We start from the raw sequence: 113,969 nt of genomic DNA on the forward strand, positions 1-113,969 counted from the left end.
GATGCCGGATGCGGCAGCCGCGCCGCCCGAACAACCGGTCCAACAATCCGCAAGAGCGATCGGTGTCACCGTGCCGTCGCCAGACTGCATAGGCGACGCGGCCATGACGGCCGTCTGCCGGAGATAGAGCATGATGTCGAAGAGTGTGAGCGGTTTTCTCGTGACATCCTGTTCTGGTGAGCATGCTCGGAGTGCCGAAAGGCGCCTTGGTTGAGCAATTTCGAAGGGACGTCGATGCGCAAAGCCCGCAGTGTCTTCATCTGGGCCGTGGTTTCGCTCTGCCTGATCGTGTTGATCACGCTGCCGGTGAATTTGCAGACCCAGCTCATCACCAGCATCACGGTCGTGACGGTGATGGCGCTCATCAAGATATTGAAGGGCGAGGGGACCTGGCGCCTGGTGGCGCTCGCCTTCGGCACCTCGATCGTGCTGCGCTACGTTTACTGGCGCACCACCAACACATTGCCGCCGGTAAACCAGCCTGAGAATTTCATTCCAGGTCTGCTGCTCTATCTTGCCGAAATGTACAGCGTCGCGATGCTGGCGCTCAGCCTGTTCATCGTCGCCACACCGCTGCCGTCTCGCCCCTCGCGTGCCGCCAATCCTGGGCGTTTGCCGCATGTCGATGTCTTCGTGCCGTCCTACAACGAGGATGCCGGGCTTCTCGGCAACACGCTGGCTGCCGCCAAGGCCATGGATTATCCGGCCGACAAGCTGCATGTCTGGCTGCTCGATGACGGCGGCACTTTGCAGAAGCGCAACTCCGGCAAGCTGCTCGAGGCCCAGGCCGCCGCCGCCCGCCATATCGAACTGAAGCAGCTCTGCCAGGATCTCGACGTCGGCTACCTCACGCGCGACCGCAACGAACACGCCAAGGCCGGCAATCTGAACAACGGCATGAAACATTCGACCGGCGAACTCATCGCCGTCTTCGATGCCGACCACGCGCCGGCCCGCGATTTCCTGCTCGAGACCGTCGGCTACTTCGAAGACGACCCGAAGCTCTTCCTCGTCCAGACCCCGCACTTCTTCATCAATCCCGATCCGCTGGAGCGCAACCTGCGCACCTTCGACAAGATGCCGAGCGAGAACGAAATGTTCTACGGCATCATCCAGCGCGGCCTCGATAAATGGAATGCCGCCTTCTTCTGCGGTTCGGCCGCGGTCTTGAGCCGCAGGGCGCTCGAATCCCAGAACGGCTTTTCCGGCATCAGCATCACCGAAGACTGCGAGACGGCGCTGGCGCTCCACGGCAGCGGCTGGAACAGCATCTATGTCGACAAGCCGCTGATCGCCGGCCTGCAGCCGGCCACCTTCGCAAGCTTCATCGGCCAGCGCAGCCGCTGGGCGCAGGGCATGATGCAGATCCTGCGCTTCCGTTTTCCGCTGCTGAAGCGTGGCCTGACGATCCCGCAGCGCCTCTGCTACATGTCCTCCACGCTTTTCTGGCTCTTCCCGTTCCCGCGCACCATCTTCCTGTTTGCGCCGCTCTTCTATCTGTTCTTCGATCTGGAAATCTTCACCGCCTCCGGCGGCGAGTTCCTTGCCTATACGCTGGCCTACATGCTGGTGAACCTGATGATGCAGAACTACCTCTATGGGTCGTTCCGCTGGCCGTGGATTTCCGAGCTCTACGAATATGTCCAGACCGTGCACCTGCTGCCGGCGGTCGTCTCCGTCATGCTCAATCCGAGAAAGCCGACCTTCAAGGTGACCGCCAAGGACGAATCGATCGCGGTCAGCCGCCTGTCCGAGATCAGCCGTCCGTTCTTCGTCATCTTTGCGGTGCAGATCGTCGCGCTCATCATCACCATCTACCGAATCTATGCCGAGCCCTATAAGGCCGACGTAACGCTCGTCGTCGGCGGCTGGAACCTCATCAACCTGATCATGGCCGGCTGCGCGCTCGGAGTCGTGTCCGAGCGCGGCGAGCGCGCCTTGTCCCGCCGCGTCCGCGTCAACCGCCGTTGCGAATTCGGCGCCAACGGCAAATGGTATGCCGCCTCGATCGAGGACGTCTCCGTCCACGGCGCCAGGCTTCACATCTTCAACAAGCAACTCGACGAGATGCTGGTCGGCGCGCTCGGAGAAATCCGCTTCCGGCCGTATAGCGGCGCGGAACTGGAAACCCTGCCGCTCATCGTCCGCAATATCGAGCCGTCGGGCGATATCAGCAATGTCGGCTGCCAGTACGTGCCGAAAAGCGCGCTCGACCACCGATTGATCGCCGACCTGATGTTTGCCAATTCCGGCCAGTGGACCGAATTCCAGGCCTCGCGCCGCCGCAATCCGGGCCTGATCCGCGGCACCATCTGGTTCCTCGGCTTATCGTTCTACCAGACCAGCCGCGGCCTCGTTTATTTCTTCCGCAGCATGCGGCCGGAACGCGAAGCCCAGCAGCAGGCTGCAAAGGTCAACGCCGGATGAGAAGGATCGTCGCCGCCTCGCTTCTGCTGCTGAATGCCTCCGTCTTTGCCCAGGCGCAGACGGCACCCTTCGACATGTCCGGCGAGCGGCCGCCCGGCGCCCCCGTTACCCCGAGATTGACGCCGCCGGCCCCGCCGGCAGCGACCCCGCCGGTTCCCGTCACGCCTCCAGTTTCCGTATTGCCGGCACCCGCGCCCCAGGCCGCTCCCGCTCCTGCACCAGTTCCGCCCCCAATCGCCGTACAGCCGCTGGCGCCGCAGCCAGCCGCGGCGGCAAATACGGCTCCGGTTCAGCGCGCCGGCAGTGTCCGCCGTTATGTCGTGCCCTTTTCGAAGCTCGGTCTCAGTGGTGAATATGACCGGCGGTCGTGGTCGGTCTATTTGACGCCGGAACAGGCGGCCGCCAAGGCGAGCTTCACCTTCGCCTATCAGAATTCGATCGTCGTTGCGCCTGAGGCCTCGGCGCTGACCGTCTATCTCAACAATCGCCCGATCGGCCAGCAGCGGGTCGGCTCGCCGGACGGCTCCTCAGCCGTCACCTTCGAGGTTCCGCCAGGTCTGCTGCAGCCGGGCGCCAATGTCGTCACCTTCGAAGCCGCTCAGCGCCACCGCACCGATTGCAGCATCCAGTCCACCTACGAATTGTGGTCGAATATCGATCCGGCCGGAACCTATCTGAGCTTTGCCGGCAGCGATGCCGCGGAGCCGGCGAGCGCCGATGCTATCCGCGCCATCGGCGTCGACGGCGCCGGCAAGACCGAGTTCGACATCGTCGTCCCGGCGCTGGAACAGCCGGGCACCACCAAGCCGCTGCTGCGGCTGGCGCAGGGCCTCTCGGTGCTGAGCAGCATGCCGAACCAGATCTTTGCTTTCAGCACCGCTTCGCTTCCGGCCGGCGGGCCCGGTAAGCTGAGCGTGCTCGTCGGCACCGCGGCGGAACTGCGGCCGCTCTTTCCCGGCCTGCCGGCCGGCGCCGAAAGTGCGGCACTCGCCGCTTTCGTCATCGATCCGCGCGGCGGCTCACCAGTGCTTCTGATCAGCGGCCCCTCCTGGCAGGCGGTCTCCTCGGCGATCGATACCATCGTCTCGCCGACGGACAGGTCCGCAGATATCCGCCGCGACGCGCTGACCACCGAACGCTGGAGCGCGCCGAACGCGCCGCTGATCTTTTCCGATACGAATATCGCTTTGTCTCAGCTTGGCGTGAAGACTACCGAATTCTCCGGCCGGCGGTTGCGGACCAGCTTCAATATTGCCGTGCCGGCGGACTTTTATGCCAATGCCTATGGCGAGGCGAAGGTGCTGCTCGACGCCGCCTATACCGACAACGTGCTGCCCGGCAGCCACATCGATATCTACGTCAACGACAACATCGCCTCCACCGTGCCGATCACCACGACAACAGGCGGCATTCTGCGCCATCTGCCGATCCGCGTGACGATGCGGCACGTCAAGCCCGGTCTGAATACGGTGGCGATCGAGGCGATCCTGATGACCAAGGACGATGCGGCTTGCGCGCCGGGCGCCACCGCCAGTCCCCGCTTTGCCCTGTTCGATACCTCCGAGCTGCACATGCCGGATTTCGCCCGTGTCGGTCAGCGGCCGAATTTGGCCGCCATGGCCGGCACCGCCTATCCCTATAGCCGTTCCACGGAGCCGATGCCGCTGTTCATCGACCGGGTCGATGCCGATACGCTTTCGGCCGCCGCCACCCTGCTTGGCCAGATGGCGATCATGGCCGGCCATCCGATCCCTGTGGAGACCGTCGCCTCGCCGAATACGATCGGCGATCGTGACGCCATCTTCATCGGTTCGATCTCGCAGATGCCGGCCACCGCGCTGTCGCAGGCCAATATATCAACGGCGAGCCAGGCCTCGTGGCGTCCGGTGACGGATGCGCAGACGGGCGTGGTCGACACCGATACGGCCTTCGAGGAATGGAATTCCAAGGTCAGCGGCGGTGTCCTGCGCGGCCGGATGACCGCCTTCCGCGAGTGGCTGTGGCGCAATTTCGATATCTCCCGCAGTTCGCTACAATTCGTGCCGGGCGCCGAGGAGATCTTTACGCCGCCCAACACCGCCTCGCTTCTCGTGGCCCAAGGCTCCAGCCCTGCGGGAGCGGGCTCCTGGACCGTGGTGGCGGCGCCATCGGAGAAGGATTTGCGGGAGGGGGTCGAGGTTCTGACGTCGCAGCTGAACTGGCCGCAAATATCAGGCCACATCACCACCTATTCCAGCAAGACCGGCAAGATCGAGGCGGTGCCGGTCACCCGTTTCGATTTCGTCCCGTCGACGCGCTGGTCGATCGCCAACTACCGCCTGATCGCCGCCAACTGGTTGTCGACGAATATCCTCTCCTATGCCTCGCTGCTTGTCGTCTTCGTGCTCCTGATCGGCGTCACCACGTCTAAGATGCTCAAAAAGCTGGGCCGGTCGAAATGAGGCGGTGGCGCGCGCTCCTGCTCGCGGCAACGGTCGCGCTTGCACCGGGCCTGCCCGCCACCGCGCAGCAGGCGATGATCAATGCCGGCGCGTGGTCGGCCTACAAGGCGAAGTTTCTCGATCCGACCGGCCGCATCGTCGACAACGGCAACGGCAACATCAGCCACAGCGAAGGGCAGGGCTATGGCCTGCTGCTCGCCTATCTCGCAGCAAGCCCCGCCGATTTCGAGCAGATCTGGTATTTTACCCGCACCGAGCTGCTGCTGCGCGACGACGGCCTGGCGGTCTGGAAATGGGATCCGAACGTCAAGCCGCACGTCACCGACACCAACAATGCCACCGACGGCGACATGTTGATCGCCTATGCGCTGGCGCTGGCCGGCACGGCATGGAAACGTGAAGACTATATCCTCGCTGCCTCTCGCATGGCGCAGGCGCTGCTTGCCGAAACCGTCGGCAGCTCGCAGGGCCGCACCTTGCTGATGCCGGGGACCGAAGGTTTTACTGGCAGCGACCGCGACGACGGTCCCGTCGTCAACCCGTCCTACTGGATTTATGAGGCGATCCCGGTGATGTCGGCGCTCGCTCCGTCGGACGCCTGGCAAAAACTGTCGGACGACGGCGTGGAACTGTTGAAGACGATGCAATTCGGCCCGCGCAAGCTGCCTGCCGAATGGGTGAGCCTGCACGACAAGCCGCGGCCGGCAGAGGGGTTCGACGCCGAATTCGGCTATAACGCCATCCGCATCCCGCTCTATCTCGCGCGGGGCGGCATCACCGACAATGCACTGCTCATCCGCCTGCAGAAGGGGATGTCGCAAGACGGCGTTCCCGCCACTATCGATCTGACCACCGGCCGGCCGAAGGCCGTGCTGTCGGACCCCGGTTATCGAATTGTTAACGATGTTGTGGCCTGTGTTGTCGATGGGACCAGGCTGCCGAACTCGGCGCTGCAGTTTGCCCCCGCACTCTATTATCCGTCCACCCTTCAACTGCTCGGGCTGGCCTATATCGGGGAGAAGCATCCAGAGTGTCTGTGAAGTCTTCTCTCGTGGCGGTTTCAGCGGCAGTGGTGGTGGCGAGCCTCGTCACCGGGCTGAAAGACCGTGCCGCCCTGCAGGAAAAGTTCGGCCTTGGCTCTGCCGGCAAGCCAGCGCCGGAACTGATGATGATGGGCCGCATCAAGCCGACCGAGGCGGCCGGCAATTCCGAATTCAATGCGCAGCTCGTCGCCGACAAGATCGAGGCGATCACGTCGCAGCCGCCATCAGCATCGGATACTTCAGATCCGAATGTTGTCGCGCAGCAGCCCGCACCACCGCAATCAGCCGCGCCTCAATCTGCGACCCCATCTGATGCCCAAGCTGCGCCTCAGCCGGCGGCTCCACCGGTACCGGTCACGCCTCCCATCGTGTCCGAGCCCCCGGCGCCGCAGCAGGCCGCCGCCCCGACGCAGCCTGCCGTTGATGAAAGCGCGCTTCGTTATTTCGCCAGCCGCGGCGACAAGGTGCGCCTGCAGGCCGAGATCTCCCGCCTTCAGGCGCTCTACCCGAATTGGGTTCCGCCGGCCGATCCACTCGCCGTGCCGCAAAACGGCGACAAACAGCTCGAGGCCATGTGGCAGCTTTATTCCGATGGCCGCTATGCCGAGTTGCGCAAGGCGATCGCCGACCGTCAGGCAGCCGATGCCGGATGGCAGCCGCCGGCCGATCTGCTCGACCGGCTCGACGTCGCTGAGGCCCGTGCTCGCCTCATCAACGCTTCCGACCTCAAGCAATATGCAACGGTGGTCGATATCGCCGCCGCCACTCCGAGCCTGCTCACCTGCAGCGAGGTCGATGTCCTCTGGCGTGTCGCCGAAGCCTTCATCCAGACGAAGAGGGAGCAGCGCGGCCAGGACGCCTACAGCTATATCCTGAAGAATTGCCCCAATCCGGCCGAGCGGCAGGCGACGGTCGAAAAGGCCTCGACGCTGCTCGCCTACCGGCCGATGCAGGCGCTGCTCGCACTGGAAAGACCTGCAGCCGGCGGCAGCAAGGAATTCGACGCGATCCGCGACAATCTCGCCCGACGCTTCATCGCCGAAGGCAATGACGATCCGAAGCTCGCCATCGCGCCCGATTACGTCGCCCGCCTCGAAAAACTTGCCGGGACCGAGGGCCTTGCCTCGGATGCGCTGCTGCTCGGCTGGTACCAGCTTCGCCGCAACAACGATGCCGAGGCGGAGAAGTGGTTCCGCGCCGCCCGGGCCAAGCAGGATACGGCCGCCGCTTCGCAGGGGCTGGCGCTGGCGCTGATCGCCCGCAAGGCGCCCGAGGAAGCCGAGGACGTGATGTTCCGCTGGCGTGCCGATTCCGACGATGCGAACGCCACATATCTCGCCGCGACCGCCAATCTGATGGCGCTGCAGCCGCCGGCTGATCTCGCCGAAGACGTGCTGCATCGCATCGCCGCCGAGGTTATCGCCCGGAAATATGTGCCGACGGCGCAGCAATTCGGCTGGTATGCCCGCTCGCTCAACCAATTCCAGACCGCCGCGCGCTGGTTTGAGACCGCGCTCGCCTGGAAACCCGATGACGAGCCGTCGGCCTATGGCCTTGTCGTCACCCGTGAGCAGCTCGGCGACCGAAAGGGTGTGGCCGACCTGCAGCGCGCGTGGGCCGGACGCTCGGTCCGGATCACCAATCTCGAAGACACCTCCGCGCTGACCCCGAATGGGCGCGCCCTGCCGCCGGAGAAGGGCACGCTTGCCCCGGAGCAGCCGGTTCAGCCGACGCAGCCGGCGCAACGCCCTGCCATGGCGGCCGAGCCGCTTCCCGCTGAACGCCCGCTGCAGCCGGGGCCCGACGTGGCCGTTCGCCCGGCAAGGCCGGCGATGGAGACGGTGACGGTCGCGCGCGGTCCGCGCCAGACACGCGGATGCTCGACGACCATCGATGCGGGACAGCTCAGCCCGGCCAATGCGCTGTCGCGCGGCTGGTGCCTGATGGATATCAATCGGCCGATGGAGGCGATCTCGGCCTTCGAGGCGGCATTGCAGAGCCCGGTCCGCAAGGACCGTGAAGACGCAGCCTACGGCCAGAGCCTTGCCTATCTGCGCGCCGGCCTTTCCAGCAACGCCGCCGTTGCCGCCACCAAGGCGCCGCAGAACCGCCAGCGCGCCGCCGAGCTCCAGGTGGCGATCCTCGCCGACCGCGCACTTTCGGCCTTCGATGCCGGGCGGTACCGCGAGACCCTGATCTATCTCGATCAGCGCGCCCAGCTGCAGCAGGAACGCATCGACCTGATGGTTCTGCGCGGCTACTGCTACCTCAATCTCAAAATGTATGGCGACGCGACCCGCATCTTCGAGGCCGCTGCCGCGACCGGCAGCCGCGACGCCGCCCGCGGTCTGGCCGACCTTCGCAACGCCACCCATCCCGACGTCAACGACTAGCGTTGACGTCGACGTCAACGACTGACGTTGACGCCGCCGCCGCTCTCCGCTACTCGCCTGTGCAGGGGTCGCCCCGGCCTCGCACCCGCAAGGAACGCCCCGTGCCCGCTCTCCACGATATCCTCGACAAATCCTATGACGCCTTCCTTTTCGACATGGACGGAACGCTGCTGAATTCCATCGCCGTCGTCGAACGCGTCTGGAGCGAGTGGGCAAGACGCCACGGCTTCGAACCGGAGGTCTTCCTGAAGACGATCCACGGCATCCGCGCCTCCGACGTCATCCGCGGGCTCGGCCTGCCAGGCGTCGATCCCGCCCATGAGGCGGACCTGCTGCTCGCCGAGGAGATGGAGGATGTGTCGGGCATCGTCGAAATTCCCGGCGCCATCCGCTTCCTCTCCGCCATTGCCGATGGCAAATGGGCAATCGTCACCTCGGCGCCGATCGAGCTCGCCAGACGCCGCATGGCCGCCGCCGGCATCCCAATGCCGAAGGTCATCGTCAGCGGCCAGGAGGTCAAATCCGGCAAGCCCAGCCCCGAAGGTTATCTGCTCGGCGCCAGCCGTCTCGGCGTTGATCCCTCGAAATGCCTGGTCTTCGAAGACGCCGTCGCCGGCATCCTCGCGGGCGAGGCCGCCGGCGCCGATGTCACCGTCATTACCGAAACCCACGCCACCCCGTTCGAAACTCCGCATTTCTCCATCGCCAACTACCAGACATGGCAGCCCCGCCACACGGCCGAGGGCCGGCTGACAATCGCCGCGATCTGAACATTCCGGTAAACCGCCGCCTTTTTGTCGGAGGCGAGTTTTTTCCGCTTGCATTGCACGCGCCGAAAAACTAAACGAAGCAAGCCGTTTCGGCAGGTCGGGGCGTAGCGCAGCCCGGTAGCGCACTTGACTGGGGGTCAAGGGGTCGCTGGTTCGAGTCCAGTCGCCCCGACCATTTATCCCCTTGAAATCCCAGTCAGAACATAACGTTTCGTGTGGCGGCCGCTCTCGCGGCTGGTAGCTGGGAACGGTGGAACTTCAGTGCGGTTTCTGGGCGATCGCGATCATCGATTTCGCCAGGAGGGGAATCCTCCCGACATATTCGAAGTCGACGTCTTCGAAACCTGTTTCATGCAGCAGCGTGCTCAGCGTTCCCGGAGACCAGAATTTGATGTGGCCATGGTCCTTGAGAGGCATGAAATGGTCGTCCATCTTTCCGCTCACGGCCAAGGCCAGATTTTTCCAGTAACCGTGAAAAGGCGTCGACATGACCGCGATGCCGCCGGGCTTCACCAGATCGTACATGGTGGCCGAGAACGCCTTGGGGTCATAAACGTGCTCGACCACCTCGAGGCTGATCACCGCATCGAAGGTGCCGTACCGGCTGGAAAGATCTTCGTAGCCGGAGCCGATTTCCAGCGGCAGATCCGGATGGGCCGTTCTCGCTTTTGCGATGCCGTCCTCGGAGGGATCGACACCGATGACATCATAGCCCTTTCGGGCAAGCACGGCGGCGGCGCCGCCGGCGCCGCAACCGAGGTCGAAGACCGACGTTTCGTTTGCTTCCTGGAAACTGTTCTCAAGAACATCGACAACAGCCGGCAGAATATAGGAATGGGCCGTCGCCGGTTTAGCATGCACATAGGTCGTTGCGTCTAGTTCGATAGTCATTTTACCTCCTGGAGAAGTGAGCCCGCCAACCCAATAATACGCACCTCAAGGGTACGGCGGAGTTTGACGGCAGTGTGGTGTCGTTGTGGTATTAACGTGATTAGCGCCGAAGGCGCTCGCGGCAGGCGAGGGGCGCTGGTGATGGATGCGCGCATTCGGACCGGCTCGCCTTCATCTCAAGAATGATGAGCGCCATAGAAGATCTCGACGTTGACAGGGGGCGGGAAGATGATGAAAAGTGCCGCAATTCGGATTTCTTCTGCTCGGGCGGGCGGTAACCAGTCGTCGCTTCGACCCCAATGGTTGTGACCATTTGCAGTAAATAACGCAGCCGAATACCCTTCGAGGGTGTGGCATCAAAGAAATCCATTAGTTCTTTTTGGCGCTTCTCCAATTACGCGAGGCGATATTTGTCGCCTTTTGTTAAGGTTATACAGAGATTGAATATGAAATACCAGATTTCGGAATTAAATGACGTGAAACCTCTTCGCATCCATACGAATAGGTGTAGATTAAAAACGTTCCTGTCACAAACAGCCTAGTGCGAGCGCATGGCGGAAATGAAGCAGACTCTCACTTGCAAGCAAGCCCTCGCCGGCGCATTCCAGGCTTTATCAGACGAGGCCGTCAAAGCCGGCTGGCCGGAGGGCGATGTCGTCCTCGCGCTTGCTGAACTCGCTGAGGAGCAGGTGATCGAGATGACCGCCAAGGTGATCATGGAAGGCTCGATTCACCCCCAGCTCGCCGCCGCCAGCCGCCACAGCGGCTGATTTCACAGCAGCAATCCCGCCGTCTTCGCGGCCGTGATGAAGGAAGCCTGTGCGGCGCGCGGGCTGCACAGCCCGTCGAGCGCATCCAGGCAGTGCTGGCGCGCGATGCGATAGTCCCGCCCACGCTTGTTCGGCCATCGTTTCAAATACTCGACCGCTTCCCAAACCGTGGAAACGATCAAGCTGCGGTTTTGAGAAAAGACCCGGACGGGGGAGGGAAAGCGTATTTCACTCAACGTCAGCACTCGCTGATTCCTGCTGCAACGCGCCCAAAACGCGCGGGCTGATATTTTGTTCCCTAATTTTGTTCTGGAGAAATTTGCATAGTTGCTAAAGTTCGGGCCCTCGCGCATAATCATTTTTGCCGGTTGCGGAGGGCGGCCGGCAATGCAAGCGTGGATGCGTTTGCCCTCGGAGGGAATGCGGCGTGATGTTACGATCATCTATTCATCCGCATGATTTACCGCTGTTTTCGGAAGATCTAGATCTGCTTTCTCAGGTGCTCGACAAGGTCTGCGATGAACGCGGCCTCGTCAGGACGACACCCGAGGCCGAGCGGATCGGCGCGGTCATCATTCAGCTCTACAGGCAGGGCGTGAAGGACAGCGGTAAACTCGCCGATCTGGCAAAAACCTATCTCTGACGCTCAGTTCTGCTCGATCGAGATTCATGCCGATGCTCGTCGCGATTCCCTGCGGCTTGTTTTTCCAGTGGTCGATGTGAGCCGAGAGGCCGATGGCATCATCTCTAGTCGTCGTTGGCGGCGTTGAGATTTTCCGGCCGAATACCATCGTCGCTGATGGTGCGCGCACGCAATCGGATGCCGGGGCCCCCTTCATCCTGATTGCCGCTCGACAGAAAGATAATGCCGTGCGCCTCGAGCGTGCTGCGCACATCGAACAGCGCGTGGGGTTCCCCCGCAAATTCCCCATTTTCCAGCGCCGCGACGGTCTCGACCGGCAAGCCGCTTGCGGCGGCGAGTTCTTCGATACTCATCCCGATCATGGCGCGCGCGCCGCGTATCTGTGTCGCTGTTATCATGGCGGAAAATCTAGCGCATTTACCGCACTTCTCAAGTGGGGCGGGCCATCAAGCGTCCTTCAATTTCACGCCGAACAGATCGTCGTGCATGCGTTCGACCGCGACTCCCATGCCTCCCATCAGGGCGGCCCGATTGCCAAAGCAGCTGATCTCGATGCGCGGCGGATAAGGCGTGCACCGTGGCAGGAAACCGCGGATGGCGTTTACAAGTTCCGGTCTTGCGCCGATGCTGCCGCCGGTGATCACCAGTTCGGGATCGAGAGTCGCTCCGATCGCGGCAATGGCGAGCGCCACCAGCCTTGCCGTCTCTTCGATGGCGGCAACGGCGCTGGTCTCTCCCGCATTGAACGCGGCAAAGAGATCGGCCACGGTGGAGGCGTTGCGGCCGCCGAAACCGGTGTAGCGGCGTAACATCGCGACGCTGCCGACCACGCTCTCGAAGGTTCCAAGCGTAAACCCGCCGGGATCGAAAACATCTCCGCCGATCGGAAGATAGGCGATCTCGCCGGCCGCGCCATGCGCGCCGCGCAACAGAGCGCCATTGGCGATGATGCCCATGCCGACGCCCGTTCCAAGCGCGACGAAGGCAAAATTGTCGGTTTCGACGCCGTGTCCCCGCCATTTCTCCCCTTGTGCGGCGAGGTTGACGTCATTTTCGACGATCACCGGTATGCCCATTCTGTCGCTGAAGACCTGCCGCAGATTGATCGCGTCGATGCCGGGGATATTCGGCGCCACATTGATATGGCCGGTGGCCGGATCGAGCACGCCGGGGCTGCCCAGAACGACGAGACGGAGCTTGTCGGCGGTCGTTCCGGCAGCAAGCGCGAGTTCAGCGATAAGATCGCTGAACTGATTGACGAGATGCATTCCGCCGCGCGGGTCGGTGGCCGCTTTGGTTTCGGCAACGATGTTGCCCAACAGATCACAGATCGCCGCAGCGATCTTGGTGCCGCCGAGATCGATGGAGACGGCGAGACCCGCCCTGGCGTTGATTTCATAGGTAATCGCATTTCGGCCGGGGCGCCCATCGGTCTGGCCGACAGGTTGCAGCCATCCATCATCCTCGAGGTCGCGCACGACGTCGGAAATCGTCTGTTTCGACAGGCCGGTCAACTTGGCGATATCGGCACGGGAGATCGACCCGTTCGCCAACACGGTCCGGATCACGGCATGGGTTGAGATTTTTCGTGCGATGGGAGTCTGCGTGGCAGAGGGTGTCGGTGCCATCCGGCTAGCTCGTTCCAATTAGTTCGGAGCACATACCTAATTAAGAGCCGATATTGACCTGCAACGATTTGGAAAGGGCAGAGTGCGGTTCAACTTCGTCATCTTATTGGAGTTCAGTACACCCAAGGCGGCAATTTGTCTATGTCCTTGACAATCGGAAGGTCGCCTGTAGGCTCATATCAACGCGCAATGAATTGCGCGACGAAAGAGGGTCGAGGACAAGTATGCGCCACCCGCATCGTCTGGATAGCCGCGCGCTCGCCAAGGTCGCCCGAAGAGGAACCGGCCTCGGCTCGCCCCTCTCTTTTTCTCTTTCGCGTTCTGCAGTCGCTTCAACCGGGCTGGGGTTTTATCCATGATAAAGCCTTTGACCGATGGACAGCTTTCCGCCGAACAAGGCGTTTTACTGCCAGTCATGGCGCCACGCCTTCAGGCGGATGTTCATCCGGACGGATATGCCGATCTCGCTTTGTGGGGCGCCGGCAGTCTGGGGCGCGTGCGGTTTTCTGCCATCGTCGGCCCTTATACCTATGCGCCGAACCGACTGGTCTCCAGACAGGGCGGTATATTCGTCGCGCAGTCGCTGCCGGTGATGCTGATCAGCGGCGTCCGTCTTCAAGGCGTATATCCGGCGCGTCGTTGCGCCTGGTGGCATGAGCCGGTCGGGGAAGGCGCGAGGGTGCGGGTGACCCGGGACCAACACCGGCAGACTGCCGAAATGGGCTGGGGCGTGCTGATCGTGGACGTTCTCGGTGCCGATCTGCGGATTGCCGTCGGCGCCTCGAGAGACGAGGCTGAAAAAGCGCTTACCCTCACCAGCGAAGCGATCGTTGCCGAAGCCGGCGAATATGTCGCGCGTTGCGATCTGGCGCCCGACGCCGACCCGCTGATGCGCAGCATGGTCAGCCAGGGCACCCATGCCGCCCTTTCCAGCATCAGGCGCGACGAAAACGGCGCCTTCGCCGGTCTTGCCGCGGGGCAGGCCTATAGCGCTCCAGCCCGGACCTATTACCGCGATGGCTATTGGACGATGCAGCCGCTCCTGACGCTTGCACCGGAGGCGGTACGCGACGAGATCCGGTTGCTTGCCAAGGGGGTGCAGCCGGATGGAGAAGCCCCGAGCGGCGTGATCTTGACCGGGCCTGCGCAATCAGAGGCGTGGCAGCGCTTTGTCGAAGACAGCAAGGCCAATCCCAAAATCCATAAAAAGGCCGTTCCGGAATACCACAACCGTCCGCAAGACTGGTGGAGCGACCACTTCGACAGCCCGCTTTTCTTCATTCTTTTCATCGACGACTATTTCAACGCAACGAAGGACATGGCCGAGGTGCATGCGCACTGGCCGACGATCAGGGCAATTGCGGATCGCTATCTCGGCCTGGCCGGTCCTGACAGCGTTCTGCCGGTAAAACCGCGCAACGATCGGGACTGGGCCGACAACGTCTATCGCGAGGGTCTGGTCTCTTATGATCTCGGTCTTTTCGTCGGCGCCATGGATGCGGTGGCAAGGCTTGGCGACAGTCTTGATCCGACGCTTGCCGAACGCGCAGGCAAGACCGCACGTCTTGCCCGCGAGGAAATCGAGGCCAAGCTCTTCGTCCCGGCCACGGGTGGATATGTCGACTATGGAACGCCTGGCGCTTTTGTCGAGGATCATCTGGCCATCGACAGCCTGACCTTGTCGCGGTTCGGCGCAATTTCAAAACAGAAGTCCGTCGGCTTGCTGAGAGCCTTTGAAAGCCAACTGGAAACGCGTAACAATCAGGAGCAGCCCTATGGCAGCTGGGGTGTGATGTGCGCCTATCCGCCATTCAAGCGGCCAGGCGATCTGCGATCCAAGACGGCTTTTCCCTACCGCTACCACAATGGCTCGGACTGGCCGTATTGGGATGGCGCCTATGCCGAAGAACGCCTTCGCCACGGACTTGGCGGGGCGCGCTACGCCCTGACGCGCTGGTGGGAAACCTGCCTCGACAATGGCTGGATCGGTGCGGTGGAATATTTCTCGCCGCCGTACGGGCGCGGCTCCCTGCTTCAGGGCTGGAGTGCCATGCCGGCAGCGGTCGTTTTGAAATATGGGCTTGACGCCGCAAATGCGGAGCCAATCTCATGAACATGACGGCTCGGTCGGTTCTAGTCAGATCCCTTATCGAGCCGCATGGCGAAGGCGACGGAGCCATCGCGTTCAAGTTCGGAAAAGCCAAGATGACGGTAGAAACCCCTGGCGCGTTCGTTGTTTGGATCGACACCGAGATGCACCGCTGCGACCCCGTGATTGCGGAGCGCTTCAAGCTCGGTGCTGATCATCCTGCGTCCCCAGCCACCGGCCTGAAGTCCGGGAAGAATGTTGATGTGAAGATGCGCCGGGTAGTCGTCTTCAAGCCACGTCGTTCCGTCGCGCGGATTTTGAATTCGTTCGATCGCGTCGGCATCGCGCGGAAGGGTGGCTGTCAGATCGGCGATCTGCTGGCGGACGAACGGCCACCAGTTTGCTTCCAGGTCGTTGTCGAACCGCCTCGTATCAGGCACCCCGACGACATAACCGACCGGCCGGTTGCCCTGAACCAGAACAAAGGCAAAGTCTCTGGCGAATTTGAGATAGGGTACCGACCAGATGTATCCGGGCAGATGCGGGTCGCTGTAAAGCGCGCTGGCATCCTCGCCGCCATTGGCAGTTTTCAGGCAGATGTCGAAAAGAGCGTCGATATCGGCTTCAATCGCCGGGCGGATGAAGCAGTTGCTGTCCATCGCTTTGCCACCTCCTGCGTGGCGCTTTGTCATTCTGGATCGCGAGAGGGGCCGATGCACTGACGATTACCTCAGATTCGCCGACCAGGCAAAGCTCTGGGGGAAGAAAACGTTCGGCCGGCGCCAGGTGCGAGGCTCGGACGGGGAGTGGAGAATAAACCAAATGAGGTGGAGCAGATGAAAAGAACCGTGAAATCGATCAGCATACTGCCGGCATACCGATTGAAAGCAGCTGTCGCGCTTGCCGGCGCGGCGCTTGTGAGCTTCGGTCTTTCCGCCGCCCGGGCCGATGATCTGGCCGTGTGGGATGACCAGACCTTTGAAGGCCAGAGCGCGGTCATCGAGCAACTGAACAAGGAGTTCGAAGCCGCCCATCCCGGTGTCACGATCAAACGCACTGCGCGCACCTTCGATGACATGAAGCTGACGCTGAAGCTTGCAGTTTCGGCAGGCGATGGCCCCGTGATCACCAAGGTCAACCAGGGCGCCGGCGACATGGGCGCGATGGTCAAGGAAGGGTTGCTCCTGCCGGTTGACGAGTACATCCAGAAATATGGCTGGGATAAACGACAGTCGGATTCCGTGCTTGCCAGAGACCGCTGGGAGGGGACTAAATTCGGGGTCGGCAAAACCTACGGCATATCGGGTCTCGGCGAGATCGTCGGCCTTTACTACAATAAGAAGATCCTCGACGAAGCGGGGGTGGCGCTGCCAAAGACCTTCGAGGAGCTTTTGGCCGATCTCGACAAGCTGAAGGAAAAAGGCGTTGCGCCCTTCATGATGGGCTCCGCCAAGCAGCATCTTGCCCTGCACATGATCGGCGCCATCGATCAAGCGCATATCGACGCGTCCAATCGCGCCGAGCTTGACGACCTGATCTACGGCAAGGGCGGCTCCTGGAACACCAAGGGGAACATCGAATCGGCCAAACTCGTGCAGCAATGGGCACAGGGCGGCTATTTCTACCCCGGCTTCGAAGGCATCTCGGGTGACGACGCCGTCCAGCTTTTCATTTCCGGGCAGGGCGCATTCCTGATCTCCGGAACCTGGTACTTCGGCGACATGCAAAACAATCCGGACATCGGCTTCATGGCCATTCCCGCGCCGAAGGGTGTCGCCAAACCCATGAGCGTCGGCGGTGTGGATCTGGCCTGGGCGATCACGAGCCTTGCCAAAGACAAGGCGAAGCAGGACCTGGCCGGCGAGTACATCGACTATATGGTGTCTGAAAAGGCGGCTGAAAGCTGGGCCGCGGCAGGTTATCTTCCTGCAACATCGCTGCCGGCGGATGCAAAGCCCAAGCTCACGCCGCTGCTGACCTCCGGCATCGAGATGTGGAAGACACTCAACGCCAACGATGCGCTCGGCCATTACCCCGACTGGTCGAGCCCGACGATGCTGAAGACAATCGACGACAACACGCCCCTTCTATTGTCCGGCAAAATCACGCCCGAAGCCTTTGTCGATGCCATGGACAAGGACTATCAGGCCTATTTGAAGGATAAGAAATAAGAAGTGCGGACGCCGGTCACGACCGATCACTTAGCGGTCCGACCGGCGTCCTACCATCAAGTTAAAATGAGCGCTGCGAACTCACGGCTTGCTGCGCGATGACCAGAGCTTTGGCTTCATGGGGTACTGGATGAAACGCTCCGCACTGGATGGCTCGCAACAGACCAATTTCATCTATTTATTGCCTGGATTGCTGCTTTATACGGCTTTTGTCTTTGGCCCGATTGTCGCGGCCTGGGGTTTGAGCCTGACCAGCTGGGACGGCTTGACCATGCCCAGATGGGTTGGCCTCGGCAATTACGCCGATCTCTTTTCCGACAGCCGTTTTTACATTGCCTTGCGCAACAATGCCGAGCTGATGATCTTCTACTGCGTCCTGCCGCTCGTGCTCGGCATAACGCTTGCCGCCTGTGTGTGGAATCTGAAGCAACGCGAGCAGCTAGCCCTCAGAACATTCCTGTTCCTGCCTTACATCATGCCGACCGCCGTGTTGGGCATCATCTGGGCATGGCTCTACAATCCTGCATTCGGCCCGTTCAACCAGTTTCTGAGAGCGGTCGGATTGGGCAGGTTCGCATTGCCCTGGCTTGGCGATTTCAATTTTGTCCTTCCCGCGGTCGGGATCGTCGCCACATGGTATTTCTTCGGTTTTTGCATGGTCATCTTCCTCACCGGAATTCAGCGCATCGACCCGTCCCTTTTCGACGCTGCCAAGGTCGACGGCGCGTCGGGGCGTAAGACCTTCTTCTGGATAACGCTGCCGCTTCTCATGCCTGAGATCAGGGTGGTCTTGCTTCTGACGGTCATAGCCTCGATCAAAAGCTTCGACCTGATTTTCACGATGACCCGCGGTGGACCCGCCAACGCGACGCTCGTGCCGAATATTTACATGTATCAGCTCGGCTTCGAGCTCAATCGGTTCGGCGCTGCGGCCGCCATCGCCATTGTCGGCGCCTTGCTGACTTTCGCAATCAACTATGCAATTCACCGGCTGGTGGGCTCAAGAAGCAAAGGATTGGCTTGATGGGCCGCTCGTCGAATATCCCCGCCGCGCTCTTCCTTCGCATTGTGCTGTGGCTTCTTGCCTTAGTAACGATCACCCCGTTCCTGCTCCTGCTGCTGACCTCGATAAAGAGCAAGGCTGACGTTCTGAAAGGCGCATTCGCCCTTCCGGCCTATCCGCATTTTGAAAATTATGTCGATGCCTGGAATGCCGGACATTTCAACATTTACTTCTGGAATTCGATCGTCGTCGTCATCCCCGTTGTCGCCACAAGCGTCTTCTTGGGTCTGCTGACCGGTTTTGCCTTTGCCTACCTGTCATTTCCGCTCCGGCGCACGCTGTTCGCGATCCTGACGCTCGGCATGATGGTGCCGGCCGAGGCCTTCATCATCCCGCTTTATTATGAAATGCGCTATCTTGGGCTGATCAACACCTATGCGGCTCTCATTGTGCCGCAGATCGCGATGTCGATCCCGTTCTCAACGATCTTCCTCGCCAGTGCCATGCAGCAATTGCCGGAGGAGGTTCTCGAAGCGGCCGTCCTCGATGGCGCCGGACGCTTCTATATCCTGCGCAAGATCGTTATCCCGCTGATGATACCGGCAATGTCGACGCTGGCGCTGTTCCTGTTCATCTGGACGTGGAACGAGTTTCTCATTCCGTTCATTCTGGTCAATGACGACGCCTATCGGACGCTGCCGCTCGGCATGCTGTTTTTCCAGGGGCGTTACACCGTCAACACGCCGGTTCTGACCGCCGGCGCGGTGATTGTGATTTTCCCGCTCATTCTGACCTATCTGGTTTTCCAACGGCGGTTTATTGCCGGTTTGACGGCAGGCGCGACGAAATAGACAGCGACGTGCTGAGCGCTATGACTTCCGGCCGCGTTTGTGACGCACCTCAAGCGCGGCGCAGCCCCAGACCGTGCCGAGCAGCAGATAGACATGGCGCCAGTGGTCGATGTCGATGACGTTGCCGATCGTCGCATGGCCGAGGACCGAGATCCAGGCGATCATCAGGAAGGGCTGCCATGGCCGGTCGAGCAGCAGGTATCGGAAGCCGAGAGCGAGCGTCCAGACAAGCATGCCGACATAGCTGACGAAACCGATCCAGCCATAGGTGGTGAGTGATTTCAGCCAGATATTGTGCTCGTCCTCGGGAAACATCGTGCCGAACACCAGCGGGCCGATGCCAAGCGGCCGCTCCATCATCATGGTGAAGCCGATCCGGTGGCGCTCGAAGCGGCCGAGATGCTCGCCGTCATACTGCTGCACCAGTTGAGCGCGCGCCGAAAACAGTTCGGCGACCTTCGGGATCTGCAACGCCACCAGCAGCGAGGCGACCAACATGATGATCGCGGCCAGCGACAGCACCAGCACTCTCAGGCGAAAGGCGCCGCTGCGCTCCTTCAGCAGCATGATGAAGATCAACAGCACCACGCCGAGGGCGAAGAGCCCCCAGGCAGCGCGGGAAAAGGACAGGAAGATGCCGAGCGCAAGCACCAGCAGGGCGGCAGCCTTCAACGGCGATTTCTTCAGGTCGCCGGCGAGGATGCCGTGGACCAGATAGAGCGACGGCGGCACCAGGAAGGGGCCGAAGACGTTCGGGTCCTGGAAGGCGCCCTTGGCACGGTCATAGAGCGTGAAGATCTCAGCGCCCGGAAAGGCGTGGAAATAACCGAGTATCCCGAGCGCTGATGTGGCGACGGCGGCAAAGGTCCAGGCGTTGAAGATCAGCGGCAACCGCTTGTGGCTGTCCTCGATGATCGCGGCGTAGAAGACCGCCGTCAGCGCCAGGAAGGTCGACACGGCGATGTACATCGGCCCGGTCGCCAGATCCTTCATCTGTGTCAGCGACAGAATGCCGCCTATGTTGAAGGTGAGCAGCAGGGCAAGCAGCGGTGCGACGCCGCGCGAAATCCTGAGGCCCAGGATGAACCAGAGGCCGATCAGTCCCGCCATCCAGAGTTCGTAGGGCGCCGGCTCGTCGATCACGAAACCGGAGAGGAAGACGCCGAAGGCGACGAAAGCCGAGCCGATCAGGCGCAGCGTCATTCGCTGCGGTTGGGCGACACGGGGATATGTCGCCGCGGTCGCGCTCAATAGGCGTTTTCCGTGTTGAGCAGCCGGATCGGCGTCAGGAACAGGATCTTGAGATCGAACCAGAGCGACCAGTTCTCGATGTAATAGAGGTCGTAGGCCGTGCGGAACTTGATCTTCTCGTCATTGTCCACCTCGCCGCGCCAGCCGTTGATCTGCGCCCAGCCGGTGACGCCGGGCTTGACGCGGTGACGGGCGAAATACCCCTCGACGACATCGGAAAAGGCGCGATCGCGGGCCTGGGCGAGCACGGCATGCGGGCGCGGGCCGACCAGCGAAAGTTCGCCTCTCAGCACGTTGAAAAGCTGCGGCAATTCGTCAATCGAGCTCTTGCGGATGATGCGGCCGACGCGGGTGACGCGCGGATCGGCCTTGGTCACTGCGGCCTTGCCTGTGGGGTCGGCCATATTGGTGTACATCGAGCGGAATTTGAAGACGTTGATGATTTCGTTGTTGAAGCCATGCCGCTTCTGCATGAAGAACACAGGGCCTTCGGAGGTCGCCTTGATGGCGATCGCCGTCGCCACCATCACCGGCCAGAGCAGCGCCAGCGCGACCAGGGTGAAGAAGATATCGAAGCCGCGTTTGGCAACCGAATCCCAGTCGCGGATCGGCATCTTGAAAATGTCGAGCATCGGCACTGAGCCGACATGGGAATAGGCGCGCGGCCGGAAGCGCAGCCGATTGGCATGCGCGGCAAGGCGGATGTCGACCGGCAGAACCCAGAGTTTCTTCAAGAGGTCGTAGATGCGCGCCTCGGCCGAAAGCGGCAGGGCGATGATCAGCATGTCGATGCGCGTCAGCCGCACGAATTCGACCAGTTCGGCCACAGTGCCAAGCTTCGGATAGCCGGCGACCATGATCGGCGAGCGCTTTTCGCCGCGATCGTCGAAGATGCCGCAGATGCGGATGTCGTTGTCATCCTGCTGTTCGAGGATGCGGATCAGCTCCTTGGCCGGCTCGCCGCCGCCGACGATGACGGCGCGGCGCTCCATGATGCCGTTGCGCGCCCAGTTGCGGATGCCGTAGGCGACGAGGAAACGCTCGGCCGCAAGGAAGAGCGCACCGGCCGCAAACCAGGGCATGTAGGCGTCGACGACCATCGCCCATGTGCTGCCGCGAACCAGCGCGAACAGACCGACGGTCAGGAGAAGCGCGATCGTCCACGACGCCAGGATGCGCGGGATAAACCGCAGTTTGGCCCGAAGCGCCGGAATGGTATAGGTGTCGGCAAGCTGCAGGCCGATGACGGTGAAGGCCGAGGCGATCGTCGCCATGCCGGCCCGCACCAGCGATGAATCGTAGCCGTCGCCGGGCCAAAAATAGTGGGCGATCAGGGCGATCGCGAAGAGCGCCAGAAATTCCAGCAGCCGCAATTGCCCGATAATGATCACAGGCGATTTGGTTCCGTCGCGGAATTGTTCGGCGATCTGCCGGGCATAGGGGTTGATTTCGGTCGGGTCGGACGGTTTTTCCTGACCCGCGTCGCCGCGCGCCTCGATGTCGGAGACCTGCTTGCGCAGTGCTTCCACGTCGAATTGATCGCCTTTTTCCAGCTTGTTCATGGGGCTTTCGCTCGTTGTCACCCAGCGAGATAGCAGAAAGCCCCTAAGAAATATTTACGGGGCGGCGGGCATTGCGCGGCCGTCGGCCGGATCGACGAGCTCATGGTATAATTTTAGGACATCGCGCGCCATGACGGCGGAGGAAAACACCGCCTTCACCGCCTCTGGCTTCGGCATCGTCCTGGCGTGCCAGTCGGGCGTGCTCAGCGTTTCCGCCATGACGCGGGCGAGATCGTCGGAATTGCCGGCCTCCACGAGGGCTGCGCTGTCGGCGCCGAGCACCTCGGGAATGCCGCCGACTCGGCTGGCGATGATCGTCTTGCCGGCGCCTAGCCCCTCGAGCACGATATAGGGCATGGCTTCGGCGCGCGAGGGAACGACGAGGTTCTGCGCCATCGAGAAGGCTTCGTGGACGCGCATCGCCGGCAGCATGCCGATGCGTTTGCCGAGGCCGCGTTCGACCATCATCTCGCGGTAGCGGTCGCGATCCGGTCCGTCGCCGATCATCAGCGCCGACAGCGGCCTGCCGAGCAACCGTTCGGTCTTGGCGAAGGCATCGACAAACAGATCGGGACCCTTGAGGTCCCGGAGCATGCCCACATAGATGAAATGCACGGCATCCGACCGGGTGGGGATCGGCTCGAAATCGCGCTCGGCGATGCCGTTGTAGATCAGTCTCGTTTTCGTCCGCGGCTTACCCACCTTGCGCGCATAGGTGTCGCGCTCGTATTCGCAGATGAAAACCAGCGCATCGGTGAAATATTCCTGCAGGCGCTCCATCCGGAGGACGAATTGTCCACCGAGCGAGGAACGCGAATAATGCAGGCTTCCGCCATGCGCGGTATAGAGGCGGGCTACGCGATACCTGTTCACCCGCAACGCTGAGCCGGCAAGTCGCGCGAGCACGCCGCCCTTGGCGCCGTGTCCGTGCAGCACATCCGGCCGCAAACTTTTGATTTTCTTGTATGTATCCCACATCGTCGCAATGTCGGACGGGCTGATCGAACGCCGGATCGGCACGCGTGTCAAGCCGAGCGAGAGATAGGGGCGAATATCGTCGAACAGGCTGTCTTCATAGTCGCCGCCGGTCGAGCTGTCGCAGAGGATGCCGATATGATGACCGGCCCTGCTGTGCTCCTCGACGAGATCGCGGACATGGCGGAAAATTCCGCCGACCGGCGATCTGAAGCAGTGGAGAATGCGGAGCGGTTTCTGTTCAGCCATCGCTCAGAACAGCCGTTCGCGAACGTAGATCGTGTCGCCGGCGATGATCGGCCCCGATATGTTGATGCGGCCGGTCAGCACCTGTCCGTTGATCTTGCGGGTGACGTCGACCATGCTTTGGTTGGCGCGGCTGGTAAAGCCGCCGGCAACCGCGATGGCATTCTGCACCGTCATACCGGGGACATAGGCATACTGGCCGGGCTGGCCGACTTCACCCATGAGGAAGATCGAACGGTAGCGATCGACATCGATGGTGACGTCGGGATCGCGAAGATAGCCCTGCTTGAGTTTCTGGGCGATCTGCCCGGAGAGCTGCTGCAGGGTGCGGCCGCGGGCAGGGACCTGGCCGATGAGCGGGAAGGCGATATAGCCGGCCTGATCCACCGTATAGGTGTTGGTCAGGCTCTGCTGGTCGAAAACGGTGACGCGCAACCGGTCGCCGCTATCAAGCGTATAGGGCTGGATGGTCGCCTCGTTAAAGGCTTTCGGCGCCGGTTTGTACGTCGTGCAACCGCCCAATGCCGCCGTCACGGCTGCAAGGCTCAGGGCTAGAAGGATCTTGGGCTGGACGACAGACATCCGTTAGTGCTCACAGAAAATGAACTCGGTAGAGCCGTTATCGATCCGTTAGGGTTAATGCCCGGTAAAGGCCGCTTGCAATTTCCCGCGTTCCTTCGCCGACTGCTGCTCATTACTCGGCAAGATTACCATTAACCGTTGAGTTACCATGGTCGTTTACGCTTGCGGCACCTTTGTTGTGGAGTAAGAGCATGTCCGGCGTAGCGCGTGATCAGGATGTGGACATCGACCTCGGCCAGCTGGTCCGCGCCGTCTGGGCGCGCCGTCTGCGGATTTTGACCATTACCCTCATAGGGGCGGGTGTCGCCTTTGCCGGCGCCAAGATCATGTCGCCGCAATATCGCAGCGAAACACGCATCCTGATCGAACCCCGCGCGCCCGCCTTCGCCAGCACCCAGCAGGTCAACGACGCCGGCGCCGGCCCGCTGATGGATGAACTGAATATCGCCAGCCAGGTGCAGCTGCTGCAGTCGGCCGATCTCCTCAAGAAGGTCATCAACGACCTGAAGCTTTATAACTTGCCGGAATTCGACGACGCCGCCAACGGCTCGGCCATGGCGAGTATCCTGGTGAAGCTGCACCTGAAGAAGAACCCGATGGAGAACCCGCCGGAAGAGCGGGTGATCGACGCCTTCGTTGAACGCCTGCAGGTCTACCAGGTGCCGGGTTCACGCGTCATCGGCATCAGTTTCACCTCGAAAGACCCGAAGCTCGCTGCCGCCATTCCGAACGCCATGGCGAATGTCTATCTTTCGACCCAGAGCGGCGCCAAGCTCGATTCCAATTCCGAGGCGACACGCTGGCTGGAGCCGGAGATCGACGGCCTGCGCCGCAAGGTCAGCGAAGCCGAGAAGAAGGTTGCCGAATACCGCACCTCCCATGGGCTGCTGCAGACCAACGGCACCACCACCTTTCCGGCCCAGCAGCTGAACGACATCTCCGCCGAACTGACCCGCGTGCGCGGCGACAAGGCCAATGCCGAGGCGAGGGCGCAGGCGGTGCGCAATGCGCTGTCTTCGGGCGAGGCCTCCGATACGCTGCCCGACATCATGTCCTCCCAGGCGATCCAGCGGCTGAAGGCGACGGAATCCGGCTTGCAGTCGCAAATATCAGATCTGCAGACCAGCCTTCTCAACAATCATCCGCGGCTGAAAAGCCTGCGCGCCCAGCTCGCCGATATCCGGAGCCAGATCCGCCAGGAGACGCAGAAGATCCTGACGAGCATCGAGAACGAGTCCAAGGTCGCGGATCTCCGCGCAAGCGAACTCGAGCGCCAGTCGGACACGGTGCAGGCCAACAGCGCCCGCGCCGGCGAGGACGAGGTCGGATTGAATGCGCTGGAGCGCGAGGCCACCGCCCAGCGCCAGCTGCTCGAAACCTATCTGGTGCGTTACCGCGAGGCGGCGTCCCGCGCTGACAGCAATTCGAGCCCGGCCGACGCCCGGATCGTTTCCAAGGCCATCGAGCCGGTCGATCCCTATTTCCCGAAGGTGGTGCCGATCGTCGTCGTCGCTGCCGTCGCGACATTCATCCTGAGCGCCATCGTCACCATGCTGGCCGAACTTTTCAGCGGCCGGGCGCTCCGTCCCGTCGGTGTATCCCGTGAGACGATCGAGGCGGAAACCCTCGTCGAGGAGAGGGATGCGCCGCAGGCCGCTCCGGTTGTCGCCGCCGTCAGAAAGCCCATCCAGCCGAGCATGCTCGCCATCGTCGGCGATGAAGACGGAAAGCACGCGATCGAAGACACGGAGGCCGCCGAGCAGCCGCCGGAGAACGACAATGAATTCTCCGTCGCCTCCGTTGCGGATTATCTCACGACCAGCCGCGCGCCGCTCGCCATCGCGATATCTCCGACTGGTGACAATGGCTCGGCGGCAACGGTTTTGCTGACCCGCATGCTCGCCGATGCCGGCCGCCGCGTCATCCTGGTCGACATGACCGGTTCCGGCTACCCCACGGAACTGATGGCCGAGGACCAGGCCGCTCCGGGCGTCACCGATCTGCTATGCGGCGAGGCCGCCTTCGGCGACACGATCCACAGCGATCGTCTTTCCGACGCCCATCTGATCCCCCAGGGCCAGAGCGACGTCCGCCGGGCCATGCGCGGTGTCGACCGGCTATCGCTGTTGTTCGATGCGCTTGCCGCTGCCTATGACCTCGTGGTGGTCGAATGCGGTTCGGCCGATGTCGCCGGCGTCTCGCGGCTGACGCGCAGCCGCGATGTCGAGATCATCCTTTCGCTGCCTGAGGTCGAGGAGACGATCTTCGTGGCTCTGATGACGGAATTCCAGGCTGCGGGCTACGAGCGCGTCGTGCTGATGTCGGGCGGTGATGGGTCCGAACAGATGCTCGGTCAGGCGGCATAAAAGCGTAACGCTTTAATCGCTTAGCCGAACCGTGCGCGGATGCTCTGGGCGAATTTGTAAAGCTTCGGGCGCGCCTTGATATGCGCCTTGCCTCGAGTGACGATCCGGTGCGCCGTACCAGCGACGGTGCCGAGCAGCGAGACCGGCAGCACTACGTCGTAATGCGCGGTCTCCACCGGCGCCCAGGACCGTTTGTAGGTTTGGTCGCCGAGGCCGAAATCGAACAGCGCGATACCCTTGCCATGCAGTCCGGAGATGGTCTGCCAATAGAGGAATTCGCCGGGGCTGGTATCCGGCACGAGCTCTTCATCGATCGCGCCGAACTGGCAGATGATGTGGTCGCCCTTGCGCGAAATCCCTGAAATCGCGGCGATCTGCTCTTCGTTCCCGCCGTTGAGCCGCAGCACATGCATCTGCAGCCCGAAATACTCCCTGCCGTCATCCCGTTTGTCGATGAGGCCGTGCAGGAAAGCCTGCGTTTCCCCGTCGGCGAAGACGTCGGGCAGGCCGAGGCTGGTGAAGCGGGCGCTCTTCAGGCGGAAGAAGACATCGAGCAGACGGTGCTGTTCTTCCGATGTCTCGGGGATAACATATTCGACGCCGCCGGCCGCCTCGAGACGTTTCGACTGAACACGGAATTTCTTCCGCCGGTTCTTGGCGTTGAGCTGCTTCAACGTCTCCTCGAAGCTGGCGAGGAACGGCAGCTGATAGGCATGGTTCTGGTTCTGCACCATCGGCAGCCCCGCAAGCGGGCTCTGACGCCCGCGCCATTCCAGCGGAATGTTCTGCAGCAGCAGCAGATCGGCGCGGCCCTTCAGCGCCTGCTGGAGCCGGCCGGCGAAGTCATGAGGATCGATGCTCCCTCCGGTTTCAGCAAAGCCTTCCGAGAACAACCCGGTATTGATGTTGCTATGATCGGCGGCGATGAATTTTGCGACGGCAAACCCACGGGACTTGACGATTTCGACCGGCAGAATGAAAGCCGTCTCGCCTGCATAGGTGCCTTTGAGGATCGCCAGCGGCCGCTGAAAGGCGCTCACCCAGGCGGTGCACCAGTCGTAACTCTGATGCAATGACTGCAGATTGTCGCGCTCCAGCGCCCGCCAGTCTTTCTCCAACGGCTGCATTGTGTCGAAGACTTCGATATTAATTTCGGCCATGGCGAGTTTCATGCTCAGCTGACGCAGGCGCGAAATGGCGGTTTGGGCCAGCGCCCCGTCCTCCGACGGCTGTTCATGAACATCGAGCTTTTGCGTCTGCACGGCTTTTCTCCGGTCAAGAATGCTGAACGGGAAGGTAGGAATGCAGGACGTATATTTGGTTTATTCACACGCGACCGGCGAGGTTTTCCGCCGATCACGGTTATTCGGCCGTTAATGGCCTATTGCTGCCGCGGCCCGGCCATCCATTTGATGATCACCATCGCCGGCAAGACCCAGAGCAGGCCGGTAAGCAGGAAATAGAGCAGGTGCCCCCACCAGGGCGCGTTGCCGAGGGTTGCCACCGCGATCGTATTCGCCACCAGCGCATAGACGAGCACGAGCACGATGATGAGGATCGTGCCGATGAATTTGCGGAGGCGAATGGGCATCAATTATCTCTCGGCAGGGACGGGGCGGACCGGCGCGACGGCATGCCGCAAAGGTTCGGGGCTTGTTTTGCATGAGCCGGTGGGGCAAATCAACTGCCGGATAGAAGGAGACATCATGGCCGTCGCAAACCCGACCACGGAACAGGCGATTCTGAGCGAAGTGCGCAAGCAGAACCGCGACCGCCGCGCCCTGCGCTTCTGGCTTGGTTTCGTGCTCTTGTCGCTCTTCTGTCTGGTGCTCGTCGGCGGCGCCACGCGGTTGACCAATTCCGGCCTGTCGATCACCGAGTGGAAGCCGATCCACGGCGTCATCCCGCCGCTGTCGGCAGCCGAATGGGACGAGGAATTCCGCCTCTATCAGCGCATTCCCGAATTTCAGCAATTGAACAGTTCCATGACTGTCGATGAGTTCAAGGGCATTTTCTGGTGGGAATGGGCGCACCGGCTGATCGCCCGCGGCATCGGCGTGATTTTCGCGCTGCCTCTGCTGTATTTCTGGCTGACGGGGCGGATCGAAAAGCGCCTGCGCTGGCCGCTCGTCGGCATCCTGGCGCTTGGCGGCCTGCAGGGTTTCATCGGCTGGTGGATGGTGTCCTCGGGCCTCTCCGTCCGCACCGACGTCAGCCAGTACCGGCTGGCGACGCATCTGGTCATGGCCTGCCTGATCTTTGCCGGCTGCATGTGGATCATGCGCGGGCTCTCACCACATTCCAACGATCCGGCGCCGGCCCGCAGCTCGCGCGGTTTTGCTGCCGCGATCGCCGTTTTCGCGCTGTTCCAGATCTATCTCGGCGCGCTGGTGGCAGGGCTCGATGCCGGTTTTTCCTACAATACCTGGCCGCTGATGGACGGCGCCGTCATCCCGTCGGATCTGCTGATCCAGCAGCCCTTCTGGATCAATGTCTTCGAGAACCCGAAGACGGTGCAGTTCATCCACCGCATCGGCGCCTATACGCTCTTTGCATTGACGTTGATCAACATGGTGATCGCCCTTCGCGCCGCGCCCTGGACCACCCATGCCCGCCGCGCCGTCGTGCTCTTTGCGCTGGTGACGTTGCAGGCGGCGATCGGCATCGCCACGCTGCTGATGCAGGTGCCACTTCACTGGGGCCTGCTGCATCAGGCCGGCGCCCTGGTGGTTTTCGGTTTCGCCGTCGCCAATTGGCGTGGCTTCTACGGCGAATATCCGCACGAGACGATGCTCGCCGAGCACGATTGAAACGGGCCCCTCGGCCTGGCGTAACAGCGTCTAACGCAGCACCCCATCGAGCAGCGGCATGCCGATGATTGCGGCGGCGGCGATCAAGATGTAGCAGGCGATTCGGAAGGTCCGTTCCTCGGCGAGCCCGAACAGTTTCGAGCCGCCGTAGAGCCCGAGCGCATAACTCGGCAAGATGACGGCGGTCAGCGCGAAGACGGCAGGCACGAACAGTCCACCGATATAATAGCTGATGGCGCTGAAGACCGACGAGATCGAGAAATAGAGCACGACATTCGCCCTGACGCGGGTGAAATCGCTCTTGCCGCCAAGCCAGTAGGCGACAACAGGCGGTCCGCCGAGCTGCGCGGCGCCGCTGAAAAGCCCGGCGATCAGGCCGATACCGCTGCTGAGCGGTGCCGACGGCGCGCCGTGGTAGCGCCATCCCGATACCAGAAGGGCAAGCAGGCTGATGGCGATGATGGTGATGCTCCAGCGTAGGAGCAGCGGGTCGAGCAGCGCCAGCATCGCCGTTCCGGCCGGCACGCCGAGGGCCGCACCCGCCGCCATGACGAAGACCTCGGGCCGGTTGGCGCCGCGCCAGGCGGGCGGGATCATGCCCAATGTGGCAATGCCGTCGATGACGAGCAGGATCGGCGAAACCAGCTTCGGCCCGACGATCGCGCCGGCGAGCGGAATGAAGATCAATGCGGCGCCGAAACCCGAAAAGCCGCGGGCGAGCCCGGCGATGAAGGCAAACGCCATCAGCGCATAGATCCCACGGTCGGGCAGGGCGGCGGCAAACCAGGCGTGCACGCCGGCGATAAGCGCATCGAGCGTCATGATGTCAGGAGGCGAGCATCAGGTCCATGTTCTGCACGGCGGCACCTGAGGCGCCCTTGCCGAGATTGTCGAGCAGCGCCACCAGATTGACCTGCGAAGCGCCAGGCGTGCCGAAGACGAAGAGCTTCATCGTGTCCTTGCCTTCGAGTTCGACGGCGTTGACACGGGGCAGCGCCTTGCTTTCGGCGAGCGGCACGACTGTGACGATATCCTGGCCGGCATAATGGGCGGCGAGGGCGGCATGGATGCTTTCCATTGTCGTCCCCTCGGCAAGATCATCGAGATGCAGCGGCACCTGCACGATCATGCCCTGTGCGAACTTGCCGACCGACGGCGAGAAGATCGGCGCGCGGTCGAGCAGACCGTGCACGGTCATTTCAGGCACATGTTTATGGGTGAGCGGCAGGCCGTAGAGAAAATGCGGCGCGGTGATCGCATCCGGGTGATCCGGGTTTTCCATCTGCGCGATCATCTGCTTGCCGCCGCCGGTATAACCGGAGACCGCGTTGACCGTCACCGGATAACCATCCGGCAGGATGCCGGCGGCGCGCAGCGGCCGGATGAGACCGATCGCGCCTGTGGGGTAGCAGCCGGGATTGGCGACGAAACGGGCGGCCTTGATCCTGTCGGCCTGTGCGCCGTCCATTTCGGCAAAGCCATAGGCCCAGCCGGGATTGACGCGAAAGGCGGTCGAGGTGTCGATGACGCGCACATTGTTGTTGCCCGAAACCATCTGAACCGCTTCCTTCGACGCGTCGTCCGGCAGGCAGAGAATGGCGATGTCGGCGCCGTTCAGCATGTCCTCGCGCATGGCGGCGTTGCGCCGCTCGGCCTCGGGAATGGACAGAAGCTCGACATCCCGGCGGCCGGCCATGCGCGTGCGGATCTGCAGACCCGTCGTGCCGTGTTCGCCGTCGATGAAGATTTTCGGTGCCATGTTAACCTGCGCTTTCAATGGGTTCAGAAGGTTTCCGGATTCACTTTGAGATGATAAGTCAGCCTTGTGACACGGCGATGGCGCGTCGCTCGGCATGAAGGCCCAGCATATACATCGCCACTGTTGCCCCTGCAATGGCGGTGATATCGGCATGGTCGTAGGGCGGCGACACCTCGACGACATCGGCGCCGCGGATATCGAGCTGGTGCAGGCGCTGCAGCACCGAGAGGATCTTGGCGCTCGACGGTCCGCCGGCGACCGGCGTGCCGGTGCCCGGCGCAAAGGCCGGATCGAGGCAATCGATATCGAAGGTGAGATAGGAGGGGGCGCCGCGTGTATGCGAGATGATCGCCGAGGCGATGTCGCCGGCGCTCATCTCCTCGACCTGATGACCGTAGAGGATATTGACGCCGTAATCCTCCGGCGCATGGGTGCGGATGCCGATCTGGATCGAGCGGTCGGGATCGATGATGCCTTCGCGGACGGCCCGGGCCACGAAGGAGCCGTGGTCGATGCGCCGGTCTTCGTCGAACCAGGTGTCCTGGTGTGCGTCGAACTGCACGAGCGCAAGCGGCCCATGTTTTGCCGCATGGGCTTTCAGCAGCGGCCAGGTGACATAGTGATCGCCGCCGAGCGTCAGCAGGAAGGCGCCGCTGTCGAGGATGACATTCGCCTGGCGTTCGATGGCACCGGGCGTATCCTGATGATTGCCGTAGTCGAGCAGGCAATCGCCGTAGTCGATCACCGCCATCTCGGCGAAGAGATCGCGGTTGAACGGATATTGCGGATCATTGTCGAAGATCGCCGAGGCGCGCCGGATCGCCTGTGGCCCGAAGCGCGTGCCCGGCCTGTTCGAGGTTGCCGCATCGAAGGGAATGCCCCAGACGGCAACGTCGACACCGGCGAGCTCCTTGGTGAAGCGGCGGCGCATGAAGGACAGCGCTCCGGCAAAGGTCGGGTCGCCGGCGGCGGAGGTAAGGCTGGTCGCCGTGAAGGCGTGGTCAATCGATCTGTTCGCCAAGTCATGCTCCTTTTTTCGGGTCGCAGAACCACGGTCGCGTTCGATGCGGACGCTGCATTGCATAACGCCGTTCGACACTAGGTGTCGGACGGCGGGTCTGGGCGAGGAATTGGCGGATCCGCTCGCGCGCAGCAAGGGGTAGGCGAGGCGCGCGCAGATTTCAAGCAATCGTTGGATGACGGCCGCTCGTCCTCGTCGAGCGGCCGCCCTTCCCGTCTGCCGGTCAGGCCGGTTCCTGCAGGGACCACAATCCGGAAAGCGTCGTCAGCGCGGTCACACAGACATAGCCGACGAGTGGCCAGGCGCTGTCGCCGCCGAGCAGAAGCACGAAAACGGTTCCGGCAAAGCCGACGATGATGCTTTGGACGCAAGAATAGAGCGCGACCGCCGTTCCTGCCGTTTCGCCCAAGGCGTCGAGTGCGCCGTTGGCGGTGACAGCCGTCGAAAGGACGATGCCGATCGCGATGATCCACATCGGTACGACGAAGCTGAGAAACGAAGGCTGCAGAAACAACTCGCCAAAGGCAAGCAGCACGGCGCCGGCAAGCAACATTGCCATGCCTCTGGCAAGGCTGCCCGCAATGCCCCAGCGCATGACGAAGCCGCTGGCGAACCGCGCCGTCACGATCATCACCAGCGCCACCGTGGCAAAGACGAGGCTGAAGCCCATGCCGGAGAAGCCGGCTTTATCGATCAGGATGCGGGGCGCCGTCGAGAAGAAGACGAAGAAGGCGCCCATCGCCGCGCTGAAGCCTGATGTATAGACCCAGAAGGGAAAGCTGGTGAGGATCGGGCGGAGCGCGATCCTCGCGGTGGTGGCGGGGCGGGTTTCATGCCAGCGCATGCCGGCGCTGAAAAGAGCGGCAATCGAAAGGATGCCTATGATCAGGAAGATGGCGCGCCAGCCGAAGTGATCGGCGATCAAGGCTCCGGCGATCGGGCCCAATGCAGGCACGAAGGAGAGGATAGAGCCGAGAAGGCCATAGATCGTGCTGCTTTCGGGACGCCCGGCATAGACGTCACGCACTGTTGCGAAAGTGGCGACGAGGGCCGCCGACGCGCCGATGGCCTGCAGCAATCTCAACACCACGAAGAGCGGCGCTGACGAGGCGGCGGCAAGCAGGACGGAGGAAACGGCAAAGAGTGCTGTCCCTCCGATGAGGACGGGCCGTCGTCCGACAACATCGGAAATCGGGCCAAAGACTATCTGCCCGGCGCCGAGCACCAGCATGTAGAGGCTGAGGGTCAGTTGGATGACGGACGGCGAGGTGCCGAGCGCCTCCGGCATGACCGGCACAACCGGCAGATAGATATCCATGGCAAGGGAGGCCAGGATGTCGAAAGGCGCCATCAACGCCAAGGTTGCCGGCACCGAATAGGTCCAGCGATGAATTTTGGGATAAGACATGGGAAAGAACCAGCTCAAATGATTTCATTCGGCGGCGATCTGTCTTCTCATCGGTATCTCGATTGGCCGGACAGACGCCGCAACAACAGGGCAGAGTTGTTGCGGCCTATTTGTCTGCGGACTTGGTTGTTCCCATCATGCGCCCTTGACTGCGGCTCCGCTCGTTCCCGGAAGCGCTTTACCCCTTCCTAGCAATGTAGCCGTGGTTCGGCAACAGCTGCGTAAAATCTGTGGTTTAGCCAAATTTTTTCTAAAAGTCAGACTTGCATAAAATCTGACGACTCCCTATGCGAGGCCGGGTTGCAGATTCGCTCCTGATAGCCGGCACGAGCATTGTATTTTTGGGAATAACTAAGTGATTTACCGAAGAGAGATTGACGGCCTGCGGGCGGCCGCGGTGATGCCCGTTATTCTGTTTCATGCGGGCTTCAGTTTCTTCAGCGGCGGCTTCATCGGTGTCGACGTTTTTTTCGTGATCAGCGGCTTTCTGATCACGATCATTCTTGAGGAGATGCGCAACGGCACTTTCTCATTGGCGGCATTCTATGAGCGCCGCGCCCGCCGGCTGCTGCCGGCCCTGTTTCTCGTCGTCCTGTGCTGTCTGCCCTTCGCCTGGTTATGGGTCATGCCGGAGGAGTTTCGCGCCTTCTCCGACAGCCTGATCGCCACCAGTCTTTCCGGCGCCAATTTCCTGTTCTGGTTCAAGAGCGGCTATTTCGCGCCGGAGGCCGGAGAAGTACCGCTGCTCCACATCTGGAGCCTCGCCGTCGAAGAGCAGTATTACATGTTCTTTCCGCTGCTCGTCCTATTCATGTGGAAGCGCAGGCCGAGCTGGCTCTTTGCAGTCCTGGTTGCGACCGCCTGTGCCAGCCTTGCCTACAGCGAGTGGGCGTCCCGGGTCTTTCCCTCGGCCAATTTCTATTTCCTGCCCTCGCGGGCCTGGGAGTTTCTGGCCGGGTCGATCTGCAGCTTGGTGCAGTTGAAGGGGCAGAAGCGCGGCAGCGATCCGTTGTCACTCCTTGGATTCGGCATGATCGCCTTTTCCGTCTTCTATTTCGACGAAACCTCGCCCATTCCCTCCACGCTCGCCCTGGTTCCCGTGGTTGGCGCGATGCTCGTGCTGCTCTTTGCACGGCAGGGAACCTTTGTGGCGGCCCTGCTTTCGACCCGCGCCTTCACCGTGGTCGGGCAGATCAGTTACAGCGCCTATCTCTGGCACCAGCCGCTTTTTGCCTTTGCGCGTATCCGCAGCATCGACCCGCCCTCGCTTGCCGTGATGGGCGCGCTCGCCTGCCTTTCTCTTGTGCTCGCATATGGCTCCTGGCATTTCGTCGAGCAGCCGTTCCGCAGGGGCGAGCGCCGACTGCTGCCGTCGACCCGCAGCCTGGTCGCATCGGTATCGCTGGTGCTCGCAGCCTTCATCGCCTTCGGCCTTTACGGCCACGATACGCGCGGCATTCCATGGCGGCTGCCGGCGCCGATCAAGGAATTCATGGCGGACAATGACTGGAGCAAGACCTGCCTTCTCGAGGGCTCGTCGGGCTGGGATGCGATGCCGATTGAGGATTGCATATTCAACGGCAGCCACGCAGAGACATACGCCATCCTCGGAGATTCCCTGGCATCGTCGCTGACGCCGGCGCTGGCCAAGCGTCTGGACAGCATGAATATCGGCCTGCAGCAGATCACGCACAGCTTCTGTACGCCGGTTACCGACGTCTCGATGGTCCCTCACCAGGCACGAGACTGCGGCGCCTTCAACGCTGCTGCGATCGACTATCTCGTCAAGAGCAAGGTGAAAACGGTCTTTCTCGCCGCCTCCTGGAAGATCTTTTTCGAGCAGTCGCGCTATAGGTTCAACGGCGAGGAAGTCGCGACATCAGACGCGGGGCAGAGGTTGAGGGATGCGTTCGACAAAACCGTCGGCACGCTGACATCGGCCGGCATCCGCGTCGTTATCGTCTATCCGCATCCACGCGGCGACACCGAGATCGCCGCCAAGGTCGCAAAACTGATGCACAAAGGCACGCCCGCGCCGACAATCACGATCGCTGAGGATGATTTTCTCCAGCAATCGTCGCCTTCCTACGCCTATCTCAACCACCCCAAGGACAGGCATGTCCTGCGCGTTGATCCGGCGAAGATTTTCTGCGGAATAGAGACGGGCCGATGCGACCTGGCGCGGGAAGGCAAGACGTTCATTTCCGACAAGGTGCATTTCACCCCGGCGGGTGCGGAAGCCGTCGTTGACGAAATCCTGGTCGCTCTCAGGCGAGACGAGATGACGGATGGGAACGGCATGGCAGCGCTCTCTTCCGACTGACGCACCTCGCCCCGAAGAACGATAGCGGACTTGTCACGAAAGCGCAGATCCGCTCTCGTCTTTTGTTTTTACGCAATTCCCGGCAAAAGCGCTCGCGCTTTGCCTTGGCAAACCGCTTCGGGTTTTGCCTGGGAAAAGCGCTTCGCACTCTTCGTGGAATTGCTCTAAGCGCGTCGCAATCTTTCCGACGCGTCGCTTCTGCTTTTGCTTGACGCACGCGGTTACCGCAGCACTGCCGTGGTTCTGCCCTTTTAGCAAAAACCGATGGCACAACAAAAAAGGCCGGGTTGCCCCGGCCTTTGTAATCTCGTCTGTCCGAAGCGATTAACGCTTGGAGAACTGGAAGGAGCGGCGGGCCTTTGCCTTGCCGTACTTCTTGCGTTCGACGACGCGGCTGTCGCGGGTCAGGAAGCCACCCTTCTTCAGCACCGAGCGCAGGCCCGGTTCGAAGTAGGTGAGCGCCTTGGACAGGCCGTGGCGAACGGCACCGGCCTGGCCGGACAGACCGCCGCCGGCGACGGTAGCGATGATGTCGAACTGGCCGTCACGGGCAGCCGCAACGATCGGCTGACGCAGGATCATCTGCAGCACCGGACGAGCGAAATATTCCGCGAATTCCTTGCCGTTGACGATGATCTTGCCGGAGCCCGGCTTGACCCAGACGCGGGCGACGGCGTTCTTGCGCTTGCCGGTCGCGTAGGAGCGGCCGAGCGAATCGACCTTGCGGACGTGAGCCGGAGCAGCAGCTTCGGAAACCGTGCCGAGATCCTTCAGGGAGGAGAGGTCAGCCATGATCAGGCGCTCCTTACATTCTTTTTGTTGAGCACGGCAACGTCGAGGGCGACCGGCTGCTGGGCTTCATGGGGATGGTTGGAGCCGGCGTAGACGCGCAGGTTCTTCATCTGGCGACGGCCGAGCGGGCCACGCGGAACCATGCGTTCGACGGCCTTTTCGAGGACGCGCTCCGGGAAGCGGCCTTCGATAATCTGGCGTGCGGTGCGTTCCTTGATGCCGCCGGCAAAACCGGTGTGCCAGTAGTAAACCTTGTCGGAATACTTCTTGCCGGTGAAAACGACCTTGTCGGCATTGATGACGATGACGTTGTCGCCGTCGTCAACGTGAGGCGTGAAGGTTGCCTTGTGCTTGCCGCGCAGGCGCATAGCGATGATGGAAGCGAGACGGCCAACGACCAGCCCTTCGGCGTCGATGATCACCCACTTCTTCTCCACCTCTGCAGGCTTCTGGGAGAAGGTTGCCATAGTGAATACTCTCTTTTGAGACCCTTGGCCCGAGGGCTTGAAGGGCGTTTCTTGTTGCTTGGATTGGCAGGCTTGCGGCATGCCAAAAAGAAAGCAGCCCGGACAGGCTGCGTTCTGGCGCGGTGTATAAAGGCAATGTGACATGGGGTCAACATCGACTTCTCCGGTGTTGTGAAAAAATAATAAGCAAAAACAATGCGTTATATGTAAGGTATTATAATACCTCATATTTGTTGGCTGGAAGCCGGTGTATTGGACCTTTTCGCGTCGGCGGTGGCGGGCTTGAACCTGCGGGACTTGAAAGAGCATGCCACAGTCGAAAGCAGCCGCTAGCCCTCGAACGCGCGCAGGCATTTCATCATTTCGCGAAGGCCGCGTGTCAAATGTTTGTCCCGGCGCAGAACGATGCCCAGGCGGCGGGTGAGCTTGGGCTGCAGCGACGATGTCGTCACGAGGCTGGCGCGCTCGCGCTTCACAGCCAGCCCCGGCAGGATCGACCAGCCGAGGCCGACGGCCACCAGCTCCTTGATCGCCTCGATGCTGCCGAACTCCATTGCCGGCCGGATCCTGCTGTCCGGTGCGGCCAGCCATGCGTCGATTGCCCGTCGCGTATTGCCGCCCTCATAAAGCAGCAATGTCCTGTCGCGCATGAAGGCGGCGTCCGGTCCGCCGTCGGGCATGCGGCTGCCGGCGGGCGCAACGGCCAGCAATTCCTCCTCGTAGAACGGTTCGATCTCGAAGTTGCGGCCCAAGGCCGGCAGGGCAACGACGGCGATATCGAGGCTATTGGCCTCCAGATCGCGCAAGATGTCGTCGGCATTGCCGATATGGACGGTGATTTCGAGGCCCGGCATCGATTTGCGGGCGGCGGCGATGGCCCGAGGAAGCAGGTGGATCGACGCGGTGCCGCCACTGCCGATGCGCACGCGGCCGCTGGCGCCATCCCTATGGGGTATCATCGCTTCCTCAGCGGCGGCCGCGTCCTGCAGCAGGCGTCTTGCATGCGTGAGCAGGTCGAGGCCTGCCGCGGTCGGCTGCGCCCGCCGTCCGACGCGCTCGATCAACCGGACGCCGAGCCGCTGTTCGAGCCCCTTGACCTGCAGGCTGACGGCCGGCTGCGTCAGTCCTTCCTTGTCGGCGGCCGCTGTAAAACTTCCGAGATCGGCGACGTTGACGAAGGTTGCGAGCTGATCGAGGTTAAGTGCCATACCAAAGGAATCCTTATACTCCGCATAATATCCATAAGCTTCCTTCGCGGCATTCGCCAGTGCATCCTTTATTCATGGAAGCAAGGAAGACGAGATGGCCCTGCATTTGAGCGAGAGACTCGAGACGCCGCGTGATATCGTTCGATCGAAATTTCGCGCAACGGCGCGCTGGGGCCGGCGGCTGCTGGCCATCATCGAACATCGCCTGGAAAAGCGCCGCAGCCGCCGCACCCTGTGCGAACTCACCGACGACGAGCTTCGCGATGTCGGCCTGACCCGTGCGCAGGCGAGGGCAGAGACAGCAAAGTCCTGGTTCTGGTCGTAACGGCTGCGGTCCTGTGCGGAAAGCGCTGATCCTGCTCGAAATTGCCGGCGCCTTGTGGCAATACCTCAGTCTGGAAATCGAGCGCAGGGAGCAGCATCATGGCCGAAATCGTATCCTTCCCGGACGCAGGCAGGGCAGAAGCGCTGCTGGTCCGCTCTCTGCGGGACGGGGTGTTGCGGCTCGTGCTCAACAACCCGCCGGCCAATGCGCTCTCTATCGCGCTTCTCGAAGCGCTGATGGCCGAACTTGAGAAGGCCGGTTCGGACGTGGATGTGCGCGTCGTCGTCATCGCCTCCACCGGCAATGTGTTTTCCGCCGGCCATGATCTGAAAGAACTCACCGCCCATCGCGCCGATGAAGATCAGGGAGCCAGTTTCTTCGAGAAGGCCTTCCGGCTCTGCGCCGAACTGATGCTGAAGATCGCGCATCTACCGAAGCCCATCATCGCCGAGGTCGACGGGCTGGCGACGGCGGCCGGCTGCCAGCTCGTCGCCTCCTGCGATTTGGCGATCTGCACGGATACGTCGACATTCTGCACCCCGGGCGTCAATATCGGCCTGTTCTGTTCGACGCCGATGGTGGCGGTTTCCCGGGCCGCACATCGCAAGCAGGCAATGGAGATGCTCTTGACCGGCGAGACGATCGACGCCTCCACAGCCAAGGATTTCGGTCTCGTCAATCGTATCGTGCCAAAGCAGTATCTGGCGCAGGTCGTTTCCAAATACGCCGGCGTGATCGCCAGCAAATCGCCGCTGATCCTGAAGATCGGCAAGGAAGCTTTCTACCGGCAGCTCGAGCTGCCGGTCGAGGCAGCCTATGACTATGCCGCCAAAGTGATGGTCGAAAACATGCTGACGCAGGATGCGAAGGAAGGAATCGGCACCTTCCTCGGCAAGCGCAAGCCGGAATGGAGCGGTGAGTAGTTACGCCAGTTTCAGAATCAGCCCGCCGATCGCAATGACGACGCCGGCGACGTAGCGCCAGACGCTGGCTTTTTCCTTGAAGACGGTGATGGAGATCACCAGCGCAAAAAGGATCGCGGTTTCGCGCAGCGCTGCAACGGTCGCGACCGGGGCTTTCGTCATCGCCCAGAGCGCCAGCCCGTAGGAAGCGATCGAACCGGCGCCGCCGATGAGGCCGCGCCACCAGTTGCGACGGACGTGACGCGCGACGGCGACAGCGCCGCGCTGGGAGGTTGCCCAGGAAAATAGCAGCACCGGCGGCAGCAGCGACATCCACAGCGTATAGGAAACCGCGTTGCCGGACAGGCGTGCGCCGATGCCGTCGACATAGGTGTAGCTGGCAATGACGCAGGCATTGACAAGCGAAAGCATGACGGCATGGCTGCTGCCGCGCCGCGCCTCCAGCGCGAGTGTCAGGACGCCGGCGCAGATCGTCATCGTGCCGGCAAGGGCGCCGCCGGACAGATTTTCCCTGAGGATGAAGCCGCTTGTCGCGGCGATCAGCAACGGCGCGCAGCCGCGCATCAGCGGATAAACGAGGCCGATATCGCCGGCCCGGTAGGCAGCGGCGACCAGCTGGAAATAGGCGAATTGCAGGATGGCCGAGACGCCGATGAACGGCCAGGACGCGCTGTGCGGCAACGGCAGAAATGCCAGGAACGGCAGCGCCGAAACCGCGCCGCCGGCTGAGATCAGCGCCGCATCGAGGGATTTGTCGCTGCCGGCCTTGACGAAGGCGTTCCATATCGCATGCAGCAATGCGCCGAAGAGAACGAGCAGAATGACGTCGAGAGGCAAGGGGGTAATCCGCAAACAGGTGGGAAAGAGGTGCTTCGCCCCGGCGGGGCAAACTCCCGAAAAGACAACTGGCATTTGCACGAAAATGAACGGGAGGCCGTCCCGGATGCGTTGCTCTATCGAATACCATCCTTTCAATATGCGGACAATGTTGGATTGCCACCGCAATTTTTACGTGCGCGCGATATACGTTCAATCCACGCTATGCTTTCAACTATGAGATGTTTCTAATTTACGTGAGAACGAGAAGGGGATTTATCACGAACAAAAGGAGAAAATGCCGATCGGAATTCCGAGGCGGATTATTCTATGATGCTGAAATATAGATATTATTCTATAACTTTGACATAGGGGAAATTCAAAGCTGCTGGTTGTCTTCTCTTAAATAAATCGCAGCGCGCGATTGAGTTCAACCCTCTCGCAACCGCGAAAGGCGTGGCGGTTCGACATAGGATGTGATGGTGAAAAAGATCAAAGCTGATAATGCGGAATGAACAGCATCCCGTCAAGGTTGTCGATGTTCTGGCAGTTCAGGACCGGGCAGCGGGGAGTGTCTTTCGAAGGGATGTGCGTCCATTCCGCATAATCGGTGGCATCGCAATAATTGCTGTTGCGGACATAACGATCGTAAAGCGGTAAGCCACGGGGTGACTGGTAGCGGAAGATCACGGCTCCCTGATTGTGGATGGCAGCGCGCACGCTGGCGCAACTCATGGTCAACGGATTGTAGCGCGAGATCGCCAGCGCCGGCGATGCGGCAAGCACGATCGTGAGGGCAAGAGCGATTTTTTTCATCGAAGCATCCTCGTGGAGTGTCCAATTCATATATAACAGGAAGTTGTGCAGCCGGTTGCACGCAAAAACAAAAAAACATGCCGGCCGCGCCGAGAGGCATTCGGGAGTGGAGAAGCAGACATGAATCATCACGATAGCTACACGGATGACTACATCGCCGGAATCCTGCATTCGGTAAAAACCATCGCGCTGACCGGCGCTTCGCCCAATCCGGCGCGGCCGAGCAATGGCGTCATGGGTTATCTCTTATCGCGCGGCTACGAGGTCATTCCCGTCAACCCGGGGCAGGCGGGCAAACAGATCCAAGGCCGCACCGTGTATGCCCGGCTCGCCGACATTCCCGTGCCGATCGACATGGTCGATGTCTTCCGCGCCGCGGAATATCTGGATGGGGTGGTCGACGAGGCGCTGGCGCTGAGTCCGCTGCCGAAGGTTATCTGGGCCCAGCTCGGCGTGCGTGACGACGCGGCAGCCGCAAAGGCGGAGGCCGCCGGCATTAAGGTGGTGATGAACCGCTGCCCGGCAATCGAATATCCCCGTCTCATTGCCTAACTTCGTTGCCTGCTCATTGCCCGCTCTCATTGCTTGAGTTGCTGTCGCCTGAGACGGATTTTCCACCGAACGCCCATGGGTTGAAACGGATCGCGATTAACTTTCGTAAGCGACAGGCTATGATCCTGCCCGTCAGCAACAACTGGAGGACGACATGGCCAAGAATGATCCGGGATTCAATACGTTGGCGATCCATGCCGGCGCCCAGCCCGACCCGGCGACCGGCGCGCGGGTCACGCCGATCTACCAGACGACCGCTTTCGTCTTCAATGATTCCGATCATGCCGCCGCCCTCTTCGGCCTGCAGGCCTTCGGCAACATCTACACCCGCATCATGAACCCGACGCAGGCCGTGCTCGAGGAGCGTGTCGCAGCGCTCGAAGGCGGCACGGCGGCGCTTGCCGTCGCCTCCGGCCATGCGGCGCAGATGATCGTCTTCCACACCATCATGCGCCCCGGCGAAAATTTCATCGCCGCCAACAGGCTCTATGGCGGCTCGATCAACCAGTTTGGTCACGCCTTCGAGAATTTCGGCTGGCAGGTGCGCTGGGCCGATCCCGCCGATCCGACAAGCTTCGAAAGCCAGATCGACGACAAGACACGCGGCATCTTCATCGAAAGCCTGGCCAATCCCGGCGGCACCTTCGTCGATATCGCCGCCATTGCCGATGTCGCCCATCGCAACGGCCTGCCGCTGATCGTCGACAATACGATGGCAACCCCCTATCTCATCCGCCCGATTGAGCACGGCGCTGATATCGTCGTGCATTCGCTGACGAAGTTTCTCGGCGGCCACGGCAATTCCATGGGCGGCCTGATCGTCGATGGCGGCACGTTCGACTGGTCGAAGTCAGGCAATTACCCGATGTTGTCGAGCCCGCGGCCGGAATATAACGGCATGGTCCTGCACGCCACCTTCGGCAATTTCGCCTTCGCGATCGCCGCCCGCGTGCTCGGCTTGCGCGATCTTGGCCCGGCGATCTCGCCCTTCAACGCCTTCCTGATCCTGACCGGCATCGAGACGCTGCCGCTGCGCATGCAGCGCCACAGCGACAATGCGATCGCCGTCGCAAAATGGCTGAAGGCGCACAGCAAGATCGCCTGGGTGAATTATGCCGGCCTCGACGACGACCCGAACCATGCCCTGCAGCAGCGCTACTCGCCGAAGGGTGCCGGCTCCGTCTTCACCTTCGGCGTGAAGGGCGGCTATGAGGCTGGCAAGACGCTGGTCGAGGGGCTGGAGCTCTTCTCCCATCTTGCCAATATCGGCGACACCCGTTCGCTCGTCATTCATCCAGCCTCGACGACGCACCGGCAACTGACCGACGACCAGAAGACCGCCGCCGGCGCCGGCCCCGACGTGGTCCGCCTTTCCGTCGGCATCGAGGACGTCAAGGACATCATCGCCGATCTCGAACAGGCACTCTCGAAGATCTGAAGGGCTGATTCCACGTAAACTTTCTCAATTTTTTCCGTCAATTTAATCATGGCGGCCAAGGGGTATCGCCAATGGGGTGGGAAGCGCTCGGGCATTGGGGTGAGGACGCGGTTCGCATCGAACCACTGACTGGTGGAGTTGCGAACGACGTTTGGAGCGTTCGCGTCCACGGGCAGGTCGCAGTCGGTCGCCTCGGCTCCAGGGCGGACGCTGATCTCGTATGGGAAACTGAGCTCCTCCAACACCTCGACCGCGAAGGTATGACCGTTCCAGTGCCGATCCCGACGACTGACGGCCGGCTGTTCGTGGAAGGCCTGGTGGTGATGAAATACATGGAAGGTGGATCGCCCGAAACGGGGGCCGACTGGCGTCGCGTGGCCGACACACTCCGCGAGCTTCATCGGTTGACGCAGGGCTGGCCGCAGCGCCCAGCCTGGCGATCATCGACCGATCTCCTGCATGCCGAAACCGGAACAAGGATCAACCTCGCCGCGATGCCGCCTGAGGGCGTTATTCGATGTCGAGCTGCGTGGGCGCGGCTGATCGGGCGTCAGACATGCGTTGTCCACGGCAACCCAAGCAACCCCGGCAACATCCGTATGACAGCAGATCGGGTCGCATTGATCGACTGGGATGAGGCACACGTCGACGTCCCCGACCTTGACCTAGTCCTGCCCGACAACGCTGCCGACCTCGACGATGGCGCGCATGATATCGCCGCACAAGCGTCAGCTGCATGGGAAGCTGCCGTCTGCTGGCAGGACGAGTACGCAGTCAGGCGGCTTGCAGAAGTTCGGGCGATCTGAGCACTTTCGGCAGATCAACGGGGCCTGATCCATACGAGAACCTCCGGCTACCGCATTGGGGCCATTTGCCGTCAGGAGGCGTGTGAGACACGGTTCTGGTCTCGGGGAAATCAAACGCGCACGATCAAAACTTTTATTGCGAACGATAATTCAGAGAGGTCTATGACGCGACCATGACAAATTTCATCACCTTCAGCATCGATGGCATCGAGGCCGAGGTCGGCGCCCCGGAGCCTGCCCGGATCATCTCCGGCGATCCGCAGGTCCGCACCTGGAATCTGGAGGAGGCTGCAGGCGGCGTCTATTCCGGCATCTGGGAGGCGACGCCTGGCAAGTGGCGGATCGTTTATGAGGAATGGGAATATTTCAGCCTGCTCTCCGGCCATTCGATCGTCACCGAGGACGGAGGCGAGCCGGTTCATCTGAAGGCGGGCGACCGGATGATCTTGAGACCCGGCTTCAAGGGAACCTGGGAAGTCGTTGAAACGACTCGCAAGGACTATGTGATCAAGGTTTAAGCCGCGCCGGCAAACCGGCGCCGACGATAGTGGACCTGTCCCGATTTGCGGCGATTGCGCCCTGTCTTTCGGCGAACGGCTGCGCCTCTTTCCCGGATAGAACGCTTTTAACCAATTCCATTAATCGCCCCTACATCGTCAAAATGCTATATCTTATCGGCAGCGCATAGCGGACATGATGTCTCCTGCCGTCTCACAGACATGGCCTTGCAATTAATCATTTGCGGAATTTGCATGTCGTCGAATCTTGCAGGTAGGCACGTTCGCACTCAAACCTCTTCCATCATCGCGACAACGGTCTGTTTTCTTGTCGTCGCCCTTATCCTGACCGGCCTGATGGCACATGTCGTCGTCACGATGACCCGGTCGGCGAATGAGATCGATGATGCCCGGGCGACGCGCGCCGCCCGCGCGGCGATCGGAGCCTTTGTGGCTCGCCTGAGCGGGACGACGACGGACAATGCCATATGGGACGATGCCTATAGCGCGACCTCATCGCCGACCGCCGCGGATTGGGCCTATGAAAACTGGGGAAAGACCAGCGCGGATTACGCGCTTTATGACGGCGCCATCGTGATCGGCCCTGACCAGTCTTCGATCGTTTCCGCATATGCCAAAGGCAAGCCCTTCGAGCCAAGCACCTTTTTCGGAGAAGGCTTTTATCGGCAGACCAGAGCAGCTGCCGATCCGGCGCGGGCGCCGGTGGTCAATTTCATCAAGACTGAAAGCGGCATCGCCCTGCTCGCATCGCAGGCGATCCAGCCCTTCGAAGCCTCCGGCGAGCTTCCGAAGCTCAGCGTGTTGAGCTTCTACAAGGAATTTGGTCCTGCTGTTCTCGATACGCTCTCGAACGAACACGAACTCGAAGGTTTGCGCCTTGAGACGAAGCCCAGGCCGGATTTTCTAAATGCGCCGATCACGGACATGAAAGGGGCCGTCATCGGCTACCTCATCTGGCCGAGCAAAGCGCCGGGAAGCACCGTGTTTCAGGAGGTCACGCCCTATATCGCGGCCTCTGTCGCTATCCTTTCGCTGTTTCTGATCGGCGTTCTCCTGGTCGGGGCGTCCGAGGCGCGGCGCCTGCGCCAATTGGCGCAAGCAGCCCTTTTCGAAGCCGGCCATGACAGCCTGAGCGGACTGTTGAACCGGCATGGGCTTCTCGGCCTGCTGGCAGAGGTGGAGAGTTCGGGCTCTTCGCCACCCCGGCTCTATCTGGTCGATCTTGATGGCTTCAAGGCCGTCAACGATGCCTGGGGGCATGCGGTCGGGGATGATCTGATCCGACTGGTCTCGAAGGCGCTGATGGCCTGTCACCCCGAAATTCTGGCCGCAGCCAGGCTGGGGGGCGATGAATTTGCGCTGGTGCATGTCGGATCTGCCACATGCGAAGAGATGGAACGGACCATTCTGGCGCTGTTTGCCGAGCCCTTCAAAATCGACGGACGAACAATCGAAGTCGGAGCAAGCATCGGCGCTGCGGCGCGAGACGCAGACATCGAGCCGCTGGAACTTCTCCGCAGAGCGGATATGGCGCTCTATAGTGCCAAGGCTAACGGCCGAGGCCAGGCAATCGAATACGACCCCGAGCTGGACGAGGAACGCCAGCGGGTCGCCGAACTGGAAGGTTTGTTGAAGGGCGCTATCAAGAGCGGCGCAATCGAAGCGGTTTTCCAGCCTCTCGTCTCGGCCACAACGGGTGCCGTTACTGGTCTGGAAGCGCTGGCGCGCTGGCGTACCGCAACGGGAAACATCAGCCCGGAGGTTTTCATCCCTCTCGCCGAGAGGTGCGGCCTCATCGATGCGCTTGGCGTTCATATGCTGAGAACATCGATCGAGCATGCCAAGAACTGGCCCGATCTGGCATTGTCGGTGAATGTTTCACCGGTCCAGCTCTGCAATCCCGAATTTGCCGCTGAGGTGACCGCGGTCCTGCAGGAACTCGATTTCGATCCGAAGCGCCTGACCTTGGAGATCACCGAAGGCGTCCTGATGACAAATCCGGATCAGGCCCGGCGCTCGATCGACCAGCTCAAGCGCGTCGGCATCAAGTTCGCGCTCGACGATTTCGGCTGCGGCTACGCCAGCATTGGCGCATTGCGGCAGTTCGGGTTCGATCGCATGAAGATCGATCGCTCGCTTGTCTCAGCTCTCGATGAAGGCGCCAACGGCGCCGATGTCCTCCGGGCGACCATTTCCCTGGCGACCGCCCTGCAGATTCCCGTGACCGCCGAAGGCATCGAGACGAGCCGCCAGGCGGCGATCTTGCGGGAGGCCGGCTGCGATCAGCTTCAAGGCTATCTGATTGGAAGGCCGATGTCGGCACGCGATATATCCAGCACGCTGGAAGAGTCAGCCGCATGATGCCGTCATAGCCGGTGTTGCAGCAGAGCGGTGACCGCCTAACGTTAAGCTTGGATTCACCCTCGCTGCCGGTCCTTACCGTCGCCGGGTTCACCCGGATAGCCGCGGCGCATGAAAAGCTGGAAAACGACATTTCCAGGCATAGCTGCGGCAATGCACCACAGCGATGCGTCAATCTATCCCGATGTTTTTGCTAAGGCTTTGTTTCCTCCCGCATTCAACGGAAAGACGCCAAGCGCAGTATTCGATGCATGGCCGCGCATTCGGTTTCAACGGCCAAAAGCCGTCATCAAACTGTAATAATACGCGCCTAGCCCGCCTGATGTGACGGGACATTCAGCGCCCCAGACAATGGACACCCCCGCCATGGCGCTGGTCTCGTCATCCTGTCCATCCATCAGGGAAGCGAACCCCATATGTTCACTAAAAAACTCCTCTCGGCCTGCCTCGGTGCGGGCCTCGCTGCCGCTCTGGCGGTTTCGGCGTCTGCCGCCGATATCACCGGCGCCGGCTCCACCTTCGTCTATCCGGTTCTGTCCAAGTGGTCCGCCGACTACAACAAGCAGACCGGTGACAAGTTGAACTATCAGTCGATCGGTTCGGGCGGCGGTATCGCCCAGATCAAGGCTGCAACGGTCGATTTCGGCGCATCGGATAAGCCGCTCGAGCCCAAGGAACTCACCGATGGTGGTTTCGGCCAGTTCCCGCTCGTCGTCGGCGGCATCGTCCCCGTCATCAACGTCAAGGGCATCAAGTCGGGCGAACTGAAGCTGACCGGCAAGGTTCTTGCCGACATCTATCTCGGCAACGTCACCAAATGGAACGACAAGGCGATTGCCGATCTAAACCCCGGCCTGAAACTGCCTGACAGCCAGATCGCCGTCGTCCACCGCTCGGACGGTTCGGGCACCTCCTTCAACTGGACCAACTACTTCTCCAAGGTCAACGAAGACTGGAAGAGCAAGGTCGGCGAAGGCACCGCCGTCAACTGGCCGGTCGGCATCGGCGGCAAGGGCAACGAAGGCGTTGCCGCTTACGTCACCCGCGTGAAGGATTCGATCGGCTACGTCGAATATGCCTACGCCCTGCAGAACAAGCTGCCCTACGTTCTGATCCAGAACGCCGCCGGGCAGTATCCGAAGCCGAATGCCGAAAGCTTCTCGGCCGCTGCTGCCAGCGCCGAATGGACCAAGGCGCAGGACTTCTACCTGATCATGACCAACGCTCCGGGCGAAAAGGCCTGGCCGGTGACCGCTACGACCTGGGCGATCATGTACAAGGAGCCGAAGGATGCAGCCCGCTCCAAGGCTGCCTTCGCCTTCTTCAAATGGGCGCTCGAAAACGGCCAGAAGGAAGCCTCTTCCCTCGATTACGTTCCGCTTCCGGAAACCGTTGTGAAGCAGATCGAAGACTACTGGACGGCCTCGTTCAAGGGCTGATTCCTGCAAGACGTGCAGTCGGGACGGAAGGCGAGCTTTCCGTCCCGACTGCCTTTGACACCCCTCGAAGCAGTCGAGCATTTGATATGAGCGAAGCATCGGCATCGCTGCCCGCCTCCGGGTCGGGCGTGAAGCGCCGCGACGGCGCGACCGGCGATCGTATTTTCTATTGGATCGTTTTGGGCTGCGGCCTGTTTGTTCTGGCGGCATTGCTGGCCGCGGCGGTCTCCATGGCCATGAGCGGGTTTCAGGCGTTCCGGACCTTCGGCCTCGGTTTCCTCACAGGCACGGAATGGGATCCGGTTGCCGGGAAGTTCGCCGGGCTTGTGCCGATCTACGGCACGCTGGTCACCTCGGCGCTCGCCATGATCATCGGCGTACCCGTCAGCCTCGGTATTGCGGTATTCATAACCGAAGTTGCGCCGCGCTCCATTCGCGGGCCGATCGGCGGCGGCGTCGAGTTGCTCGCCGGCATCCCCTCGATCATCTACGGCATGTGGGGTCTCTTCACCTTCGCACCCTTCATGTCGGATTACGTCCAGCCGGTGTTGATCGACTGGCTGGGACCGATCCCGGTGATCGGCGCGCTGTTTTCAGGCGCGCCGCTCGGCATCGGCATGCTGACGTCGGGCATCGTGTTGGCGATCATGATCATCCCCTTCATCTCCTCGGTCATGCGCGACGTCTTCCTGGTCGTCCCCGCAGTTGAAGGAGTCGGCCTATGCGCTTGGTTCGACCAAGTGGGAAGTGGTGCGCGACATCGTCATCCCGCACACCCGCACCGCCGTCGTCGGCGGCATCTTCCTCGGTCTCGGCCGCGCGCTCGGCGAAACCATGGCGGTGACCTTCGTGCTCGGCAACACCCACAATATCGCGCTGTCGCTGATGGAGCCCGGCACCTCGATCGCCGCCACGCTCGCCAACGAGTTTGCCGAGGCTTCGGACGACCTCTACAGGTCGTCGCTGGCAGCCCTTGGTCTCATCCTTTTCGTCGTCACCTTCATCGTTCTAGCGGCCGCCAAGCTCATGCTGGTGCGCATGGCAAAGCAGAGAGGGGAGTAATATGGCCAGCTATTCCGGTTCCCTTTACCGCCGCCGCCAGATCGGCAGCGCGATTGCGCTGACGCTTTGCGGCCTTGCGACCGTGCTCGGCCTGGTTTTTCTGGTCTGGATCCTCTGGACGACGCTGATCCACGGCCTGTCGGCGCTCAGCCCCAGTCTCGTCACCGAAATGACGCCGCCGCCCGGCGACGACGGCGGCGGTCTCGCCAACGCCTTCATGGGCAGCCTGCTGATGGTCGTGCTGGCCGTCGTCATCGGCACGCTGATCGGCGTGCTGGCCGGCACCTATCTGTCGGAATTCGCTCGCGGCAAGAAGCTTGGCGAAGCAATCCGCTTCGTCAACGATATCTTGCTCTCGGCGCCGTCGATCATCATCGGCCTGTTCGTCTACGAACTGGTCGTCCGCCCGACGTCACGTTTCTCCGGCTTTGCCGGCGGCATCGCGCTTGCCTTCATCTTCCTGCCGGTCGTGGTGCGCACGACCGACGAGATGCTGCGGCTGGTTCCCGATGTCATGCGCGAGGCCGCATTGTCGCTCGGCATCCCGCGCTGGAAGGTAACGGTCAATGTGCTCTATCGCGCCGCCTCCACCGGCATTCTGACCGGTATCCTTCTGGCGATCGCCCGCATTTCGGGCGAAACCGCGCCGCTGCTCTTCACGGCTCTGAACAACCAGTATTGGAGCCTGGATATGTCGCAGCCGATGGCGAACATTCCCGTCGTCATCTTCCAGTTCGCTATGAGCCCCTATGAGCAATGGCAGAATCTCGCCTGGGCCGGCGCCTTCGTGATGACCGCCGTCGTTTTGATCCTGAGCGTCGTATCGCGCTCCGTCCTCAACCGAAAAGGTGGGAAATGATGCTTCAGTCCGCAGACACTTTCGATGCCAGCAAGCCGCAAAAACACCTGGCCAGAGACAAGATCGCGCTCGAGAAAGTCAATTTCTATTACGGCGACGCCCACGCCATCAAGGATGTGAGTCTGAACTTCCCCGAGCGTCAGGTCTCGGCCCTGATCGGTCCGTCCGGCTGCGGCAAGTCCACGCTGCTGCGCATCCTGAACCGCATCTACATGCTCTATCCGAAGATGCGCGCCACCGGCTCGATCAAACTCGACGGCAAGAACATCCTTGACCCCAGCTTTTCGATGAACGAGCTGCGTGCCCGCGTCGGCATGGTGTTCCAGAAGCCCGTGCCGTTTCCGATGTCGATCTACGACAACATCGCCTATGGCATTCGCCACCACGAGCGCCTCAGCAAGGCCGAGATGGACTTTCGCGTCGAGCAGGCGCTGCGTCAGGCCGCCCTCTGGGATGAGGTCAAGGACAAGCTGCAGGGCAGCGGCCTCGGTCTCTCAGGCGGTCAGCAGCAGCGTCTCTGCATCGCCCGCGGCGTAGCGCTGCGCCCGGAGGTTCTGCTTCTCGACGAGCCGACCTCGGCGCTCGATCCGATCTCGACCGCCAAGGTGGAAGAGCTGGTCGCGCAGCTGAAAGGCGAATTCACCATCGTCATCGTCACCCACAACATGCAGCAGGCAAGCCGCATCTCCGACAACACCGCCTTCATGTATCTCGGAGAGTTGGTGGAATACGGTCCAACCACGGAGATTTTCCAGTCGCCGAAGGTCAAGCGCACGGAAGATTACATCACCGGCCGTTACGGCTGATCTGTCAGGGCTGGATCACCACTGCAGATCCAGCCGGTCAAGCCCGTGGAAATGGTAGACATCCTTGACGACAGGCGTCTTCGCCAGCCTGAGGCCGGCAAGTCTTTCGAACAGGATCGGCAGCACGACATTGAGCTCCAGCCGTGCCAGCGGCGCGCCGATGCAGAAATGGATGCCGGCCCCGAAGGAGAGATTTGCCGCCTCGCTGCGGTCGGGCCGGAAGGTAAGGGGATCGGTGAATTTTGCCGGATCGAGATTGGCGGCGGCGAGGATGAGGCTAACCTTGTCGCCGCGCTGGAACGAGACGCCGTCGATTTCGGCGGGCTCGAGCGCCCAGCGCTGGAAGATGTGAACAGGCGCGCAGATGCGCAGGGTTTCCTCGACGGTGCGTGCCGTCGTCGCTTCGTCGCGGAAGAGTTCGGCCGGATCTGAGCCGCTGTCGAGGATGGTGCGCACGGAATTGCCGATCTGGTGCACGGTCGCTTCGTGCCCGGCGTTGAGCAGCACGATCGTCGTCGAGATCAGCTCTTCGTCCGTGAGATACTGGCCCTTGTGCTCGGTATGGATCATGTGGGTGAGCAGGTCGTCGCGCGGCGCGGCGCGGCGTTCCCTGATCACCGTCCTGACATAGTCGGAAAATTCCTTTGCCGCCCGCTCGGCCGCGTCCTCCTGCTCGCGCGTGCGGCCGAACATATACATGCGGACATAGGCGTGCGACCATGCTAGCAGCTGCGGCCCCATCTGCTCGGGAATGCCGATCATCCGGGCGATCATCGTCACCGGGATGATATCGGCAAAGGCCGAAATCAGCTCGACTTCACCCTTATCCGCGAAGCCGTCGATCAGCCGGTTGGCGAGTTCGGCAAGCTCGGGCTTCATCTTCTCGACATGGCGGGAGACGAAGGCGCGGTTGACGAGCGTACGCAGCCGTGTGTGCTCAGGCGGTTCGAGTTCGAGCAGGGAATAGCGTTCGGAGAGATCGAAACTGGCAAGATGCGGCACCGGCTCGGCAAGGCCGAGCTCCTCGCGGCTGGCGATATGCAGGATCTGCCGGCCGAAGCGGCGGTCGCGCAGCAGTCCGTTCACATGGTCGTAGCCGGTGAAGAACCACTGCTTCTGCTCGCTCCAGTAGAAGGTCGGGCAATGCGCGTGAAGTGCTGCATAGACCGCATTCGGGTTGCCGTAGAAGCCCGGATTGCGGGCGTCCAGCGAGACGTGGCGGCGGACAGGGTCGATCGAGAGAAAGGGCGGTATCATCATGCCTCGAGGCTTAGCGGATTTGCCGGGCCTCGAAAAGATGCGGGGGGCAGGGGCGTTCCAGAACGCGCGTCCCAGGCCGCTCCGATGGGTACGCCATCACTTCGAAACTTGCTTATAACCCCCGGAATCGATTCCGATTTTGGGAAAGCATGTCAACCGGCGCGCGACAGCGTGCCCATGCGCCGCAAGGCCTCGACCTGGTCGTCGACCGTCGGCACGAGTTCGCCGGCAGTGCTGCTCGGCGTGACTGGTGCCGGTGCTGCGGCTTCCGCTTCGCCGAAGGTGACTGTGCAGTTGCGCCCGGCGCCCTTCGCTGCATAGAGCGCCCGGTCGGCAGCCGAGATCAATTTGTCGATATTGGCTTCGATCGAGGAGGCGAGCGCGATGCCGATGCTGACGGTCGCCGGAACGATCGCTTCGCCGGTGCTGACGGGAAGACGGCAGAATTCGCTGCGGATCGCTTCGGCGATCGCCTCGGCTTCCGTCTGGTCGGCGACGGCGGCGAAGGCTGCGAATTCTTCCCCGCCCATGCGGCCGAAGATGTTGTTTGGAATATACTGGCGGGCCATGTGGGCGAAGGCGGTCAGCACCGCATCGCCGGACTGGTGGCCGAAGCGGTCGTTGACCCGCTTGAAATGGTCGAGGTCGAAAAGCATCACCGCGACCTGGCGCTGCTCGTCATGGGCTTTTTGCTGGATGGCGCCGAAATAGCCGAGCAGGCCGCGGCGGTTGAGTACGCCGGTCAGCGAATCGGTCAGGGTGAGGGCGCGCAGGTGCCGTTCGGAGCGCTCCATGATCAGCCGGCAGGTGAAGGCGAAGGCGATGGTCAGCAGAAAGGCGCTTGCCATGGCGGAGGCGCCGCCGAGATTGGTTGCCTCGACATCGCTCGGCACGGTCAGCGCCATGGTCAGCGCCGAGCCGAAGCACAGGCAGCCCTGGATGACGAACACGCCCATCAGCTTGACCCGGGTACGTTCGCGGCGCATGTCGCCGGCGGCAACGGCGAGCGCAAGCGCCGTCGCGCCCGTCGCCGAAGCGAGATTGTAGAGCACCACCCGGTTTGAATAATCGCTGTTGACCCAGGGCAGGAAGACCCCGGCCAGCCAGATCGCCGGCGGCAGCAGCGCCCACCATTCGATCTTCTTGCGGTCGAGCGCCAGGAAACCCGCCACCCAGGCGCTCTGGCCGAGCAGCGCGATGGCATTGCCGATCTCTATGGAGAGCAGGCTGGGAACTTGGGCGCGCATCGCGATCATCGCAAAGCCGATGCCGGTCAAAAGGAAGCCGAGGCCCCAATAGAGATAGGCTTCGTTCCGGACATTGTGGCGCCAGGCGACGAACAGCACCAAAGCGAGCGTCATGGCCTCGGAACACCAGATGGCGAGACCTGTAGCGATATTGAACACGGCAGCAACCCCTTGCCCGTCGGCCTTTCAGTCGGCCCCTGTTTGTAGGCCGTCATCCTTGCCGAGGAAGTTCGCCACTTCCTTAATGCTGCTGCGCTGCGGCATGGTTTTGGGCGGATATCTCCCGGTAGGCTTTCCGTCGGGTAAATGTGTGTGAGCACTCTCGAATGGAGTAAGCTTTCCTTCATCCTGTCATGCAGAAATCCCGGGGAACGCGGCGGCATGGGCTCGCCGTTAACAGGCGCTTGTTGGAAAGAGGCTACAGCCAAGCCCGCCTTGCCCGCCTTCTTAACGTTATCCTCATGCGTGTCTTGAAGAGGAGGGCCGGGACACTCTATGTAGGGATAAGACATTTTTCTTTGATTCCCGGCGCCGGCCGGCGAGACGTTGACAAAGGACGCACATGAGAAACCCAGTCGATACCGCAATGGCCCTCGTGCCGATGGTCGTGGAACAGACCAACCGCGGTGAACGCTCCTACGACATCTATTCCCGCCTGTTGAAGGAACGCATCATCTTCCTGACGGGTGCCGTCGAAGACCATATGGCGACGCTCGTCTGTGCCCAGCTTCTCTTCCTCGAGGCCGAAAACCCGAAGAAGGAGATCGCCCTCTACATCAATTCGCCGGGCGGCGTCGTCACCGCCGGCATGGCGATCTACGACACGATGCAGTTCATCAAGCCGGCGGTTTCGACGCTTTGCATCGGTCAGGCCGCATCCATGGGCTCGCTGCTGCTGGCCGCCGGCCACAAGGACATGCGCTTCGCGACGCCGAATTCCCGCATCATGGTGCATCAGCCCTCGGGCGGCTTCCAGGGGCAGGCTTCGGACATCGAGCGCCACGCCCGCGACATCCTCAAGATGAAGCGCCGCCTGAACGAAGTCTATGTCAAGCACACCGGCCGCACCTACGAGGAAGTTGAAAAGACCCTCGATCGTGACCATTTTATGGATGCGGACGAAGCCCAGGGCTGGGGCGTGATCGACAAGGTTCTGACGTCGCGCCTCGAAATGGAAGGCGAGCAGGCCTAGTAATTAATTGGGATGGTGTTTTCCTCGCCACAGTTCTATCTCATTTGTGATCGAACAAGGCTTTCAACTGGCGACGAAGACGCTAATAGTAACTATTAATGCTATGTTGAATTTTTATGACATAGCATTCGGCATTCGAAGGGGAATTCGTTGCCGCCGGAACCCGGACATGAATGGTTGGGCCCGGTTCGTACCCCCTGAAGCCCTTCTCGGCAAAGGCTCCGGAAACGGAGTGCCGCCAGGAGCTGATAGAGTGGACCGCGATTTCGCCTTGAAATGCGGCGTGCTGGAAGGAAAGTGATATGAGCAAGGTCAGCGGCAGCAACGGCGGCGACTCCAAGAACACTCTGTATTGTTCGTTCTGCGGAAAGAGCCAGCACGAAGTCCGGAAACTGATTGCCGGACCGACCGTCTTCATCTGCGATGAATGCGTCGAATTGTGCATGGACATCATCCGTGAGGAGAACAAGTCCTCGATGGTCAAGTCCCGCGACGGCGTTCCGACGCCCCAGGACATCATCAAGGTCCTCGACGAATACGTCATCGGCCAGCGGCAGGCGAAGAAGATCCTGTCGGTTGCCGTTCACAATCATTACAAGCGCCTGGCGCACGCCTCCAAGAACGGCGAAGTCGAATTGGCGAAGTCGAACATCATGCTCGTCGGCCCGACAGGCTGTGGCAAGACCTATCTTGCCCAGACGCTCGCCCGCATCATCGACGTTCCCTTCACCATGGCCGATGCGACGACGCTGACCGAGGCCGGCTATGTCGGCGAAGATGTCGAAAACATCATCCTGAAGCTGCTGCAGTCGGCTGACTACAATGTCGAGCGCGCCCAGCGCGGCATCGTCTACATCGATGAAGTCGACAAGATTTCGCGCAAGTCCGACAACCCGTCGATCACCCGCGACGTCTCGGGCGAGGGTGTGCAGCAGGCGCTGTTGAAGATCATGGAAGGCACGGTCGCTTCCGTTCCGCCGCAGGGCGGCCGCAAGCACCCGCAGCAGGAATTCCTGCAGGTCGACACGACCAACATCCTGTTCATCTGCGGCGGCGCCTTCGCCGGTCTCGACAAGATCATTTCGGCTCGCGGCGAGAAGACGTCGATCGGCTTCGGTGCCACGGTCAAGGCCCAGGACGACCGCCGCGTCGGCGAAGTCCTGCGCGAACTGGAGCCGGAAGACCTGGTCAAGTTCGGCCTCATCCCCGAGTTCATCGGCCGTCTGCCGGTTCTGGCGACGCTTGAGGACCTCGACGAGGATGCGCTGATCCAGATCCTGTCCGAGCCGAAGAATGCACTGATCAAGCAGTATCAGCGCCTGTTCGAGATGGAAGACGTCGAACTGACCTTCCACGAGGATGCCCTGCGCGAAATCGCCCGCAAGGCGATCGTCCGCAAGACCGGCGCCCGCGGTCTTCGCTCGATCATGGAAAAGATCCTGCTCGACACGATGTTCGAACTGCCGACGCTGGAAGGCGTTCGCGAAGTCGTCATCTCCGAGGAAGTGGTGCGCGGTTCGGCCCGTCCGCTTTACATCTATGCCGATCGTCAGGAAGAAAAGGCCAACGCTTCGGCGTAACCTTTGCGCTTTCGCACGATTATTTTGGGGGCTTGCCATCGGCAGGCCCCTTTCTATTTGAAAAACCATCCGAGGCACTGTTAGTATTTTGTCGGTGGGGACCGGAATTGACTTTGCCGATGTTTCGCAGGGCCGATGTTGCGTTAAGGAAGAGTGCTTGGCAATGTTGCCATGATTCCGTAAGCCTATTGTCGGCGCTTGTATTTTAGCCGGTTGGAAGTGGTAAGCGCCGGTCCAGCCACGCGCTTCATAGTGTTGGCGTTCCGTTGTAATAATGCTGTCACATCCGGGGAACGCGGGCGTTAGCGTGGCTTGAAAAGCGTAGTCAGAACCTCCACTTGTAGCAACAAGTGAGAGTGCCGGCCGGTCCCAAGCGGCCGTGCAGAGAGCCCGGCAACGGGACGATGGAAAGGACTTAAAAATGACGAAGAAAACGTCTGTAGCGAGCAGTACTGCCTACCCTGTTCTGCCTTTGCGCGACATCGTGGTTTTCCCGCATATGATCGTGCCGCTGTTCGTCGGACGGGAAAAGTCGATCCGTGCGCTCGAAGAGGTCATGGGTTCCGACAAGCAGATCATGCTGGTCACGCAGATCAACGCCAGTGACGACGATCCGGATCCCTCCGCGATCCACAAGGTCGGCACCGTGGCGAACGTATTGCAGCTGTTGAAGCTGCCTGATGGCACCGTCAAGGTTCTAGTCGAAGGCCGCGCCCGCGCCGAGATCGACACCTATACCAGCCGCGAGGATTTCTATGAGGCGCTCGGCCACGTGCTCGAGGAGCCGCATGACGATCCGGTCGAACTGGAAGCCTTGTCGCGTTCGGTCGTCTCCGAATTCGAAAGCTACGTGAAGCTCAACAAGAAGATTTCGCCGGAAGTGGTCGGTGCTGCCAGCCAGATCGACGACTATTCCAAGCTCGCCGATACGGTCGCCTCGCATCTGTCGATCAAGATCACCGAGAAGCAGGAGATGCTGGAAACCACCAGCGTCAAGGCCCGCCTCGAAAAGGCGCTCGGCTTCATGGAAGGCGAGATTTCGGTCCTGCAGGTCGAAAAGCGCATCCGCTCGCGCGTCAAGCGCCAGATGGAGAAGACCCAGCGCGAATATTACCTGAACGAGCAGATGAAGGCGATCCAGAAGGAACTCGGCGACGGCGAAGAAGGCCGTGACGAGATGAGCGAACTGGAAGAGCGCATCGCCAAGACCAAGCTGTCGAAGGAAGCCCGTGAAAAGGCCGATGCGGAGCTGAAAAAGCTGCGCCAGATGAGCCCGATGTCGGCTGAGGCCACCGTCGTGCGCAATTATCTGGATTGGCTGCTCGGTATCCCCTGGGGCAAGAAGTCGAAGATCAAGGCCGATCTCAACAATGCCGAGAAGATCCTCGAAGCCGATCACTTCGGTCTCGACAAGGTCAAGGAGCGCATCGTCGAATATCTGGCCGTGCAGGCCCGTGCCACCAAGATCAAGGGCCCGATTCTCTGCCTCGTCGGCCCTCCGGGTGTCGGCAAGACCTCGCTCGCCCAGTCGATCGCCAAGGCGACCGGCCGTGAGTATGTCCGTATGGCGCTGGGCGGCGTTCGTGACGAAGCCGAAATCCGCGGTCATCGCCGCACCTATATAGGCTCGATGCCCGGCAAGGTCATCCAGTCGATGAAGAAGGCGAAGAAGTCCAACCCGCTGTTCCTGCTCGACGAGATCGACAAGCTCGGCCAGGACTATCGTGGCGATCCGTCTTCGGCCTTGCTCGAGGTGCTCGATCCGGCACAGAACTCGACCTTCATGGACCACTACCTGGAAGTCGAATACGACCTGTCGGACGTGATGTTCATCACGACGGCGAATACGCTGAACATCCCGGCGCCGCTGATGGACCGCATGGAGATCATCCGTATCGCCGGCTACACCGAGGATGAAAAGCGCGAAATCGCCAAGCGGCACCTGCTGCCGAAGGCCATCAAGGAACATGCGTTGCAGCCGGAAGAATTCTCGGTCAGCGATGACGCCCTGATGGCGATCAGCCAGCAGTACACCCGGGAAGCCGGTGTGCGCAGCTTCGAACGCGAACTGATGAAGCTCGCCCGCAAGGCGGTCACCGAGATCATCAAGGGCAAGACGAAGTCCGTGCATGTGACGGCCGCCAACATCTCCGACTATCTGGGCGTTCCGCGCTTCCGCCATGGCGAAGCCGAGGGCGAGGATCAGGTCGGCGTTGTCACCGGTCTTGCCTGGACGGAAGTGGGCGGCGAACTGCTGACCATCGAAGGCGTGATGATGCCGGGCAAGGGCCGCATGACGGTCACCGGCAATCTGAAGGAAGTCATGAAGGAATCGATCTCGGCAGCGGCATCCTATGTCCGCTCGCGCGCTGTCGATTTCGGTATCGAGCCGCCGCGCTTCGACAAGAGCGACATCCACGTGCACGTGCCGGAAGGCGCAACCCCGAAGGATGGGCCGTCGGCCGGCGTCGCCATGGCGACCGCGATCGTCTCGATCATGACCGGTATTCCGGTGAACAGGCACGTGGCGATGACCGGTGAAATCACCCTTCGCGGCCGTGTGCTGCCGATCGGCGGTCTCAAGGAAAAGCTGCTCGCAGCGCTTCGCGGTGGCATCAAGAAGGTGCTGATTCCGGAGGAAAACGCCAAGGACCTGGCGGAGATTCCGGATAACGTGAAGAACAGCATGGAGATCATCCCGGTGTCCCGCATGGGCGAGGTGATCAAGCATGCGCTGATCCGGCGGCCGGAGCCGATTGAATGGGACGGCACGGTGGAAACGCCTGTCATCGCAACGGTCGAAGGCCTCGACGAGACGGGCGCAACCATAGCGCATTGAGCGGCCTCGGCCACATTTATGCCCCATTGGCTGAAAAGACGAAAAAAGGCTGGCGAAAACGCCAGCCTTTTTTGTGAAAACGTCATGTAGACGCTTGCTTTTCCTTGATTTGCAGGGCTTTTGGGTTCCCGGCGGGCCTGATGAAACCTATTCTGCGCCTAGCTTACTTTTGAGTCGTTTCGTACCATTTAGAAAGGGGTGGAAACATGAACAAGAATGAACTCGTGTCCGCAGTCGCCGAAAAGGCAGGACTGACGAAGTCTGACGCGGCTTCCGCTGTTGACGCGGTTTTTGACGTTGTCCAGGGTGAACTCAAGAACAAGGGCGACATCCGCCTCGCAGGGTTCGGCAGCTTCACCGTTTCTCATCGTGCCGCATCGAAGGGCCGCAACCCGTCGACGGGCGCTGAAGTTGACATTCCGGCTCGCAACGTGCCGAAGTTCACGCCCGGCAAGGGCCTGAAGGACGCCGTCAACGGCTGATCTGAGATTATCCGCCAGCCGTAAACGAGACCGGCTGTGCAGGATTTGGGAGGGGTTCGGTTTGCCGGACCCCTTTTGCTTTAGGACCCTTGCCGCCCCACGCGCTTTGATCTACGACTTTTCTGTTCTCAGGGCGGGGTGAAATTCCCCACCGGCGGTAAGGGTCTCGGCCCGAGCCCGCGAGCGCCTTCCCGAGCTCTGGCTAGGAGGGGTCAGCAGATCCGGTGTAATTCCGGAGCCGACGGTATAGTCCGGATGGTAGAGAATGAGCATGGCCGCGTGCGGGCAGGGGACTGCCGGCGTCGTGTGCCGTCGCCTCATGCGTCCTGATTTATGTTGGTCCCTAGTTGCGGATGAAGAGCATGAATCAGAAATCCCTTGCAGCCTCGCAGTCCCGCGCCTTTGCCGGCGCCGCTTTCATGGTGCTTGGAGGTGTGGCCTTCTCGCTTCTTAACGTTGTCACCCAGTGGCTGACCATGAAGCTCGCCTTTCCCCCGGCCTCTGCCGCCTTCTGGCAATATGGCTTCGCCTTCCTTTTCTCCTTGCCCTTCCTGCGCAGGGTCGGCCTTTCCGCCATGCGCACCGATTACCCATGGCGGCATGTCGTGCGCGTGGTCTTCGCCGCGCTCGGCGTCGAGGCCTGGGTGTCCGGCCTCGCTACGGTGCCGATCTGGCAGGCGATCGCCCTCGTCATGACCTCGCCCTTCTTCATCATTCTCGGCGCCCGGCTGTTCCTCGGCGAACGCGTTGGTCCCGCCCGCTGGACGGCGACCGGCGTCGGCTTTGCCGGAGCGATGATCATCCTGCAGCCGTGGTCGGACAGCTTCTCCTCTGCGGCGCTGTTGCCTATTCTCTCGGCGCTGCTCTGGGGCGCGTCGTCGCTGATCACCAAGAACCTCACCAGCATCGAGAAGCCGGAGACGATCACCGTCTGGCTGCTGGTGCTGCTGACGCCGATCAATGGCGGGCTGGCGCTGGCGGCGGGCTTTGCCGTGCCGACGGGCGCAACGCTCGCGCTCTTCCTGCTGGCGGGCCTGCTGACGGTTGTGGCGCAATATCTGCTGACCCTTGCCTATGCCAGCGCCGATGCCGCCTACGTGCAGCCGTTCGACGACCTGAAGCTGCCGCTGAACGTACTCGCCGGCTGGCTGTTCTTCGGTTATGCGCCGGCCGGCTACCTCTGGCTCGGAGCGGCGCTGATTCTCTCCGCGTCGCTTTTCATCATGAGGAACGAGATGCGTCGGGAAAGGCAAGCTGCCTGACGCGAAGCTTCTGAAATCTCGCGGGCTGTCATGTGTCTGTCATCGCAGTCCCGCAAAAAACCTCTGTTCGATCTTTCGACATTGGGGGTTTCCATGACAATTTCATCGCGCAAGGCAGCACTGGCTGCCGTGCTTCTCGCTTCCGTTGCCTTTCCGGCCGCCGCCGAACCGGTTTTCAACCGCATCGCCTCTTTCCCGGTCGCAGCGAACCTGCCGGCTGACAAGGACAAGCTTTCGGTCACGTCGGCCGAAATCATCACCGCGACAGACGACGGCAACACGCTGATCTATAGCGACAGCCCGCTCGGCGCGATCGGCTTCATCGACATTACCGATGCCAAGGCTCCGAAGGCCGGCGGCGCGCTGATGATGGACGGTGAGCCGACATCGGTCACCTCGAGCGCCGGCAAGGCGCTGGTCGCCGTCAACACTTCCGAGAGCAAGGCCAAGCCCTCGGGCCGCCTTGCGATCGTCGACGTGGCGACCAAGAAGATCGAAAACAGCTGCGATCTCGGCGGCCAGCCGGATTCGATCGCGCTGAACAGGGACAAGACGCTCGGCACCATCGCGATCGAAAACGAACGCGATGAAGAGATCAATGACGGCAAGATCCCGCAGATGCCGGCCGGCGACCTCGTCGTCTTCCAGCTCAAGAACGGCACCGTCGATTGCGGCACGATCAAACACGTGGCGCTGACCGGCCTTGCCGGCGTCGCACTTGAGGATCCGGAGCCGGAATTCGTCGCCTTCAACGGCCTGAACGAAATCGCCCTGACGCTGCAGGAAAATAACGAGATTGTCATCATCGGCGCCAATACGGCCGCGGTGAAGACGCATTTCTCCGCCGGCAGCGTCGATCTCACCGGCATCGACACCAAGCGCGACGGCGCACTGAAATTCACCGGCGAGAAGAAGGCCGTTGCCCGAGAACCCGACGCCGTGAAATGGCTGGACGACAACCGTCTGGTCGTCGCCAATGAAGGCGACTACGAGGGCGGCTCGCGCGGCTTCACCATCTTCGACAAGACGGGCAAGCTTCTCTACGAATCGGGCGCATCCTTCGAACGCGCCGTTGCCCATATCGGCCACTATCCGGAAAGCCGTTCGGGCTCGAAGGGCGTCGAGCCGGAAGGCCTCGAGGCAGCGAAGTTCGGTGAAGACCAGTATTTCTTCCTGCTCGCCGAGCGCGCCTCGGTCGTCGGCGTCTACAAGGATACTGGCGCCGATCCCGAACTCGTGCAGCTTCTGCCGTCGGGGATTTCGCCGGAAGGCGCGATCGCACTTCCCCAGCGCAATCTCTTCGCCACCGCCAACGAACTCGACCTCGGCAAGGACGGCGGCACACGTTCGCATGTGATGATCTATGAGCGTGCGGAAGGCGAAAAGGCCTATCCGCAGATCGTCTCCGCCGACAAGGACGGCAATCCGATCGGCTTTGCAGCCCTTTCGGGTCTTGCCGCCGTTCCGGGCAAGCCGGGCATGCTCTATGCCGTCAGCGACAGCTTTCTCGGCTCGCAGCCGACGATCTACACGATCGATGCCAGCAAGAAGCCGGCGGTGATCACCGATGCCCTCGTCGTCAAGCGTGACGGTGCTCCGGCACAGAAGCTCGACATCGAAGGCATCGCCGCTGCCGCCGACGGCTCCTTCTGGCTCGCCTCGGAAGGCTACAGCGAGCGTCTGGTCCCGCACGCCCTCTACAACGTCAACGCCAAGGGCGACATCAAGGCCGAGATCGCCCTGCCGAAGGAACTCGCCGCCAACGAAATCCGCTACGGCTTCGAAGGCGTGACCATTGTCGGCACCGGCGACGACGCCATGCTCTGGATGGCAGTCCAGCGCGAGTGGAATGACGACGAGAAGGGCTTCGTCAAGCTCGTCTCCTACAATCCGAAGAAGAAGGAATGGGGTGCGGTGCGCTATCCCCTCGACAAGACGGAAAACGGCTGGGTCGGTCTCTCGGAAATCTCCGCAGAGGGCGACAGCGTCTACATCATCGAGCGCGACAACCTCGTCGGTGATGCCGCCAGGCTGAAGAAGCTCTACAAGGTGGCGATCTCGGAGCTGAAGCCCGCCAAGCTCGGGACCGAACTGCCGGTCGTCAAGAAGACCGAAGCCCACGACTTCCTCGGCGAACTCAAGTCCGCGACCAACGGCTACGTACTCGACAAGCTCGAGGGCTTCACCTTCGACGCATCGGGCAAGCCCTACGCCGTCACCGACAATGACGGCGTCAGCGACTCCTCCGGCGAGACCCTGTTCTTCCCGGTCGAACTGGATGCTACGAACTGAAAGCTGCCCCTCACCCTAACCCTCTCCCGTGAAAACGGGGCGAGGGGACGTGCAAACGCGACGTTGAGATGGGGGAAGCCGGCGCGGCATGTCCCTTCGCCCCGCAGGCGGGGGTCCGAAGGACGGGTCGAGACCGGTGGCTCGACCCCGGTCGGTGGCGGCAGCCGGATGAGGGGCCGCTCTAGCCTTGCCGCAGCCCTAACAACAGCGCGCCCGAACTCTACCAGCGCTGATGCACATGCGGCGCGATCAGCCGGTCGTAGATCTCGCGCGTTGCCGCCATGACGTCGGCCGACAGCGGCGCGAGATCTGCGGCAGCCGCGTTGGCTCTCGCCTGCTCTCCATTGCGGGCGCCGGGGATGACCACGGTGATGGCTTCGGCCATCAGGATCCAGCGGAGCGCGAAGGCCGCCATCGTGGCGCCTGCGGGCACCAGCTTGCGCACCTCTTCCACCGCCTGCAGGCCGAGCTCGAAGGGCACGCCGGCAAAGGTCTCGCCGACATCGAAGGCTTCGCCGTTGCGGTTGAAATTGCGATGGTCGTCGCTGGCAAAGTGCGTCTCCCGGGTGATCTTGCCGGAGAGAAGGCCGCTTGCCAGTGGCACGCGGGCGATGATCGCCACGTTCCTGCGGCGCGCTTCCTGGAAAAACAGGTGGTCGGGGCGCTGGCGGAAGATGTTGTAGATGATCTGAATGCTGACGACGCCGGGATATTCGATCGCCTTCAGCCCGTCCTCGACCTTTTCGACGCTGACGCCGTAGCCCTTGATCTTGCCGGCCTTCTGCAGGGTGTCGAGACTTTCGAAGACCTCGGGCTGGTAAAACACCTCGCGCGGCGGGCAGTGAAGCTGCACGAGGTCGAGGCTGTCGACGGCAAGGTTTTCAAGGCTGCGGTCGATGAAGCCTTCGAGATTAGGCTTGGTATAACCTTCGGCGACATGCGGGTTGAGCCGGCGGCCCGCCTTGGTGGCGACCATCGGGCGTTCGCCGCCGCGCGTCTTCAGCACATCGGCGATGATCTTTTCCGAGCGGCCGTCGCCGTAGACGTCAGCCGTATCGATGAAGGTCATGCCGGCGTCGAGTGCGGCATTCAGCGCCGCGCGGCCGTCCGCTTCGCTGATATCACCCCATGAGCCCCCGATCTGCCAGGCGCCGAAGCCGACATTGGTGACGGTGAAGGGCATGCGGCCGAAAGCATGGTGTTTCATGAGAAATTCTCCCAATGCATGTTGCCGGAAGTGTGCAGCGGTTCCGGGATAACGACATGCGTAAAAACAAAGAACTAGAGCGCGTCGCATGAACCAAGTTCAATGCGACGCGCTTTAGGTGATGAAAGATATTGGCCTATCAGCCGGGCGACTATGCGGCAATTGCCGATCCGGCCTTGATTGGTCGCCCCGATGAAATATCGTCAGCTTATAAGGCTTCAACTGCAATGGAATGAAAAGGAAAGATCATGGAGATCAAACCCGCCGGCTCCAGCCCCTCGATGAAGCCACCGGCCGACTATTTCACCGGCGCCGTTCGCCAGGATCCACTGATGGAGCCGCCGGCGCCGGCCCGGGTGAAGGCAACCTCCGTCACCTTCGAACCCGGCGCCCGCACCGCCTGGCATACGCATCCGCTCGGCCAGACGCTGATCGTCACCTCGGGCAAGGGCCTCGCCCAGAGTTGGGGTGGGGAGAGCCGCGAGATCCGCGCCGGCGATACCGTCTGGTTTTCGCCGGGCGAAAAACATTGGCACGGCGCCGGCCCCGATACGGCGATGAGCCATATCGCCATCCACGAGGCGCTGGACGGCAGGCATGTCGACTGGATGGAACAGGTCAGCGACGAGCAATATGCCGGCAAGGCGTAACACCTTGAGGCGCAAACCAAGGCTTAAAGCGCGGGCCAAGCAAAGTTGAAGGAACGCGCCGCGCTTTAGGCAATTCAGAGCCGTTTCAGGCAATAGGAAAAATGCGCGTGTGATTCGACCGTCAGGAATTCGAATTGCCAGCCGTAATCCTTGCAGAACTTGGTGACCGCCTCGACGACGCCATAGACGATCGGCTTGACCGTATTGCCGGTGCAGAAATCATGCCCGGCAATGCGCCCCGTCCGCTTCACCTTTTTTTCGCAGAGCAGCAGCTCCTGCCAGGTGAGCTCGAAGGAATGATCGGTGTCGATATAGGCCCAGTCGAGGAAATCGTCTTCGAATTCGGCCAGCTTGTCGAGCGAGGTGCCTTGCATCAGATGCAGCCGGCCGGCTTCGATCTCGGCCGCAAATTTCGTATGGATCGAATCAAGTCCGGAGCTGTAGCGATCCATCGACCAGGGATCGATGAGGTAGAGCTGCGCCGGGCGATTCTTTTCCAAAATCTCCGCCGTATATTCGCCGAAGGCCGCGCCGACCTCGACGCCGATGCCGCCATTCGGGATGCGATAGAGCAGCTCGCCGCGATCCGGCAGCAGGCGGGCGTTTTCCATATGATGGGCGCTGAGCGGAGTGCGCGGCATGCTCGCCCGGAGCGCCTGCCTGTCTTCACGTGTCTTCATCTCTAATCTCGGGATTGCGGGCGACTGACGGCCCTGATGCGATATGACGGGAACGTAGGAGCAGCAGCCGCCGATGACAACCACATGACGGGAATTTGCTTCTTTCGAACAAATCGCTAAGTTTCACCTGTGGACTGACGAGAGCCCCGGGAGGAGCGATTTCATGAGACGCATGTGGCCTGAAGAATTCAACGCCATCATCAACGGAGCCGAGGAGGTGACGTTGGAAACACCCGCCGAGGCCGGCGAAGCGCCGCTGCACCGTAAGGCGCTGAAGGCCCGCATCAGCATGGCAGATTACGAGCGGATCTGGCCGCTCGCCGAGATGCGCTTCCGGCTTGGCGAAAAAGATGGCAAGGCCATCACCCTGATCACCACCAATCCGCATTACCACCCCTGGCACCCGAAGGACGGCGGCAGCGTCGATTCCGTGTCCGACAGCGGCCGTCATTACAAGACGGATTATCTCATCGTGCACTTCCTGCTCGACGACGTGAAGGAAACGTCTCCCGCCTGATGGGCGAAGGCCGGTGCCTGCCGCAAGGCAGTCCCCGGCCTCTTCTAACGCCGAATTGTTTCCGACGCTGATGACTACGGCGGTGATATCGTTAAGTTTGGCGATTATGTTCCCATGAAGTTGGAGGTTCCCGTGACGGCGAACGTGCTGGATATTCCTGTGAAAACAGTGGACGGTCGTGAAACCACACTCAACGACTACAAGGGCAGGGTGGTCCTGATCGTCAACGTCGCCTCGAAATGCGGGCTGACGCCGCAATATGAGGGGCTGGAAAAGCTGTATGGCGAAAAGCGCGAGCGTGGCTTCGTCATCGCTGCTTTCCCCGCCAACGACTTCAAAGGCCAGGAGCCCGGTACCGACGCAGAGATCCTCGATTTCTGCACCAGCACCTACGACGTCACTTTCCCGATCTTCTCGAAGATCTCGGTGAAGGGCGAAGCCCAGCACCCGCTTTATCGGCAACTGACCACATCGGGCGTGGCGACAACGGGCGATGGCCCGATGCGCGAACGCCTGAAATCCCACGGCATATCGGGCGGCGACGAGGACGAGGTCCTCTGGAACTTCGAAAAATTCCTGATCGGCCGCGACGGCAAAGTCGCCGCCCGCTTCGCGCCTGACGTGACGGCGGATGATTCGCGGCTGGTTTCGGCAGTGGATAAGGAACTGGCGAAGGGATGAATGGTGGGCGATGAACCCTGGCTGTTTCGAATTCAGAACGCCACTTCCGAATCCCGAAATTCCCCGCTTCGGGAATCCGAAATTCGCCGCACTTTGCGAGCGATCGACAGACAAAAACATGCAATGATTTCAATCTCGCAACCAATTTCGGGATACCGAAGGGCTATATAGAGTCTGGTGGGGAGTATCCCAGCCAAGGCATTTGGCCATGGTAAGAGCCGGCCGCAGTCACATAGCCATGAATACCTTCGGGTACCTACGCGTCTTGAGGACAATGATTCGCAAAGGCTGAGCAGATTTCAGATCCCAAGCACGGTCACCAGCGGCGGCGTAAAGTCCTTGAAGCCCAATCTCGGCCAGTCGCACCTGTTGTCGAATCGCGTCTTTGGTACATGGCGCTGGCATTTCGGGTTCGTCTTGAAGGCGTATCCGGGCAAGCTGACATAGATGGCACTTGGCGTGCAAAGGGCAATCGCGATGCATAACGTCAATGCGGAGCTGAGAATCCTCATGGCACATCTCCAGGCCTCGTAGGCCTTCAAGCGCGAGACTTTCCGGGCGACGAATACTCCCACTTTTGCCAGGCTCCATCCATTCGCCCAATAGGAGGTGGCACGGAGGCCGGAGTAGTCCGTTTTGGTGGAGTGATGGCTTTCAGGCGGCGTGCCGCATTGGACGTGCTGGGCGCATCAGATCAAGCCAAGTCTGTGACGAAGCGATGCAGCGTTTACCTGCGAGGCCTCGGCATCATTTAGTCATCTGACATTTTAAGGAAAAATGGTGGGCGATGAGAGACTCGAACTCCCGACATCCTCGGTGTAAACGAGGCGCTCTACCAACTGAGCTAATCGCCCATCGCTAACAAAGCCGGATCGGCCTGCCGCGTTGGTGGCCGTGATCTATGCGGATCGCGGCAAAACCGCAAGAGTGTTTGTGAAGATTTTTTGATTTTTTTGGCGGCGATCCTGTCGCTTGCCGCGTCGGTCGGCAGCGGCAGGGCTGTGGATAAAGGGGAGGGGGAGGGAGGCAGGCCGATCGGTTTCGACAGTGCGACCGTCTCCGATGAAGGGTCAGTGCCGCCTCGGGAAACGGAATTGCCGGCTTTTCATTCTTCCCGCACCGGCCTTGCCGAAACAATTCAAACGACTGTCATGGTTTTGTCTCCAAACCTGCTTGACACTAAAAGACGAACCCCGTAGTTAGCCGCTCATCGAAGCGGGCAGCCGTTTCGGTGAGGGTGCGAAGGCATCCGGACTGCTTGAAATGAATTGCGGGTGTAGCTCAGTTGGTTAGAGTGCCGGCCTGTCACGCCGGAGGTCGCGGGTTCGAGCCCCGTCACTCGCGCCATTTCAAGTCTTGTAAAACGCAAATACGATTTGTCGTTTTGTCCGGTTTCTTCATCCTCGCGGCCGCAAATGGCCGGTCTTATGCGCGGGTGTAGCTCAGTCGGTTAGAGTGCCGGCCTGTCACGCCGGAGGTCGCGGGTTCGAGCCCCGTCACTCGCGCCATTTTCTTCCGAGAGCCATGCAGTTTTCAGTGGTCAGGCATGCAGCTTGAAGCGGCTTGGGCGGATTTGTCGCGACATCGTTGCATCTGCTTGATAATGTCCGCGCGCGACGCGTCGAATTGCCTCTGTAAATCTCTTGCGCCGGGGCTTCGGCTGCGCTAACCACGGCTTGTTGCAACGCACGTTCGCTTGCCGGGCATTTGCCCAAATGCGCCGCCTGGCGCCTCCGGCAAGCAGGGATGAACATGATGACTGAACTGCTCAGTTCCTATATTCCGATCGCTATCTTCATCGCTATTGCGCTCGTTATCGGCCTAGCGCTGCTCATTGCGCCGTTCGCCGTCGCTTTCAAAGCGCCCGATTCGGAAAAGCTTTCGGCTTACGAATGCGGCTTCAATGCTTTCGATGACGCCCGCATGAAGTTCGACATCCGCTTCTACCTCGTGTCGATCCTCTTCATCATCTTCGACCTCGAAGTCGCCTTCCTCTTCCCCTGGGCCGTTTCCTTCGGCGCCATCGGCTGGTTCGGCTTCTGGTCCATGATGGTCTTCCTCTTCGTGCTGACCATCGGCTTTATCTATGAATGGAAAAAGGGAGCCCTGGAATGGGAGTAGCCCCTGTGAGCAATCAGCCGCTCGTCGCCCAGCAGCCGAAGGGGATCATCGATCCCTCCACAGGCAAGCCGATCGGCAGCAATGACGCGTTTTTCGGCGAGATCAACAATGAGCTCGCCGACAAGGGTTTCCTTGTCACCTCGACCGACGAACTGATCAACTGGGCCCGTACCGGCTCGCTGATGTGGATGACCTTCGGCCTGGCCTGCTGCGCCGTCGAAATGATGCAGCTGTCGATGCCGCGCTACGACGTCGAGCGCTTCGGCTTTGCGCCGCGCGCCTCGCCGCGCCAATCCGACGTCATGATCGTCGCCGGCACGCTGACCAACAAGATGGCGCCGGCGCTGCGCAAGGTCTACGACCAGATGCCCGAGCCGCGCTACGTCATCTCGATGGGCTCCTGCGCCAATGGCGGCGGCTACTATCACTATTCCTATTCGGTGGTGCGCGGCTGCGACCGCATCGTGCCGATCGACATCTACGTGCCGGGCTGTCCCCCCACGGCAGAGGCACTGCTCTACGGCGTGCTTCTGCTGCAGAAGAAGATCCGGCGCACCGGCACGATCGAACGCTAAGGGTTAAGGACAAGGCATATGAGTGAAGCCCTGACTGAGCTTGCGTCCTACCTTGGCGAAGCGCGCGGCAATCTGATCGCCGCATCGCAGATGAAGTATGGCGAGCTGACGCTGACGGCGACGGGTGAAAACCTGATCGCGCTTTTGACCTTCCTGCGCGACGACGCCAAATGCGGTTTCGTCAACCTGATCGATATTTGCGGCGTCGACTGGCCGCAGCGCGAGCTGCGTTTCGATGTCGTCTATCACCTGCTGTCGCCGAAGCAGAACCTGCGCATCCGGGTCAAGGTCGCAACCGACGAGGATACGCCGGTGCCGTCGGCCTGCGCCGTTCATCCCGGCGCCGACTGGTTCGAGCGCGAGACCTGGGACATGTACGGCGTGCTCTTCACCGGCCATCCGGATCTGCGCCGCATCCTCACCGACTACGGCTTCGAAGGCCACCCGCTGCGCAAGGACTTCCCGACGACAGGGTTCGTCGAGGTCCGCTACGACGATGCAGCCAAGCGCGTGGTCTACGAGCCGGTCGAGTTGAAGCAGGAATTCCGCAACTTCGACTTCATGTCGCCTTGGGAGGGCACCGAATATGTGCTGCCGGGCGATGAGAAGGCGAAGCAGTAGGATCTGAAGAATACACTATTGCCTATTGCCCACTGGCTAATGCCTGCAATAGCGGAGCGCCTTGCAAATGACCGAACATAACGTCCGCAACTTCAACATCAATTTCGGACCGCAGCATCCGGCGGCGCATGGCGTTCTTCGTCTTGTCCTGGAGCTTGACGGCGAAATTGTGGAGCGGGTCGATCCGCATATCGGCCTGCTGCACCGCGGCACCGAGAAGCTGATCGAGACCAAGACCTATCTCCAGGCGGTGCCCTATTTCGATCGGCTCGATTACGTCGCGCCGATGAATCAGGAGCATGCCTATGCTATGGCCGTGGAAAAGCTGCTTGGCATCGAGATCCCGATCCGCGGCCAGCTAATCCGCGTGCTCTATTCGGAAATCGGCCGCATTCTCTCGCATCTCTTGAACGTCACGACGCAGGCCATGGACGTCGGCGCGTTGACGCCGCCGCTCTGGGGCTTCGAAGAGCGTGAAAAGCTGATGGTGTTCTATGAACGCGCCAGCGGTTCGCGCATGCACGCCGCCTATGTCCGTCCGGGCGGCGTCCACCAGGACCTGCCGGAACAGCTTGTGCAGGATATCGGCGACTGGTGCGATCCGTTCCTGAAGGCGCTCGACGACATCGACAATCTGTTGACCGGCAACCGCATTTTCAAGCAGCGCAACGTCGACATCGGCGTCGTCTCGCTGGAGGATTGCTGGGCCTGGGGCTTCTCCGGCGTCATGGTGCGTGGTTCGGGTGCTGCCTGGGATCTGCGTCGCGCCCAGCCATACGAATGTTATTCCGATCTCGAATTCGACATTCCGATCGGCAAGAACGGCGACAACTACGACCGCTACCTGATCCGCATGATCGAGATGCGCCAATCGGTGCGCATCATGAAGCAATGCGTCAATCGCTTGCTGTCGGACGCCAAGACCGGTCCTTTCTCGTCGATCGACGGCAAGGTGGTGCCGCCGAAGCGCGGCGAGATGAAGCGCTCGATGGAAGCGCTGATCCACCACTTCAAGCTCTACACCGAAGGCTACCACGTACCGGCCGGCGAAGTTTACGCCGCCGTCGAGGCGCCGAAGGGCGAGTTCGGCGTCTATCTCGTCTCCGATGGCACCAACAAGCCCTATCGCTGCAAGATCCGCGCGCCGGGTTATGCGCATCTGCAGGCGATGGACTTCATGTGCCGCGGCCATCAGCTTGCCGACGTCGCAGCCGTGCTCGGCTCGCTCGACATCGTCTTCGGCGAGGTGGACCGCTGATGCAGCGTCTGCCGCTTGCCGTCGCACTTCTTCTTGCGGCATCCGGGGTTTTGGCCCAGGAGACCGATAAGCTCGGCACGCCGCTGGGCCGTAAGGAAGTGACGCCGCCGGCGGCGCAAACGTCCATGGGCGAGCTTTTGTCCAAGGGCTATCAGATCAAGGCTGCCATTCCGAATGGCAGCAAATTCGTCGTATTTATGCAGAAAGACCAGTCGGCCTATGCCTGCGAAATGCAGTCTTTGACCGCTTCGCGGTGTGGAACCCTAAACTGACAAGGCGTGAGGAAGAATGTCCGTTCGTCGATTAGCCGAAGATCAATTTCAGCCTGCCGCATTCGCTTTCAGCGATGACAATGCGGTCTGGGCGGACAAGACGATCCAGAAATACCCCGCCGGCCGCCAGCAATCGGCGGTCATCCCGCTGTTGATGCGGGCGCAGGAGCAAGACGGCTGGGTCACGCGCGCGGCGATCGAAAAGATCGCCGACATGCTCGAGATGGCCTATATCAGAGTGCTTGAGGTCGCGACCTTCTATACGCAGTTCCAGCTGCATCCGGTCGGCACCCGCGCCCATGTCCAGGTCTGCGGCACGACGCCTTGCATGCTGCGCGGCTCGGAAGCGCTGATGTCGGTCTGCAAGAGCAAGATCCACGCCCATGCCTTCGAGCGCAATGCCGAAGGCACGCTGTCCTGGGAAGAGGTCGAATGTCTTGGCGCCTGCGTCAACGCCCCGATGGTGATGATCGGCAAGGACACTTATGAGGACCTGACGCCCGAGCGTCTCGAAGAGATCATCGATGCCTTCGCCGCCGGCAACGGCGCCGGCATCAAGCCCGGCACCCAGATCGACCGGATTTTCTCGGCGCCGGAAGGCGGCCCGACCTCGCTGACGACGGAAGAGCCGAAGGCAAGGACGCGCGCCAAGAAGGCCGTTGCCGAAACCATTTCGGCTCCGGTCGACGCCGCTCCGGTTCCGCCGTCGGAGGCAGCCCGCCCGAAGAGCACCGATGCCGAGACCAATGCCGCCCTGAAGACGCCGGCAACGGCGCCGAAGGCGGCTGCCAGGAATGCCAAGGCTGCCGAGCAGCCGCCGGTTTCCGGCACCGCGCCGGCCGAACCGGCCCCGGCACCCGCCGTCAAGGCCGAAGCCGCCGCGGCGGCAAAGCCTGCTTTGACCGACAAGAACCGCCCGGCCGGTATCGAAAAGCCCGCCGCACCGGACGATCTGAAGATGATCTCGGGCGTCGGCCCGAAGATCGAGGCGACGTTGAATGAGATCGGCATCTTCACCTTCTCGCAGGTCGCGGGCTGGAAAAAGGCCGAACGCGAATGGGTCGACGGCTACCTGAACTTCCGCGGCCGCATCGAGCGCGACGACTGGGTCAAGCAGGCCAAGGCGCTCGCCAAGGGCGGCGAAGCGGAATATATCAAGGTCTTCGGCAAGAAGCCGCGGTAAGAGGTGAAGCATGTTACAAGATAAAGACCGCATCTTTACCAACATCTACGGCCTCAAGGACAAGTCCCTGAAGGGCGCGATGAGCCGCGGCCACTGGGACGGCACCAAGCAGATCCTCGAAAAGGGCCGCGACTGGATCATCAACGAGATGAAGGCCTCGGGCTTGCGCGGCCGCGGCGGCGCCGGTTTCCCCACCGGCCTCAAATGGTCCTTCATGCCGAAGGAAAGCGACGGCCGCCCGCATTACCTCGTCGTCAATGCCGACGAATCGGAGCCCGGCACCTGCAAGGACCGCGACATCATGCGCCACGATCCGCATACGCTGATCGAAGGCTGCGTCATCGCGAGTTTCGCCATGGGCGCCAATGCCGCCTACATCTATGTGCGCGGCGAATATATCCGCGAGCGTGAGGCGCTGCAGGCGGCGATCGACGAATGTTATGATTATGGCCTGCTCGGCAAGAACAACAAGCTCGGCTGGGATATGGACATCTTCGTCCATCACGGCGCCGGCGCTTACATCTGCGGCGAGGAAACAGCCCTCCTCGAAAGCCTCGAAGGCAAGAAGGGCCAGCCGCGCCTGAAGCCGCCTTTCCCGGCCAATATGGGCCTCTACGGCTGCCCGACGACTGTCAACAACGTCGAATCGATCGCTGTGGCGCCGACGATCCTGCGCCGCGGCGCCGGCTGGTTCTCGGCCATCGGCCGTCCGAACAATGTCGGCACCAAGCTGTTCATGCTCTCCGGCCACGTCAACAAGCCGTGCACGGTCGAAGAGGAAATGGGCATCACCTTCCGCGAACTGGTCGACCGCCATGCCGGCGGCATCCGCGGCGGCTGGGACAACCTGCTTGCCGTCATTCCGGGCGGCGCATCCTGCCCGATCGTTCCGGCCAAGGACATCATCGACTGCCCGATGGATTTCGACGGCCTGCGCGGCGTCGGTTCCTCCTTCGGCACGGCCGCCGCGATCGTCATGGACAAGTCCACCGACGTCATCAAGGCGATCGCCCGCATCTCCGCCTTCTTCAAGCATGAGAGCTGCGGCCAGTGCACGCCGTGCCGCGAAGGCACCGGCTGGATGTGGCGGGTGATGGAGCGCATGGCCAAGGGCAATGCCCAGAAGCGCGAAATCGACATGCTGTTCCAGGTCACGAAGCAAATCGAAGGCCACACCATCTGCGCGCTCGGCGACGCCGCCGCATGGCCGGTGCAGGGTCTGATCCGTAACTTCCGCCCCGAAATCGAAAAGCGCATCGACCAATATACGGCGAGCGCGCTCGATCATGGCGCGGTTCTGGAGGCGGCTGAATAATCATGGCGGACAAAGCATCCAATGGCAGGAAGAAAGAAGAAGCAGCGGATTTCGCGGCCGGCTTCGGCCGTCTTGCCGCTGAGATGCTGGAAAATGCACGGGCGATGCCGGTGCATCCGCTGATGGCGCATCCGGCCGCAGCTTTTGCCGCCGCAACGGCGATCGGCTTCGGTTTCTCGACCCAGATGGCCGGCGCCTTCTTCGGCGCTTTTCAGAGCGCGCTTGAGACGACCGGCAAGGTCGCTGCCGCCCTCGATGACACGCCGCCGGACGCGCTGATGCCCGACGTCGAGATCCGGCCGGAAAATATTCGCCCTGCCGTCAAGGTTGTCGCCAAGCCGGTTGAGAACAGGCCGGTTGAGACCAAACCGGCCGCCGAGACCAAGCCGGCGGTCGAGCGAAAGCCGGTTGCCGAGAAGAAGGCAGCGCCGAAGCTGACCGTTGTGACACCGGTCAGCCAACCCGCTGCCAGCCGGCCGAAGTCCGTTGTGAAGGCCAAGCCGGTTGCGCGGGCGAAAAAGGCCGACGATCTCAAGCTGATCGCCGGCATCGGTCCGAAGCTGGAGCAGGTGCTGAACGACAAAGGCATTCGCAGCTTCGCCGAGATTGCCGGCTGGAGCGATGAGGACATCGCCCGGCTCGACGCCGAGCTCGGCTTTAACGGCCGCATCGGGCGTGACGACTGGGCCGGCCAGGCGAAAGTTCTGGCAGGGCGGGGCCGCAGACGGAAATGAACTGTCCGGCCGTATCAATCGGCCGGAAAGATGGGCAGATCGGCGATGGGCGGGGGCCTCAAGCCGCAAATGCCGGTGCGGGTTCCGGACCTGGAACACGCGATAGAGAATTTGGGCGGCATCAGATGTCGGCAGGACGAAAGGTCCGGCTTGGCAATGAGACTGTTGCAAAAAGTGGTTTGTTTGCCGTCATCAGGCAAACGGGAAACAGGACTGAGCGACGATGGCAAAACTGAAGATTGACGGCAACGAGGTCGAAGTTCCGGATCATTACACGCTGTTGCAGGCGTGCGAAGACGCCGGCGCCGAGGTTCCGCGCTTCTGTTTCCATGAGCGCCTGTCGGTTGCCGGCAACTGCCGCATGTGCCTTGTCGAAGTGAAGGGCGGCCCGCCGAAGCCGCAGGCTTCCTGCGCCATGAGCGTGCGCGACATCCGCGGCGGCCCGAACGGCGAACTGCCAGAGGTCTTCACCAACACCCCGATGGTCAAGAAGGCCCGTGAAGGTGTGATGGAATTCCTGCTGATCAACCACCCGCTCGATTGCCCGATCTGCGACCAGGGCGGTGAATGCGACCTGCAGGACCAGGCGATGGCCTTCGGCATCGACACCTCGCGTTACCAGGAAGACAAGCGCGCCGTCGAAGACAAGTATATCGGCCCGCTGGTCAAGACGGTGATGAACCGCTGCATTCACTGCACGCGCTGCGTCCGCTTCACCACCGAGGTTGCCGGCATTTCCGAACTCGGGCTGATCGGCCGCGGCGAGGATGCCGAGATCACCACCTATCTCGAACAGGCGATGACCTCCGAACTGCAGGGCAACGTCGTCGACCTTTGCCCGGTCGGCGCCCTCACTTCCAAGCCCTTCGCCTTCACCGCGCGCCCCTGGGAGCTGAACAAGACCGAATCGATCGACGTCATGGATGCCGTCGGTTCGGCGATCCGCGTCGATACCCGCGGCCGTGAAGTCATGCGCGTCCTGCCGCGTGTCAACGAGGCGATCAACGAAGAGTGGATTTCCGACAAGAGCCGCTTCATCTGGGACGGCCTGAAGACCCAGCGCCTCGACCGGCCCTACGTCCGCCGCGACGGCCGTCTGCAGCCCGCCAGCTGGGCCGAAGCCTTCGGCGCCATCAAGGCCGCCGTCGGCGCCACCTCAGGTGACAAGATCGGCGCAATATCAGGCGACCTCGCTTCCGTCGAGGAAATGTACGCGCTCTCCGAACTGGTGAAGTCGCTGGGCTCGGCCAATCTCGACTGTCGCCAGGATGGGGCGGCACTCGATCCGTCGCTCGGCCGTGCAAGCTACCTGTTCAACCCGACCATCTCGGGCATCGACCAAGCCGACGCGCTGCTGATCATCGGCGCCAATCCGCGTTTCGAGGCCGCTATCCTCAATGCCCGCATCCGCAAGCGCTGGCGCCGCGGCAAGTTCCCGATCGGCGTGATCGGCGAGCCGGGCGAGTTGCGCTACAGCTACGATTATCTCGGCGGCGGTCCCGACACGCTGAAGGATCTGGTCGATGGCACCCACGCCTTCGCCGACGTCCTGAAGAACGCCGCCAAGCCGATGATCATCATCGGCCAGGGCGCGCTCTCGCGCACCGACGGCGCCGGCGTTCTCGCCAGTGCCGCCAAGCTCGCCGGTTCGGTCGGCGCGGTTGTCGAAGGCTGGAACGGCTTCGCCGTCCTCCATACCGCCGCATCGCGCGTCGGCGGCCTCGACCTCGGCTTCGTGCCGGGCGCCAAGGGTCTCAACGCCGCCGAAATGCTGACGGCGATGGACGTGCTCTTCCTGCTCGGCGCCGACGAACTCGACTTCACCGCCAAGAAGGCCAAGCTGACCGTCTATATCGGTTCGCACGGCGATAGCGGCGCGCACCATGCCGACGTCATTCTGCCGGCGGCTGCCTATACCGAAAAGTCCGGCACCTGGGTCAACACCGAAGGCCGCGTCCAGATGGGTAACCGCGCCGGCTTTGCGCCGGGTGATGCCCGCGAGGACTGGGCGATCATCCGTGCCCTTTCCGACGTGCTCGGCAAGAAGCTTCCCTTCGATTCGCTCAGCGAATTGCGTGTCCGGCTCTATGCCGCTTTCCCGCATTTCGCCGCCATCGACGAGATCGCCGAAACCGATAGCGCCCAAATTGCCGCAGTAGCGAAAAAAGCCGGCAAGATGAACAAGTCAGGGTTTGCGTCGCCGGTGAAAGACTTCTATTTGACGAACCCGATAGCGCGTGCCTCGGCAGTGATGGCGGAGTGCTCGGCATTGGCCCGCAACAACTTCAAAGTCGCGGCAGAGTAAGGGCAGGGGACTATGGATTCTTTCTTTTCGACCTATGTCTTGCCGGCGATCATCATGATCGGTCAGTCGCTGCTGCTTCTGGTCTGCCTGCTTGTCTTCATTGCCTACGTGCTGCTCGCCGACCGCAAGATCTGGGCGGCCGTGCAACTGCGCCGCGGCCCGAACGTCGTCGGCCCCTTCGGCCTTTTCCAGTCTTTCGCCGACCTTCTGAAGTTCGTCTTCAAGGAGCCGATCATTCCGGCCGGCGCCAACAAGGCGGTGTTCCTGCTTGCCCCGCTGGTGACGGTGCTTCTGGCGCTGTCCACCTGGGCGGTGGTGCCGCTCGCCGACGGCTGGGTGATCGCCAACATCAATGTCGGCATTCTCTACATCTTCGCGATTTCCTCGCTTGAGGTTTACGGCATCATCATGGGCGGCTGGGCTTCGAATTCGAAGTATCCGTTCCTCGGCGCGCTACGCTCGGCTGCACAGATGGTGTCCTATGAAGTCTCGATCGGCTTTGTCATTGTCACCGTGCTTCTCTGCGTCGGCTCGCTGAACCTGACCGATATCGTCAATGCGCAGCATACCGGCCTCGGCACCATGCTCGGCCTGCCGGCGTCGTTCCTCGACTGGCACTGGCTGTCGCTGTTCCCGATGTTCATCATCTTCTTCATTTCGGCACTCGCCGAAACGAACCGTCCGCCCTTCGACCTTCCGGAAGCTGAATCGGAACTCGTTGCCGGCTTCATGGTCGAATACGGCTCCTCGCCATACATGATGTTCATGCTCGGCGAATATGCGGCCGTCTGCCTGATGTGCGCGCTGACGACGATCCTCTTCCTCGGCGGCTGGCTGCCCCCGGTCGATATCTGGATCCTCAACTGGGTCCCGGGCATCATCTGGTTCACGCTGAAGGCCTGCCTGGTGTTCTTCATGTTCGCGATGGTCAAGGCCTTCGTTCCGCGCTACCGCTACGACCAGCTCATGCGCCTCGGCTGGAAGGTCTTCCTGCCGCTGTCGCTCGCCATGGTCGTCATCGTTGCATTCGTGCTGAAACTGATGGGTTGGGCATGATCATGTCAGCTCTCGTTTCCGGCAAAATTGGAGGTTGAAGATGGGAAGCTTGTCCAGCTCCATCAACTCGCTGTTCCTCAAGGAATTCTTCGGCGCGTTCTTTCTATCGATGCGCTATTTCTTCCGCCAGAAGGCGACGATCAACTATCCCTTCGAAAAGGGCCCGGTTTCCCCGCGTTTCCGCGGCGAGCACGCGCTGCGCCGCTATCCGAACGGTGAGGAACGCTGCATCGCCTGCAAGCTCTGCGAGGCGATCTGTCCTGCCCAGGCGATCACCATCGAGGCCGGTCCACGCCGCAACGACGGCACGCGCCGTACGGTGCGCTACGACATCGACATGGTGAAGTGCATCTATTGCGGCTTCTGCCAGGAAGCCTGCCCGGTCGACGCGATCGTCGAAGGCCCGAATTTCGAGTTCGCGACAGAAACCCGCGAAGAACTCTATTTCGACAAGGCGCGGCTTCTGGATAACGGTGACCGGTGGGAACGCGAAATCGCGCGCAACATCGCGATCGACTCGCCGTACCGCTGATCGAGTTTTTGAAATGCCGTAATGGAGCTTGAGCGCTTCGGTCGCGGTCAATATGCACAGGAGCTTTGCCGGTCCGCCGCGCCAAGCTCTATCGGGCAGAAAAACTCCCGGCTGCCCGGGGGAAGATGAAAAAGGCACCAACATGGGTCTGCAGGCTCTATTTTTCTATCTTTTCGCCTTTGTCGCGGTGGCGTCGGCGTTCATGGTCATCTGGTCGAAGAACCCGGTTCACTCGGTTCTGTTCCTGATCCTGGTGTTCTTCAATGCAGCCGGCCTCTTCCTGCTGCTGGGTGCTGAATTCCTGGCGATGATCCTGCTCGTCGTCTATGTCGGCGCCGTTGCCGTTCTCTTCCTCTTCGTCGTGATGATGCTCGATATCGACTTCACCGAATTGAGGGCCGGCGTTCTCGAATATGCGCCGATCGGCGGGCTGATCGGCGTGATCCTGGCGGCCGAACTGATCGTCGTCATCGGCGGCAGCGTCATCTCGCCGGAGATCGCCAAATCTGTCGCCATGCCGATCCCGGCGCTGACCGAGCGCACCAATACTGCCGCTCTCGGCGACGTGCTCTACACCAATTACGTCTATTTCTTCCAGATCGCCGGTCTGGTGCTGCTGGTTGCCATGATCGGCGCGATCGTGCTGACGCTCAGGCACCGCACCAATATCAAGCGGCAGAATATTCCCAGGCAGGTTGCCCGCACGCCTGCCACCGCCGTCGAGGTGGTGTCGGTCAAGCCCGGGCAGGGCGTCTAAGGCAGGTTAAGGAACAAAGAACATGGTCATCGGACTTTCCCACTACCTGACGGTCAGCGCCATCCTCTTCACGCTCGGCGTCTTCGGCATCTTCCTGAACCGGAAGAACGTCATCGTCATCCTGATGTCGATCGAACTGATCCTGCTTGCCGTCAACATTAATATGGTCGCCTTCTCCTCCTTCCTGAACGACATCGTCGGCCAGGTCTTCGCGCTGTTCATCCTGACGGTCGCGGCTGCCGAAGCGGCGATCGGTCTTGCAATTCTCGTTGTCTTCTACCGCAACCGCGGCTCGATCGCGGTCGAAGACGTCAATATGATGAAGGGCTGAGTGGCTCATGTTCCTCTATAAGGCTATCGTCTTTCTTCCCTTGATCGGTGCGATCGTTGCCGGCCTGTTCGGCCGCGCCATCGGCGCCAAGGCTTCGGAATATGTCACCAGCGGCCTGATGATCATCGCCGCCATCCTGTCCTGGATTGTGTTCTTCAACGTCGGCATGGGCCATCTCGAAGGCGGTCCGATCAAGGTCGAGGTGCTGCGCTGGATCCAGTCCGGCGGCATCGACGTCTCCTGGTCGCTGCGTGTGGATACGCTGACCTCCGTCATGCTGATCGTCGTCAACACGGTCTCGACGCTGGTGCACGTCTATTCGATCGGTTACATGCACACCGATCCGCATCGCCCGCGTTTCTTCGCCTATCTCTCGCTCTTCACCTTCGCCATGCTGATGCTGGTGACGGCTGATAACCTTGCGCAGATGTTCTTCGGCTGGGAAGGCGTCGGTCTCGCCTCCTATCTCTTGATCGGCTTCTGGTTCAAGAAGCCGTCGGCAACCGCTGCGGCGATGAAGGCCTTCATCGTCAACCGCGTCGGCGACTTCGGCTTCGTGCTCGGCATTGCCGGCGTCTTCGTGCTGTTCGGCTCGATCAATCTCGACACGATCTTTGCCAATGCCTCGAACTTCGCCCCGCATGAAGGCGGCGGCGAGGCAAGCGAAGTGATCCTCAATCTCTTCGGCATGCAACTCGACAAGGCGCATGCGCTGACTGGCATCTGCCTGCTGCTGTTCATGGGCGCCATGGGCAAGTCGGCGCAGTTCCTGCTGCACACCTGGCTGCCGGACGCGATGGAAGGCCCGACCCCGGTCTCGGCCCTCATCCATGCCGCCACCATGGTCACCGCCGGCGTCTTCCTCGTCGCCCGCATGTCGCCTCTCTTCGAACTGTCGCCGGATGCGCTCGTCGTCGTCACCGTGATCGGCGCGATCACCGCCTTCTTCGCGGCAACCGTCGGCCTGGTGCAGAACGACATCAAACGCGTCATCGCCTATTCCACTTGTTCGCAGCTCGGCTACATGTTCGTGGCGCTCGGAGTGGGGGCCTATGGCGCGGCGATCTTCCATCTCTTCACCCACGCCTTCTTCAAGGCGCTGCTCTTCCTCTGCGCCGGCTCGGTCATCCATTCCGTCGATGGCGAGCAGGACATGCGCTACATGGGTGGGCTTTGGCCGCATATTAAAGTGACCGGCATCCTGATGATCATCGGCACGCTGGCAATTACCGGCGTCGGCATTCCCTTCACGCCGATCGGCTTTGCCGGCTTCTTCTCCAAGGACGTGATCATCGAGGCGACCTATGCTTCGCATTCGCCGGTCGCAGGTTTTGCCTTCTCGCTGCTGGTCATTGCGGCTCTGTTCACCAGCTTCTATTCCTGGCGCCTGATCTTCATGACCTTCTTCGGCAAGCCGCGCGCTTCGCATGAGGTCATGCATCACGTCCACGAATCGCCGCAGGTCATGCTGGTGCCGCTCTATCTTCTCGCGATCGGCGCCGTGTTTGCCGGCGTGATCTTCGAAGGCCGCTTCTACGGCGAGGAATATGCCGAGTTCTGGAAAGGGGCGCTGTTTACCGGCGCCGAGAACGAACTGGTGGAACAGTTCCATCACGTGCCGGCGCTGGTGGGCCTCAGCCCGTTCATCGCCATGCTGCTCGGCTTCGTCCTCGCCTGGTACATGTATATCCGTTCGCCGCAGACGCCGCGCACCCTCGCCAAGCAGCACCGCGTGCTCTACCATTTCCTGCTGAACAAGTGGTATTTCGACGAACTTTACGACTTCCTCTTCGTCCGCACCGCCAAGGCGCTCGGCCGCTTCCTGTGGAAGAAGGGTGACGTCGGCGTCATCGACACCTACGGCCCGAACGGCGTCGCCGCTCGCGTCGTCGCCGTCACCGACCGCGTCGTCCGCCTGCAGACCGGTTACCTCTATCACTATGCATTCGCCATGCTGATCGGCATTGCGGCGCTTGTTACCTGGATGATGCTCGGGAGTTCCTTCTGATGACCGATTGGCCTATTCTTTCAACGGTCACCTTCCTGCCGCTCGTCGGCGTGGTGCTCCTACTATTGATGAACGGCGAGAGCGAAAGCGGCCGGAAGAACGTGCTGTGGATCTCGCTGATCACCACTGTCTTCACCTTCGTCGTCTCGCTCTTGATCTGGACCGGCTTCGACAATGCCAATCCGGGCTTCCAGATGGTCGAGAAGCATGACTGGCTCGGCACCGGCATCGGCTACCACCTCGGCGTCGACGGCATCTCGATGCTGTTCGTCATCCTGTCGACCTTCCTCATGCCCTTCTGCGTGTTGGCGAGCTGGCTCTCGATCGAGAAGCGCTTGAAGGAATATATGATCGCCTTCCTCATCCTGGAAACGATGATGGTCGGCGTCTTCGTCTCGCTCGATATCGTGCTCTTCTACGTCTTCTTCGAGGCGGGCCTCATTCCGATGTTCCTGATCATCGGCGTCTGGGGCGGCAAGGACCGCGTCTATGCGAGCTACAAGTTCTTCCTCTATACGCTGCTCGGCTCGGTGCTGATGCTGCTTGCCATCATGGCGATGTACTGGCAGGCCGGCACGACCGACATCACGGCGCTGCTCGCCTACAAGTTCCCGCCGGCGCTGCAGACCTGGTTATGGCTTGCCTTCTTTGCCTCGTTTGCAGTGAAGATGCCGATGTGGCCGGTGCATACCTGGCTTCCGGATGCTCACGTTCAAGCGCCGACGGCAGGCTCGGTGATCCTAGCCGGCATACTCTTGAAGCTCGGCGGCTACGGACTGATCCGCTTCTCGCTCGGCATGTTCCCGGTCGCGTCGGACTATTTCGCGCCGCTGGTTTTCGCCATGTCGGTCATTGCCATTATCTATACCTCGCTGGTGGCGATGATGCAGGACGATATCAAGAAGCTGATCGCCTATTCCTCGGTGGCGCACATGGGCTATGTCACCATGGGTATCTTTGCCGCCAACATGCAGGGTGTTCAGGGTTCGATCTTCCAGATGCTGTCGCACGGCATCGTCTCCGGCGCGCTCTTCCTCTGCGTCGGCGTCATTTACGATCGCACCCACACCCGCGAGATCAACGCCTATGGCGGCCTCGTCAACAACATGCCGAAATATGCCGTTGCGATGATGGTCTTCACCATGGCCAATGTCGGGCTTCCCGGCACCTCGGGTTTCATCGGCGAATTCCTGACGCTGATCGGCGTCTTCCGGGTCAATACCTGGGTCGCGCTGTTTGCCGCCACGGGCGTCATCCTCTCGGCCGCCTATGCGCTCTGGCTCTATCGCCGAGTGATCTTCGGTGCGCTGGAGAAGGAAAAGCTGAAGGCGCTGTTCGATCTTTCCAGGCGCGAACAGCTGATCCTCTACCCGCTGGTCGCACTGACCATCTTCTTCGGCGTTTACCCGGCCCCGGTCTTCGATGCGACGGCCGCCTCGGTGGATCTGCTGGTCAACAACTACACGGCCGCCGTGCACGCAGCGCAGAATGTTGCGCTGTCTATGAATTGATGACGGGACTTATCGGACATGACCGCTGAAACAATTCTCCTCAGTCTGCATCTTTCCGCGCCGGAGCTGATCCTCGCGGTCGGCGCCCTGGTCCTGTTGATGGTCGGCGTCTTCTCGGGCGAGCGGTCGGGCCTTGTCGTCACCGGCCTCGCCATCGTCCTGCTGCTGGCCGCCGGCCTGTGGCTGCTCTTCGTGCCGGCAGAAGGCCTCGCCTATGGCGGCGTCTATATGGCCGACGGCTTCTCGCGCTTCATGAAGCTGGTGGCGCTCATCGGTTCGCTGGTCGCCCTGTTCATGACGATGGGCCACGCCCGCGAAAACCAGCTCGACAAGTTCGAGTTCCCGGTTTTGCTGGTGCTGGCGACGCTCGGCATCCTGCTGATGATCTCGGCCAACGACCTGATCTCGCTCTATCTGGCGCTGGAACTGCAGTCGCTGGCGCTTTATGTCGTCGCCGCGATCAACCGTGACAGCCTGAAGTCGACCGAAGCCGGCCTGAAATATTTCGTTCTCGGCGCGCTGTCCTCCGGCATGCTGCTCTACGGCATGTCGCTGGTCTATGGCTTCACCGGCCACACCCACTTCTCCGAGATCGCCCAGGCGCTTTCCGTCGAGGGTGCACGTTCGCTCGGCCTGATCTTCGGCCTGGTCTTCATCCTGGCCGGCATCGCCTTCAAGATCTCCGCCGTTCCCTTCCATATGTGGACGCCTGACGTTTATGAAGGCGCGCCGACCCCGGTCACCGCCTTCCTGGCCGCAGCCCCCAAGGTTGCCGCCATGGCGATGATGACCCGCATCGTCATCACCGCCTTCCAGCCGGTTCTGGCCGACTGGCAGCAGGTCGTCGTCTTCATCTCGATCGCCTCGATGCTGCTCGGCTCCTTTGCCGCGATCGGCCAGAAGAACATCAAGCGGCTGATGGCCTATTCATCGATCGGCCACATGGGTTACGCGCTGGTCGGTCTTGCCGCCGGGAACCAGACCGGCGTTTCCGGCGTCATGCTCTACATGGTCATCTATATGGTCATGACCCTCGGCACCTTCGCGATCATCATGTCGATGCGCCGCAAAGACGGCACCGTCGTCGAGAATGTCGACGATCTCGCCGGCCTTTCCGCGACCAACCCGTTCATGGCCGTGGTGCTGACGGCGCTGATGTTCTCGCTTGCCGGCATCCCGCCGCTCGCCGGCTTCTTCGCCAAGTACTTCGTCTTCGTCGCCGCCATCGAAGCCAAGCTTTATGCGCTCGCCATCATCGGCGTTCTCGCCTCGGTCGTCGGCGCCTATTATTATCTGCGCGTCATCAAGCTGATGTGGTTCGATGAGGCGACCGGCGAATTCGCCCGGGTTTCCGGCGCACTCCGCCTGGTCTTCGGTCTCTCCGGCCTCTTCGTGACCGCCTATGTTCTCATCGGCGGCCCGATCGGCGGCGCGGCAGAGCTTGCCGCCGCGACGCTCTTCTAATGGCTTCCGACGGACGCCGGATATCGCTCGGCGATTTCAGGCACGAGGCTCTGTCGGAAACATCGTCCACCAATAGCGAATGCCTTGCCCGGGCTCGGGCGGGCGATGGCGGCAATCTCTGGGTCACCGCCGAACGGCAGACCGGCGGCCGCGGCCGCCGCGGCAGGCTCTGGGTTTCCGAACGCGGCAATCTCTACGCCTCGCTTCTGTTGATCGACCCGGCGCCGATGGAGCGCCTGAGTTCTCTGCCGCTGGCGGTTGCCGTTGCCGTGCACCAGGCGATCCGCCGGGTGCTCCCGCCGGGTGCTCAGCCGCTCGAGGTCAAATGGCCGAACGATATCCTCATCGGTCGAAAGAAGACCTGCGGCATCCTCGTCGAAGGCGAGGGGCTGCCGGATGGCCGCTACGCGCTGATCGTCGGCATCGGCATCAATGTCTCGGCCATGCCCGACAATCCCCTTTACCCAGTGACCTGCCTGCGTCACCACGGAAGTGCTGCCTCGCCCGAAGAACTCTTTGCCCACCTCTACGCCGCGATGGCGGATGTGCTTGAAATCTGGGATGAGGGCCGCGGCATCGGTGAGATTACGGCGCTCTGGCGCGCGGTCGCCTGCGGCATCGGCGAAAAGATCACGGTGAATTTGCCGGACCGATCGATTTCCGGACAATTCGCCGGAATAGATGATAATGGCTTGTTGATGCTCGATACCGGCACTGGCAGGATAATGCCCATTGCTGCCGGTGATGTGTTTTTTGAATAGCGGAAAAAACGAAAATTATGGCGAAACAGGACGAGTTGGTATTCCTGCCTCTTGGCGGCGTTGGCGAGATCGGCATGAATCTCGCTCTCTATGGCTACGGCCCGCCCGAGCATCGCCAATGGATCATGGTCGATTGCGGCGTCACTTTTCCCGGCCCCGACCTGCCGGGCGTCGACCTCGTGCTGCCCGATATCCGCTTCCTCGCCAGTGAACGCAAAAACCTCAAGGCGATCATCATCACCCATGCGCATGAAGACCATTATGGCGCGCTCGCCGATCTTTGGCCGGGACTCAACGTGCCGGTCTATGCCTCGGGCTTTACATCAGGTCTGCTCGAAGCCAAGCGTAATTTCGAAAAGGCGAGGATCGGCGAAGTGCCGGTGACGCCGTTCAAGGCCGGCGACACGATCAATGTCGGCCCTTTCAGCATCGAAGGTGTGGCCGTGAACCATTCGATCCCCGAGCCGATGTCGCTGATGATCCGCACGCCGCTTGGCAATGTCATCCACACCGGCGACTGGAAGATCGACCACGAGCCCTCGCTCGGACCCTTGACCGATGAGACGCGCTTCCGCCAGCTCGGCGACGAGGGCGTGCTGGCGCTGATGTGCGATTCCACCAACGCGCTGCGCGACGGTGTTTCGCCCTCCGAAAAGGATGTGTCGGAGAGCCTGCGCAAGATTATCGAGGATGCCGAGGGCCGGGTGGCGATCACCACCTTCTCGTCGAATGTCGGGCGCATCCGCACCGTTGCCGAAGCTGCCGAGGCGGCCGGCCGCGAAGTTCTGCTTCTCGGCAGCTCGCTGAAGCGGGTCGTCAACGTCGCCCAGGATATCGGCCTGATGGAGGGCGTAAAACCCTTCATCTCCGAGGAGGAATACGGCTACATCCCGCGCGACAAGGTCGTCGTCATCCTGACCGGCAGCCAGGGCGAGGCGCGGGCAGCCCTTGCCAAGCTCTCCCGCGACGAGATGCGGAATGTTGCCTTTGCGGCAGGCGATATCGTCGTCTTTTCCTCCCGCGCCATTCCCGGCAACGAAAAGGCGATCCAGGACATCAAGAACGGCCTCGTCGAGCAGGGCGTGCACATCATCACCGATACCGAGGCGCTGGTTCACGTTTCCGGCCATCCCCGCCGCAACGAGTTGCAGCGGATGTACGAGTGGACGCGGCCGAAGATCGTCGTGCCGGTGCATGGCGAGGCGACGCATCTGACGGCGCATAAGGAACTTGCCGAGCAATCCGGCATTGCGATCGTGCCGCGCGTCCGCAACGGCGACATCCTGCGGCTGGCGCCTGGCGCCGCCGAGGTGATCGGCGAGGCGCCGCATGGCCGCATCTACAAGGACGGCTCGCTGATCGGCGATTTCGACGAGATGGGGATCGGCGAGCGCAAGAAGCTCTCCTATGTCGGCCATGTCGCGGTCAGCGTCGTGCTCGATGCCCGCTACGACATCGTTGGAGATCCCGATCTCGTCTCGATCGGCCTGCCTGTTTATGACGACGAGGGCGAGGAGATGGAAGATACGCTCTTCGATGCGGCGATCAGCGCCATCGAAAGCATTCCACGCGCCCGTCGCAAGGATATCGACATGGTGCAGGAGGCCGTGCGCCGCGCCATCCGCGCCGCTGCAAACCATGCCTGGGGCAAGAAGCCGGTTGTCACCGCCTTCGTCACCAAGGTCTGACCATGCTCGGCCGGGTCAACCACATCGCCATCGCCGTTCCCGATCTGGCAGCGGCGACGGCCGTCTATCGCGACACGCTGGGGGCTGCCGTATCGCAGCCGCAGCCTCTGCCAGAGCACGGCGTCACCGTCGTCTTCGTCGAATTGCCGAACACTAAGGTCGAATTGCTGCAGCCTCTTGGGAAAAACTCGCCGATCGCAGCCTTCCTCGAAAAGAACCCCTCCGGCGGCATGCACCACATCTGTTATGAAGTGGATGACATCCTGCTTGCCCGTGACCGGTTGGTCGAGGCGGGGGCGAGAGTGCTCGGCGATATCAAGCCGAAAACCGGCGCGCATGGCAAGCCGGTGCTGTTTCTGCACCCCAAGGATTTCTTCGGCACGCTGATTGAACTCGAACAGGCCTGAGTTGCAACACGCTTCGGCTGCGGCAGAGTGACCCGAAGGAAGCGAAATTCCTCGTTCGCTTTGAATTGGCCGCCGTTCCGCCGTATAAGGGCGCCCAACTCAAAATGACAGAACGTCCTTCGCGTCCTGTCGCCACGACACCACCGGGAACCATAATGCTCCAGACCTTCCTTCAGGGATTTGCCGTCTACTTCATCGTCTGGTGGATGACGCTTTTTGCCGTGCTGCCGATCGGTCTGCGCACCCAGGCGGAGGACAACGACGTCGTGCTCGGCACCGTTCCGAGCGCGCCCAGCCGGTTTCGCGCCGCTTTCGTCTTTTCGCTGACGACGCTGATTTCGGCCGTGATCTACGGCCTCTGGTATGTCTGTGACACCTATTTCGGCTGGGGCTTCGATGCCCTTCCACAACTCGGGCCGAGCTTCTATTGAAAGTTGGCTTTTGCCCAAACTTTGGGCAGATGTAAAATCGGCGGGACGGTCTAGCGTCATATCAGTGTCATGCTTATGCGGCAAAGAGCTGACGTAACGGGATGAGACCCATCTCCTTACGGAAGGCGGGCGTTTTTTGAGTGGGACGGGGAGCCGAAAAACCAAAAAAAAACAAGGCTAAAAGCCTTGTTTTAAGTATCGCGTGATCCGTAACCGTTGCCGGGGCTGCGACGAGCGCGCCTAAGATCTGATCCTCCCAAGACTTGACCGCGAATTCGGCAAGAATTTATCCTTCCTGCCTGTTTTGTGAGCTAAAGCTAGCTCAAACATTGGGCTTTGTCATCAGCTTTTTTTGCATTTTTGCTACACTCTAGCAAAATTTTTCTGTTGACAAGATTTTCGTTCAAGTCCTTATAAACACGCGCTTTTTCACGCCCTTTCATTTTGCGGCTGCGAACATGCGCATGCGGGAGGTTGCCGACATCAGTTGCGGGTTTCCTTCCTGCCGCGAAGCGGCTATGAACGCTCCCGACATTAACCATTGTCTTTCGATTCCGCTCATCGCGGGATCTCAACTGCTTCGGAATCCGCCATGCGTCTGTCCCGCTATTTCATGCCCATCCTCAAGGAAAACCCCAAGGAGGCGGAAATCGTCTCCCACCGGCTGATGCTGCGCGCCGGCATGATCCGCCAGCAGTCGCAGGGCATTTATTCTTGGCTGCCGCTCGGCAAGCGCGTGCTTGATAAGGTCAACGCCATTATCCGCGACGAGCAGAACCGGGCCGGCGCCATCGAGCTGTCGATGCCGACGCTGCAATCGGCCGAACTCTGGCAGGAGAGCGGCCGCTACGACGCCTACGGCAAGGAGATGCTGCGCATCAAGGACCGGCAGGACCGGCCGATGCTTTATGGTCCCACCAATGAGGAGATGGTGACGGATATTTTCCGCTCCTCCGTCAAATCCTACAAGGACCTGCCGCTCAATCTCTATCACATCCAGCTGAAGTTCCGCGACGAGATCCGCCCGCGCTTCGGCACCATGCGCTCGCGCGAATTCATGATGAAGGATGCCTATTCCTTCGATCTGACGCGCGAAGGGGCGGAGCATTCCTACAAAAAGATGTTTGCCGCCTACCTCAGAACATTCGATCGGCTCGGCCTGCGCGCCATCCCGATGCGTGCCGATACCGGCCCGATCGGCGGCGATCTCAGCCATGAATTCATCATCCTCGCCGATACCGGTGAATCCGAGGTCTTCTGCCACAAGGATTTCGTCGGCTTCGATATTCCCGGCGAGAGCACCGACTTCGACAGCGTCGAAGGCCTGCAGGCGATCTTCGACAAATGGACCTCGCTCTATGCGGCGACTTCGGAAATGCACGACGAGGCCGCTTTCAACGCCGTTCCCGAAGGCGACCGGCTGTCGGCCCGCGGCATCGAGGTCGGCCATATCTTCTATTTCGGCACGAAATATACCGAGGCGATGGGCGCGAAAGTGCAGGGCCCCGACGGTAAGGAACACTTCGTTCACATGGGTTCCTACGGTATCGGCCCGACACGCCTTGTTCCCGCCATCATCGAAGCCTCGCATGATGATAACGGAATCATCTGGCCGGCATCGGTCGCGCCCTTCGATATCGTGGTGATCAACATGAAGGCGGGCGATCAGGCCTGTGACGATACCTGCGAGCTGATCTATGCCGCGCTGAGCAAGGCCGGCAAGGATGTGCTGTATGACGATACCGACGACCGGGCCGGCACCAAGTTCGCGACCGCCGACCTGATCGGCGTGCCTTTCCAGATCATCGCCGGCCCGCGCGCGGTCGCAAACGGCGAAGTCGAGGTGAAGGACCGCAAGACCGGCGCCCGCGAAACGATGACCATCGAAGCGGCGATCAACAGGTTCGTGGCTTAAGGAAACGGAGGCGAAATGGCAGAGGCAGCAGTGGACCGGAGTTCAAAATCCGGCTTGGGTCCGGCTGGCAAGCCATTTTCCACCTTCGAACGCCTCGTGGCGTGGCGCTATCTGCGCGCCCGCCGCAAGGAGGCCTTCATCTCGGTGATCGCCGGCTTCTCCTTCGTCGGCATCATGCTCGGCGTTGCGACGCTGATCATCGTCATGGCCGTCATGAACGGTTTTCGCACCGAACTGGTCTCGCGCATCCTCGGCATCAACGGCCACATGATCGTGCAGCCGTCCGATGGCCCCTTCACCGATTATCCCGACCTTGCCGCCAGGCTCGCCGCCGTGCCCGGCGTCAAGATGGCGCTACCCTTGGTGGAAGGCCAGGTGCTTGCCTCCGCTCAAGCCGGCGGCAGCACCGGCGCGCTGGTGCGTGGCGCCCGTGCCGAAGACCTGACCAAGCTCAAGACGATTTCCAACAATATCAAATCGGGCGACATGGTGGGTTATGCCTCCGGTCAAGGCGTGCTGATCGGCACCCGCATGGCAGACCAGCTCGGCCTGCAGGTCGGCGACCTCGTCACGTTGACGTCACCGGATGGTGACGTTACGCCGATGGGCGTCAGCCCCCGCGTCAAATCCTACAAGATCTCCGGGCTCTTCGAGATCGGCATGTCGGAATATGATTCCTCGATCATCTTCATGCCGCTCGAGGAAGCGCAGCTGTTTTTCAATGCCGAGGGACTGGTGCAGTCGATCGAGCTTTTCGTCGATCACCCCGACGATATCGACGCGCTGAGGCCCAAGGTGGAGGAGGCGGCCGGCCGCCAGATCAACCTCACCGACTGGCGCCAGCGCAACCAGACCTTCTTCTCGGCACTGCAGGTCGAGCGCAACGTCATGTTCATGATCCTGACGCTGATCGTGCTGGTGGCGGCGCTGAACATCATCTCCGGCCTGATCATGCTGGTGAAGGACAAGGGCAGCGATATCGCCATCCTGCGCACGATGGGCGCCAGCGCCGGCGCGATCATGCGCATCTTCTTCATGACCGGGGCGGCGATCGGTATCGTCGGCACCCTTGCCGGCGTGCTGCTCGGTGTTCTCGTCTGCGTCAACATCGAATCCATCCGCCAGTTCTTCTCCTGGATTTCAGGCACTGTGATCTTCAATCCGCAGGTCTATTTCCTCAGCCAGCTGCCGGCCGAGATGCAGCTCAGCGAAACCATTTCGATCGTCGTCATGGCGCTGACGCTCTCTTTCATCGCGACGATCTTTCCGGCCTGGCGCGCCTCCAGGCTCGATCCGGTGCAGGCCCTGCGCTACGAATAAGGAATGCCGACTTTATGAATCGCAACGTCGTTCTCAAGCTTACCGGCGTCGAGCGCCATTACGGGCAGGGCGATACGCTGCTCCCGATCCTGAAAGGCGCGGATTTTTCGCTGTCGAAGGGCGAGATCGTCGCTCTCGTTGCACCCTCCGGCACCGGCAAGTCGACCTTGCTGCATATTGCCGGCCTGCTGGAGCATCCAGACGGCGGTGAAGTCACCATCAACGGCCATGCCTGCGACGGACTATCAGACGAGAAACGCACCGCGATCCGCCGCAGCGAGATCGGCTTCGTCTACCAGTTCCACCATCTGTTGCCCGAATTTTCGGCGCTCGAAAACATCATGATGCCCCAGCTGATCGCCGGGCTGTCCTGGAAGGAAGCCGGCGAGCGGGCTGGCCAGCTGCTCGATTATATGCGCATCGGCCATCGTGGCGCTCATCGCCCGGGCGAGCTTTCCGGTGGCGAGCAGCAGCGTGTCGCGATTGCCCGCGCCGTCGCCAATGCGCCGAGCTTGCTTCTTGCCGACGAGCCGACCGGCAATCTCGACCCGGAAACGGCAAGCTACGTCTTCGACGCGCTGGAGGCGCTGGTGCGCCAGTCCGGCCTCGCGGCCCTCATCGCCACCCACAATCACGAACTCGCCCGCCGCATGGATCGGCGCGTGACCATCTCCGACGGCAAGATCGTCGATTTCTAAGACTGCGGTCTATGGCTTCTGTTGACGCTGAGGCTGTCCCTCACCCTAACCCTCTCCCCGCTTGCGGGGAGAGGGGACGTGCCCTGCGAGAGGTTGGCGAGGGACAGAGCGGGCGCGACTATGCGCCTTCGCCCCGCGAGCGGGGAGAAGGTGCCGGCAGGCGGATGAGAATCTGTGTTGGTTGTCAAGGCGGATTTGGGGTCCAGAGGCGGTCCTGAGCTAAGAGGCAGTTAGCGAGAACGAGAAGTTTGCGCATGACGGCGACTAGGATCACCTTGGGTGGTTTTCCTGTGGCTTTGAGTGTGTCTGCGAAACGAGCAAGAGCGGGATTGTAGCGACAAGCCGACAAGGCGGCCATGTAGAGTGCACGCCGGGGTGCGGGCCTGCCGGCGCGAATGGAACGACGCCCGGTTCGCGCGCCGCTGTCGTTAGCGATTGGAGCAAGCCCTGCCAGCATGGCCGCCTGCTTGCCCGAACAACTGCCCAACTCGTCCATTCCCGCCATCAAGGCCAGGGCCGTGATGCGGCCGACGCCGGGAATGGAGGTGAGGATCTCAGCCTTGCGGCAGAGCTGCGGATCCTCGCGGACACGGCGCTCGATCTCTTTGTTGAGACGTTCGACATGCTGTTCCCAGCTGGCGTGTGAGGCGGTTGAGTTCTCCGCGCAGAAAGGCGGTGGTGGTCGTCTTGCTGCGATTTTTGCAGGGCGGTGATGTCGCCTATGGTTGCCGATCGTGCATTGACCAGCTCCTGCAAGGCCTCAATGTGAGGAGTTGGCGGCGCGTCGGCCGGCGGGCGCAGGCTCTCGGCCAAGAGCGCCAGGAAACGGGCGTCGAGCCGGTCGGTCTTTGGCGAGATAGCCGCAAGCGCGGGCAAACATGCGCGCACGCAGCGGATCGATCACAGCCACGGCAAAGCCAGCGAGCCAAAGCGAGCGATGGGCGGCGCGATGGAACTTGCCGGTTGCCTCCATCACGATGCTTTTGGGCCGATGCTTGGCCAGCAGCCGTTTCAGCTGCCGGATGCCCATCTTGTCATTACTGAACCGCCGGCTTTCGCCCAGCGGATGCAGATGAACATCAAGCCACTCTTTACTCACGTCCACACCGGCATAAACTACCGGCATCGCGTCTTCTTGGAACGAAACCTTGCCTTGCATGCGGGACTTGCTCCCCATCATCTGTTCAGGACAAACGCGAGGACGGCCGGACCAATCTCATCCCCGGTTCTAGCCAAGGGGCTTGCGGTCCCGGCCGTCCGCGCTCCGGCGGATGGCCATCCGCCGGAGCGCACACCAATCATCCAACAATTAGTGCGAATTGAACATGCAAGGGGCTAATCTCGCCGACTCGTAGCCGGACATCAGGGAATGACCAGCCCGCCGCGATAATCGAGCGCATAGGCTTTCCGGCCGTCGACCATGATGCATTCGTGGCCGCTGAAGCGCTCGCAACCACCCTCGCTGCGGTCGAGATAGCGGCCGAGCGGATGATCGAATTCCATTCCGCCGAGAAACCGTCCCTCCCGGTACATCTCTGAAAGTGCAGCCTTGATCACTGCACCGGCGGCAGCGCCGTCGATGAGATCCGGTGCAACGATCCAACCAAAATAATTCATCACCCAGATCGGCTCGCCGGCAAACCAGACAACCTCCTGTCCGGCGAAATCGGTGCCGCCGAAATAACTGTCGAGATAGCGCCAGTCGCCACGTTCGTAGCCGATATCATGAGCACCCGGCCGGCAGGGCGCGCGCGGCACGCCGCCGCCGACATAGGTCGCGGCCTTGGCCTCCACGACGAATTCGTTCAGCATCGCAATGTCGACCATATCGTTCTCCTCTCGGCCGAATGCTGGCAAATATGCAGCAACGTGTAAAGAACAAAAGTAGAACAAAGACCGGAAAAAAGTGGGTCACTTTGAACGGAGGTCAGGCGGCTGGGGGCCATGTCCGATCTGAGGCGGATCGGGAGAGGGCACGGGTTGCTTACTACACGCTTGTCGGTCCCGCCCGATTCGCAATGCGCTACCGGGATTTTTCAAACACCACAAAGAAGGAAAAGATTCCTGTTGACAATGGAACATATATCGAACAAATTGAAAACATAACGAGTAAAGGAGAGCCAAATGACTGACATGATCCGTGATATCGCAGCATTCACCTCCATCGCAATGTTCGTTGCCAGCTTCTCGCTCATCGTCATGGCGATCTAAAGTTTTCAGGGGACCGCATGGCAATCATGCGGTCCGGATGCGGGACTTCTTCTGGACATCATCGCCCTCTATGCCGACAATGCGTCCGATTCATTCGGGTGATTGGGAAGGCATGACATGGCGGATACGGCAAAGGGTTCAACGGCTGAAGCGAGCGGCGCTACGCCGGGCTTCATCCACCTGAGGGTCCATTCCGCCTATTCGCTTCTCGAAGGCGCCTTGCCGCTGAAGAAGATCCTGTACAAGGCGACCGGCGACAGCCAGCCGGCGATCGCCATTACCGACACCAACAATCTGTTCGTCGCGCTGGAATTCTCCCAGAAGGCGATGGACGACGGCCTGCAGCCGATCATCGGCTGCCAGGTCTCGATCGACATGGAAGACGGACTGGAAACGGAAAAGCGCGGCGGCCAGCAGGCGCTGATCAAACTGCCGTCGATCGTTCTTCTCGCCGCCACGGATGCCGGTTACGAACGGCTGGTCGATCTCGTCAGCCGCGCCTATCTCGGTGGCGAAAGCAACCAGGCGATCCATATCAACGCCTCCTGGCTTGAGGAGGCCGGCACCGGAGGGCTGATCGCCTTGACCGGCGCCCTGACCGGACCTGTCGACGCAGCGATCAAGGAGGGCCATGCCGCCCAAGGGGAAGCCCGGCTGCTCGCGCTGAAGCGCCTCTTCGGCGACAGGCTCTATGTCGAGTTGCAGCGGCACGGCACCTACGACAAACGCCACGAGCAGAAGATCGTCGGGCTCGCCTATGCCCATGACCTGCCGCTGGTTGCGACCAACGAGGCCTTCTTCCCGACGCGCGACGATTACGACGCCCATGACGCGCTGATGGCGGTCGCCCACAATGCCATCGTCTCCGACGACAGCCGCTTTCGCTTGACCCCGGACCATTATCTGAAGAGCCGGGCCGAGATGGCCAAGCTGTTTGCCGATCTGCCGGAAGCGCTGGAGAATACGATCGAGATCGCCAAGCGCTGCTCCTTCGTACTGAAGACGCGAAAGCCGATCCTGCCGCGCTTCACCGGCGCGACCGACGACGCCGAGGAGGCCGAGCGCGCCGAGGCGAGCGAACTGCGCCGCCAGGCGGTCGAAGGGCTGGACATGCGGCTCGCAACGCTCGGCATGTCGCCGGGTTACGAGGAAAAGGATTATCGCGAGCGGCTGGATTTCGAACTCAGCGTCATCGAACGCATGCGTTTTCCCGGTTACTTCCTGATCGTTGCCGACTTCATCAAATGGGCCAAGCAGCAAGATATCCCGGTCGGTCCCGGCCGCGGTTCGGGCGCGGGCTCCCTGGTCGCCTATGCTTTGACGATTACGGACGTCGATCCGCTGCGCTTTTCGCTGCTTTTCGAGCGCTTCCTCAATCCCGAACGCGTCTCGATGCCGGACTTCGACATCGACTTCTGCCAGGACCGCCGCGAAGAGGTGATCCGCTACGTCCAGGCCAAATATGGCCGCGAGCAGGTGGCGCAGATCATCACCTTCGGTTCGCTGCAGGCGCGCGCCGCCCTTCGCGACGTCGGCCGCGTGCTTGAGATGCCCTACGGCCAGGTCGACAAGATCTGCAAACTCGTGCCGAACAATCCGGCCAATCCGACGCCGCTCTCCAAAGCGATCGAGGAAGAGCCGAAACTGCAGGAAGAGGCGGCGAAAGAACCTGTGGTCGCGCGCCTGCTCGACATCGCCCAGAAGATCGAGGGGCTTTACCGCCATGCCTCGACCCATGCCGCCGGCATCGTCATCGGCGACCGGCCGCTGTCCAAGCTGGTGCCGATGTATCGCGATCCGCGCTCGGACATGCCGGTCACCCAGTTCAACATGAAATGGGTGGAGCAGGCGGGCCTCGTCAAGTTCGACTTCCTCGGCCTGAAGACGCTGACGGTGCTGAAGGTCGCCGTCGACTTCGTCGCCAAGCTCGGCGTCAAGGTCGATCTCGCCGCCATTCCTCTCGACGATCAGAAGACCTACGAGATGCTGTCGCGCGGCGAGACCGTCGGTGTGTTCCAGGTGGAAAGTGCCGGCATGCGCAAGGCGCTGATCGGCATGAAGCCGGACTGCATCGAGGACATTATCGCGCTGGTGGCGCTCTACCGCCCGGGCCCGATGGAAAACATCCCGACCTACAACGCCCGCAAGCACGGCGACGAAGAGCTGGAATCGATCCATCCGATGATCGATCACCTGCTCAAAGAAACCCAAGGCGTCATCGTCTACCAGGAACAGGTGATGCAGATCGCCCAGGTGCTATCAGGCTATTCGCTTGGCGAAGCCGACCTTCTGCGCCGTGCCATGGGCAAGAAGATCAAGGCGGAGATGGACCAGCAGCGCGAACGCTTCGTCGTTGGCGCCGTCAAGAATGGCGTGTCGAAGCCGCAGGCCGACAATATCTTCGAACTGCTGGCGAAGTTCGCCAATTACGGTTTCAACAAGTCGCATGCCGCCGCCTACGCCATCGTCTCCTACCAGACGGCCTATATGAAGGCGCATTATCCGGTCGAATTCCTCGCCGCCTCGATGACGCTCGACATGTCCAACACGGAAAAGGTCAACGATTTCCGGCAGGATGCCAAGCGGCTCGGCATCGAGGTGATCGCCCCTTCGGTGCAGACCTCCTTCCGCCATTTCCAGACCGGCGACAACCGCATCTATTACGCGCTCGCCGCCCTCAAGGGCGTCGGCGAATCCGCCGTCGACCATATCGTCGAGGTGCGCGGCGACAAGCCCTTTGCCGGCATCGAGGATTTCTGCCTGCGCATCGATCCGCGCCAGGTCAACCGTCGCGTGCTCGAAAGCCTGATTTTTGCCGGCGCTTTCGATTGTTTCGGCACGGACCGCGCCCAGCTTTCAGCCGGTCTCGACCGGATCCTCGGTTATGCCCAGCGCGCCCAGGAGAACAAGCTGAGCGGCCAGTCGGATATTTTCGGCAGCACGCTGACCTCGGGGCCCGAGAAGATTTCCCTGCCGCCGTATTCGCCCTGGCTTGCCTCGGAGCGGCTGCTCAAGGAATTCCAGGTGCTGGGCTTCTATCTCACCGCCCACCCGCTGGATTCCTACAACAACCTCCTGCAGAAGATGCGGGTGCAGACCTTTGCCGAGTTTTCCCAGGCGATCAAACAGGGCGCCTTCAATGCGCGCCTCGCCGGCACCGTCATTTCGAAGCAGGAGCGCAAGACCCGCACCGGCAACAAGATGGGCATCATCGTCTTTTCCGATTCGTCCGGCCAGTTCGAGGCGGTGCTGTTTTCGGAAATGCTGAACCAGTATCGCGACGTGCTGGAATCCGGAAAATCCTTCGTGCTGACCGCCACTGGCGAAGAGCGGCCGGAGGGCATCGGCCTGCGTATCCAGACGATCCAGTCGCTGGAGGAAAAGTCGCTGCAGATGCAGAAGGCGCTGCGCGTCTATATCAGGGATTCAGGGCCGCTGAAGATGGTCGCCGGCCATCTCAACGCCAGGGGCGATGGCCTGGTTTCCTTCATCGTCATCAAGGAAGACGGCAAACGCGAGGTGGAAGTGGCGCTGTCGGAGAAATACCGCATCACGCCGGAGATCGCCGCCGCCCTGCGCGCCGCCCCCGGCGTCGTCGATGTCGAGCTTGTCTAAAGCATGATGCCGAAACGTGTGAGCGGTTTTCTCATGACATCATGCTCTAACTCTATAATTTAGAACAGGATTCAGATTTTAAGCCGACCCGGCCTAAAATCATCCTGCTCTTGGGGGATGCGCCTCACCTTGGGTGACGGTTATCACCCTGCATGACCCGGGATAATCATCAACCCCGGGTGATGGTGATGAAATCGGTGCCTTCGCCGGTATCCCGGCCGAGGCCGGTATCGGAGATCGTCAGCGTCGAGCCGGGCGCGATCAGCGCCTCGATCCTGCGGCGGGTCTCCTCCGGGATCGTGACGCGGCTGAGCGACCGGGCGATCGGCCTGCCGCTGACGATCGAGCTTTCCTGATTGGTGATGCCGAGCCGCTTCATCGTCTCGCGCGAGAGATTGTTTTCGAGCGTGATGCCGAGCCAATCCGCCGTACCGGCCTTGTCATCGACTGCATGCAGCGTGAAGAAATGTGTGCCGAGCGCCAAGCCCGGATCGGCGATCGTCACCGGCGCTTCGAAGATCGGCTTGAACGCCTGGCGCACCATGATGACGCCGTTCGGCGGCTCGCCCTTGCCCGTTGCGGCATAGACGGATTTAAGCAGCGTGTCGGAGACCAGGCTCCTGTCGCCGGCAAATTCCGCCGGCCGCAACGTCTTGAAAGCCTTGATCGCCTCGACCGTCGCCGGCCCGAGCAAGCCGTCCGGATCGCCGGCGGGAAAGCCGAGCTGGTTGAGCAGGGTCTGGATGTCGATCACCGTCTCGCGCAGCGTGCGGCGGGTGATCAGCATGCTGATCGGTTCGGATGGCGGCTCGGGTTGGGGCGTTGCAATCGGCGCTGCCGGCATCGGCATCGCCGCCGTGTCGTTCATCGCCACCTGCACCGGTGTCCCGGGGCTGTCGGGCATCGAGGGCCGCAGTTCGACATCCGAAAGCAGCAGCATCGGCGCCGGCGCCTCTGGATGGAAAAGGGTCGGATGGTCGATCGGCTGCGGCACCACTTCGCCGTCGCTGATGATGACGGGGATGCCGGGCTCGGTCATCCCGTAAAGCTTTTTCGCAAAAGCGCCGGGCATGCGCACGCAGCCATGCGAAGCCGGATAACGCGGCACGGAATTGGATTCGTGCAGCGCAATGCCCGACCATGTCAGCCTTTGCATGAAGGGCATCGGCGCGTTCGAATAGAGATTGGATTCGTGGTATTTCTGCTTTTCGAGCACCGAGAAGATGCCGCTCGGCGTCGTGTGCCCGTCCTTGCCGGTCGAGACCTTCGAGGTCGCGATGACCTCGGTGCCGTCATAGACCGCAAGCGACTGCTTGTCCTTCGAGACGATGATCTGCAGCGTGCGCGCATCCGCGGCAAGAGCAGGGTGCACGAGTGCGGTGGCCGACAGCAAGCCGAGGCCGAAGACGAGACGCGAGAACATGATACCCAACCATACGCAATACTGGTCCGGCACATTATGGGACGAAGTTTAAGGAAGATTTTATAGGTGGAATTGCCTGCCGGTCTCACGCTTTAGTGATCGCGCTTGCCGCTGCCGAAGGTGTAACCGGTCTCGACCGTGTTCTTGCCGAACTTGTCGCGCAGCTTGTCCATCGCCGCTTCGGCGGCCGCCCGCCGGCCCGATTGCCGGTCGATGAGATCGGGCGGATCGGCGCGGGCGGCATCGCCGAGATCGGTAACGCCGATGCCGAGCAGTCGGAACTTCGTGCCGTCGGTCTCCTTTTCCAGAAGCTCGAGCCCGATGCGAAAGATCCGGTCGGCAAGCTGGGTCGGGTCTTCGAGCTTGCGGTTGCGCGTGCGCAGCTTGAAGTCGGCGGTCTTCATCTTCAGGACCACGGTCTGGCCGGCGATGTCGTTTTTCTTCAGCCGCCAGGAGACCTTTTCCGAAAGGTTGCGCAGGATCGGCACCAGATCGTCATAACGTGAGATGTCGTCGAAGAAGGTCGTCTCTGATGAAACGCTCTTGGCCGCATCGTTGAGATGCACCTCACGGTCGTCGATCCCGCGCGACAGCCGGGCGAGCCGCTGGCCGATGCTGCCGTAGCGGCGCATCAGGTCGTTTTCTTCCATCTGCTGCAACTGGCTGATGGTGCGGATGCCGTCCGCCTCCAGCGTCGCCGCAAAGGCCTTGCCGACGCCCCAGATCGTGGTGACCGGACGCGGCGCCAGGAACTCCACCGCTTCCTCACGGCCGATCACGGAAAAGCCGCGCGGTTTCTGCAGGTCCGAAGCGACCTTCGCGAGGAATTTGCAGTAGGAAAGCCCGACCGACACGCTGATGCCGATCTCCTTTTCGACCCGGCGGGCGAATTTGGCGAGGGTGCGGGCCGGTGGGTCGTGATGCAGCCTTTCGGTGCCGTCAAGCTCCAGGAAGGCCTCGTCGATCGACAGCGGCTGCACCAGCGGCGTCAGATCCTGCATCATGGCGCGCACCTGGCGCCCGACCCGGACGTATTTTTCCATGTCGGGGCGGATGACGATCGCTTGCGGGCAGGCTTCCAGCGCCTTGAACATCGGCATTGCCGAACGCACGCCGTGGATGCGGGCGATATAGCAGGCGGTGGAGACGACGCCGCGTTTGCCGCCGCCGATGATCACAGGCTTGTCGGCAAGTTCCGGATTGTCGCGTTTTTCGACGGCCGCGTAGAAGGCATCGCAATCGATATGCGCAAGCGTCAAAGCGTAGAGTTCGCGATGGCGCACCAGACGGGGGCTGCCGCAGGACACACAGCGGCGCGCCTCGCCCTTCTGCTCGGCAAGGCAGTCGCGACAGAAGCCGGGTGTCTTGTCGGGTGTGGGCGTCATCATGAGAACAAAGATTGAACGCCGGGACATTACGCCTTAAGCTTCCGAGTCTCAAGAGAGGGCGGGAGCATTGCCTTTGGATAACGATTTTCGTTTCGAGCCGCTGGCAAGGCGCAAGGACACCCGCCGCCTCATGCGGCTGGAACTGCGGGCGTGAAAGTGCCGGAATGAAAATGCGCCTGGATGAGCTCGGCCGCATGCGTCCAGTCGCTGACGCGGGTGATGTCGTCGGCGGCCGCCGGGGCGAAACGATGGACGGGCGAGTCGGGCATCAGGTGAATCAGCAGGCAATCGGCAACATATTCCCTGACGGAATGCAGATTGAGCGCCATATCATCGATGAAGACGACAGGAAGGGAGCGGCTGGCATGCAAGGCGTGAACGATCGGCCCCTTGGGCTCTTCGCTGGCAAGCAGCGGAAAAAGCAGGCCCAGCCTGTCGAGCAGGCGGCGGCGCTGGTCCTGGAACCGCGGCTGCATGGCCGTCAGAAACAGGACATCGGCCTCCTGCGAAAGCCGGCCGAGCGTTTCGACGACGCGGTCGAGCGGGGTCTGCCACAGCTCCTGCGCCTCGAAGAATTCCTCGATCAGCCGGCTGACCCGCTGATCCTCGATCTCCGCGCCATCCGCCTGCGAGACGATATTGCCGTGCAGCCGGAACGAGCGCGGCAGGAACGCATGACCCTGGCTTTGAAGGAAAAGTTGGAACGGGCCGATGAATTGCAGCACGACATCGTCGACGTCGCAGACGATCAGCGGCCGTTCGCCGAGCCGGATATGCGAGATGTCGAATTCCACGGTCAGTATTCTCCGGAATCGAGGCCGGGCGAGGAGAAATGCCGCCAGGCGGCGGTGACCGTTTCCGGGCTGATGCCGCTTGCCGCGCAGAAAACCATCGCCGTCGGTTCATGGTTCATCAGGAAATCCATCATGCCGGCGAGGAAGCCGGGATCGTTGACGGCGCTGCGCACCTGGCCTGGCGCCACGCCGGTGAGAGCGAGGAAGCGGCCGAACATCTCGGGATCGTCGGCAAGCCAGCCGAGCACGGCGATCGCGGTTGCGTGCGGGTCGGCGGCTGGTTGTTTCGAAGTCTTGAAGTTGCTTTGCATTTCGAGGGGTAAGTTACCTTTTCTTCAACCAAATACCGCTAGCGTGCGCTATCGGTTTCACGGAGCTATCGTCCGCATGTGCCTTTCTCATGGGACGAACCGCTGCGCGAACGGACGTAGGGACAGCTTGTCATGCCCAAACAGGTGATGATTGTAGAAGATAACGAGCTCAACATGAAGCTCTTTCGCGACCTCATCGAGGCGTCTGGTTATACCACGATCCAGACCAGAAACGGCATGGAGGCGCTCGATCTGGCGCGCAAGCATCGCCCCGACCTGATCCTGATGGATATCCAGCTTCCCGAGGTCTCCGGCCTGGAAGTGACGAAATGGCTGAAGGAAGACGACGAGCTGCACGTGATTCCCGTCATCGCCGTCACGGCTTTCGCGATGAAGGGCGACGAGGAGCGGATCCGCCAGGGCGGCTGCGAAGCCTATGTTTCCAAGCCGATCTCGGTCCCGAAATTCATCGAGACGATCAAGACCTATCTCGGCGATGCCTGACGCATCGGAAAGACAGCTATGACTGCGCGAATACTGGTGGTTGACGATATTCCGGCCAATGTGAAGCTGCTCGAAGCGCGGCTGCTCGCGGAGTATTTCGACGTGATGACCGCAGCCGACGGCTACACGGCGCTGGCGATCTGCGAGCGCAACCAGGTCGATCTCATCCTGCTCGACATCATGATGCCCGGCATCGACGGTTTCGAGGTCTGCGAGCGGCTGAAGGCCAGCCGCAAAACCGCCCATATTCCTGTCGTCATGGTCACAGCACTTGATCAGCCGGCCGATCGCGTACGTGGCCTGAAGGCCGGCGCCGACGATTTCCTCACCAAGCCGGTCAACGATCTTCAGCTGATCTCACGGGTGAAGAGCCTGCTGCGGCTGAAGACGTTGAGCGATGAGCTGCGCATCCGCGCCGATACCGCCCATACGATGGGCATCGACGATCTCATGCGGGCAGGCGAGGGTCGCATCGACGAGACCGGTCAGATCCTGCTCGTCGACGGCCGCGCCAATTCACAGGAGCGCATCATCAAGGCGCTGAAGCCCGTCGCCGACGTGCTTGCCCTTTCCGATCCGCAGGCCGCACTCTTCGAGGCGGCCGAAAGCGCCTTTGATCTCGTCATCGTCAACGCCAACTTCGACGATTACGATCCGCTGCGCCTCTGCTCGCAGCTGCGCTCGCTGGAGCGCACGCGCTTCCTGCCGATTCTGATCATCACCGAGCAGGGCGCTGACGAGATGGTCGTGCGCGCGCTCGATCTCGGCGTCAACGACTACATCGTCCGCCCGGTCGATCCCAACGAGCTGGTTGCCCGCAGCCTGACGCAGATCCGTCGCAAGCGCTGCAACGACCGGTTGCGCGCCAGCGTCAAGCAGACGATCGAGCTTGCCGTGACCGATCCGCTGACCGGCCTTTATAACCGGCGCTATCTCGATAATCACTTGAACGTGCTCTTCAACCGTTCGATGGCGCGGGGCCGGCCGCTTTCGGTGCTGATCACCGATATCGACCGCTTCAAGCAGGTGAACGACAGCTATGGCCATGACGGCGGCGACGAAGTGCTGCGGGAATTTGCCAATCGCGTCCGCTCGACCATTCGCGGCGCCGATCTCGCTTGCCGCTACGGCGGGGAAGAATTCGTCGTCGTCATGCCGGATACCTCGCCGGAAATTGCCGCCGCTGTCGCCGAGCGCCTGCGCGCCGCCGTCGAAAACGCGCCCTTCAGGCTGAAACACGCGGGGGAGGCGCTGAACGTCACGGCTTCCTTCGGCATCGCCTCGCGCATCGGCTCGGTGCTGACCCCGGATCAGCTGATGAAGCAGGCCGATCTCGCCCTTTACGAGGCCAAGAATACCGGCCGCAACCGCGTGGTCGCCGCAGCCGCTTGACGAATCACTTTGGTGCCATAGGCGCCATTTGCGGGTTTTCCACTGCGGTAAGCGAATTATTACCGATCTTTAATCTTCGCCTGAGCGATGCGGAGCGAAAATTTTGCAATTCAATAGCCCAAAAATCGACTTTCGCCGTTGCTGCCCATCTGCCGCAGCGCGATAGTGTTGAGGGTGTCGGGGCCTTCGCTCCAGATGAAATAGAGACTATAAAGAGCGCCTGCCGCCTGCAGGCTCAAATAGAGTGCGGCGACGTCACCTCACGTAAGGGTAGGGGAGGCGCAAGTTGTTAAGTTATAGTGTCGAATTTCTTGGAGTGGTCAGACATTAGGCTTCAGGCCCAAGCAGAGCCGACAAATCTTTATATGTCCCAAAATTGGACTTTTAACCATAGAATCACACTCGTAAAATTCACCATTAAGAATTTGTTGATTTTCTTTCATTTCTGCGCAAATTATCGGCTCATAAGAGAAGCGCTCCCGCTGAGGAGTTGTCGATACCCCATGATGCTCAGGTCCGCCGCATCTCCTGGGTCGTGGGGTCGGTCGGCTAGTAGGCAAGTTATAGCGGTTCCTCGTGCCGTTTTGCATGCTGGCCGACCCCCTTTCAAGAAAACGCCGCCACTTCCCGAAGATGGAAGGGCGGCGTTTTTCTGTTTGCGCTGTCATTTTTAAATGGGGTCAATTCAGGCAATAAAAAACGCGCAACCCGAGGGCGCGCGCTTTTTGCGAAATCCTGAGAACAAGCGATTACTTGATCTTGGTTTCCTTGAACTCGACATGCTTCTTAGCAACCGGGTCGTACTTCGTCTTCGTCATCTTGTCCGTCATCGTACGGCTGTTTTTCGTCGTGACGTAGAAGAAACCGGTGTCGGCTGTCGACAGCAGCTTGATCTTGATTGTTGTAGCCTTGGCCATGGTCGTCCTGCCTTTAAGAAAATGAAAGCCGTGGAAGCCGGATGGGCTCCACGGCAAATTCTGGCGCGAAACTACGAATCCCGCCCGAAAAGTCAAGTCCGTTTTCGAATGAACATCAGTCTGATCCCGGAAAGTAGGGCGTAAAGACCGAAGAAAGCGGCAATCGCCCAGGCAAACCCGTTATTTCCGGCGACATCGATCGCCGCACCGATCGCCTGCGGCCCGGCCACGGTCCCCATCGCATAACAGAAGACGAAGGCGGCATTGGCCGCCGCAAGGTCGGAGCCGGTCAGCCGCGAGCCGAGATGGCTGAGGCCGACCGTATAAAGGCCGGAGACGCAGCCGCCCCAGAAAAGCAGCAGCCCGGCCATCAGCAGCCAGTTGTCGACCAGCAGCGGCAGCATCATCGAGCCGACGAAGCCCATCAGCGCCATGCCGGCCAGAAGCGGCCGCTTGTCGGGGATGCGGTCGGAGAGCAGACCGAGCGGGATCTGGAAGATGACATTGCCGACGCCCATCATGGTGAGCAGAAGGGCTGCCTGCGATTCGGTGAAATGGGCGCGCACCGCAAAGATCGGGAAAAGCGAAAGCCCGCCCGCTTCGACTGCGCCGAAGATGAAGACCGCCGCCGTCGCCGTCGGCACGAGAAAGACGTAGCGCATGAAATGCAGCTCCGGTTTTTCCTCGAGTATTGGGCTCTCGTCGCGGGCGATGAAGATCGGAATGGCGGCAAGCAGGATGGCACAGGCGCCGATCAGGAAGGGGAAGATGCCGTCGCTGCCGAGGATCGAAAACAGCAGCGGCCCGGCCGCGAAGCCAAGGGAAAGCACCGTCGCATAGATGCCGAGCACGAAGCCGCGTTTGGACGGCGGCGAGGCGGCGTTGATCCAGAATTCGGAGAGGATGAACAGCGTCGTCGTTGCGCCATGGAAGGCGAAACGCAGCGGAAACCACATCCAGAAATCCTCGGCATAATAGAAACCGAGTGCGCTCAGCGCCGAAATCAGCACCGCCCAGAGCATTGTCGGCGCAACGCCGTATTTATGCGCGAGCTTGGTGGTGATGGGCGCGGCCGCCATCGCCGCGACGCCGGCCATTGCCGTGTTCAGCCCGATCAGGGTGGACGAGATGCCGCGTTTTTCCAGGATGATGCTGAGAAGCGGGAGTCCGAGGCCGATTGCTATGCCGACGGCTGATATGGACGAGATGGCTGCCACCAGAGAAGGCCAATGGATTTCCTCGACATCGCCCGGTGTGCCGTTTCTCGGCTGAGACATTTATCCATCCTTAGAAAGCTGCGCGAGCGAATCGGCCGGTTCCGTCAGATAGATAGACACGGACGTGCCAAATCCGGGTGACGGATGCCGCTTCGCAATATTTCCGATGTGAGTGACCATCTGCGGAATGTAAAGCCCGTTCGGCCAAGAAATGCTTACCATGTCGGGTCGTTGAGGATCGTCGGCTGCCGCATTCGGGTGGTGGTCGGTGGAGCGCTGGCACTACACGTTAAATATGTCTGGAAGGTGAAAGCGATCAATCCGGGCGTCCGGGGAGGTCATAATCGTCAGGATCGTCACTCTCGCCGCCGAAACCGTGCATGCGCAGCGCCCATTGCAGGCCGATGACGCCGCCCTTGATCGGCTGGATCGAGGCAAGGGCGGTGATGACGGTGATCGGCGCCCAGATGGCAATATGCGCCCACACCGGCAGCACGAAGGTCATGTCGGTCAGCATATAGCCGCCGACCACGACGTGGCCGAGAACGAGGATGACGATATAGGGCGGCAGGTCGTCGGCCCGTTGGTGATGCATCGCCTCGCCGCAGGCCGCGCAATGATCGACCGGCTTCAGGAAGGCCCGAAACAGCTTGCCGCTGCCGCAGGCCGGGCAGCGGTTCATCAGCCCGCGCAGGATTGAGCGTCCCAGCGGGCGCTCGACCTCGGGCGCATCCCCGTAGCGGACGGCCGGATCGGTCGGTGTGCTCATCGCATGTTCCTCTTCGGAGCTAGCGCCGCCCGCGCGGCGGCCTCGTTCCGGGCTTCTTGCGGACCTGGCCTCTTTCGCGGCGGCCGGCTTTGTGGAAGGAGCGCACCGCCGCCGGCATCTCGCGCCCTTCGCTGACCATTTCGAAACGCAGCGCGCCGGCAAGCGGGATCGCCTCGGCAAGCTTCACCGTGACATTGTCGCCAAGGCGGTAGCCGAGCCCCGTTCTTTCACCCGAGAGCGCCTGATGCGCCTCGTCATAGATGAAATAGTCGGTGCCGAGTGTAGATATGGGGACGAAACCGTCGGCGCCATAGTCCGGCAGGGAGACAAAAAGCCCTGATTTCGTAACACCCGAGACGCGCCCGGCAAATTCCTCGCCGACGCGCCCGGCAAGGTGATGGGCGATCAGCCGGTCGACCGTCTCACGTTCGGCCGCCATCGCCCGGCGCTCGAAGGTCGAGATTTCGGCGGCGATATCGTCGAGCGTGCCTTCTTCCTCGGGCGTGATGCCGCCTTCGCCGAAGCCGAGCGAGCCGACGAGGGCGCGATGCACGATGAGATCGGCGTAACGGCGGATCGGCGAGGTGAAATGCGCGTATTTCATCAGGTTGAGGCCGAAATGGCCGATATTCTCCGGGCTGTAGATTGCCTGGCTCTGCGAACGCAGCACCATCTCGTTGACCATGGTCTGGTGCGGCGTTCCGTCGGCCTTCGCCAGTATGCCGTTGAAGTTGTTGGCGCGCATGTTGCCGCCCTTGGCAAGCGGGATGCCGAGTGTGGCCAGGAACTCGCGCAGGATTTCCTGCTTGGCAAGCGTCGGGCCGTCATGGATGCGGTAGATCAGCGGCTGGCGTCTCTTTTCCAGCGTCTCGGCGGCTGAGACGTTGGCCTGGATCATCATCTCTTCGATCAGCTTGTGCGCATTGAGCCGCGGCGGCACGTGGACCCGGTCGACCGTGCCGTCGGGTTTCAGCAGGATCTTGCGCTCCGGCATGTCGAGCTCCAGCGGCTGGCGCCGGTCGCGTCCGCGCTTCATCACCTCATAGGCGTGCCAGAGCGGCTTCAGGATCGGCTCGAGCATCGGTCCGGTCCGATCGTCCGGCTTGCCGTCGATCGCTGCCTGCGCCTGCTGATAGGAGAGCTTGGCCGCGCTCTTCATCATGACGCGGTGAAAGGTGTGGCCGATCTTGCGGCCTTCCCCTGAAAAGCTCATGCGCACGGCAAGCGCCGGGCGGTCGACGCCTTCCTTCAGCGAACAGAGATCGTTGGAGATGCTCTCCGGCAGCATCGGCACGACGCGATCCGGGAAATAGACCGAGTTGCCGCGTTTCAGCGCTTCGCGGTCGAGCGGCGACTTGGGACGGACATACCAGGAGACGTCGGCAATGGCGACCGTGACGATGACGCCGCCGGGATTGTCGGGCGAGGGGTCGAGTTCGGCATAAACAGCGTCGTCGTGGTCTTTGGCATCGGCCGGATCGATGGTGATCAGCGGCACGTCGCGCCAGTCCTCGCGATGCGACATCGTTGCGGGCTTTGCGTCCTCGGCCTCGGCAATGACGGCGGGCGGGAAGACATGCGGAATGCCGTGCGCATGGATGGCGATCATTGAGATCGCCTTTTCAGAGGCGACGGATCCGACGACGGAAAGCACCTTGGCGCGCGGCAGGCCGAAACGGCCGAGACGGGCGATTTCGACTTCGACCAGATCGCCGTCCGCAGCGCCGCCGGTGAAGTCGGGATCGATCACCATTTCCTCGCCGCGCCGCTCGATCGGCAACAGCCGCCCACCGCCGCCGGGGGCGGTGCGGAAAACGCCCATCGAGGCGCCGCGGCGCCTGTCGATCACCTTGATGATCCGCGCCGTATAGGCCGGTCCGCCGCGATCGACGGCCGGGAAGATCTTTGCCAGGATGCGATCGCCGAGGCCCGCGACGGGCGCCTTGCCCTTGCCCTGGCGGCCTGCAGGCGATTGCTGCCGAATGGCGACGGCAGGGGCGACGCCCTGGTCCTCCGGCCATTCCGCCGGCCGGCCGATCAGATCGCCGTCCTTGTCGCGCGTGGTGATGTCGAGAACGGTGACCGGCGGCAGCGCGCCGGGACGGATCAGCGACTTGCGGGTCTTCTGCAGCATGCCTTCCTGCTCGAGCTCCTGCAGCATGTGCTTGAGCTCGACGCGGTTGTCGCCCTTCAGGCCGAAAGCCTTGGCGAGTTCGCGTTTGGACGCTTTCTGAGGATGATCGGCGATGAAGCGCAGGATCACCTCACGCGAGGGCAGCGCCCCGTGGACGATGTTCAGCGGCTCGACGGCGGGAGCATCCTTGCCGGTGCGGCCGATCTTGCCAGGACGTTTGCCCGCAGGGTTCGTTCTGTCGCGCGGTATTCTGCTCACGTCAGCTCTTTTTCGATTTCGCGGGCGCTTTCGCCTTGGTTGCCTTTGGCTTGGCTGCCGTCTTCGTTGCCTTGGTTGCAGCGGCAGCCGCCTTCGGCTTGGCCTTTGCCTTGGCCGCCTTGCCGGCCGGCGCCTTGCCGGCCTTCTCCGTGATCAGCGCCAGCGCTTCCTCGACGGTGATCGCCTGCGGATCCTTGCCCTTCGGCAGGGTGGCATTGACCTTGCCCCAGTTGACGTAAGGGCCGTACTTGCCGTCGCGAACGGTGATCGGGCCGCCATCCGGATGATCGCCGAGTGCCTTCAGTGCCGCCGGCGTACCGCGTGAACCCCGGCCCGGCGCCTGGTTGGCCTTTTCGGCAATGACCGTCACGGCGCGGTTGAGGCCGACGGAGAAGACGTCCTCGATGCTTTCCAAATTGGCATAGGAACCGTCATGCAGCAGGAACGGTCCATAGCGGCCGATGCCCGACGAGATCATCTTGCCGGATTCCGGATGTTTGCCGATATCGCGCGGCAGCGAAATCAAAGCCATCGCCTTTTCATAGTCGATGTCTTCCGGCTTCCAGCCCTTCGGCAGCGAAGCACGCTTGGCTTCCTTGCCGTCGCCGCGCTGGATATAGGGGCCGAAGCGGCCGGAGCGCAGCGTCAGTTCCTCGCCGGTCGTCGGATCGGTGCCGAGGTTCTTCGGCTCGTTGAGGGCTGCACCATCCGCTTCTCCGCCGTTTTCGGAGGAAAGTTGGCGGGTGTAATTGCATTCCGGATAGTTCGAGCAGCCGACGAAGGCGCCGTATTTGCCGAGCTTCAGCGACAGGTTGCCGGTGCCGCAGACCTGGCAGATCCTGGGATCACTGCCGTCTTCCCGCTTCGGGAAGACCAGCGGCGCCAGCGCCTCGTTCAGCGAATCGAGCACATTGGTGACGCGCAGTTCCTTGGTGTCTTCGATCTGGGCGAAGAAATCCTTCCAGAAATCGCGCAGCACCTGCTTCCAGTTCAGCTCGCCGGCGGAAATCCGGTCGAGCTTTTCCTCGAGATCGGCGGTGAAGTCGTATTCGACATATTTGGTGAAGAAGCTTTCGAGGAAAGCCGTCACCAGCCGGCCTTTGGCCTGCGGGATCAGCTTGCGCTTGTCGATCGTCACATAGTCGCGGTCGCGCAGGGTCGCCAGCGTCGCGGCATAGGTGGAGGGGCGGCCGATGCCGAGCTCTTCCATCTTCTTGATCAGCGAGGCTTCCGAATAACGCGGCGGCGGCTCGGTGAAATGTTGCGTCGAATTGATCTTCTGCTTGGCGAGGTTCTCGCGCGCATTGATCTCCGGCAGGCGGCCATCCTCGTCGCCGTCGTCGCTCTGCTCGCCGTCTTCCTTCTGGTCGGTATAGGCGGCGATGAAGCCGTCGAAGCGGATGACCGAACCGACGGCGCGCAGGCCGGCCTTCTCGCCCTTGTTGTCGGCGGTGATTTCAGCCGTCGTGCGCTCGATTTCGGCCGACGCCATCTGGCTGGCGATGCCGCGTTTCCAGATCAGGTCATAGAGCCGAATCTGGTCGGCATCGAGGAATTTGCGGACGCGGTCAGGGGTCCGGTCGAAATCGGTCGGACGGATCGCTTCGTGCGCTTCCTGGGCGTTCTTCGCCTTGGTAGAATAGAAGCGCGCCTTGTCAGGCATGTAACGTTCGCCGAACTGGTCGACGATGGCGCGCCGCGCCGCATCGATCGCCTCCGGCGCCATCTGCACGCCGTCGGTTCGCATATAGGTGATGAGACCGACCGTCTCGCCGCCGATATCGACGCCTTCATAGAGTTTCTGGGCGACCTGCATGGTGCGCGAGGCGGAGAATCCGAGATTGGAGGAGGCGGCCTGCTGCAGCGTCGAGGTGGTAAACGGCGGTCCCGGGTTGCGCTTGACCGGTTTGGCCTCGACCGTGTCGACGACATAGCTTGCGCCGTCGAGCAGTGTCTTCAGCCGGCCGGCTTCCTCGCCATTGCCGATCGCCCGCGGCTGCAGCCGTTTGCCGTTCGCCGAAACCAGCTTTGCCTCGAACTCGTCGCCGCGCGGCGTCTTCAGAAGTGCCGAGATGTTCCAGTATTCTTCCGAAATGAAGCGCTCGATCTCGGATTCGCGATCGCAGACCAGGCGAAGCGCCACGGACTGGACACGGCCGGCCGAACGCGCGCCGGGCAGCTTGCGCCACAGAACCGGCGAAAGATTGAAGCCGACGAGATAGTCGAGCGCACGGCGGGCCAGATAGGCGTCGACCAGCGGCACGTCGATGTCGCGCGGATCGGCCATCGCGTCGAGCACCGCCTTCTTGGTGATCGCGTTGAAGACGACGCGCTTGACCGGCTTGCCGTTCAGCACCCGCTTCTTGTTGAGCATGTCGAGCACGTGCCAGGAAATCGCTTCGCCTTCGCGATCCGGGTCGGTCGCGAGAAACAGGCCGTCGGAGGATTTCACCGCGTCGGCGATATCCTTCATCCGCTTGGCCGAGGCGCCGTCGACCTCCCAAAGCATTTCGAAATCCTGATCGGGGAGGACCGAGCCATCCTTGGCAGGCAGATCGCGCACATGGCCGAAGGAGGCGAGCACTTTGTATCCTGAACCCAGATACTTGTTGATCGTCTTGGCCTTGGCAGGCGATTCCACCACTACAACATTCATGATGATTCTCTAAAAAAGGAAACGACGCCGGCGTTGAAGCCAGCGCGACACACACCGTAACTTGGATACCGGCCTTCCGACATGGACAGGGAAATCGCTGCGGTCAAGGGGTTTGCTACAATTTTACCTCTTGCATCTGTTGCAATCGAAGCAAGATTCACGGCGAAAAACAATTGTTGATTGCGTCGCCACCATTTTCGACACGCAGTTCCTGCAATCGCAGAGCCGCTCTCTCTTAGGGGTACGGCTCAATCGGAAAGCGAAATGAGGCTGCCCTGATGCCGGTGCAGCCGGCCCGCTATGTCGAGTTCCAGCAGGATGAGATAGACCGCCGATGCCGATAAGCCGGTATGGCGGATAATGTCGTCGATCTCGACCGGTGTTGGCCCGAGCGCATCGACGATGCGGCTGCGATCCGTTTCGTCGGGCGGCATCGTTATTGCCCCGCCCTCACGCGGCGGTTCCTCCGCCATCGACGACGGGAAGAGATCGAATTGCGCCAGCGGCGCCAGGGCCTCGATGACATCGGCGGGTGCGGTGACGATCGAAGCACCGTCCTTCAGCAGGCCGTTGGTGCCGTGGCAGCGCGGGTCGAGCGGTGAGCCGGGCACGGCAAACACCAGCCGGCCGAACTCGCCGGCAAGGCGTGCGGTAATCAGCGATCCCGAGCGCGTTGCCGCTTCGACCACCACGAGACCGAGCGCGATGCCGGCGATCAGCCGGTTCCGGCGCGGGAAATCGCGGGCGCGGGGCTCCCAGCCGAAGGGCATTTCGCTCACCGCCAGGCCGTTGCCGCCGGTGATCTCCTCGAGCAGGCCGATATTCTCCGGCGGGTAGGGCTGGTCGAGACCACCGGCAAGGGCTGCGATCGTGCCCGTTTCGAGGCTTGCCCGATGCGCCGCGGTGTCGATGCCGCGCGCGAGGCCCGAGACCACGGTATATCCAGCCCGGCCGCAGTCGCGCGCTACCATTGCCGCAAATTTGGCGCCGGCGATCGAGGCATTGCGCGAGCCGACGATACCGACGGCCGGTCGTTTGCCAGCGGCCAGCGCGCCCTTGACGGCCAAGAGCGGCGGCGCGCCGTCGATCTGCTTCAGCGATTGCGGATAGTCCGGCTCGCCGATGCCGACGAAGCGGGCGCCGAAACGATGCGCCGCCTCCAGTTCCCGATGCGCCTCGGCCTCGCTGGCGATGCGGATGGCCCGCGTGGCGCCGCCTCGCGCTGAAAGCTCCGGCAGCGCTGCAAGGGCGGCCTCGGCCGAACCGAAATGATTGATGAGGTCACGAAAGGTGGCGGGGCCGATATTGTCGGAACGGATGAGACGCAGCCAGGCAATGCGTTGCCGGTCGCTCAGCACAGTGCCTTTTGATCCCGCCCCCGGCGCATCCATTATCCCTTTGCCCCGATCTTGCTTTCCGTCCCGCCCATCAGGCGGGAAATATTCGCCCTGTGCTTCCAGTAGGAGATCAGCGTCATGATCGCCATGACGGCTGCAACCTTCTCGTTGCCGAGTATCCACAGTGCAACCGGAATGACAAGCATGGCGACCAGCGCCGACAGCGAGGAGTAGCGGGTGGTGAAGGCGACCGCCAGCCAGACGGCGGCAAAGAGCACGACCATGATCGGCGCGACGCCGAGCAGGGTGCCGATATAGGTGGCGACACCCTTGCCGCCCTTGAAGCCGATCCAGACCGGGAAGAGATGGCCGATGAAGGCGAAGAAACCGGCGATGATCGCAGCCTCCTCACCGAAGACGTAACCGACGACCCAGGCCGCCGCCGACGCCTTCAGCGCATCGAGCAGCAGCGTCGCCGCGGCAAGCTTGCGGTTTCCGGTTCTGAGCACGTTGGTCGCGCCGATATTGCCGGAGCCGATGCTGCGCACATCGCCGAGGCCGGCGGCGCGCGTGAGGATCAGGCCGAATGGGATCGAGCCGAAGAGATAGCCGATGACAGCGGCGGCAAGCGCGACCGGCAGGGTGATCTGCCATGACATGAGATTGGATAACATATGCCCCCTCGGCCCTCCGTGGCCTATCCTCAGTTCAGCCGTCTCCTAAAGCGAGCCCTAGAGTGTGTGGACAAGCTTTCCCGAGACGTATGTCGCGACGGCCCGCCCGCTGAAGCGCGCATCTTCGAACGGCGTGTTCTTCGAGCGGGAGAGAAGCATGTCTTTGGCGACAAGCCAAGGCTCATCGAGGTCGATCAGCGTGATATCGGCCGCAGCCCCCGGCTTCAGCGTGCCGGCATCGAGGCCGAAAATCTCAGCCGGCCGGGTGGACATGGCGTCGATCAGCCGCATCAGGCTCACCTGGCCGCCGTGATGAAGCCTGAGGGCTGCGGCCAGCATGGTTTCGAGGCCGATCGCGCCATCCTCAGCCTCGCCGAAGGGCAGGCGTTTCGTATCGACGTCCTGCGGATCGTGCGAGGACACGATGATGTCGATCGCGCCGCTTGCCAGCGCCTCGACCATGGCCACCCGGTCGTCTTCCGGGCGCAGCGGTGGATAGAGCTTGAAGAAGGTGCGGTATTCGCCGATGTCGTTTTCGTTGAGCGCCAGATTGTTGATCGAGATACCTGCGGTGACCTTGGCGCCGCGGCTGCGGGCGCGTTCGAT

General features: G+C 61.5%; 98 protein-coding genes, 4 tRNA genes, 3 pseudogenes and 1 riboswitch (1 of these 106 cut by a window edge). Of the genes and pseudogenes, 65 read left to right on the forward strand and 40 right to left on the reverse strand.

Annotated elements, in window-relative coordinates; all coding sequences use genetic code 11:
* The 7 genes and pseudogenes from RLEG4DRAFT_RS47080 to RLEG4DRAFT_RS16930 all read left to right on the forward strand — a co-directional run.
* Positions 1-127 (forward strand): annotated as a pseudogene (locus tag RLEG4DRAFT_RS47080) (cellulose biosynthesis protein BcsN); the annotation flags it as partial.
* Between the two features lie 107 nt (positions 128-234).
* Positions 235-2,427 (forward strand): UDP-forming cellulose synthase catalytic subunit, encoded by a 2,193-nt coding sequence (gene bcsA / locus RLEG4DRAFT_RS16905; protein ID WP_003578482.1) that lies wholly within the window; start codon positions 235-237, stop codon positions 2,425-2,427.
* Entirely contained in the window at positions 2,424-4,868 is a 2,445-nt protein-coding gene (locus RLEG4DRAFT_RS16910) for a cellulose biosynthesis cyclic di-GMP-binding regulatory protein BcsB (RefSeq protein ID WP_003578483.1), read from the forward strand. Before bcsA ends, RLEG4DRAFT_RS16910 begins: the two co-directional genes overlap by 4 nt.
* Entirely contained in the window at positions 4,865-5,908 is a 1,044-nt protein-coding gene (locus tag RLEG4DRAFT_RS16915; protein ID WP_003578484.1) for a glycosyl hydrolase family 8, read from the forward strand. The genes RLEG4DRAFT_RS16910 and RLEG4DRAFT_RS16915 overlap by 4 nt, the downstream gene beginning before the upstream one ends.
* Positions 5,905-8,304, forward strand: a complete 2,400-nt coding sequence (locus RLEG4DRAFT_RS16920) for a hypothetical protein (protein ID WP_003578485.1) — start codon at positions 5,905-5,907, stop codon at positions 8,302-8,304. Before RLEG4DRAFT_RS16915 ends, RLEG4DRAFT_RS16920 begins: the two co-directional genes overlap by 4 nt.
* A gap of 101 nt (positions 8,305-8,405) precedes the next feature.
* Positions 8,406-9,074, forward strand: coding sequence for an HAD family hydrolase (locus RLEG4DRAFT_RS16925; RefSeq protein WP_003578486.1), 669 nt, complete (start codon positions 8,406-8,408; stop codon positions 9,072-9,074).
* 98 nt (positions 9,075-9,172) lie between these two features.
* Positions 9,173-9,249 (forward strand) — tRNA-Pro (locus tag RLEG4DRAFT_RS16930).
* 83 nt (positions 9,250-9,332) lie between these two features.
* On the opposite strand, the gene RLEG4DRAFT_RS16935 is transcribed toward RLEG4DRAFT_RS16930, so the two are convergent.
* Positions 9,333-9,965 (reverse strand): class I SAM-dependent methyltransferase, encoded by a 633-nt coding sequence (locus RLEG4DRAFT_RS16935; protein ID WP_003578487.1) that lies wholly within the window; start codon positions 9,963-9,965, stop codon positions 9,333-9,335.
* Positions 9,966-10,516: 551 nt separating this feature from the next.
* Here RLEG4DRAFT_RS16935 and RLEG4DRAFT_RS16940 point away from each other — a divergent pair.
* The gene (locus RLEG4DRAFT_RS16940; protein WP_037093804.1) at positions 10,517-10,735 is read left to right on the forward strand and encodes a hypothetical protein; all 219 of its coding nucleotides are present in this window, start codon (positions 10,517-10,519) and stop codon (positions 10,733-10,735) included.
* A gap of 2 nt (positions 10,736-10,737) precedes the next feature.
* On the opposite strand, the gene RLEG4DRAFT_RS16945 is transcribed toward RLEG4DRAFT_RS16940, so the two are convergent.
* Positions 10,738-10,971 carry a DUF982 domain-containing protein gene (locus tag RLEG4DRAFT_RS16945; RefSeq protein ID WP_037094648.1) on the reverse strand — a complete coding sequence of 78 codons (234 nt, stop codon included), beginning with the start codon at positions 10,969-10,971 and terminating at the stop codon, positions 10,738-10,740.
* A gap of 194 nt (positions 10,972-11,165) precedes the next feature.
* Here RLEG4DRAFT_RS16945 and RLEG4DRAFT_RS16950 point away from each other — a divergent pair, with 194 nt between their 5' ends.
* Positions 11,166-11,378, forward strand: a complete 213-nt coding sequence (locus RLEG4DRAFT_RS16950) for a hypothetical protein (protein ID WP_003578492.1) — start codon at positions 11,166-11,168, stop codon at positions 11,376-11,378.
* Between the two features lie 104 nt (positions 11,379-11,482).
* Here the strand turns inward: RLEG4DRAFT_RS16950 and RLEG4DRAFT_RS16955 are convergent, their stop codons facing one another.
* Together RLEG4DRAFT_RS16955 and RLEG4DRAFT_RS16960 are read right to left on the reverse strand one after the other, a co-directional pair.
* A complete protein-coding gene (locus RLEG4DRAFT_RS16955; protein ID WP_003578494.1) occupies positions 11,483-11,776 on the reverse strand; it encodes a helix-turn-helix domain-containing protein in 294 nt (97 codons plus the stop codon).
* 48 nt (positions 11,777-11,824) lie between these two features.
* Positions 11,825-13,006 (reverse strand): ROK family transcriptional regulator, encoded by a 1,182-nt coding sequence (locus RLEG4DRAFT_RS16960; RefSeq protein WP_003578496.1) that lies wholly within the window; start codon positions 13,004-13,006, stop codon positions 11,825-11,827.
* A gap of 355 nt (positions 13,007-13,361) precedes the next feature.
* Here RLEG4DRAFT_RS16960 and RLEG4DRAFT_RS16965 point away from each other — a divergent pair, with 355 nt between their 5' ends.
* On the forward strand, positions 13,362-15,119 hold the full coding sequence (locus RLEG4DRAFT_RS16965; protein ID WP_003578497.1) for a hypothetical protein: 1,758 nt from the start codon (positions 13,362-13,364) through the stop codon (positions 15,117-15,119).
* 20 nt (positions 15,120-15,139) lie between these two features.
* Here the strand turns inward: RLEG4DRAFT_RS16965 and RLEG4DRAFT_RS16970 are convergent, their stop codons facing one another.
* Entirely contained in the window at positions 15,140-15,754 is a 615-nt protein-coding gene (locus RLEG4DRAFT_RS16970) for a GNAT family N-acetyltransferase (protein WP_003578499.1), read from the reverse strand.
* 177 nt (positions 15,755-15,931) lie between these two features.
* On the opposite strand from RLEG4DRAFT_RS16970, the gene RLEG4DRAFT_RS16975 reads away from it, so the two are divergent.
* From RLEG4DRAFT_RS16975 to RLEG4DRAFT_RS16985, 3 genes are all read left to right on the forward strand, one after another.
* On the forward strand, positions 15,932-17,266 hold the full coding sequence (locus RLEG4DRAFT_RS16975; RefSeq protein WP_003578501.1) for an extracellular solute-binding protein: 1,335 nt from the start codon (positions 15,932-15,934) through the stop codon (positions 17,264-17,266).
* A gap of 130 nt (positions 17,267-17,396) precedes the next feature.
* A complete protein-coding gene (locus RLEG4DRAFT_RS16980) occupies positions 17,397-18,290 on the forward strand; it encodes a carbohydrate ABC transporter permease (RefSeq protein WP_037094651.1) in 894 nt (297 codons plus the stop codon).
* Complete coding sequence (locus tag RLEG4DRAFT_RS16985) at positions 18,290-19,120, forward strand: carbohydrate ABC transporter permease (RefSeq protein ID WP_003578505.1); 831 nt, start codon at positions 18,290-18,292, stop codon at positions 19,118-19,120. Before RLEG4DRAFT_RS16980 ends, RLEG4DRAFT_RS16985 begins: the two co-directional genes overlap by 1 nt.
* A gap of 18 nt (positions 19,121-19,138) precedes the next feature.
* Here RLEG4DRAFT_RS16985 and RLEG4DRAFT_RS16990 read toward each other — a convergent pair whose 3' ends face one another.
* The 4 genes from RLEG4DRAFT_RS16990 to RLEG4DRAFT_RS17005 are packed head-to-tail and all read right to left on the reverse strand — an operon-like array spanning position 19,139 to position 23,736.
* Positions 19,139-20,371, reverse strand: coding sequence for an O-antigen ligase family protein (locus RLEG4DRAFT_RS16990; protein ID WP_003578506.1), 1,233 nt, complete (start codon positions 20,369-20,371; stop codon positions 19,139-19,141).
* Positions 20,368-21,933: an undecaprenyl-phosphate glucose phosphotransferase gene (locus RLEG4DRAFT_RS16995; protein ID WP_003578508.1), complete on the reverse strand. Its 1,566-nt coding sequence runs from the start codon at positions 21,931-21,933 to the stop codon at positions 20,368-20,370. The genes RLEG4DRAFT_RS16990 and RLEG4DRAFT_RS16995 overlap by 4 nt, the downstream gene beginning before the upstream one ends.
* Positions 21,934-21,987: 54 nt before the next feature.
* Positions 21,988-23,157: a glycosyltransferase family 4 protein gene (locus RLEG4DRAFT_RS17000; protein WP_003578510.1), complete on the reverse strand. Its 1,170-nt coding sequence runs from the start codon at positions 23,155-23,157 to the stop codon at positions 21,988-21,990.
* 3 nt (positions 23,158-23,160) lie between these two features.
* The gene (locus tag RLEG4DRAFT_RS17005; protein ID WP_003578512.1) at positions 23,161-23,736 is read right to left on the reverse strand and encodes a polysaccharide biosynthesis/export family protein; all 576 of its coding nucleotides are present in this window, start codon (positions 23,734-23,736) and stop codon (positions 23,161-23,163) included.
* A 191-nt stretch (positions 23,737-23,927) separates the two neighbouring features.
* Between RLEG4DRAFT_RS17005 and RLEG4DRAFT_RS17010 the strand changes: the two genes are divergently transcribed.
* The gene (locus RLEG4DRAFT_RS17010) at positions 23,928-26,102 is read left to right on the forward strand and encodes a GumC family protein (RefSeq protein ID WP_003578514.1); all 2,175 of its coding nucleotides are present in this window, start codon (positions 23,928-23,930) and stop codon (positions 26,100-26,102) included.
* Between the two features lie 20 nt (positions 26,103-26,122).
* Here the strand turns inward: RLEG4DRAFT_RS17010 and RLEG4DRAFT_RS17015 are convergent, their stop codons facing one another.
* Positions 26,123-27,364 carry a GNAT family N-acetyltransferase gene (locus RLEG4DRAFT_RS17015; protein ID WP_003578516.1) on the reverse strand — a complete coding sequence of 414 codons (1,242 nt, stop codon included), beginning with the start codon at positions 27,362-27,364 and terminating at the stop codon, positions 26,123-26,125.
* A 119-nt stretch (positions 27,365-27,483) separates the two neighbouring features.
* Positions 27,484-27,693 carry a DUF2842 domain-containing protein gene (locus RLEG4DRAFT_RS17020; RefSeq protein ID WP_003578517.1) on the reverse strand — a complete coding sequence of 70 codons (210 nt, stop codon included), beginning with the start codon at positions 27,691-27,693 and terminating at the stop codon, positions 27,484-27,486.
* Between the two features lie 115 nt (positions 27,694-27,808).
* Here RLEG4DRAFT_RS17020 and RLEG4DRAFT_RS17025 point away from each other — a divergent pair, with 115 nt between their 5' ends.
* On the forward strand, positions 27,809-28,912 hold the full coding sequence (locus RLEG4DRAFT_RS17025) for a COX15/CtaA family protein (protein WP_003578519.1): 1,104 nt from the start codon (positions 27,809-27,811) through the stop codon (positions 28,910-28,912).
* 30 nt (positions 28,913-28,942) lie between these two features.
* Here the strand turns inward: RLEG4DRAFT_RS17025 and RLEG4DRAFT_RS17030 are convergent, their stop codons facing one another.
* From RLEG4DRAFT_RS17030 to cml, 4 genes are all read right to left on the reverse strand, one after another.
* Positions 28,943-29,734 carry a sulfite exporter TauE/SafE family protein gene (locus RLEG4DRAFT_RS17030; RefSeq protein WP_003578520.1) on the reverse strand — a complete coding sequence of 264 codons (792 nt, stop codon included), beginning with the start codon at positions 29,732-29,734 and terminating at the stop codon, positions 28,943-28,945.
* Between the two features lie 4 nt (positions 29,735-29,738).
* On the reverse strand, positions 29,739-30,671 hold the full coding sequence (argC, locus tag RLEG4DRAFT_RS17035) for an N-acetyl-gamma-glutamyl-phosphate reductase (RefSeq protein ID WP_003578521.1): 933 nt from the start codon (positions 30,669-30,671) through the stop codon (positions 29,739-29,741).
* A gap of 58 nt (positions 30,672-30,729) precedes the next feature.
* The gene (gene speB / locus RLEG4DRAFT_RS17040) at positions 30,730-31,692 is read right to left on the reverse strand and encodes an agmatinase (protein ID WP_003578522.1); all 963 of its coding nucleotides are present in this window, start codon (positions 31,690-31,692) and stop codon (positions 30,730-30,732) included.
* A gap of 223 nt (positions 31,693-31,915) precedes the next feature.
* A complete protein-coding gene (gene cml, locus RLEG4DRAFT_RS17045; RefSeq protein WP_003578523.1) occupies positions 31,916-33,100 on the reverse strand; it encodes a CmlA/FloR family chloramphenicol efflux MFS transporter in 1,185 nt (394 codons plus the stop codon).
* A gap of 355 nt (positions 33,101-33,455) precedes the next feature.
* Between cml and RLEG4DRAFT_RS17050 the strand changes: the two genes are divergently transcribed.
* On the forward strand, positions 33,456-35,423 hold the full coding sequence (locus tag RLEG4DRAFT_RS17050; protein WP_003578524.1) for an acyltransferase family protein: 1,968 nt from the start codon (positions 33,456-33,458) through the stop codon (positions 35,421-35,423).
* 324 nt (positions 35,424-35,747) lie between these two features.
* On the opposite strand, the gene rpsI is transcribed toward RLEG4DRAFT_RS17050, so the two are convergent.
* From rpsI to RLEG4DRAFT_RS17065, 3 genes are all read right to left on the reverse strand, one after another.
* Positions 35,748-36,215, reverse strand: coding sequence for a 30S ribosomal protein S9 (gene rpsI / locus RLEG4DRAFT_RS17055; protein WP_003573972.1), 468 nt, complete (start codon positions 36,213-36,215; stop codon positions 35,748-35,750).
* A 2-nt stretch (positions 36,216-36,217) separates the two neighbouring features.
* Positions 36,218-36,682 (reverse strand): 50S ribosomal protein L13, encoded by a 465-nt coding sequence (gene rplM, locus RLEG4DRAFT_RS17060; protein WP_003573970.1) that lies wholly within the window; start codon positions 36,680-36,682, stop codon positions 36,218-36,220.
* A 329-nt stretch (positions 36,683-37,011) separates the two neighbouring features.
* Positions 37,012-37,890, reverse strand: coding sequence for a LysR family transcriptional regulator (locus RLEG4DRAFT_RS17065; protein WP_003578525.1), 879 nt, complete (start codon positions 37,888-37,890; stop codon positions 37,012-37,014).
* A 94-nt stretch (positions 37,891-37,984) separates the two neighbouring features.
* Between RLEG4DRAFT_RS17065 and RLEG4DRAFT_RS17070 the strand changes: the two genes are divergently transcribed.
* Together RLEG4DRAFT_RS17070 and RLEG4DRAFT_RS17075 are read left to right on the forward strand one after the other, a co-directional pair.
* On the forward strand, positions 37,985-38,215 hold the full coding sequence (locus RLEG4DRAFT_RS17070) for a DUF1127 domain-containing protein (RefSeq protein WP_003578526.1): 231 nt from the start codon (positions 37,985-37,987) through the stop codon (positions 38,213-38,215).
* 98 nt (positions 38,216-38,313) lie between these two features.
* Positions 38,314-39,138, forward strand: coding sequence for an enoyl-CoA hydratase (locus tag RLEG4DRAFT_RS17075; RefSeq protein WP_003578527.1), 825 nt, complete (start codon positions 38,314-38,316; stop codon positions 39,136-39,138).
* Here the strand turns inward: RLEG4DRAFT_RS17075 and RLEG4DRAFT_RS17080 are convergent, their stop codons facing one another.
* Together RLEG4DRAFT_RS17080 and RLEG4DRAFT_RS17085 are read right to left on the reverse strand one after the other, a co-directional pair.
* The gene (locus RLEG4DRAFT_RS17080) at positions 39,139-39,975 is read right to left on the reverse strand and encodes an EamA family transporter (protein ID WP_003578528.1); all 837 of its coding nucleotides are present in this window, start codon (positions 39,973-39,975) and stop codon (positions 39,139-39,141) included. It abuts the gene before it with no gap.
* Positions 39,976-40,446: 471 nt separating this feature from the next.
* Positions 40,447-40,770 carry a hypothetical protein gene (locus RLEG4DRAFT_RS17085; protein WP_003578529.1) on the reverse strand — a complete coding sequence of 108 codons (324 nt, stop codon included), beginning with the start codon at positions 40,768-40,770 and terminating at the stop codon, positions 40,447-40,449.
* 120 nt (positions 40,771-40,890) lie between these two features.
* Between RLEG4DRAFT_RS17085 and RLEG4DRAFT_RS17090 the strand changes: the two genes are divergently transcribed.
* From RLEG4DRAFT_RS17090 to pstB, 10 genes and pseudogenes are all read left to right on the forward strand, one after another.
* Positions 40,891-41,322 carry a CoA-binding protein gene (locus RLEG4DRAFT_RS17090; protein ID WP_003578530.1) on the forward strand — a complete coding sequence of 144 codons (432 nt, stop codon included), beginning with the start codon at positions 40,891-40,893 and terminating at the stop codon, positions 41,320-41,322.
* 154 nt (positions 41,323-41,476) lie between these two features.
* Complete coding sequence (locus RLEG4DRAFT_RS17095; protein ID WP_003578533.1) at positions 41,477-42,760, forward strand: O-acetylhomoserine aminocarboxypropyltransferase; 1,284 nt, start codon at positions 41,477-41,479, stop codon at positions 42,758-42,760.
* Positions 42,761-42,831: 71 nt separating this feature from the next.
* Positions 42,832-43,566 carry a phosphotransferase enzyme family protein gene (locus tag RLEG4DRAFT_RS17100; RefSeq protein ID WP_003578535.1) on the forward strand — a complete coding sequence of 245 codons (735 nt, stop codon included), beginning with the start codon at positions 42,832-42,834 and terminating at the stop codon, positions 43,564-43,566.
* A gap of 173 nt (positions 43,567-43,739) precedes the next feature.
* Complete coding sequence (locus RLEG4DRAFT_RS17105; RefSeq protein WP_003578536.1) at positions 43,740-44,084, forward strand: cupin domain-containing protein; 345 nt, start codon at positions 43,740-43,742, stop codon at positions 44,082-44,084.
* A 234-nt stretch (positions 44,085-44,318) separates the two neighbouring features.
* Complete coding sequence (locus tag RLEG4DRAFT_RS17110) at positions 44,319-46,445, forward strand: bifunctional diguanylate cyclase/phosphodiesterase (RefSeq protein WP_003578538.1); 2,127 nt, start codon at positions 44,319-44,321, stop codon at positions 46,443-46,445.
* A 111-nt stretch (positions 46,446-46,556) separates the two neighbouring features.
* Positions 46,557-46,745 carry a hypothetical protein gene (locus RLEG4DRAFT_RS40195; RefSeq protein ID WP_125869636.1) on the forward strand — a complete coding sequence of 63 codons (189 nt, stop codon included), beginning with the start codon at positions 46,557-46,559 and terminating at the stop codon, positions 46,743-46,745.
* Between the two features lie 116 nt (positions 46,746-46,861).
* Positions 46,862-47,884, forward strand: a complete 1,023-nt coding sequence (gene pstS, locus RLEG4DRAFT_RS17115; RefSeq protein WP_003578539.1) for a phosphate ABC transporter substrate-binding protein PstS — start codon at positions 46,862-46,864, stop codon at positions 47,882-47,884.
* 86 nt (positions 47,885-47,970) lie between these two features.
* Positions 47,971-48,946 (forward strand): annotated as a pseudogene (gene pstC, locus RLEG4DRAFT_RS17120) (phosphate ABC transporter permease subunit PstC).
* A 1-nt stretch (position 48,947) separates the two neighbouring features.
* A complete protein-coding gene (gene pstA, locus RLEG4DRAFT_RS17125; protein WP_003578543.1) occupies positions 48,948-49,805 on the forward strand; it encodes a phosphate ABC transporter permease PstA in 858 nt (285 codons plus the stop codon).
* Positions 49,805-50,611 carry a phosphate ABC transporter ATP-binding protein PstB gene (gene pstB, locus RLEG4DRAFT_RS17130; RefSeq protein WP_003578544.1) on the forward strand — a complete coding sequence of 269 codons (807 nt, stop codon included), beginning with the start codon at positions 49,805-49,807 and terminating at the stop codon, positions 50,609-50,611. Before pstA ends, pstB begins: the two co-directional genes overlap by 1 nt.
* Positions 50,612-50,626: 15 nt before the next feature.
* Here pstB and RLEG4DRAFT_RS17135 read toward each other — a convergent pair whose 3' ends face one another.
* The gene (locus tag RLEG4DRAFT_RS17135) at positions 50,627-51,871 is read right to left on the reverse strand and encodes a cytochrome P450 (protein ID WP_037093809.1); all 1,245 of its coding nucleotides are present in this window, start codon (positions 51,869-51,871) and stop codon (positions 50,627-50,629) included.
* Between the two features lie 152 nt (positions 51,872-52,023).
* Entirely contained in the window at positions 52,024-53,277 is a 1,254-nt protein-coding gene (locus RLEG4DRAFT_RS17140) for a sensor domain-containing diguanylate cyclase (RefSeq protein ID WP_003578548.1), read from the reverse strand.
* 403 nt (positions 53,278-53,680) lie between these two features.
* Here RLEG4DRAFT_RS17140 and clpP point away from each other — a divergent pair, with 403 nt between their 5' ends.
* The 6 genes from clpP (at position 53,681) to RLEG4DRAFT_RS17170 (ending at position 62,765) form a co-directional block, all read left to right on the forward strand.
* Positions 53,681-54,310, forward strand: a complete 630-nt coding sequence (clpP, locus tag RLEG4DRAFT_RS17145; RefSeq protein ID WP_003573944.1) for an ATP-dependent Clp endopeptidase proteolytic subunit ClpP — start codon at positions 53,681-53,683, stop codon at positions 54,308-54,310.
* A 302-nt stretch (positions 54,311-54,612) separates the two neighbouring features.
* Positions 54,613-55,890, forward strand: a complete 1,278-nt coding sequence (gene clpX, locus RLEG4DRAFT_RS17150) for an ATP-dependent Clp protease ATP-binding subunit ClpX (protein WP_003573940.1) — start codon at positions 54,613-54,615, stop codon at positions 55,888-55,890.
* Positions 55,891-56,311: 421 nt separating this feature from the next.
* Positions 56,312-58,729, forward strand: coding sequence for an endopeptidase La (gene lon, locus RLEG4DRAFT_RS17155; protein ID WP_003578550.1), 2,418 nt, complete (start codon positions 56,312-56,314; stop codon positions 58,727-58,729).
* A gap of 206 nt (positions 58,730-58,935) precedes the next feature.
* A complete protein-coding gene (gene hupB / locus RLEG4DRAFT_RS17160; protein ID WP_003573937.1) occupies positions 58,936-59,211 on the forward strand; it encodes a DNA-binding protein HupB in 276 nt (91 codons plus the stop codon).
* 120 nt (positions 59,212-59,331) lie between these two features.
* Positions 59,332-59,482, forward strand: a riboswitch (FMN riboswitch).
* Between the two features lie 82 nt (positions 59,483-59,564).
* Positions 59,565-60,473 carry a DMT family transporter gene (locus RLEG4DRAFT_RS17165; RefSeq protein WP_432416805.1) on the forward strand — a complete coding sequence of 303 codons (909 nt, stop codon included), beginning with the start codon at positions 59,565-59,567 and terminating at the stop codon, positions 60,471-60,473.
* Between the two features lie 93 nt (positions 60,474-60,566).
* Positions 60,567-62,765, forward strand: a complete 2,199-nt coding sequence (locus RLEG4DRAFT_RS17170; protein ID WP_003578554.1) for an esterase-like activity of phytase family protein — start codon at positions 60,567-60,569, stop codon at positions 62,763-62,765.
* A 220-nt stretch (positions 62,766-62,985) separates the two neighbouring features.
* Here RLEG4DRAFT_RS17170 and RLEG4DRAFT_RS17175 read toward each other — a convergent pair whose 3' ends face one another.
* A complete protein-coding gene (locus RLEG4DRAFT_RS17175) occupies positions 62,986-63,972 on the reverse strand; it encodes an aldo/keto reductase (protein ID WP_003578556.1) in 987 nt (328 codons plus the stop codon).
* Between the two features lie 248 nt (positions 63,973-64,220).
* On the opposite strand from RLEG4DRAFT_RS17175, the gene RLEG4DRAFT_RS17180 reads away from it, so the two are divergent.
* Positions 64,221-64,622 (forward strand): (R)-mandelonitrile lyase, encoded by a 402-nt coding sequence (locus RLEG4DRAFT_RS17180; protein ID WP_003578558.1) that lies wholly within the window; start codon positions 64,221-64,223, stop codon positions 64,620-64,622.
* Between the two features lie 74 nt (positions 64,623-64,696).
* Here RLEG4DRAFT_RS17180 and RLEG4DRAFT_RS17185 read toward each other — a convergent pair whose 3' ends face one another.
* Positions 64,697-65,302, reverse strand: coding sequence for a class I SAM-dependent methyltransferase (locus RLEG4DRAFT_RS17185; protein ID WP_003578559.1), 606 nt, complete (start codon positions 65,300-65,302; stop codon positions 64,697-64,699).
* Between the two features lie 163 nt (positions 65,303-65,465).
* On the opposite strand from RLEG4DRAFT_RS17185, the gene RLEG4DRAFT_RS17190 reads away from it, so the two are divergent.
* Together RLEG4DRAFT_RS17190 and RLEG4DRAFT_RS17195 are read left to right on the forward strand one after the other, a co-directional pair.
* Complete coding sequence (locus RLEG4DRAFT_RS17190) at positions 65,466-65,819, forward strand: hypothetical protein (protein ID WP_003578561.1); 354 nt, start codon at positions 65,466-65,468, stop codon at positions 65,817-65,819.
* A 132-nt stretch (positions 65,820-65,951) separates the two neighbouring features.
* The gene (locus RLEG4DRAFT_RS17195; RefSeq protein WP_003578562.1) at positions 65,952-66,500 is read left to right on the forward strand and encodes a glutathione peroxidase; all 549 of its coding nucleotides are present in this window, start codon (positions 65,952-65,954) and stop codon (positions 66,498-66,500) included.
* 299 nt (positions 66,501-66,799) lie between these two features.
* Here RLEG4DRAFT_RS17195 and RLEG4DRAFT_RS58685 read toward each other — a convergent pair whose 3' ends face one another.
* On the reverse strand, positions 66,800-67,012 hold the full coding sequence (locus tag RLEG4DRAFT_RS58685; protein ID WP_085061910.1) for a hypothetical protein: 213 nt from the start codon (positions 67,010-67,012) through the stop codon (positions 66,800-66,802).
* Between the two features lie 266 nt (positions 67,013-67,278).
* A tRNA-Val gene (locus RLEG4DRAFT_RS17205) sits at positions 67,279-67,354 on the reverse strand.
* 416 nt (positions 67,355-67,770) lie between these two features.
* Here RLEG4DRAFT_RS17205 and RLEG4DRAFT_RS17210 point away from each other — a divergent pair.
* The 25 genes from RLEG4DRAFT_RS17210 (at position 67,771) to RLEG4DRAFT_RS17330 (ending at position 91,763) form a co-directional block, all read left to right on the forward strand.
* Positions 67,771-67,847, forward strand: a tRNA-Asp gene (locus tag RLEG4DRAFT_RS17210).
* Between the two features lie 84 nt (positions 67,848-67,931).
* Positions 67,932-68,008: transfer RNA gene (locus tag RLEG4DRAFT_RS17215), tRNA-Asp, on the forward strand.
* A gap of 247 nt (positions 68,009-68,255) precedes the next feature.
* Entirely contained in the window at positions 68,256-68,621 is a 366-nt protein-coding gene (locus tag RLEG4DRAFT_RS17220) for an NADH-quinone oxidoreductase subunit A (protein ID WP_007626195.1), read from the forward strand.
* A complete protein-coding gene (locus RLEG4DRAFT_RS17225) occupies positions 68,612-69,196 on the forward strand; it encodes a NuoB/complex I 20 kDa subunit family protein (protein WP_003578567.1) in 585 nt (194 codons plus the stop codon). Before RLEG4DRAFT_RS17220 ends, RLEG4DRAFT_RS17225 begins: the two co-directional genes overlap by 10 nt.
* Positions 69,197-69,214: 18 nt before the next feature.
* Positions 69,215-69,817, forward strand: coding sequence for an NADH-quinone oxidoreductase subunit C (locus tag RLEG4DRAFT_RS17230; protein WP_003573914.1), 603 nt, complete (start codon positions 69,215-69,217; stop codon positions 69,815-69,817).
* 67 nt (positions 69,818-69,884) lie between these two features.
* Positions 69,885-71,075, forward strand: a complete 1,191-nt coding sequence (locus tag RLEG4DRAFT_RS17235; protein ID WP_003578569.1) for an NADH-quinone oxidoreductase subunit D — start codon at positions 69,885-69,887, stop codon at positions 71,073-71,075.
* The gene (locus tag RLEG4DRAFT_RS17240) at positions 71,075-71,347 is read left to right on the forward strand and encodes a hypothetical protein (RefSeq protein ID WP_003578572.1); all 273 of its coding nucleotides are present in this window, start codon (positions 71,075-71,077) and stop codon (positions 71,345-71,347) included. Before RLEG4DRAFT_RS17235 ends, RLEG4DRAFT_RS17240 begins: the two co-directional genes overlap by 1 nt.
* 16 nt (positions 71,348-71,363) lie before the next feature.
* Entirely contained in the window at positions 71,364-72,530 is a 1,167-nt protein-coding gene (locus RLEG4DRAFT_RS17245; protein WP_003578574.1) for an NADH-quinone oxidoreductase subunit E, read from the forward strand.
* 10 nt (positions 72,531-72,540) lie between these two features.
* Positions 72,541-73,845: an NADH-quinone oxidoreductase subunit NuoF gene (gene nuoF, locus RLEG4DRAFT_RS17250; protein ID WP_003547378.1), complete on the forward strand. Its 1,305-nt coding sequence runs from the start codon at positions 72,541-72,543 to the stop codon at positions 73,843-73,845.
* A 2-nt stretch (positions 73,846-73,847) separates the two neighbouring features.
* On the forward strand, positions 73,848-74,579 hold the full coding sequence (locus RLEG4DRAFT_RS17255; RefSeq protein ID WP_003578576.1) for a hypothetical protein: 732 nt from the start codon (positions 73,848-73,850) through the stop codon (positions 74,577-74,579).
* Between the two features lie 223 nt (positions 74,580-74,802).
* Entirely contained in the window at positions 74,803-76,884 is a 2,082-nt protein-coding gene (gene nuoG / locus RLEG4DRAFT_RS17260) for an NADH-quinone oxidoreductase subunit NuoG (protein WP_003578578.1), read from the forward strand.
* Between the two features lie 12 nt (positions 76,885-76,896).
* On the forward strand, positions 76,897-77,940 hold the full coding sequence (gene nuoH, locus RLEG4DRAFT_RS17265) for an NADH-quinone oxidoreductase subunit NuoH (protein WP_003578580.1): 1,044 nt from the start codon (positions 76,897-76,899) through the stop codon (positions 77,938-77,940).
* Positions 77,941-77,980: 40 nt separating this feature from the next.
* A complete protein-coding gene (nuoI, locus tag RLEG4DRAFT_RS17270; RefSeq protein WP_003573902.1) occupies positions 77,981-78,472 on the forward strand; it encodes an NADH-quinone oxidoreductase subunit NuoI in 492 nt (163 codons plus the stop codon).
* A gap of 142 nt (positions 78,473-78,614) precedes the next feature.
* Positions 78,615-79,229: an NADH-quinone oxidoreductase subunit J gene (locus RLEG4DRAFT_RS17275; protein WP_003578582.1), complete on the forward strand. Its 615-nt coding sequence runs from the start codon at positions 78,615-78,617 to the stop codon at positions 79,227-79,229.
* 22 nt (positions 79,230-79,251) lie between these two features.
* Complete coding sequence (gene nuoK / locus RLEG4DRAFT_RS17280; RefSeq protein ID WP_003547388.1) at positions 79,252-79,560, forward strand: NADH-quinone oxidoreductase subunit NuoK; 309 nt, start codon at positions 79,252-79,254, stop codon at positions 79,558-79,560.
* Positions 79,561-79,567: 7 nt separating this feature from the next.
* Complete coding sequence (gene nuoL / locus RLEG4DRAFT_RS17285) at positions 79,568-81,568, forward strand: NADH-quinone oxidoreductase subunit L (RefSeq protein WP_003578585.1); 2,001 nt, start codon at positions 79,568-79,570, stop codon at positions 81,566-81,568.
* Complete coding sequence (locus RLEG4DRAFT_RS17290; protein ID WP_003578587.1) at positions 81,568-83,079, forward strand: NADH-quinone oxidoreductase subunit M; 1,512 nt, start codon at positions 81,568-81,570, stop codon at positions 83,077-83,079. The genes nuoL and RLEG4DRAFT_RS17290 overlap by 1 nt, the downstream gene beginning before the upstream one ends.
* Positions 83,080-83,097: 18 nt before the next feature.
* Positions 83,098-84,543: an NADH-quinone oxidoreductase subunit NuoN gene (nuoN, locus tag RLEG4DRAFT_RS17295; RefSeq protein WP_003578588.1), complete on the forward strand. Its 1,446-nt coding sequence runs from the start codon at positions 83,098-83,100 to the stop codon at positions 84,541-84,543.
* The gene (locus tag RLEG4DRAFT_RS17300; protein WP_003578590.1) at positions 84,543-85,304 is read left to right on the forward strand and encodes a biotin--[acetyl-CoA-carboxylase] ligase; all 762 of its coding nucleotides are present in this window, start codon (positions 84,543-84,545) and stop codon (positions 85,302-85,304) included. Before nuoN ends, RLEG4DRAFT_RS17300 begins: the two co-directional genes overlap by 1 nt.
* A 17-nt stretch (positions 85,305-85,321) precedes the next feature.
* Complete coding sequence (locus tag RLEG4DRAFT_RS17305) at positions 85,322-86,992, forward strand: ribonuclease J (RefSeq protein WP_003578593.1); 1,671 nt, start codon at positions 85,322-85,324, stop codon at positions 86,990-86,992.
* Between the two features lie 2 nt (positions 86,993-86,994).
* The gene (mce, locus tag RLEG4DRAFT_RS17310) at positions 86,995-87,399 is read left to right on the forward strand and encodes a methylmalonyl-CoA epimerase (RefSeq protein WP_003578594.1); all 405 of its coding nucleotides are present in this window, start codon (positions 86,995-86,997) and stop codon (positions 87,397-87,399) included.
* Positions 87,400-87,554: 155 nt separating this feature from the next.
* Complete coding sequence (locus tag RLEG4DRAFT_RS17315; protein WP_003578596.1) at positions 87,555-87,830, forward strand: DUF1467 family protein; 276 nt, start codon at positions 87,555-87,557, stop codon at positions 87,828-87,830.
* Between the two features lie 592 nt (positions 87,831-88,422).
* Positions 88,423-89,745 (forward strand): proline--tRNA ligase, encoded by a 1,323-nt coding sequence (gene proS, locus RLEG4DRAFT_RS17320; RefSeq protein WP_003578597.1) that lies wholly within the window; start codon positions 88,423-88,425, stop codon positions 89,743-89,745.
* Positions 89,746-89,760: 15 nt separating this feature from the next.
* The gene (locus RLEG4DRAFT_RS17325) at positions 89,761-91,065 is read left to right on the forward strand and encodes a lipoprotein-releasing ABC transporter permease subunit (RefSeq protein ID WP_003578599.1); all 1,305 of its coding nucleotides are present in this window, start codon (positions 89,761-89,763) and stop codon (positions 91,063-91,065) included.
* A gap of 14 nt (positions 91,066-91,079) precedes the next feature.
* Complete coding sequence (locus tag RLEG4DRAFT_RS17330) at positions 91,080-91,763, forward strand: ABC transporter ATP-binding protein (RefSeq protein ID WP_003578601.1); 684 nt, start codon at positions 91,080-91,082, stop codon at positions 91,761-91,763.
* A 184-nt stretch (positions 91,764-91,947) separates the two neighbouring features.
* Here the strand turns inward: RLEG4DRAFT_RS17330 and RLEG4DRAFT_RS17335 are convergent.
* Together RLEG4DRAFT_RS17335 and RLEG4DRAFT_RS17340 are read right to left on the reverse strand one after the other, a co-directional pair.
* Positions 91,948-92,922: pseudogene (locus RLEG4DRAFT_RS17335) on the reverse strand (IS110 family transposase).
* Positions 92,923-93,125: 203 nt separating this feature from the next.
* Positions 93,126-93,590, reverse strand: coding sequence for a DUF5680 domain-containing protein (locus RLEG4DRAFT_RS17340; protein WP_003578603.1), 465 nt, complete (start codon positions 93,588-93,590; stop codon positions 93,126-93,128).
* A gap of 501 nt (positions 93,591-94,091) precedes the next feature.
* Here RLEG4DRAFT_RS17340 and dnaE point away from each other — a divergent pair.
* Positions 94,092-97,589, forward strand: a complete 3,498-nt coding sequence (dnaE, locus tag RLEG4DRAFT_RS17345; protein WP_003578606.1) for a DNA polymerase III subunit alpha — start codon at positions 94,092-94,094, stop codon at positions 97,587-97,589.
* Positions 97,590-97,758: 169 nt separating this feature from the next.
* Here dnaE and RLEG4DRAFT_RS17350 read toward each other — a convergent pair whose 3' ends face one another.
* The 4 genes from RLEG4DRAFT_RS17350 to RLEG4DRAFT_RS17365 all read right to left on the reverse strand — a co-directional run bounded on the left by RLEG4DRAFT_RS17350 (position 97,759) and on the right by RLEG4DRAFT_RS17365 (position 101,505).
* Positions 97,759-99,012 (reverse strand): L,D-transpeptidase family protein, encoded by a 1,254-nt coding sequence (locus tag RLEG4DRAFT_RS17350; RefSeq protein WP_003578608.1) that lies wholly within the window; start codon positions 99,010-99,012, stop codon positions 97,759-97,761.
* A gap of 92 nt (positions 99,013-99,104) precedes the next feature.
* Positions 99,105-100,397: a DNA polymerase IV gene (locus RLEG4DRAFT_RS17355; RefSeq protein ID WP_003578610.1), complete on the reverse strand. Its 1,293-nt coding sequence runs from the start codon at positions 100,395-100,397 to the stop codon at positions 99,105-99,107.
* Between the two features lie 131 nt (positions 100,398-100,528).
* Complete coding sequence (locus RLEG4DRAFT_RS17360) at positions 100,529-101,203, reverse strand: hypothetical protein (protein ID WP_037093814.1); 675 nt, start codon at positions 101,201-101,203, stop codon at positions 100,529-100,531.
* Positions 101,197-101,505: a DUF3572 domain-containing protein gene (locus RLEG4DRAFT_RS17365; protein WP_003578614.1), complete on the reverse strand. Its 309-nt coding sequence runs from the start codon at positions 101,503-101,505 to the stop codon at positions 101,197-101,199. The genes RLEG4DRAFT_RS17360 and RLEG4DRAFT_RS17365 overlap by 7 nt, the downstream gene beginning before the upstream one ends.
* Before the next feature lie 132 nt (positions 101,506-101,637).
* Between RLEG4DRAFT_RS17365 and RLEG4DRAFT_RS17370 the strand changes: the two genes are divergently transcribed.
* Together RLEG4DRAFT_RS17370 and RLEG4DRAFT_RS17375 are read left to right on the forward strand one after the other, a co-directional pair.
* On the forward strand, positions 101,638-102,009 hold the full coding sequence (locus RLEG4DRAFT_RS17370) for a response regulator (RefSeq protein WP_003547430.1): 372 nt from the start codon (positions 101,638-101,640) through the stop codon (positions 102,007-102,009).
* A gap of 18 nt (positions 102,010-102,027) precedes the next feature.
* On the forward strand, positions 102,028-103,401 hold the full coding sequence (locus RLEG4DRAFT_RS17375) for a PleD family two-component system response regulator (RefSeq protein WP_003578615.1): 1,374 nt from the start codon (positions 102,028-102,030) through the stop codon (positions 103,399-103,401).
* Between the two features lie 749 nt (positions 103,402-104,150).
* On the opposite strand, the gene rpmG is transcribed toward RLEG4DRAFT_RS17375, so the two are convergent.
* The 8 genes from rpmG to RLEG4DRAFT_RS17415 all read right to left on the reverse strand — a co-directional run.
* A complete protein-coding gene (gene rpmG / locus RLEG4DRAFT_RS17380; RefSeq protein WP_003547442.1) occupies positions 104,151-104,318 on the reverse strand; it encodes a 50S ribosomal protein L33 in 168 nt (55 codons plus the stop codon).
* 92 nt (positions 104,319-104,410) lie between these two features.
* Positions 104,411-105,595, reverse strand: a complete 1,185-nt coding sequence (locus RLEG4DRAFT_RS17385; RefSeq protein ID WP_003578618.1) for an MFS transporter — start codon at positions 105,593-105,595, stop codon at positions 104,411-104,413.
* 256 nt (positions 105,596-105,851) lie between these two features.
* Positions 105,852-106,304, reverse strand: a complete 453-nt coding sequence (locus RLEG4DRAFT_RS17390) for a DUF983 domain-containing protein (RefSeq protein ID WP_003578620.1) — start codon at positions 106,302-106,304, stop codon at positions 105,852-105,854.
* A 19-nt stretch (positions 106,305-106,323) separates the two neighbouring features.
* The gene (rnr, locus tag RLEG4DRAFT_RS17395; protein ID WP_003578621.1) at positions 106,324-108,696 is read right to left on the reverse strand and encodes a ribonuclease R; all 2,373 of its coding nucleotides are present in this window, start codon (positions 108,694-108,696) and stop codon (positions 106,324-106,326) included.
* A gap of 1 nt (position 108,697) precedes the next feature.
* Entirely contained in the window at positions 108,698-111,352 is a 2,655-nt protein-coding gene (gene topA / locus RLEG4DRAFT_RS17400; protein ID WP_003578623.1) for a type I DNA topoisomerase, read from the reverse strand.
* A 248-nt stretch (positions 111,353-111,600) separates the two neighbouring features.
* Positions 111,601-112,743, reverse strand: coding sequence for a DNA-processing protein DprA (gene dprA / locus RLEG4DRAFT_RS17405; protein WP_003578625.1), 1,143 nt, complete (start codon positions 112,741-112,743; stop codon positions 111,601-111,603).
* Positions 112,743-113,363, reverse strand: coding sequence for a glycerol-3-phosphate 1-O-acyltransferase PlsY (gene plsY / locus RLEG4DRAFT_RS17410; protein WP_003578627.1), 621 nt, complete (start codon positions 113,361-113,363; stop codon positions 112,743-112,745). The genes dprA and plsY overlap by 1 nt, the downstream gene beginning before the upstream one ends.
* Before the next feature lie 57 nt (positions 113,364-113,420).
* Positions 113,421-113,969, reverse strand: the final stretch of a protein-coding gene (locus RLEG4DRAFT_RS17415; RefSeq protein WP_003578629.1) for a dihydroorotase. It continues 741 nt past the right edge of the window; 549 of the gene's 1,290 nt are visible here — the last part of the coding sequence; its start codon lies beyond the right edge, outside the window — the gene reads right to left on this strand; the stop codon is at positions 113,421-113,423.

It is taken from the genome of Rhizobium leguminosarum bv. trifolii WSM2297 (assembly GCF_000271845.1).

Excerpts from the sequence above, each read along its gene's own strand:
- bcsA (WP_003578482.1), top strand. The coding sequence starts at position 235 with ATGCGCAAAGCCCGCAGTGTCTTCATCTGGGCCGTGGTTTCGCTCTGC.
- RLEG4DRAFT_RS16910 (WP_003578483.1), top strand. The coding sequence starts at position 2,424 with ATGAGAAGGATCGTCGCCGCCTCGCTTCTGCTGCTGAATGCCTCCGTC.
- RLEG4DRAFT_RS16915 (WP_003578484.1), top strand. The coding sequence starts at position 4,865 with ATGAGGCGGTGGCGCGCGCTCCTGCTCGCGGCAACGGTCGCGCTTGCA.
- RLEG4DRAFT_RS16935 (WP_003578487.1), bottom strand. The coding sequence starts at position 9,965 with ATGACTATCGAACTAGACGCAACGACCTATGTGCATGCTAAACCGGCG.
- RLEG4DRAFT_RS16940 (WP_037093804.1), top strand. The coding sequence starts at position 10,517 with ATGGCGGAAATGAAGCAGACTCTCACTTGCAAGCAAGCCCTCGCCGGC.
- RLEG4DRAFT_RS16950 (WP_003578492.1), top strand. The coding sequence starts at position 11,166 with ATGTTACGATCATCTATTCATCCGCATGATTTACCGCTGTTTTCGGAA.
- RLEG4DRAFT_RS16955 (WP_003578494.1), bottom strand. The coding sequence starts at position 11,776 with ATGATAACAGCGACACAGATACGCGGCGCGCGCGCCATGATCGGGATG.
- RLEG4DRAFT_RS16960 (WP_003578496.1), bottom strand. The coding sequence starts at position 13,006 with ATGGCACCGACACCCTCTGCCACGCAGACTCCCATCGCACGAAAAATC.
- RLEG4DRAFT_RS16965 (WP_003578497.1), top strand. The coding sequence starts at position 13,362 with ATGATAAAGCCTTTGACCGATGGACAGCTTTCCGCCGAACAAGGCGTT.
- RLEG4DRAFT_RS16970 (WP_003578499.1), bottom strand. The coding sequence starts at position 15,754 with ATGGACAGCAACTGCTTCATCCGCCCGGCGATTGAAGCCGATATCGAC.
- RLEG4DRAFT_RS16975 (WP_003578501.1), top strand. The coding sequence starts at position 15,932 with ATGAAAAGAACCGTGAAATCGATCAGCATACTGCCGGCATACCGATTG.
- RLEG4DRAFT_RS16980 (WP_037094651.1), top strand. The coding sequence starts at position 17,397 with ATGAAACGCTCCGCACTGGATGGCTCGCAACAGACCAATTTCATCTAT.
- RLEG4DRAFT_RS16985 (WP_003578505.1), top strand. The coding sequence starts at position 18,290 with ATGGGCCGCTCGTCGAATATCCCCGCCGCGCTCTTCCTTCGCATTGTG.
- RLEG4DRAFT_RS16995 (WP_003578508.1), bottom strand. The coding sequence starts at position 21,933 with ATGAACAAGCTGGAAAAAGGCGATCAATTCGACGTGGAAGCACTGCGC.
- RLEG4DRAFT_RS17000 (WP_003578510.1), bottom strand. The coding sequence starts at position 23,157 with ATGGCTGAACAGAAACCGCTCCGCATTCTCCACTGCTTCAGATCGCCG.
- RLEG4DRAFT_RS17005 (WP_003578512.1), bottom strand. The coding sequence starts at position 23,736 with ATGTCTGTCGTCCAGCCCAAGATCCTTCTAGCCCTGAGCCTTGCAGCC.
- RLEG4DRAFT_RS17010 (WP_003578514.1), top strand. The coding sequence starts at position 23,928 with ATGTCCGGCGTAGCGCGTGATCAGGATGTGGACATCGACCTCGGCCAG.
- RLEG4DRAFT_RS17020 (WP_003578517.1), bottom strand. The coding sequence starts at position 27,693 with ATGCCCATTCGCCTCCGCAAATTCATCGGCACGATCCTCATCATCGTG.
- RLEG4DRAFT_RS17025 (WP_003578519.1), top strand. The coding sequence starts at position 27,809 with ATGGCCGTCGCAAACCCGACCACGGAACAGGCGATTCTGAGCGAAGTG.
- RLEG4DRAFT_RS17030 (WP_003578520.1), bottom strand. The coding sequence starts at position 29,734 with ATGACGCTCGATGCGCTTATCGCCGGCGTGCACGCCTGGTTTGCCGCC.
- argC (WP_003578521.1), bottom strand. The coding sequence starts at position 30,671 with ATGGCACCGAAAATCTTCATCGACGGCGAACACGGCACGACGGGTCTG.
- cml (WP_003578523.1), bottom strand. The coding sequence starts at position 33,100 with ATGTCTTATCCCAAAATTCATCGCTGGACCTATTCGGTGCCGGCAACC.
- rpsI (WP_003573972.1), bottom strand. The coding sequence starts at position 36,215 with ATGGCTGACCTCTCCTCCCTGAAGGATCTCGGCACGGTTTCCGAAGCT.
- rplM (WP_003573970.1), bottom strand. The coding sequence starts at position 36,682 with ATGGCAACCTTCTCCCAGAAGCCTGCAGAGGTGGAGAAGAAGTGGGTG.
- RLEG4DRAFT_RS17065 (WP_003578525.1), bottom strand. The coding sequence starts at position 37,890 with ATGGCACTTAACCTCGATCAGCTCGCAACCTTCGTCAACGTCGCCGAT.
- RLEG4DRAFT_RS17070 (WP_003578526.1), top strand. The coding sequence starts at position 37,985 with ATGGCCCTGCATTTGAGCGAGAGACTCGAGACGCCGCGTGATATCGTT.
- RLEG4DRAFT_RS17075 (WP_003578527.1), top strand. The coding sequence starts at position 38,314 with ATGGCCGAAATCGTATCCTTCCCGGACGCAGGCAGGGCAGAAGCGCTG.
- RLEG4DRAFT_RS17085 (WP_003578529.1), bottom strand. The coding sequence starts at position 40,770 with ATGAAAAAAATCGCTCTTGCCCTCACGATCGTGCTTGCCGCATCGCCG.
- RLEG4DRAFT_RS17090 (WP_003578530.1), top strand. The coding sequence starts at position 40,891 with ATGAATCATCACGATAGCTACACGGATGACTACATCGCCGGAATCCTG.
- RLEG4DRAFT_RS17095 (WP_003578533.1), top strand. The coding sequence starts at position 41,477 with ATGGCCAAGAATGATCCGGGATTCAATACGTTGGCGATCCATGCCGGC.
- RLEG4DRAFT_RS17100 (WP_003578535.1), top strand. The coding sequence starts at position 42,832 with ATGGGGTGGGAAGCGCTCGGGCATTGGGGTGAGGACGCGGTTCGCATC.
- RLEG4DRAFT_RS17105 (WP_003578536.1), top strand. The coding sequence starts at position 43,740 with ATGACAAATTTCATCACCTTCAGCATCGATGGCATCGAGGCCGAGGTC.
- RLEG4DRAFT_RS17110 (WP_003578538.1), top strand. The coding sequence starts at position 44,319 with ATGTCGTCGAATCTTGCAGGTAGGCACGTTCGCACTCAAACCTCTTCC.
- RLEG4DRAFT_RS40195 (WP_125869636.1), top strand. The coding sequence starts at position 46,557 with ATGAAAAGCTGGAAAACGACATTTCCAGGCATAGCTGCGGCAATGCAC.
- pstS (WP_003578539.1), top strand. The coding sequence starts at position 46,862 with ATGTTCACTAAAAAACTCCTCTCGGCCTGCCTCGGTGCGGGCCTCGCT.
- pstA (WP_003578543.1), top strand. The coding sequence starts at position 48,948 with ATGGCCAGCTATTCCGGTTCCCTTTACCGCCGCCGCCAGATCGGCAGC.
- pstB (WP_003578544.1), top strand. The coding sequence starts at position 49,805 with ATGCTTCAGTCCGCAGACACTTTCGATGCCAGCAAGCCGCAAAAACAC.
- RLEG4DRAFT_RS17135 (WP_037093809.1), bottom strand. The coding sequence starts at position 51,871 with ATGATGATACCGCCCTTTCTCTCGATCGACCCTGTCCGCCGCCACGTC.
- clpP (WP_003573944.1), top strand. The coding sequence starts at position 53,681 with ATGAGAAACCCAGTCGATACCGCAATGGCCCTCGTGCCGATGGTCGTG.
- clpX (WP_003573940.1), top strand. The coding sequence starts at position 54,613 with ATGAGCAAGGTCAGCGGCAGCAACGGCGGCGACTCCAAGAACACTCTG.
- lon (WP_003578550.1), top strand. The coding sequence starts at position 56,312 with ATGACGAAGAAAACGTCTGTAGCGAGCAGTACTGCCTACCCTGTTCTG.
- hupB (WP_003573937.1), top strand. The coding sequence starts at position 58,936 with ATGAACAAGAATGAACTCGTGTCCGCAGTCGCCGAAAAGGCAGGACTG.
- RLEG4DRAFT_RS17165 (WP_432416805.1), top strand. The coding sequence starts at position 59,565 with ATGAAGAGCATGAATCAGAAATCCCTTGCAGCCTCGCAGTCCCGCGCC.
- RLEG4DRAFT_RS17170 (WP_003578554.1), top strand. The coding sequence starts at position 60,567 with ATGACAATTTCATCGCGCAAGGCAGCACTGGCTGCCGTGCTTCTCGCT.
- RLEG4DRAFT_RS17175 (WP_003578556.1), bottom strand. The coding sequence starts at position 63,972 with ATGAAACACCATGCTTTCGGCCGCATGCCCTTCACCGTCACCAATGTC.
- RLEG4DRAFT_RS17180 (WP_003578558.1), top strand. The coding sequence starts at position 64,221 with ATGGAGATCAAACCCGCCGGCTCCAGCCCCTCGATGAAGCCACCGGCC.
- RLEG4DRAFT_RS17185 (WP_003578559.1), bottom strand. The coding sequence starts at position 65,302 with ATGAAGACACGTGAAGACAGGCAGGCGCTCCGGGCGAGCATGCCGCGC.
- RLEG4DRAFT_RS17190 (WP_003578561.1), top strand. The coding sequence starts at position 65,466 with ATGAGACGCATGTGGCCTGAAGAATTCAACGCCATCATCAACGGAGCC.
- RLEG4DRAFT_RS58685 (WP_085061910.1), bottom strand. The coding sequence starts at position 67,012 with ATGAGGATTCTCAGCTCCGCATTGACGTTATGCATCGCGATTGCCCTT.
- RLEG4DRAFT_RS17220 (WP_007626195.1), top strand. The coding sequence starts at position 68,256 with ATGACTGAACTGCTCAGTTCCTATATTCCGATCGCTATCTTCATCGCT.
- RLEG4DRAFT_RS17225 (WP_003578567.1), top strand. The coding sequence starts at position 68,612 with ATGGGAGTAGCCCCTGTGAGCAATCAGCCGCTCGTCGCCCAGCAGCCG.
- RLEG4DRAFT_RS17230 (WP_003573914.1), top strand. The coding sequence starts at position 69,215 with ATGAGTGAAGCCCTGACTGAGCTTGCGTCCTACCTTGGCGAAGCGCGC.
- RLEG4DRAFT_RS17235 (WP_003578569.1), top strand. The coding sequence starts at position 69,885 with ATGACCGAACATAACGTCCGCAACTTCAACATCAATTTCGGACCGCAG.
- RLEG4DRAFT_RS17240 (WP_003578572.1), top strand. The coding sequence starts at position 71,075 with ATGCAGCGTCTGCCGCTTGCCGTCGCACTTCTTCTTGCGGCATCCGGG.
- RLEG4DRAFT_RS17245 (WP_003578574.1), top strand. The coding sequence starts at position 71,364 with ATGTCCGTTCGTCGATTAGCCGAAGATCAATTTCAGCCTGCCGCATTC.
- nuoF (WP_003547378.1), top strand. The coding sequence starts at position 72,541 with ATGTTACAAGATAAAGACCGCATCTTTACCAACATCTACGGCCTCAAG.
- RLEG4DRAFT_RS17255 (WP_003578576.1), top strand. The coding sequence starts at position 73,848 with ATGGCGGACAAAGCATCCAATGGCAGGAAGAAAGAAGAAGCAGCGGAT.
- nuoG (WP_003578578.1), top strand. The coding sequence starts at position 74,803 with ATGGCAAAACTGAAGATTGACGGCAACGAGGTCGAAGTTCCGGATCAT.
- nuoH (WP_003578580.1), top strand. The coding sequence starts at position 76,897 with ATGGATTCTTTCTTTTCGACCTATGTCTTGCCGGCGATCATCATGATC.
- nuoI (WP_003573902.1), top strand. The coding sequence starts at position 77,981 with ATGGGAAGCTTGTCCAGCTCCATCAACTCGCTGTTCCTCAAGGAATTC.
- RLEG4DRAFT_RS17275 (WP_003578582.1), top strand. The coding sequence starts at position 78,615 with ATGGGTCTGCAGGCTCTATTTTTCTATCTTTTCGCCTTTGTCGCGGTG.
- nuoK (WP_003547388.1), top strand. The coding sequence starts at position 79,252 with ATGGTCATCGGACTTTCCCACTACCTGACGGTCAGCGCCATCCTCTTC.
- nuoL (WP_003578585.1), top strand. The coding sequence starts at position 79,568 with ATGTTCCTCTATAAGGCTATCGTCTTTCTTCCCTTGATCGGTGCGATC.
- RLEG4DRAFT_RS17290 (WP_003578587.1), top strand. The coding sequence starts at position 81,568 with ATGACCGATTGGCCTATTCTTTCAACGGTCACCTTCCTGCCGCTCGTC.
- nuoN (WP_003578588.1), top strand. The coding sequence starts at position 83,098 with ATGACCGCTGAAACAATTCTCCTCAGTCTGCATCTTTCCGCGCCGGAG.
- RLEG4DRAFT_RS17300 (WP_003578590.1), top strand. The coding sequence starts at position 84,543 with ATGGCTTCCGACGGACGCCGGATATCGCTCGGCGATTTCAGGCACGAG.
- RLEG4DRAFT_RS17305 (WP_003578593.1), top strand. The coding sequence starts at position 85,322 with ATGGCGAAACAGGACGAGTTGGTATTCCTGCCTCTTGGCGGCGTTGGC.
- mce (WP_003578594.1), top strand. The coding sequence starts at position 86,995 with ATGCTCGGCCGGGTCAACCACATCGCCATCGCCGTTCCCGATCTGGCA.
- RLEG4DRAFT_RS17315 (WP_003578596.1), top strand. The coding sequence starts at position 87,555 with ATGCTCCAGACCTTCCTTCAGGGATTTGCCGTCTACTTCATCGTCTGG.
- proS (WP_003578597.1), top strand. The coding sequence starts at position 88,423 with ATGCGTCTGTCCCGCTATTTCATGCCCATCCTCAAGGAAAACCCCAAG.
- RLEG4DRAFT_RS17325 (WP_003578599.1), top strand. The coding sequence starts at position 89,761 with ATGGCAGAGGCAGCAGTGGACCGGAGTTCAAAATCCGGCTTGGGTCCG.
- RLEG4DRAFT_RS17330 (WP_003578601.1), top strand. The coding sequence starts at position 91,080 with ATGAATCGCAACGTCGTTCTCAAGCTTACCGGCGTCGAGCGCCATTAC.
- RLEG4DRAFT_RS17340 (WP_003578603.1), bottom strand. The coding sequence starts at position 93,590 with ATGGTCGACATTGCGATGCTGAACGAATTCGTCGTGGAGGCCAAGGCC.
- dnaE (WP_003578606.1), top strand. The coding sequence starts at position 94,092 with ATGGCGGATACGGCAAAGGGTTCAACGGCTGAAGCGAGCGGCGCTACG.
- RLEG4DRAFT_RS17350 (WP_003578608.1), bottom strand. The coding sequence starts at position 99,012 with ATGTTCTCGCGTCTCGTCTTCGGCCTCGGCTTGCTGTCGGCCACCGCA.
- RLEG4DRAFT_RS17355 (WP_003578610.1), bottom strand. The coding sequence starts at position 100,397 with ATGACGCCCACACCCGACAAGACACCCGGCTTCTGTCGCGACTGCCTT.
- RLEG4DRAFT_RS17365 (WP_003578614.1), bottom strand. The coding sequence starts at position 101,505 with ATGCAAAGCAACTTCAAGACTTCGAAACAACCAGCCGCCGACCCGCAC.
- RLEG4DRAFT_RS17370 (WP_003547430.1), top strand. The coding sequence starts at position 101,638 with ATGCCCAAACAGGTGATGATTGTAGAAGATAACGAGCTCAACATGAAG.
- RLEG4DRAFT_RS17375 (WP_003578615.1), top strand. The coding sequence starts at position 102,028 with ATGACTGCGCGAATACTGGTGGTTGACGATATTCCGGCCAATGTGAAG.
- rpmG (WP_003547442.1), bottom strand. The coding sequence starts at position 104,318 with ATGGCCAAGGCTACAACAATCAAGATCAAGCTGCTGTCGACAGCCGAC.
- RLEG4DRAFT_RS17385 (WP_003578618.1), bottom strand. The coding sequence starts at position 105,595 with ATGTCTCAGCCGAGAAACGGCACACCGGGCGATGTCGAGGAAATCCAT.
- RLEG4DRAFT_RS17390 (WP_003578620.1), bottom strand. The coding sequence starts at position 106,304 with ATGAGCACACCGACCGATCCGGCCGTCCGCTACGGGGATGCGCCCGAG.
- topA (WP_003578623.1), bottom strand. The coding sequence starts at position 111,352 with ATGAATGTTGTAGTGGTGGAATCGCCTGCCAAGGCCAAGACGATCAAC.
- dprA (WP_003578625.1), bottom strand. The coding sequence starts at position 112,743 with ATGGATGCGCCGGGGGCGGGATCAAAAGGCACTGTGCTGAGCGACCGG.
- plsY (WP_003578627.1), bottom strand. The coding sequence starts at position 113,363 with ATGTTATCCAATCTCATGTCATGGCAGATCACCCTGCCGGTCGCGCTT.